Origin of the sequence: Idiomarina baltica OS145, assembly GCF_000152885.1 — a bacterium.
GTDB classification, from domain to species: domain Bacteria; phylum Pseudomonadota; class Gammaproteobacteria; order Enterobacterales; family Alteromonadaceae; genus Idiomarina; species Idiomarina baltica.
The window spans coordinates 124,510-238,723 of sequence record NZ_CH672403.1; the positions used below are offsets into that span (position 1 = coordinate 124,510).

Genomic DNA, 114,214 nt, shown 5'->3' on the forward strand with positions numbered 1-114,214 from the left:
CTTCACACACGCGGCATGGCTGCATCAGGCTTGCGCCATTGTGCAATATTCCCCACTGCTGCCTCCATAGGAGTCTGGGCCGTGTCTCAGTCCCAGTGTGGCTGATCATCCTCTCAGAACAGCTAGGGATCGTCGCCTTGGTGAGCCTTTACCTCACCAACTAGCTAATCCCGCTTGGGCCCATCTCTAGGTGTGAGGCCCGAAGGTCCCCCACTTTGGTCCGTAGACATTATGCGGTATTAGCCACCGTTTCCAGTGGTTGTCCCCCGCCTAGAGGCAAGTTCCCAAGTATTACTCACCCGTCCGCCGCTCGTCAGCAAAGAAGCAAGCTTCTCTCTGTTACCGCTCGACTTGCATGTGTTAGGCCTGCCGCCAGCGTTCAATCTGAGCCATGATCAAACTCTTCAATTAAAAAGTTCAATCAACTCAATGAATTACGTGTGCTTGCTACCTCAGTAGCTAGACACTCATTCAAAAGTTGCAATATTTTTTGTTGCTTACTTTTGCAAGTGCCCACACAGTTTGCTTGGCTTGATATATTGTTAAAGAGCGTTTCTCAGCAGCCTTGCTGCGAGAGGTGCGTATTCTACACACCGTCAGTTTTCTGTCAACACTTTTTTGAAAAAGATTTTTTAGAAAACTTATGTTTTCGGCGACTTCGTTGTCTGCCTCAAACGTGGAGCGTATTTTAGACATTTATCTCCGTGGGTCAAGGGCTATTTTCAATGTTTTTATTCGTTTGTACAGATTCCCGTCAAATGTAAATAAACACAACACAATTAAGCCCAAATTCGTTTAATAAGTCACCAAATCGGCACTAAGCCGACAAAAATGATAAACTAAAAGCTACTAACTTAAAGCAACGCCTATTAATCATGACCTACAAAACAATCGATCCGTCCGAATACCCGCTGCAATTTGCCGAGAAGGCAAAACACTTACAGCAATTGTTGTCTCCTTACTATAAAGGAGAACTTGAACTACACGAGTCGCCACGCACTCACTACCGTATGCGTGCTGAGTTTCGAGTTTGGCATGAGCAAAACGACTTATACTACATAATGTTTAATCCCGAAACGCGGGAGAAAATCAGAATGGATGAGTTTGTTCCAGGCTCTGGGCTTATTAATACCCTGATGAAAGCGGTCAGAGACTATGTCATTGATAAGCCAATCTTGAGAAATAAGCTGTTTCAGGTAGATTTTCTTACGACTACAACCAATGAAGCAGTTATCTCCTGCTTATACCACAAACAATTAGATGCGGAATGGGAAGAGTCCGCAAAGCAAATGCATGAAACACTATCTCCAATAACTGACAAGCTTGGACTCATCGGTCGTGCAAGAAAGCAAAAGCATGTCATCGGAACCGATGAAGTAGTCGAGTGCTTGAATATTGGTAACCGTCATTGGAAAACCGTACAAACTGAAAATGCATTCACCCAACCGAATGCCGAGATCAACAAGCAAATGATAACTTGGGCAATAAATAGTGTGGGAACACCGAAACATGACTTGCTCGAGCTATATTGCGGTAACGGTAACTTCACTCTGCCACTCTCAACACAATTCGAACACGTGCTGGCTACGGAGATCAGTAAACGGTCGGTGGCTTCTGCTCAAGTGGCGACAGAAATGAACGGAATCAATAATGTTGAGTTCGTGCGCATGTCGTCAGAAGAGTTCAGTGAAGCACTCAAAGGTGACGTAGAAAAGCGAAGATTACAGAATATCGACCTGACGAGCTATGATTTTGGAACCGTACTTGTCGATCCGCCTCGCGCAGGCCTTGATGCTCTTACACTTAATGTAGTCAGTCAGTATCAAAGGATACTCTACATATCCTGTAACCCAGACACACTCATACAGAATATAAACGACCTGAGTGATAAGTTTACCGTTACAAAAGCGGCCTTATTCGACCAATTTCCTTATACACACCATATCGAAGCCGGTGTCTTGTTAGAACGAAAAACTGGCTAAACATTTTTGGCTTCAGCGAGTGGGGCATTTGCTGAAGCCATTATTTTACGTGAGCGACGTAAGTTACTGATGTGCGCGTAAATGATCAGTCCAGCGCCAACGGCAATAATAACCGGTTCTCCCCACGGACCAAGAATGTCTCGTTGCGAATATATTAATGCACCTGCGAGCAGCGGGATTAATAGAGACCACTTCCCATGCTGTTTAGCGCCGCCAATGAGCGCAGTTAGACCCACAATAACGCTGATACCTAAAATTGTGTTTTCGAGTAAATCCTCGCCTAAAAACGAGAAACCTACCAATGCAAGTAATGGGAGAATTAGAGGTAACAGCAAACAATGGATAGCACAGACCGTGGTGATCCATATACCCGCTCGATCCAGCTTTTGTTGTTTTGAATGAGTCATTTGCCCCCCTTACCTCAATGAGCCTGTTATATTATAACATACGTACATTGGTCGCAAGAGCGATCACAATTTAATCGTTAAGCTGAGGTGTATGAAAACGGAATCACGCGCTCAATTGAAGTTTCCTTTGTCTTAATCATCAGCAAACGATCAAATCCCATTGCGACACCTGCGCATGGAGGTAGCCCGTGTTCTAGCGCCGCTATTAAAAAACAATCCGCCGCGCGGTAGGGCAATTGAGCACGCTCACGTGCTGCAATATCTTTGTTGAAACGCAATGACTGCTCTACTGAATCGCTCAGTTCGTAATAACCATTGGCAAGTTCAATCCCCTCCCAATAAATTTCGAAACGTCGCGCTACGCTAGGATTTTTACTATCAATTTGGGCTAAGGCTGCCTGACTTGCAGGAAAGTGAGTAATAGCCGTTGGTTGCGATAACGATAATTGTGGCTCTACGTAAAGATTGAAAGCGACCTGCAAAATTGTATCCACATCCGACTCACTTGCCATCCAATCTTTCGTTCGCTCATCATCTTTCAAACGCTGATGAATTGCCTTTATTCCAGCCGGTGTTAGAGGGTCACACTGCATGTGTTGCAGAAAAGCATCTTGATACGTCAATTTTACTAAGGGCGGAGCGTCAGCAACTGTCATTAACAACTCACCAATCTCAGCTATCAGTTGGTCATCGTCAAAACCCACTCGATACCACTCCAGCATCATAAACTCAGGGTTATGGTGACGGCCAACCGGATCATCGCGTACCACATGGCTTAACTGATAGAGACTATGCCCATATTGCGCTAGCAAACGCTTCATCGCATATTCCGGGGAGGTTTGAAGATAACGTAAGTTGTGCTGACTATCGCGCGTACTGAGGTTTTCAATATGCCGATCGGTGACACCGTGTTGGCACAATAGTGGGGTATCGACTTCTAACACATCGCGCTCGAAAAAAAACGAACGAAGTTGCCGCAACAACTCCGCTCGTTTCTTTAATACGTTTAACGTGGCTTTTGAACGCCAGTCAGACATAGTATTTACTTCTGCACGCGTGAAACATATTCGCCTGAGCGAGTATCCACTTTAATAACTTCACCAATTTGCACGAACAACGGGACACGCACTACTGCGCCGGTGCTTAGTGTTGCAGGTTTACCACCTGTACCGGCAGTATCACCTTTTAGCCCTGGATCGGTTTCAGTAATCTCCAGCTCAACGAAATTAGGTGGTTGTACGTTAATCGGGTTACCTTCCCACAGAGTAAGCGTACATACGTCTTGCTCAACTAACCACTTTTCAGCTTCACCGACGGCTTTTGCATCCGCGGCAACTTGCTCAAAGGTTTCATTGTTCATGAAGTGCCAGAACTCACCGTCGTTATAAAGGTATGCCAACTCCAGTTCAATTACATCGGCGCCTTCCACAGACTCGCCTGATTTAAACGTTTTCTCAACGACTTTGCCACTGATGAGTTTACGGATTTTAACACGGTTAAATGCCTGACCTTTACCCGGCTTAACCATCTCGTTTTCAACGATGGAGCATGGCTCACCGTCTTGCATGATCTTTAAGCCACCTTTGAATTCGTTGGTGCTGTAATTCGCCATAAATTTTGTATCCTTGTTTCTCAATACAACTTGATTGCCGCAATAATAAACCAATCCAAGCGGTTTTTCAGGTAAAATAATGACATTAATTGTTAAATAGGGAGTCGTGCAGTGCAAACTCTTGAAGTATCAACGCGCGATGAATGGCAGCTCGAGTTGGCTAAAAGCTATAAAGATCCGCGCCAGCTGCTTACAACATTAGGGCTCGATCCCAATGCATTCAACGAGCACCTCGAAGCAAAAAAGTTGTTTTCGTTCCGTGTGCCGCGGCCCTTTGTCGAGTTGATGGAAGCTGGAAACCCACAGGACCCTCTCCTGCGACAAGTGCTACCCCTCGCTGATGAATTCACAGTAACGCCAGGGTACAGCACTGACCCACTTAATGAAGTGACCGACAAACGTGAGCATGCAGTTCCCCAAGGTCTACTTCATAAGTATGCATCGCGTGTACTACTTCTGGTTCAGGGGGCGTGCGCTATAAACTGTCGCTATTGCTTTCGTCGCCATTATCCCTATGCGGATGATGTATTACCGCGTAAACAGTTTGACGAGTGTGTCGAGTACGTTCGTCAGAATCAAGAAGTGAACGAAGTCATTTTAAGTGGCGGCGACCCGCTGTTTGCCAATGATGGATACCTCATCGAACTCGCCGATAAATTGGCCGAACTAAAACAAATAAAACGGTTGCGCATTCACTCTCGCCTGCCGGTGGTATTGCCACAACGTTTAACCGAACGTCTTGCGACGCATTTAACCCAGCGCTTCGAGCAAGTGATATTGGTGATACACGCCAACCACGCTAATGAGATCGGAAGTTCGCTTAAACAGCACCTAGCAACATGGCGACAACGTGGTGTCACATTACTGAATCAAAGCGTCTTATTAAAAGCAATCAATGACGACGCAGACTCACTCTCACAACTCAGCGAAAGGCTTTTCGATGCGTCTGTGTTACCCTATTACCTACACCAACTCGACCCGGTTCAAGGAGCTGCGCATTTTGCAATTAGCGACGCGCGCGCACGTGAACTTTGGCAACAAATTAACGCCAGACTGCCTGGGTTTTTAGTCCCCAAGCTCGTTCGCGAAATTCCTAACCGAGACAGTAAAACACCCATCATGCCAAGCGAATGAGGAAAACCAAAGATGAGTGAAGCAATTGATCGCGTTGACAAACAGTTACAAGAACACCTGCGCGTACTCTATCGACAAGTTGTCGACGCGGACCAGTATTTAGATGATTTAAGAGAACAGGGCAAAGCTAAATTTGACAGTATCTTTGTTGAACAAACAGCTTTCGAAACCAAAGGCAATCGCTTTCAGCCTTATCTCCAAGAAGTGACAAAAAATGTAGAAGCCTGGCAACTGGAGCGTGACAATGAAGCGTTGTTGAAAACCATTGTCGAACAACTCCAGCTACTAACAGAGACGTTGGCACGCCTTAAGCAGATCCGCCAGGCTGGTTAGCCTTAATTTGCTCGGAGAAGGTTTCTCTGAACCACTCTTCGAGCATCTTATGTTCATAGTAGTTAATATCTCGATTACGTTTAATCGAGGCCATACTATCCATATCAAAACCCATATCTTTTACAACAACAGAGTTCTCTTTAATAACCTGCCCTTGCGCGTCAGTTAGCTTGTAAGTCAAGTTAATACGCGGAAAATCAATAGGTCGTACAACACGAATATAAGATGTTGCGCTTTGACCAAAGGTCGGCTCGATCCGACCGGTTAAATCCACATCCGTAACCGTTACCTCAAGCGTTTGCTTTTCTGGCAATAAACTCGCTAATTCATTAAACTTCTCAGTGAAATCTTCTTTTGTCTTCTCTTGGAAACGCGACTCAATGCCTGTAGCCGGCGAAAAGTCGGTGTACTTCTCAACATCCTTGAACGTTACTTTAGCCTCGCCCGCAAACACAGACGTTGCAATAAGTGATAACGGAATCAACGATGTAACCCATATCCTTTTCATAATCACCTCCATAGGTAATTGACTCACAAGATTTGACTACAATATAACCAAAAGATTCCCTGATTACATAAACAAACAAAAAAAGAGCCCCGAAGGGCTCTTTATTAAGTGTTCATGGGGTGAACGACAGATTACATCATGCCGCCCATACCGCCCATGCCACCCATGTCGCCCATACCACCCGCAGACTCATCGTCTTTAGGGATTTCGGCAACCATTGCTTCGGTCGTGATCATCAATGAACCAACCGATGCAGCAAATTGCAGTGCAGAGCGAGTAACTTTAGTTGGGTCAAGGATACCCATCTCTAGCATGTCACCGTAGGTGTCATTACCTGCGTTGTAGCCGAAGTTACCTTCACCTTCACGTACGCGGTTTGCAACAACAGACGCTTCAGCACCTGCGTTATATGCGATTTGACGCAGTGGTGCTTCCATCGCACGTAGCATCATGCGAATACCTACGTTTTGCTCTTCATTGTCGCCGGTTAATTCCGCTAGCTTGCTTGCAGCGCGAACCAAGGCAACGCCACCACCCGGTACAACACCTTCTTCAACCGCAGCACGAGTTGCGTGCAACGCGTCTTCCACTCGAGCTTTCTTCTCTTTCATCTCAACTTCAGTTGCTGCGCCAACTTTAATTACCGCAACACCGCCAGCGAGTTTCGCAAGACGCTCTTGTAGTTTCTCACGGTCGTAATCAGATGAAGTTTCTTCCATCTGTTGTTTGATTTGCGTGACACGACCTTCAATCGCAGCGTCATCACCATTACCATCAACAACAGTGGTGTTGTCTTTAGTAATAACAACACGTTTAGCAGTACCCAAGTCTTCGAGCTGAGTTTTTTCAAGCTCCATGCCGATTTCTTCAGAAACGACGGTACCACCGGTCAATACCGCGATGTCTTGAAGCATAGCTTTACGACGATCGCCGAAACCAGGTGCCTTAACAGCCGCAACTTTTACAATGCCGCGCATGTTGTTAACAACCAAGGTCGCCAACGCTTCGCCTTCAACGTCCTCAGCGATAATAAGCAATGGCTTACCTGCTTTCGATACGCCTTCAAGTACAGGCAGTAATTCACGAATGTTCGATACTTTCTTATCAACCAACAAGATGAATGGGTTGTCGAGTTCAACAGAGCCGCTTTCTTGGTTATTGATGAAGTAAGGAGACAAGTAACCACGGTCGAACTGCATACCTTCGACAACATCAAGCTCGTCTTGCAGCGCTTGACCTTCTTCAACGGTAATAACGCCTTCCTGACCGACTTTATCCATCGCCTTAGCAATGATTTCTCCAATGGTGCTATCAGAGTTAGCTGAGATAGTACCTACTTGTGCAATGGCTTTGCTGTCAGCACAAGGTTGAGAGATCTTCTTCAGTTCTTCGACAGCGGCAGTAACTGCTTTATCGATACCGCGCTTCAGATCCATTGGGTTCATACCCGCTGCAACTGCTTTCACGCCTTCGTTTACGATAGCTTGTGCTAAAACCGTTGCAGTGGTTGTACCGTCGCCTGCTTCGTCGTTAGCTTTAGAGGCAACCTCTTTAACCATCTGCGCGCCCATGTTTTCGAACTTGTCTTCAAGCTCGATTTCTTTCGCTACAGAAACACCATCTTTAGTGATGGTTGGTGCGCCGAATGATTTATCTAGAACAACGTTACGGCCTTTAGGACCTAAGGTCACTTTAACCGCGTCTGCAAGGGTGTTTACACCTTTCAACATTCTTTGACGCGCGTTATTGCCAAATTTTACTTCTTTTGCTGCCATTTTTTGATTCCTCTTAACTGTACTCTTAGAGACTGTTTAGATTCGGCTTACTCTTGGATAGCCAAGATGTCGCTTTCGCTCATGATCAGGTATTCTTCGCCGTCAATTTTTTCAGTCTTAACGCCGTACCCTTCATTGAAAAGCACTTTGTCACCCACTTTCACGTCAAGTGGACGTACTTCACCGCTCTCTAAGATGCGTCCGTTGCCAACGGCAACGACTTCACCACGCGTTGATTTTTCTGCTGCTGAGCCAGTTAGAACGATACCGCCTGCCGATTTAGCCTCGACTTCGATACGCTTGATAATGACTCGGTCGTGTAAAGGACGAAGTTTCATTTCTCGATAACTCCTTAACCTATTGTTGTTGATAAAACCCACTGAGTGGGCGTTTAAATTTAGTCGTGACCTTTAAATGGGGTATGATTTTCTGTTATCAAGGTTTGCAAGAAAATTTTTTTCATCATATTCGAGGTGAACATGACTACCCCCATCCGCATGGTTTACACCACTACCGACGATGGCGAAGTTGCTGATAGACTAGCCAAAACAATGATTGAGCGACGTCTAGCCGCCTGCGTAAAAATCGTGCCCAAGGTGAGTTCTTACTATCGCTGGGAGGATAAAGTTCAGTGCGACAGCGAATACTGGTTGGTGATTAAAACCCATCATTGGCAGGTCGCAAACCTTAAGCAGTTTATCAGCGAACAGCACAACTATGATTCACCCGAGTTTATCGTTACAGAAATCGTTGATGGACTTGAGTCATACTTGGACTGGGTTGAGGTACAAACCAAACCATGAAAAAAATATGTTCGACTTTCCTATTTGCGCTAATCAGTTGGAACCTACTCACGGCCAATGCCGTCGCCCAAAGTAGTAATATCTTTGACCAGCAGCCGGAGTTTTTAACGGTCGATCAAGCCTTTAATGTTCAGGTACTTAGTGAAAAGCCACTCACTGTTGGCATTGAGATCCAGCCTGGCTATTACTTGTATCAGCACGCGTTTAAACTCACACCTGCATCGGCTCTTAATCGACCTATCGAGTACCCTCCTGCGGAATCACACGTCGATGAGTTCTTTGGTGAGAGTCAGGTTTACCGAAACTATGTCGAACTGACTTACTCACTCAATGCAGGTGTCAACGAGGTGACCTTTCACTACCAGGGTTGCGCCGACGCCGGCTTATGCTATCCGCCCGAAACACGCACTATTGGTGTTCAAAGTGATACCAATGAGCCCATTAAGGCGGCATCTAATCCTACGGAAAACAACCAGGTTGAACAGGTCGACCTCGCCACCTTAGGTTTATTTTTTCTATTAGGTATCGGACTCGCCTTTACTCCGTGCGTATTCCCAATGTATCCAATCATCTCCGCGACAGTTGTTGGAGACAAACCAAAAACACTTAAAAACCTCGTCTTTCTTGCCTTCATTTATGTGCAGGGAATGGCTATCACCTATTCGTTGCTAGGACTTATCGTTGCTTCAATGGGGATGCAATTTCAGGCTTATTTCCAACACCCAGCCATCATTGCCACCTTAGCAATTGCCTTCGCGATTTTTGCCATGAGCATGTTGGATATTATCAACCTACAACTACCGTCGGGTTGGCAATCACGACTAGACCAAATCAGTAGAAACCAAAGCGGCGGTCGAATTGCCGGTGTATTTTCCATCGGCGTGATTTCCGGGTTAGTCGCTTCACCCTGCACGACCGCGCCATTGAGTGGGGCATTGCTGTTCGTTGCACAAACTGGCGAATGGCTCTCTGGCGCTATACTATTGTACGCCCTGAGTTTAGGCATGGGCTTACCACTAATCGTTTTCGCCGCATCCGGTGGAAGGTTACTACCGAAAGCCGGCGCTTGGATGAATATCATCAAGCACTTGCTCGGCTGGTTGCTATTAGCTGCTGTGGTTTTCTTATTAGAGCGCCTGTTTAACGACACAGTAAGCTTCTTTTTATGGCTTACTTACTTTGTCGGTTTAGCGGTGTATATGGGACGACATATTAACGATTTGAAGCATTCGTTAAGCCGCGCTTTACTCTACCTACTGGTAACGGCGACAGCCGTCGCTGGTGGCTATTGGCAAGTCGATAAGTATTACTCTGTTAAACAAACTCACGGTTTTTTCACTCAGGTTGAAACGCGAGCAGCGCTTGAGCAACAGCTGAATAACGCACGCCAATCTCAGCAGTGGGTGATGGTCGATCTTTATGCAGATTGGTGCGTTGCGTGCAAGGAGTTTGAGCAATATACCTTTTCACGCCGTTCAGTACAGAGTGCACTCAGCGAATTCAAAAAATTGCAAATAGACGTCACGGCAAATACCGCGGAACACAAGCAACTACTCAGCGACTATCAAGTACTGGGATTACCAACGCTTTTATTCTTCTCCCCAAATGGCGAGGAGCTCAAGCAGTGGCGTGTAACCGGCTTTTTGGATGAAGATGCGTTCAATGAACATTTACAAAAGATGAAAGACACTGCAAACTAGAGTTTGCGGCGAAAATCGCTGATAAGACCAGTATTTTACTGCAAACTAGCATAACTCAACTATAATGCAGAAAGTTTTGTCAAAATGGCGGTTAAATTGTACTGAACCGTCATTAATCTTTGACTTTTAACATGTTCGTAACTTTTGGCGGCAATATGCAAAACACTTCTCGACAAAAAAAGCATATTTTGGTTTTAAACGGCCCTAACTTGAACTTATTAGGAAGCCGTGAGCCCAATATATACGGACATGAAACGCTTAAAGATGTTGAACAGTTACTTCAAACACAAGCGAATACGCTCGATGTAACGCTCGAGTGCAAGCAAAGCAATCGCGAATATGAACTGATCGAATGGGTACACGCAGCGGCTAACAAATCCCAGATGATCATCATTAATCCGGGCGCATTCGCGCATACCAGCGTAGCGCTAAGAGATGCATTGCTTGGCGTGGGAATACCTTTTTACGAAGTACACATCTCCAATATTTATCGTCGCGAAGCGTTTCGACATCACTCATATTTGGCAGATATAGCCGAGGGTGTCATTAGCGGCTTCGGGATTTACGGTTACGAGCTGGCGTTAGCTGCGGCTAATCGGCTCATCGATTCAACTCTAGAAAAATAAATTAGAGGTTAAACAGCACCATGGATATCCGCAAGATTAAGAAGCTCATTGAGTTAGTTGAAGAATCGGGCATTTCGGAATTAGAAATTACAGAAGGCGAAGAGTCTGTTCGCATTAACCGCTACAGCCCGCAACCAGCGCAAGCACCTATCCAATACAGTGCCGCGCCTCAACAAGCAGCTCCTGCACCGGCAGCACCGCAAAGTTCTGACAGCGCGCCGGCTGAGTCAGAGGAAATCTCAGGACATATCGTTCGCTCACCAATGGTAGGCACCTTCTATGAAGCACCCTCACCAGACGCAAGTCCATTCGTGACTGTCGGCTCACGTGTTAATGCAGGTGACACGCTGTGTATCGTTGAAGCGATGAAAATGATGAACCAAATCGAAGCCGATAAGAGTGGCGTTATTAAGCAAATCTTGGTCGAAAACGAAGAACCCGTTGAATTTGACCAACCTCTGTTCGTCATTGAATAAGATTAAACCGGGAACGCATCATGTTAGATAAAGTGGTCATAGCAAACCGCGGTGAGATTGCACTTCGCATTCTGCGCGCGTGTAAAGAGCTAGGCATCAAAACGGTCGCTGTTCATTCAACGGTCGACCGTAACTTAAAGCACGTCTTATTAGCGGATGAAGCGATATGTATCGGTAAAGCGCCCGCAGCTGAGAGTTATCTCGATATTCCGAGAATTATCAGTGCCGCTGAAATTACCGACGCCGCCGCTATTCACCCAGGCTACGGCTTTCTTGCTGAAAATGCTGATTTTGCTGAGCAGGTGGAAAAATCAGGTTTTGTTTTCGTAGGTCCTACGGCAGACGTGATTCGCTTAATGGGCGATAAAGTATCAGCCATTAAAGCCATGAAAAAGGCGGGAGTACCTTGTGTACCGGGTTCAGACGGCCCGTTGGACGACGACGATGAGCGCAACATTAAATTAGCAAAACGCATCGGTTATCCAATCATCATCAAAGCAGCTGGCGGTGGTGGCGGTCGTGGTATGCGTGTTGTCCGTCAAGAGAGTGAACTACTCAGTGCTATTCGCATGACTCAAAACGAGGCGCGCGCGGCCTTTGGCAACCCAGTTGTCTACATGGAGAAATTCCTTGAAAACCCGCGTCACGTTGAGGTGCAGGTATTGGCCGATGGCCAAGGTAATGCGGTCCACTTAGGTGAGCGCGATTGCTCCATGCAGCGTCGCCACCAAAAAGTAGTCGAAGAAGCGCCTGCCCCAGGTATTACGCCAGAAATGCGTAAGTTCATCGGCGAGCGTTGTGCCAAAGCGTGTATCGAAATCGGCTACCGCGGCGCTGGTACCTTCGAGTTCTTGTACGAAAACGGTGAGTTTTACTTCATCGAAATGAACACACGGATTCAGGTGGAGCACCCCGTTACCGAAATGGTCACAGGTATCGATTTGATCAAAGAACAACTGCGTATTGCCGCGGGTCGTCAACTATCTTTCAATCAGGAAGATGTGGTGATTCGAGGTCACGCAGTTGAGTGCCGTATCAATGCGGAGGACCCTGAGACCTTTGTGCCTTCGCCGGGCCAAATTACTCGCTTCCACTCACCGGGTGGGTTTGGTGTGCGTTGGGATTCACACGTATATGCAGAATATAAAGTGCCTCCTAACTATGATTCGATGATCGGCAAACTAATAACATACGGTGAAAACCGTGACATCGCTATCGCTCGTATGCGTAATGCGTTGAACGAGCTGATTATCGAAAACATTAAAACCAATATTCCATTGCAAAAGTCGATCATGGCTGACGAAAACTTCCAACACGGTGGTACCAATATTCACTACCTTGAGAAGAAACTTGGCCTTGGGGGTCACTAAACAGTGCCCTGGATTCAACTGACATTATCAAGTTCAGAAGAGCATGCCCCCCAAGTGGGTGACATGCTCATGGCCAACGGTGCACAAGCGGTGACTTATCGCGATGGTGCTGACACGCCAATTTTCGAGCCGCCACTGGGCGAGGTCTTACTATGGCAACATACCTTAGTGACTGGCTTATTCGATGCCGATATCGATATGAAGCCTGTCGTAGCTAACTTAGAGAAAGCTAAAGTTCTACCCAAACCACTGCAGTACAAACTCGATGGACTTGAAGACAAAGACTGGGAACTCGAATGGATGGATAACTTTCATCCCATTCAGTTTGGTAGACGGCTATGGATCTGCCCAAGTTGGCGCGATATTCCAGAGCCCGATGCCGTCAATATATTGCTTGATCCCGGCATGGCATTTGGTACAGGGACTCACCCGACGACGGCGATGTGTCTCGAATGGCTTGATGCTCATGTAAAAGGTAACGAGCAGATAGTGGACTTTGGTTGCGGTTCTGGAATCTTGGGTATTGCCGCGCTTAAACTGGGTTCTGCTCATGCGCTAGGCATTGATATCGATAAGCAAGCACTTATATCGACACAAGAAAATGCTGAGCGCAATCATGTCGCCGATAAATTTGACGTCTACTTGCCTGAACAGCACCCAAACCTTCAAGCTGATATTGTATTAGCTAATGTACTTGCTGGTCCGTTGCGTGAATTAGCTCATGTTATCAAAGAGTTCGTGAAACCAGGTGGGCGTCTCGTGCTATCAGGCATACTCGCACGCCAAGCGCAATCAGTCATGGATGCTTATGCGCCGGAAATCAAATTTGAAACACCAACTCAACAAGATGAATGGATCATGTTGGCAGGATACCGCGCAGAGTGACTCTGCGCGACTTTTGTCAATAGTAAAAAATTAAAAAAAGACCAAATTTGCATACTTTTTAGCCTTTCCTTTATCCCATAAATTCCATAAAATTCTCTCCCTTTTCGCTGAGTAGTTTTTGACCGATGCGGATTGGACCATATTCTTTACCTAATAACCTGATTTTAGCGCCAATGGCCGGGGTCACTGACCAGCCGTTCCGACAGCTTTGCTATAAGCTCGGTGCTGGCATGACAGTGTCAGAGATGCTGTCGAGTAACCCGAAGGTATGGCAAACAGACAAATCGATGCAACGCATGGATCACTCTGGTGAATTAGGTATCCGGTCGGTACAAATTGCAGGTTCTGAGCCTGAGTTGATGGCACAGGCAGCGAAAATAAATGTCAGCCAAGGCGCTCAGATTATTGATATCAATATGGGCTGCCCGGCAAAAAAAGTAAATAAAAAGCTCGCGGGGTCGGCATTAATGCAGCACCCCGCGCTTGTAGAAAGCATTTTAACAGCAGTGGTTGAGGCGGTTGATGTACCCGTGACTTTAAAAACAAGGACGGGTTGGAACCTAGACCACAAAAATGGAATTGAAATCGCTCAAATAGCCGAACGTTGCGGTATTCAGGCGTTAGCCGTACATGGACGCACACGCGCCTGCATGTATAAAGGTGAAGCAGAATACAACACCATTCGTGCGATTAAAGAGACAATATCAATTCCTGTCATTGCTAACGGAGATATTACGTCGCCCGAGCAAGCAGCACACGTGCTTAGATACACGGGAGCCGACGCCATCATGATTGGACGTGGTGCGCAAGGTAACCCTTGGATATTTAAGCAAATACAGTACTTCCTTGAGTACGGAGAGCACTTACAAGCACCTCCGCTCGACGAAGTCGCCCACACTGTCGTAGAGCATGTGAAAGCCTTACATCAGTTTTACGGCGAATACAAAGGTGTGCGAATCGCTCGTAAGCACGTTGGCTGGTATCTCAATGAGCGTCCCAATGGGCGCGAGTTTCGCCAAGCGTTTAACGGTATTGAAGAAGCTGAACAGCAGATTAATACCTTGGAACATTATTTTTTGTCACTGTAGGAAAGAGATAAGCGCATTATGTTTGATCAAAACCCAAATCGTGAGAACACGTCTCCTTTAACCACTATTGGAAATAACTCACAACCTAAGCCGTTACGTGACTCAGTCAAACAAGCTATCAACAGCTTCTTACGTCAACTCGACGGTCAAGATCCAGAAGAGCTGTATGAGCTTGTTTTATCCGAAGTGGAAGCACCACTGCTCGAAGAAGTCATGACCTATACTCGAGGGAATCAAACGCGCGCGGCCACCATGCTTGGCATCAATCGTGGAACTTTACGCAAAAAGTTGAAGAAATACGGCATGAATTAATTGCCTATTCTCTAAGAGCGCCTTCTGGCGCTCTTTTTTTTACTACACTGTCCATTAATTGTAATTAAAATTAAGGCTCTATAATGACGACCCCAGCTATCAAACGTGCTCTTTTAAGTGTTTCAGATAAAACCGGTATCGTGGAGTTTGCCAAGCAGTTAGCATCACGTGGTGTAGAACTCCTATCTACAGGCGGTACCGCAAAACTGTTACGAGACTCTGGCCTTACTGTTACCGATGTCTCTGATCACACCGGACACCCTGAAATTATGGATGGTCGTGTAAAAACGCTTCACCCAAAGGTTCATGGTGGAATCTTAGGTCGTCGCGATGTCGATCAGGCGGTCATGGATACTCACGGTATCGCACCTATCGACATGGTTGTTGTTAACTTATATCCATTCGCTAAAACTGTCGCAAAAACGGATTGCAGTTTTGAGGATGCGATCGAAAATATCGATATTGGCGGTCCTACCATGGTTCGTGCGGCAGCAAAAAACCATAAAGATGTGACGATAGTGGTTAACAGTGATGACTATGAACTTGTTATCGCTGACATGGAGCAAAACAACGGCGCAGTATCCGCAAAGAAACGCTTTGAACTCGCCGTATCAGCCTTTGAGCATACAGCCCAATACGATGGCATGATCGCAAACTACTTAGGTGGTCGTCTACGTGATGAAGCAGCATTTCCGCGCACCTATAACCTCCAGTTCAATCACAAGCAAAGCCTACGCTACGGCGAGAATAGCCACCAACAGGCCGCATTTTATACCGAACAAGATGCCCCTGAAGGAACTGTCTCGAGCGCAACCCAACTACAAGGCAAAGCGTTGTCATTTAACAACATCGCGGACACCGACGCCGCACTCGAATGCGTAAAAAGCTTTGTTGAGCCAGCTTGCGTCATCGTCAAACATGCTAATCCTTGTGGCGTTGCTGTCGCAGACACCATTGAACAGGCTTATCAACGCGCCTTTAAAACCGACCCCACATCCGCTTTTGGCGGCATTATCGCGTTTAACCGCCCGCTTGACGAAGCCACCGCTAAAGCAATCATCGACCAACAGTTTGTCGAAGTGATTATTGCGCCTTCGGTCAGTGAGGCTGCACAGAACGTTATCGAATCGAAGAAAAATGTCCGTTTATTGGCGTGTGGAGAGTGGTCGCAGTCAACCGAGCAATGGGACTACAAACGTGTTGCTGGCGGCCTATTAGTTCAAGAAGCAGACGCGCAAGACGTGGATGAGTCACAGTTACGCGTCGTTTCAAAAGTTGCGCCAACCGATGAGCAAATGGCCGATCTGCGTTTCTGTTGGAAAGTGGCTAAATTTGTAAAATCTAACGCGATTGTCTATGCCAAAGACGGCGCGACAATCGGTGTTGGCGCAGGTCAAATGAGCCGCGTTTATAGTGCAAAAATAGCGGGCATAAAAGCCAACGACGAAGGTCTCAATGTGCCAGGCTCTGTTATGGCTTCTGACGCGTTCTTTCCATTCCGCGATGGTATCGATGCCGCTGCGGAAGCGGGCATTAAAGCGATTATTCAGCCAGGTGGCTCTATTCGTGACGAAGAAATTATTGCGGCTGCCGATGAACATGGCATTGCAATGGTATTTACGGGAATGCGCCATTTCCGTCATTAATCCGTAGGTAATAGTTAGACAGATTTGCAGCCCTGCCTTAGCAGGCCTAATCTATCTTCAACAACTACGGAGGAAGCAAAATGAAAACAAAATTGATGTTATCAATTGCCACGGCACTGACTTTAAGTGCTTGCGGGCAAGCGTCGAACGAGGGTTCAGTCGGCTCTAGCATGACGTTAGAAAAGGCCGTTCAAGACGACAGCCGCACGGAACGCTATGTAAAGCGTGACGAAGCTCGTCATCCTGTTGAAACCCTCGAGTTTTTTGAGCTCGCTCCAACCATGACAGTGGTTGAGATCTGGCCAGGCGGTGGCTACTACACAGAAATTCTGGCGCCTTACTTAAGCGAAAGCGGTCAGCTCTACGCTGCGCACTTTCCGCAAAACTCGGGTAGCGACTATTACCAACGATCATTAGAAAAGTTTACGGATCGTATCCAAACCGAAGCGGTGTTCGGTAATGTCGAAATCACCGAGTTTGCACCACTGACTGATTTGGAAAGCGACATTGCGCCGCCTAACAGCGCTGACCGCGTACTGACATTCCGTAACTTACATAACTGGTACATGAGCGGCGGTGAAGAAGCAGTACGTGACGCATTCAAGCAGTTTTGGCGTGCGTTGAAGCCAGACGGTATTTTAGGTGTTGTTGATCATCGCCTACCAAAGGATGCGAGCGCTGATGCGATGGCAGAATCGGGATATATTCATCAACAATGGGTTATTGATATCGCTGAACAAGCAGGTTTTGAGCTTGTTGAAGCCAGTGAAATTAATGCCAACCCCAAAGATACGGCAGACCATCCTAATGGTGTCTGGAACCTACCACCTACATTAAATGTTAATGAAGGTGATGATGCCGAGATATACAAAGCGATTGGCGAGAGCGATCGCTTCACACTGAAGTTTAGAAAACCAACAACACAAAGGTAACACATGAAGATATTGGTAGTTGGTGGCGGTGGTCGCGAGCATGCGCTCGCATGGAAAGCCGCCCAGTCAAAACAAGTCACTGAGGTTTTTGTTGCACCGGGCAACGCGGGAACAGCCGATGAAGCGAACCTTAAAAATGTCAGCATCAGTGCTGAAGACATCGAAGGGTTAGCTGACTTTGCCCAAAAGAATGCGGTCGATCTCACCATTGTTGGTCCTGAGGCGCCGTTGGTAAAAGGTATCGTTGACCTGTTCCAGTCGCGTAAACTTGCGATTTTTGGTCCCTCTGCTGCAGCCGCACAACTCGAGGGCTCAAAATCGTTCAGTAAGGACTTTTTGGCACGTCACAACATTCCTACAGCCGCATACGATACCTTTACGGATATTGCGGCGGCTAAAAGCTATGTACGTGACAACCAACTACCTATCGTCATAAAGGCAGACGGCTTAGCAGCAGGCAAAGGTGTCATTATTGCTGAAACTCTTGAGCAAGCAGACGCAGCAATCGACGATATGTTAGCTGGCAATAAATTCGGTGAAGCGGGCAGCCGTGTGGTCATCGAAGAATTCCTCACAGGCGAAGAGGCTTCATTTATCGTTATCGCCGATGGTAAAACAGCAGTCGCTTTTGCATCGAGTCAAGATCATAAAGCGCGCGATGACGGTGATAAGGGTCCTAATACCGGTGGTATGGGGGCTTATTCTCCCGCTCCTGTTGTCACCGATGAAGTCCACGAATGGGTTATGCAGCACGTCATTCAGCCCACCATCGACGGTATGGCAGCGGAAGGTACACCTTATGTTGGTTTCCTTTATGCTGGTTTAATGGTTGCTCCAGATGGTTCTGCCAAAGTGTTAGAGTACAACTGTCGCTTTGGTGATCCCGAAACACAGCCCATCATGATGCGCATGCGCTCAGATCTGGTTGAACTTTGCGAAAAGGCAATTACAGGTCAATTGGCGGGTGCTTCAGCTCGCTTTGATGAACGCACCGCAGTAGGCGTAGTGATGGCGGCTGGTGGTTACCCTGAATCCTATCACAAGGGTGATGAAATTAAGGGGATTCCCGAAGCTACGGAATCGTACAAAGTTTTTCATGCTGGCACAAAATATGAGCAAGGCCGTTTGTTAACAAATGGCGGTCGTGTGTTGTGTTGTGTTGCGCTTGGCGATGACGTCCAGCAAGCACAGCTTGAAGCATATCAATTAGTTAAACATATTCATTGGGATAATGTTTATTACCGCAATGATATTGCACATCACGCTATTAAACGTCTCGGTTAATAGCCATTTTAAAAGGCGGCTGCCTCAGCCGCTTTTTAAACCTTCTGTCACAAATTCGTCACTCAAATGAGATAAATTAACGCCATCGTTAATCAGTCAGCTCACAATGCATGTCGAATCGGGACGTCTTATTAGAACTCATTGAACATGATCGTTTATCACCACTCTTTCAACCAATTTTTGACAATGCATCACAAACGATCCTCGGGTATGAAGCACTTATTCGCGGCCCTGCTGGCCACTTGCTTGAGTTTCCTGACCAGTTATTTAAGGTTGCACAAGAAGAAGAGCTTCTATCAGAGCTCGAATTAGCCTGCCGCAACGCAGCCATTCAACGCTTTGTCCAACTTGAGACAGACGCCAAGTTATTTCTCAATGTAAATCCCAACGTACTTAAAGATGAGAGTCACCCAACAGGCAGCACCCTGCGACTTTCAGAACTGCATGGGTTAGCACCGGAGCGCATCATTATTGAGCTATCCGAACGTTACCCTATCGATGATACCGACTTACTATCTGAAGCTATTACACATTATCGGGCGCTTGGGTTGCGTGTGGCTATCGATGATCTGGGCGCGGGCTATTCGGGGCTGAAATTATGGTCAGAGCTACAACCTGATTTCGTTAAAATCGATCGCTACTTTATAAAAGAACTCCAACATGATGCGACTAAAAAGGAATTCGTTCAGTCAATTATCAACCTTGCTCGTAACCTAAACGCAAAAGTCATTGCCGAGGGGATCGAAACTCACGCCGAATTAAAGCAGTTGAATGAGATGGGTATCCATTTGTATCAAGGTTTTTATCTCTGTCGGCCCGTTCAAAGCCCGCCCATACACCCGGATTCGCAACTGATAGAGCGTATTGCCAGCTCTCACCGACCTAATGGCGATACCATTGCTCAGTTAGCTAAAGATGCTCCTAGCATTCCATCGACGACAAAAGCGCACGTGGCGCTTGACCTATTCACTAATGACAAGCAACTCACCGCAATCCCCGTTGTCGACAACAGTAAGCCGGTAGGCATGTTGCGCCGCGAAGCCATCATGGAATTATTCTCGGGGTCTTACGGGCGTGCACTATACGCCAATAAAGATGTCAGTCGAGTGATGGATAAAAACCCCATGATAGTGGACTGGCTGACGCCTATTGACTTGGTTAGTAACAAAGTGACCGATGATTTTGATGTTGATATCTACAAACAATTTATCGTTACGCAAAATGGTCGATTTCAGGGCATTGCCTCTATCCGCGACCTTTTGCGACGCATCACCGAAGTAAAAGTTCAGAATGCACGCTACGCCAACCCGCTGACACTATTACCCGGAAATGTGCCGATACACCGCACTATCTCCCAGTACCTCGATGAAAACAAAGCTTTTGAAGTCGCCTACTTTGACCTAAACAACTTCAAACCCTATAACGACGTGTACGGCTATTCGAAAGGCGACCGCGTGATATCTTGGGTAGGCGATTTATTACGCGAACTATTCGCTGAGAGTCATCACTTTATCGGACATATCGGTGGCGACGATTTCGTCACGATTTCGCCCGCGAATATCGCCAATAAGAATAAATACCATGGGGTAATCGAGCGCTTCGAGGAAAAAGTCAATGATTTTTATGCGACAGCTGACCAGAAACGACAATACATTTTGGCCAATGATAGAACGGGCGAGCGAGTGCAGTTTCCACTATTAGGCATCGCTATTGGTATCGTACAACCCGATTGCTCTCGCTGTAACTCGTATCACGACGTTTCTGATTTAGCGGCAGAAGCAAAGAAGCGTGCAAAACAACAACAAAAAAGCGCCTGCTTTTTTAGTCACAGACGCTTTCCTCAATTAATCCTCGACGATTAAGTCATCTTCACTGTCAGTGGAATAACCGAAATCTTCATCGGATAATTTACCTTTACCATACATACTGGCCACCTTAGGGCGGTGTATGCGTGCTTGGTATTTTGCCCAAGCCTTTTCAACAACGGTTACGGGCGCTTGTTCACCACGAGCCGATGCGAGCAACGAAATATCTTCATCGCAGCCAGGCGTTAATTCACCCTGCAATAAAGCAGTGATTAAACAGCCATATTGAGTCAGTGCGTCACTTTCTCGGATGGAAAAATCCCCAGAGCGAGAGAAACCATAGGGATAATTGCGGAAATCGTTAAACGGTTTTCTCAATAAAAATTCACGTGTAATTGCGGTCATGGCAAGCCCTTCCTACAGACTAAAACCTAACAAAAAGTCTGTCGCCTATAACGACAATGACGATATAGATGTAGAAAGAAAGTTTGTCAACGAAAAATTTATTTTTAACCGCAATTATCTATAACTAACTTGTGATGGACAGCCAGACATGATGCAAACTTTTCCAGCTCAGCAAGATACTGGTTAACATGATGATGGCTGCGAATGCATTACCCACGACACTGTTTTTCATGCGCCCCATCGTCGACTGGTTACATAGCCACCAAATAAAGCCGACGATAACCGGAAGTAAAATACCGTTAGCAACTTGAGCAAACCAGATCACTTTAATCGGCGATAGATCGAGGCTACTAATGACAACACCTAGCACTAGAATCGTTGCCCAAATGGCACGAAACGCAAAGCCTGTTAATGATTGCTTCCACCCCATGATGCCACATAGCGCATAAGCAGATGCGAGTGGCGCAGTGGTGGCTGATGAAATACCCGCGGCACATAAGCCAAGCGCCATTAAGTACTTCGCTGAGTCGCCGAACAGTGGCGCTAAGGCAACAGCAAGATCGCCGGCGGACTCAATAACGATACCTTGGGCAAAAAAGGCGCTCGCCGCCGTGGCTAATATCGCCATGGAAATTAAACCGCCTAATGGAATCGAGATAAACGTATCGATCCGAGCCTGTTTTACTCCGTCATCACCGGACCATTTATTTGCCACCGACGCGCTATGAAGAAACAAGTTGTAAGGCACCACGGTAGTTCCGACCAGCGCGATAACGGTGATAATACTGTCCGAAGGCCAGCGCCAGCGCAGCAGACTATCGGCAACACCGAGCCAGTTTGGGTCGGTCAGCAAAAAAGTGCCGATAAACGCGAGGCTCATTAACAAAACCAGCGTAATCAGCGCATATTCGATAAACTTGGCTTTGCCTTGCCAAAGAATAGCGGCTGCTAATACGCCAAAAACTAACGGCCCCCCCTGAGCAAACCAATCCGACAATAACGGTACTTGCCCTAGCACTTCCTGTGCACCGAGTGTAGCGCCCGATAAGTTACCGCCTTGGTAAACACTGTTACCAACCACGATGGCGGCAATAATAAGTGTGAAGAAAAGAATACGAAGCCAAGGCGAGGTCATTTGGGAACGGATATTTTCACCGAGCCCTTTGCCCGTAATAACGCCAATACGCGACGCCATCTCTTGCAGAACAGCGCAAATGACAGTGGAAAGCATCAATGCCCATAACAGCGCATAGCCAAATTCCGCGCCAGCAAGTGAAGCGGTGACAACCGTTCCAGGACCAATAAAAGCAGCCGCAACAAGCGCGCCTGGCCCAAACTGCGACAACTTCACTCAGCGTCCTCGAGAAACTCTAAAACTAACCAGTTTTCCTCTATCGCTGCATCCGAATTGTTAATTAAGTCGTCCATATGAGCATGTCCTCGCTCTGTTAAACCCATTACACCAACAGCGCAATGACGACCACGTGCTTTGCCCGAGTAGAGTGCGAGGTCAGCCAGTTTCAATGCACTTTCCCAATCAAGTTCAGACTCACTAAAATGACTGAATGGCAGCACTATGAACCCTACCGTCGCACTGACCTCGATCGATTGCTTCGACGTTTGTACGGGCTCCGCTGACACTGCGTGTTGAATACGCTGAACCAGGGTCACCAGTTGTTGCTGCGTGACTCTATTAAAACAAAATAAGAACTCCTCACCTCCCCAACGCACGAGACTATCATCTTCACGACAAAGCTCGCGTAGGCGTTGACTCATCTCCACCAGGACCTCGTCTCCAGTGTGATGCCCGAAGGTGTCATTTATCTTTTTAAAGTTATCAATATCGAGCAAAACCAAACCCATCGAGGTCGCGACATTTTTAGTCTTTCGGGCTTCCATTGTTAGTTGCATGGAACGGCGGTTTTCGAGTCCTGTCAGTGGATCTCGTTTGGTTTGTTCCGATAGCGCAACATTGGCTTGTTGTAGCTTACGATTGGATTCCTTAACTTTTCTATAAAGCAGTAAAAGCGTAAAAAATACAAATCCACCCAGCACGATAGCTAGCCATGTAATAACGGTTTGCTGACGGTTATTTTCTATGATTTGCTCACTTAACTTATTTCGTTGCTCCAGTAAGTCGATGCGTTGCGCCTTGTCGCGATTATCGTATAGCGCCTGCATCTCGGCTAATGCCTTGCTTTGCGAGTTTTGTAGAATTTTTTCTCGGATCGACTGGCGCTCTTTTAATGCTGCTGCTTGCTCTTTATAACGCCCCATAAGCTCGTATGCTTGCGCCAACTCTTTTAATGTTTGCTCGAGCGCACTGGATTGTTCGGTATCACGAAAATAGTCAACAACACGCTTCATCTGCTGCAGACCTAGGCTATCTCCTTGCTTCACAGCAATAAAACCTAAGTTAAACTCAACGGTGCGAATCATATCGCCGTAGTCAAGCGACTGCGCTAATTCTAATGCTTCTTGTAAGTGGGACTTAGCCTTATCAAGTTGCTGTAAACGCATGTACGAGTCACCAAAATTATTCAGCACGATCGCTCTTTGATAAGGAAAGTTTTCAGTGTAAGCATAAGCCTTTTTCAAGGCGTTTAGACCTTTCTCGTGATCACCTAAACTGATGTACGCATAATATTGTGTAAACCAGAGCTCATAAGAAAGCGCAGGAAATGCATTCCCCTCCATCTCAACGAGTGCTTCCTGTGAGGTTTTTAAGGCGAGATCCCATTGCTCCAATCGTATCTGAATATCAGCAATGGAAGATTTCAAATAAAGCCGACGACGAAGTTGATTAATGCCCTGCATATGATCGAGTGCCGACTGGGCTTTAATTAAGTAAGCAAGCGCCACCTCATAGCGACTCCACTGCGTATATAGACTAGAAAGCAAGTTATAGGCGTAGTAATTAATACGCGGACTGGTGACTTTAGGCATTATTGCTTCAAGGTCCGGAACCTTAACAAACGCTTCATCGACCTTATCTGCAATGACTAAAAGATCGATTCTATTCGCAAGTAGTTCGGCTTGAAGGTTTGCATCATGACTCTTTTTCACCTCATCCGCCAGGCTATCAAGAATTGAGTTCGCCTCATCATAGCGCTCAGCATAGGCAAACTCAGAGGCCCAATAACTTAACGCGCGCAACCGTGTAGCGAGTGGAGTTGCGGGAGACAAACTATCAACAATCGGCTTCAAATAAGCTTTGCCATCAAAATCGTCAGCCTGAGACTGATTAAGATAGTCGTCCAGCTTCGACTGTACCGATTTATTCGACTCGGCTTCAGCGGTCTGAGCTTCGACTAAAGACGCATAGCCGATGAGGGCAAAGCTCAGTAACAATAGACAAAGTGCTTGCGAGAATGACTGTTGAGTTTTGGCAAATTTCACGGATATGCGTCCAACTTTTTGTTATATTTTTGTGTAAGCGGCGACATTGTATACGATTTTGCAACATCCTGTAACAGTTTAGCCTATTTAGCGCACAATCTAAATAATGACGGTTCCCTCTAAGGTGGTAACTATGAGCAAACTTGATTGGTCCAAGCTATTAAAATCAGGGCAACGCATTTTTATCGGCTCCCATGCTGCCGTTCCTACAGCATTGATTGATGATCTCATCGAAAATGCAAAACACCTACACGACATTGAAATAGTGCAGTTGATGACGCTCTCTGATAATAAGTGGGCACTTCCTGAGCATCAGCAACTATTTAAAGTGAATACCTTTTTTATCGGCGGCGATAACGTACGTAGCGCCGTTAATGAGGGGCGCGCCGACTACACGCCTTGCTTTATTTCTGATATTCCCAACTTATTCAATAATGGCATATTACCCTTAGACGCCGCCCTGATCATGGTTAGTCCAGCCGATCAATATGGCTATCACTCAATGGGGGTCTCCGTTGATGTGGTGGCTGCCGCTGCCAAATCCGCTAATACTGTAATCGCACAAGTCAACGAGCATATGCCTGTTACCTTTGGTCAATCTTTCTTACACAAAAATCAGATTGATTACTTTTGGTACCACGATCAGCCGCTACCTGAATTACCACAGCCCGATACCGTAGATAATAAAATTATTGAGCGTATTGGACAGTATATTGCTTTATTGGTGCGGGACGGTTGTACTTTACAAATTGGCTTAGGTCGTATTTGTGCCGCAGCGCTGCATTACTTAGGCAACCATAAAGATCTGGGAGTCCACAGCGAACTTATTACCGACGATATCATGAACCTGATGTTACAAGGCGTGATTAATAATCGTAAAAAAACGTTCCATCCCAATAAAATTGTCACTAGCTTTTGTATGGGCAGCCAAGCACTCTATGATTTCGTCGACAGAAATCCCCATATCGGCTTTTATCCAAGCGAATATGTCAACTCACCAACGAATGTGGCACGCAATGACAACTTAATTGCCATCAACAGCGCAATTGAAGTCGACTTGACCGGACAAGTGGTATCTGACTCGATAGGACATCAATTCTACTCAGGGATTGGCGGTCAAGTTGATTTCAGTCGAGGAGCGTCATTGAGTCAAGGAGGAAAGCCGGTCATCGCCCTTCCTTCAACAACACAAGACGGCAAGACCTCACGTATCGTCGCGCACATTCGAGAAGGCGCCGGCGTAGTGACCTCGCGTGGCCATGTGCACTATGTAGTAACAGAGTTCGGTGTCGCATCACTCCGTGGTAAAAGCATCCGCGAACGTGCTTTAGAACTTATTCGCGTTGCGCATCCAAAATTTCGCCAGCAACTATTGCAGCAAGTAAGGCAACATTATTGGGTCCCCAATTATCATCAACTAACGCCAAGCGATGTGCCGGAGCTAGGAGACATTGGATTTAAAAAAATCACCTTCGCCGGTGAGGAATTTGATTTGCGACCATTGTATCCGTCTGACGAACGCCGTCTGCAAGAGTTTTTCTATTCGCATACCAAGGAAACGCTTCAACTACGCTACAACGCCGTTCCTACACAAATGAGTCGAGAAAAGTCATGTACCTTAGTGAGCATTGACCAATCGGTTGATCTTGCACTGTGTATTGTGCGTCAAAAAGGCTCGGCGGCCAAAATCATGGCCGTGGGGCGCTATTACTATATTGAGTCTCATAACAGTTGCGAGGTGGCGTTTGTCACTCGTGAGCATTATCAAGGTCAGGGAATGGCCAGTGTGTTGCTACAAGAAATGATACGAATCGCCCAATTACGTGGACTCGACTCAATGCAGGCAGTGGTACTCGTGAATAATAAGCCCATGCTCAACGTATTTGAAAAGTCCGGATTTGTGCGTCAAGCGAGTGATGAGCCGGGTGAAGTCATGCTCAAACTCGAACTTAAGCAAAACGAAACCCAAGAAGAGTCGTCCTCATGAGTATTTACCTTTACTCTCATCCTCACTGTCTACTGCATAACCCTGATAAAGAACATCCGGAGTGTCCTGATCGAATAGACGCGGTGAATGACCAGATTATTCGTTCAGGACTCGATTTTGTGTTGACTCGCGAGCAGGCGAGTCCAGCAACATTAGAGCATATAAAACTAGCGCATAGCGATAAGTACATTAGTGAACTGTACCGTAAGCAGCCACACGAAGGTCATGTTTGGCTCGATCCAGACACCCCAATGACGCCCGATACGCTTGACTCTGCACTGCATGCGGTCGGCGCAAACGTGGCCGCAGTAGATAAAGTATTAGCCGACCAAAACAAACAGGCATTCTGCCTTGTGAGACCTCCGGGACATCATGCGACAAAGAATCAAGCAATGGGTTTTTGCGTATTTAACAATATAGCCATCGCAGCGCTCTACGCTCAGCAGGCATATGGCTTATCACGGGTAGCGATTGTCGATTTTGATGTGCACCACGGCAACGGCACGGAAGATATAGTTCAAGCGCATCCTAATATCCTGTTCTGTTCAACTTTTCAGTCACAGCTCTACCCTTATGTTGACGAGAACAACAACGATGATCACATTCTTTCTATCGCACTACCGCCAGGCTGCAAAAGCTTAGATTGGCGAGAGGCTGTTTACTACCAAATTTTGCCTAAACTCGATGCTTTTAAACCTCAATTAATTCTTATCTCAGCGGGTTTTGATGGTCATATTGAGGATGAAATGTCGCAGTTCCTACTGAAAGAAGATGATTACTTTTGGATTACGCAAAAACTCAAGTTAATTGCCGACAAACATTGCTCCGGACGCATCGTGTCCAGTTTAGAAGGCGGCTATGATCACAGCGCATTAGGACGCAGTGTTGTGGCGCATTTAAAAGGAATGTTGGGTAGCGAATACTAAGATAAATGAGATTTGGAGCGGGAAACGAGACTCGAACTCGCGACCCCAACCTTGGCAAGGTTGTGCTCTACCAACTGAGCTATTCCCGCATTTCGATATAAATAATTAGGAGAGTCTGACTTGGAGCGGGAAACGAGACTCGAACTCGCGACCCCAACCTTGGCAAGGTTGTGCTCTACCAACTGAGCTATTCCCGCATCGTCAGTGCGGCGTGTATTCTACTGAAACCGCCGCCCACGTCAACCGCTTTTTCACCGCTGGCCGTTTAAATGGCGAAAAAATGCGCTCTGTAATGCTTGAGCTCATCAATTGACTCACGAATATCAGCAAGCGCTTCATGTGCACCTTTCTTTTTAAAGCCGTTCATGGCTTCGGGCTTCCAGCGCTTGGCCAGTTCTTTTATTGTGCTTACATCGAGGTTTCGATAATGGAAAAAAGCCTCAAGCTCTGGCATGTGTTGGGCTAAAAATCGGCGATCCTGACAAATTGAATTACCACACATAGGCGATGTATTGGGCTCGACATAGTGTGATAAAAATTCAATGGTTTCGCGCACCGCATCCTGTTCGCTGTACTGACTCTTTTTTACTCGATCGACGAGACCTGAGCCAGTATGAGTTTTAACATTCCAGTCATCCATTTTATCGAGATTTGACTGCGGCTGATGAATCGCTATTGTTGGACCCTCAGCAAGGATATTCAAATCTGCATCAGTGACGATGGTTGCCACCTCAATAACGTGGTCGTATTCAGGGTTTAAACCTGTCATTTCTAAATCGATCCAAATTAACCGCTGACTTTTTTGTTCTTCACTCATTCGAACTCTCTTAACTCGACTCATTTTGGGTTATGATAGCGTTAAACTGTAAGTGGCAACAAGGTAAAGCGATTGGCAAAGCAAAAACGGCTGAATAAAGGACAAAAACGTCGAATTCAACAGAACCGCGAGAAACGTCTTGCGCGAGAAATCGACGTGCCCAGCGACCAGCTAGGCGCCAGCGAGACAGGCGTCATCGTCAGTCGTTACGGACAACACGCCGACTTGCTGACCACCGGTAATGAAATCATTCGTTGCCATATACGGCGTACAGTCGATTCATTGGTAACGGGCGATAAAGTGCAATGGCGTCCAATGATTCAGGCGCAAGATGGTATGCGGGGCATTATCGAAGCAGTGCACGAACGTCAGTCGTTGCTCTCTCGACCCGATTATTACGATGGTGTTAAACCAGTTGCCGCAAATATCGATCAGATATTTGTTATTTCGAGCGTACTCCCGAGCTTTACGACACAGATTATCGATCGCTACATCGTTGCTTGTGAAGCGATCGATATTGAGCCGATTATCGTTCTTAATAAAGCCGATCTATTAAAGCAAATTAATACCGAAGAGCGACAATTTATTGAGCAGCGGTTATCCGACTACCAAGCGATTGGCTACCGAGTACTTCTTGTGAGTAGTCACACTGCAGAGGGCATGACTGAACTTAACAACATGTTGAGTGAACATATCTCTATTGTTGTCGGTCAAAGTGGTGTCGGAAAGTCATCCATCGTGAATCGGCTTCTTCCCGACGTCGCAACTGAAACCAAAGAAGTCTCGTCGAACTCTGGTTTAGGTCAGCATACGACGACCGTGGCAACTTGGTATCCACTAAACAGTGGTGGCGCCTTAATCGATTCTCCAGGGATACGTGAGTTTGCCTTGTGGCACCTTGAACCGGAGCAAGTCGCCAGTGGCTATGTTGATTTTCAGCCTTATCTTGGGACCTGTAAGTTTAAAGATTGCAAACACAAAAATGATCCGGGCTGTGCATTGCAAGAAGCCGTGGAAAAAGGTGAAATACACCCATGGCGATTAGAAAATTATCATCGGATTATCGAGTCTATGTTGGCTAATAAGCCATCTCGAGTTTCAGCAAAAGGAAAACTGTAAGTGAGCAGCAGCGAACGATTCAAAATTGGTCTTCAATACGTACTCCCAAAGCACCTACTATCGCGTTTAGTGGGTCGATTTGCAGCGGCGAAGGCGGGAATATTTACTCAGGCTTTTATTCGCTGGTTTATCAAACAGTACAAAATTGATATGTCCGAAGCGATTCAAGAGGATCCGCGCGACTACGCCACGTTTAACCAGTTTTTTACTCGTCGCCTAAAACCTGAATTACGTCCAATCGTTGATGAGCCGGACCTTCTAGCTCATCCGGTTGATGGTGCCGTAAGTCAGCTCGGAGATATTGAGGAAGGCCGTATTTTTCAGGCCAAAGGGCACGATTATTCGTTACTTGAGCTACTAGGTGGCAAAGACGAGGACGCGGCACCGTTCCGAGAGGGTTCGTTTGCCACCATTTATCTCGCACCAAAAGATTATCATCGAATCCATATGCCGGTCGATGGTGTGTTACGTAAGATGGTTTATATTCCAGGTGACCTGTTTTCGGTCAATCCACTCACCGCACAAAACGTACCGAATCTCTTTGCCCGCAATGAGCGAGTCGTTGCAATATTTGATACCGAAGTCGGTCCAATGTCGATGGTACTCGTTGGCGCTACCATTGTTGCGAGTATTGGCACAGTTTGGTCGGGGACCGTCACACCTCCAACGGGCGCACGGATACAACATTGGTCCTACCCGACATCTGGACCTGAAGCCATTCGTCTCAATAAAGGTGAAGAGATGGGCCACTTTAAACTCGGCTCCACAGTAGTGATGACCTTCGCTAAAGGAGCAATAGAGTTTGATGAAGCACTGCAACCCGGTTCTGTGACTCGAATGGGTTCAGCAATGGCTAAGGTTCGGTCATGAAAGTCTGGGCGCATCGGGGTGCAAGCTTCGAAGCGCCCGAGAACACCCTTGCGGCATTCAGTCGAGCGATTGACAGCCATGCCTTTGGTATTGAGCTTGACGTTTATGCCGTCGACGATGAGCGATTTGTATTCCACGACCGATACTTAGAACGCTTAACCGCTTCACCCGGGCGTTTGCTCGATTTAACTCAAGCTCAAGTTAGAGCGCTTAAGGTATTCGGTCAACAACCTATCCCCACTTTACGTGAAGCACTTGAGCATATCGCGGGGCATTGTCACGTCAATATAGAGTTAAAAGGGGATATCCCGAGCCAGTCGCTGCTTCTCGACATCGATTATGTTTTGCAACGGAAGCTGTTCAAACCTGAACAGATCCTCGTCTCTTCGTTTAATCACCATTGGTTACAGCGCTTAAAACACCGTCGGCCAAATATCAACGTAGGTGCCTTAACCACTTGTTGCCCACTAGACTACTGTGATTTTGCATCGCGCCTTAACGCCTACTCTGTTCATGTTGACGTTGATTTTGTCACACAGGAGTTAGTTGATGACGCACACCGACGCGCATTGGAAGTCTACGTATTTACCGTAGATGAAGGGCATGATATCGAAGAATTACATGACATGGGTGTGGACGGCATTTTTACCAACCACCCGAGTTTTGCTCAGAAAATTATTGAGGGGCTTCCCGGTATCAACCGTTCGCCCCTCTGGCATTACTGACCCACGGTCTAGTGACGGTGGTCAGGGTATTCCTCTTGCAATGACTCCAAACGACGTGTAATCGCCATCGGTGATTGTGTCTTCTGTGCCATCAGCATATACAGTGCCGGTATCACAAACAGCGTTAAGAACGCCGATAACGCCACACCTGCGAAGATAACCGTACCAATCACCATGCGGCTCTCTGAGCCCGGCCCGGTTCCCAGAATAAGCGGAACTGAACTCATTAGCGTGGTAAATGCCGTCATCACAATCGGTCGCAAACGTTGTCGCGATGCCGTAATCACTGCATCACGGAAGGACAGCCCTGCATCCCTTAATTGGTTGGCAAATTCCACGATCAGAATACCGTTCTTCGCCGCCAAGCCAATAAGCATGACAATACCAATTTGGCTATAAATATTAATGCTGTTCCCGCTCAAATACAGGCCAATAAAAGCGCCTACAATGGCGATTGGAACAGCCAACATGATGACCAGTGGATGAATAAAACTCTCAAACTGCGCCGCAAGTACCAAGAAGGTAATAATTAATGCGAGCCCAAAGACAAATACTATCGAGCTGCCACTCTCCTTATAAAGTTGCGACTCACCTTTGTAATCAATAGAAACATCTTCTGGAAGTTTTTTGTCGACGACGCCCTCTAGGTAGCTCAACGCTTCGCCGAGCGAATAACCGTCGGCGAGGTTGGCTTCAATAGTGACACTACGCATACGGTTATAACGATTCAACTGAGATGAAGTCGCCCGCTCGCTCACTTTCACCACATTAGATAGTGGGATCAGTTCGCCGCTTTTGCCTGACCGAACATAAATGTTGTCGATAGCACTTGGGCTGCGATAGTCAGCTTTTTCACCCTCGAGCATGACATAGTATTCTTCGCCACGGTCAAGATAAGTCGTTACCCGACGTTGACCTAAAATCGATTGCAACGTGATACCGATATCTTCAACCGAGACACCGAGATCGGCAGCTCTCACTTCATCAACTTCGATTAATAGTTGTGGCAAAGTCTCTTTATAATCACTATCAACCTCAACTAAACCCGGGTTCTTAGCGGCTTCCTCAATCACAATATCGCGATACTCAGCCAGCTTTTCGTAGGTATTACCTTGCAGTACAAACTGCACGGGACGACCACCGCCACCGCTAATACCACTGCGCATAAAGGCAAACGCCTGTACGCCGACGACTTGGTTGAGCTTTTTACGCATCTCTTCCATGAGTTCAAAAGTCGACCAGTCACGTTCCTCAAAAGGAATTGCGCCAACAATCGCGATCCCCGCTGAGTTCCCCCAGCCCGGCGCCCTGACGATGACGCGATCAATTTTGTTCTGATCGATATAGGGTAGAAGGATTTGTTCGATTTCATCCATATGTCGCGAATTAGATTCAAAGCTAGCGCCCTCGGCACCTTTGATACTAATGTAGAAAGTACCGCGATCCTCCGGTGGTGCGAATTCTTGTGGTACAAATTGCATTGCGCCGTAACTCACCACGCCACTTAAAACGACCAGTATCAATGCCAAACTCGGGCGTTTGATGCTACCTTCTAAGACTGTTGTATATTTCGCTTCAAGCCATTTGAAAAAGCGGTCAAATGCTATACCAAACTTACTGGTCCGTTCTTTCTTATGTAAGATTTTCGAGCCTAGCATGGGCGTCAGAGTAAGCGCTGCAATACTCGAGAACGCCACAGCCGCCGCAATGGCTAGAGCAAATTCGGTGAACAACTTACCTATATTGCCTTCCAAGAACGCCAAGGGTACGAATACTGAAATCAGCACAAGCGTTGTCGCAATGACCGCAAAGCCGACTTCTCGAGCACCTCGATAAGCTGCCAGTAAGGGGGGCTCTCCTTCTTCGACCCGACGATAGATATTCTCTAGCACCACGATCGAGTCATCAACCACAAGCCCGATTGCGAGCACGAGTGCCAGCAAGGTCAATAAGTTAATCGAGAATCCGAGTGAAAACAGCACAATATACGAAGCAATAATAGCCACAGGGACCGTTAACGCGGGGATAATGGTCGCTCGTATATTGCCTAAGAATAGATAAATAACCACTACAACCAATGCCATCGCGATGAGTAGTGTGTTATACACTTCATCAATCGAGCCTTTAATGAAAATAGACGAGTCGTAACTTGTGGCTAAGTACATGGTTTCTGGTAGTGTTTTTTCTAACACTTCCATTTCCTCGCGCACATTCTCTACGACACTCAGGGTGTTGGCTTTGGATTGTTTAATGATGCCGATACCGACCATATTGACGCCATTACCACGGAAATCAGTTTTGTCGTCCTCAGCGCCAAGCTCAACACGCGCAACCTCACCCAACCTCACTAAATAACCGTCATCACCCTGACGAATCACTAAGTTTCGGAAGTCGTCCTCAGATAAATAGGCACGTGCCATACGCACAGAAAATTCGCGCTCGGTCGATTCAACTTCGCCCGCCGGTAACTCAATATTTTCCTCACGTAGGCGGCTGACGATATCCGTCACGGTGATTTGACGTGCAGCCATCGCGTCGCGATCAAGCCAAACCCGCATTGCATAGCGACGGTCACCACCGATGCGCACGCGCGCAACGCCATCGACAACAGCGAGACGATCCACAATATAACGCTCTGCATAATCGGTCAGTTCGAGTATCGACATACTCTCACTACGCAAGTTATACCAAACCACTGTTGTTTCATCCGAAGACGCTTTTGAAACCTCGGGGGGATCGGACTCCTCAGGCAAATTATCAAGTGCGCGTGATACCCGTTCACGCACATCATTGGAGGCTGCATCAATATCACGTGAAAGCGTGAATTCAATACTAATCGACGAGTTCCCTGGACGACTGCGTGACGAGATATTTTTTATTCCCTCAATGCCACTGATGCGTTCTTCGATAAGTTGCGTGACTTGCGTCTCTACAACTTCAGCACTCGCGCCTGGGTAGTCTGTGCTGATGGTTACCACAGGCGCATCAATATCCGGAAACTCTCGTAACGGAAGCATTGTGAAAGCAACAATACCGAAAATAATTAACAGTACATTGACGACGGTGGCAAAGACTGGGCGTTTTACTGATACATCAGATAACAACATGCCCTAGTCCTCCCTTACATCGACAGGAATACCATCACGCAGGCGCACTAAACCTTCAACGATGACCTCGTCACCAGGCTTCAGTCCTTGTGTGATCTCGACTACGCCCGGCTTACGGCGACCGATGCTGACTTCCACCTGTTTAGCGCGATTATCCGGTGTTAGAACAAACACATATTGACGGTTCTGAATCGGCAGTAACGCTTTTTCAGGGAGTATTAAAGCCTCATCAATGCTACGTAACAAGGTAATTTGCAACAACATACCTGGGCGTAAGCGTTCATCATCATTGGCTAGTTTGGCACGAACACGCACTGACCGAGTGACAGGATCGATGCGTGAATCAATACTGGTAATGCGTCCGCGGAACTGCTCGCCGGGATACGCTCGGTTTCGAGCGATCACTTCCTGGTCAACGGCGAGGCTAGCGAAATACCGTTCTGGAACACTGAAGTCCACTTTAATGGGCGAGATGTCATCTAAAGTTGTAAAGGTATCTCCAGGCGCAACTAGAGCACCTGGACTCACTTCACGAATTCCCACACGACCTGTAAACGGCGCATAGATCTTCATTTCCGCTAAGGTAGCTTCGGCTACTTCAAGTTCTGCCTGTAAGCGATTAACTTCAACATGTTGCTCCTCGACCTGCTGTTGTGACGCTGCATTTTGACGACGCAGAGAGGTTAAACGGTCAAGTTGACGCTGGGCTTCGTTGAGACTGAACTGTAGCTGCTGTACGCGAGCCACTTCTTTACGCGCATTAAGCTCAGCCAGTAGTTGACCTTTCTCGACACGATCACCGCTATCAAAATAAATTGCATCCACGATATCTTGTGTTTGCGAAGTGATTTCAACGGTCTCATTAGCTTGGGCTGTACCCAAGGCCTCAATCACATCGCGGTACTCACTCATCGAGACAACTTGTGTCTTTACGGGAACACTCGGTTGCGATTGTTCCTCCACTTGCTTCGCGGGTGGAAATGCAAAAAAATAAATCGCCAGTGCAATTAAGGCGATAACAACAAGGGTAATTGGATTAATCCAATTGCGGCGCGCCATACAATAACCTCGAGAAAAACAACATCATAATAAGGTCTATTGTATGAAAAACACCGCCCATTGGGCGGTGCATCTAACGAGTTTGAACGTGAGTTAATCGCAAATGTTTCAAAACATGTTCGATTTAGCGGTGATATTTGGGGCTGTGCTTATGAACCGCTTCTATAAATGCCCCCGCGTGGTCCGGGTTCACTTCTGGATGAATCCCATGACCCAAGTTAAATACGTGACCACTTCCTTCACCATAACTCTCTAAAATCAACTGAACTTCTTCTTCGATACGTTGTGGAGAAGCATATAACACGGATGGATCCATATTACCTTGCAAAGCAACCTGATCGCCAACGCGCGCACGAGCATCCGACAAATCAGTGGTCCAGTCTACGCCTAAACCATCAGCGCCCGCTTGTGCCATCGCCTCTAGCCACTGCCCACCGTTTTTAGTAAATAGGGTGACAGGTACATGGTTTCCATCCTGCTCACGAATCAAACCAGCGACGATTTTTTCCATGTATGCCAGTGAAAATTGCTTATAGTCCCGTGGTGATAACACGCCACCCCAGGTATCAAAAATCATCACTGCTTGTGCGCCCGCGTTAATCTGCGCATTGAGGTAGTCAATAACCGAGTCGGCCAAAACGTTGAGTACATGATGCATGAGCTCAGGTTCAGCAAACAGCATCTGCTTAACTTTAGAGAAGTTTTTAGTGCTGCCGCCCTCAACCATATAGGTCGCTAACGTCCAAGGACTGCCAGAGAAACCGATTAAGGGTACTTTTCCATCCAGTTCCTGACGAATGAGACTCACTGCATCGGTCACATAACGCAGTTCATCACTCATATCCGGTACAGTAAGTCCCTTTACGTCTGCCTCAGTGCGCAACGGACGCGAGAATTTGGGACCTTCACCTTTTTCAAAGTAAAGACCAAGCCCCATCGCGTCTGGAATCGTTAAGATATCACTAAACAGGATAGCCGCATCGAGATCAAAGCGCCGCAGTGGCTGCAATGTCACCTCGCAGGCGAGCTCGGTATTTTTGCACAGCGACATAAAGTCACCCGCTTCAGCCCGAGTTGCTTTATATTCAGGCAAGTAACGGCCCGCTTGGCGCATCATCCAAATCGGTGTTCTATCAACCGGCTGTTTCTGCAATGCTCTCAGATAACGATCATTTTTTAACTCGGGCTTTCTCATAACGTCTTCCAACATCCAATTTATTGGTTATTTTATCACTCTTGCTGTGCCTTGCCGATAGCGATTTCAATCAAACGATGCGCAATCGTGCCTTCGGGTGGCGTGTCGGGTAAGTCATCAATAGCAAACCAGTCACCCGCTTCGAGTTCCACAGGGTCAATGTGTAAATCGCCCGACTGCCATTGTGCAGTGAATCCCATCATCAATGAGTGTGGAAACGGCCACGGCTGGCTCAGTTGGTACTCGATATCACAGACTTCAATACCTGCTTCCTCGTGCACCTCTCGCGCTAATGCTTGTTCGAGCGACTCGCCTGGCTCCACAAAGCCCGCCAAAACAGAATAAACGCCTTGTTTATGCCGCTTACCTCGGGCTAGTAACAACGCATTCTCTTTTCTTATCGCTACAATGATGCACGGCGAAACGCGCGGATAACACCGGTGGTTACACTGCTGACAATGCATGGCGAGTTCCCAGTCCACCGCTTGCATGCGCGCCCCACAACGACCGCAAAACCGATGCTGGTTGAGAAAGTCCATTACCTGACGCGCCCGACCCGCCATCGCAAACTGCTCTTCATCATGCACAGAAAGTAAGCTACGTAGTGGCACAAACTCACCGCCTACAAAAGCAGGATCATTAAGGTCAGCCACAATAAGGTAACATGGTCGCTCTCTCAACTCGCCTAAATAGACCACTGTATATTGAGACAGATCAGGAAAGTTCAGTGATGCCATCGCTCCCGATGGAACGTTGCCATTCTCAGTTACGAAAACATCACCAGCCGAGCAAATAAACCAACGTGCGGGTTCGTCTTTCGATGGTTTTACATAAGGCTTAACCACGTTACACTCCTTAGAGTAAAGATCGCCAATTTTGATTGAGAAAAGCATTCGACACCTTTACAGTATGTCGAAGATCTCATTTCGGAGAACCCCATGTTAAAGAAAAGTGAGGAAGCACGCCAGCGTTGGGGCGGAGCTCATGACAGCATTGACCAATGGTTAACTGAACGACAAGACCTTCTCGTTAACTATTTTAAGCTAGCCGCCCTTCCTCCCTATGAAGGTGTACGCAACGGCTTACCTGATGTCACTGACATTCGTGATTTCTGTGGTCAATTAGTCGACTACGTATCGAGTGGTCATTTTGAAATATATGAACAATTGATGAAGCAAGCGAGAGAGAATAAGCAACCCCTCGAAGCCTTGTTAGAACAAGTATTTCCACTCATCAGCGATACCACCGAAATCGCTTTAGACTTTAATGATAATTACGGTGAAATTGATTCAAATAATCATCTAAATCAATTTGATCGTGATCTATCAGCACTTGGTGAAGCCATTGAATTGCGAATGGAATTTGAAGACCAGTTACTACATCACTTAGAAAAACACGAAGCGCTATAAATGATCGATGAACAATAAAAAACGGCCGCAATTGCGGCCGTTTTTGTATGTAAGTGACAACTTACTGTTGAGTCTCAGATTTATCAGACTCTGGCTTATCTTTCACGTCCAATAGTTCAACAGTGAAGATTAACGTTGAATTAGGTGGAATTTGACCACCCACTTCGCGATCACCGTAAGCTAGCTCTGCCGGAATAACAAAGCGATATTTTGCACCCTCTTTCATCAATTGCAGGCCTTCAGTCCAGCCTGGGATCACACGATTAAGTGGAAAGACTGTCGGTTCGCCACGCTCATACGAGCTATCAAATACTTCGCCATTGACTAAAGTGCCTTCATAGTGGACTTCTACAATGTCGTCTTCACTAGGGCTATCACCTTCACCCGCTTCAATCACTTCGTATTGAAGACCCGATTCGGTTACCTTAACGCCATCTTTTTTAGCATTTTCTTCTTGGAACGCTTTGCCTTCTTTCGCCGCTTTGCTACCTAATACATTCTTGCGTTGTTCCATCACTTTTGAACGTAAGTCATTCAGTAGTTTGTCAGCTTCTTCGTCAGATAATTTATTTTCACCTTTGACGGCATCAACAAAACCCGCAATCACGAGTTGACGGTCAAGCATCACTTCTGCTTTTTCCTGATCATCAAGGTTACGAGCAACAAAACTACCCACTGACGAACCTAGCGCATAAGCTTGCTTTTCTTGTTCTGATTCGAGTTTCTTCTGGCTAACAGGATACGGTTCTTGCTGCGAACATGCAGTAATAGCCAGCGCAATAGCCGATAGCGCTAGAGGTTTCATCATTCGGTTCATCTTTTTCTCCAATTAACATCCCGTAAAGTAATTGACTATGCCATAATCAAATTGTTCGGTCAGCCCCATACTACACAACACCATAAGGCTTGCCCATGAATATTAAACAAAACGTCGTATTCAGTCTTGGTCTTGTAATCAGCATGCTGCTATTTGGATGCACGCCAGCACCCGAGCAGATACATAAAAAAGCCCATTCCGAAGCTGGCACATACGTGGCAGACATCGCCGATGATGGCTCCTTTAGTGTCGTCGCGACTGACAGTAACGGCGTCTTATTATGGCCACGCTACGCGAATGATGCCAAGTATCAATGGCGCCAAGATGATGCTGATGTGTCACAAATAATTGCCGTCGATATTAGCGCCGATGGCGCAACTGTAGCCGCGGCAAGTCGTAAGGCATTTAGCCTTTGGGACGTTGATAAAGGAACTAACATAGGTTATTGGCAATCAAGCGGAGCGGACATTAACAATATTGCCGTCTCTAATAACGGCTCCACCATCGTACTTGGGCTAAACAACGGTACTCAGATCGCATTTAATCCGCAGTCGGGTCGACGTCTTGAGTTTTACGGTCATCAAAGCTCAATCACTGACTTGGTCATTACACCCAATGGTCGCTATGCCTTGAGCGGAAGTACCGATCAAACAGCCATTCTGTGGTCAACTGAGTCTGGACAACCCATACATCAATGGCAGCATGAGACTCGCTTAACAAAGGTGGCATTAGACAGCGGTGGACGCTATGCCCTCACCGCTGGGAGTTTAGATAAAGCCTATATCTGGGATGTAAACTCCGGTGAGCAAGTAAAGCAACTCGATATCATCGAGCGTGTTAGAATATTTAGTAGTGCACGTTTCAGTCAGTCAGGTAAATTTTTAATTACCGGCTCGCCGTCTCGTCAAATCACACTTTGGCGTACTAAAACCGGCGAAGAACTTAGGACGTGGAACGTTGAGTTACGCGATAGCCATCGACCTAATAATGCCGTGGTATTATCAACCTGGCTTAACGAGAGTACCGGCATGGTCATGAGTGAGAGCTCCGCAGGCTATGGCGAATGGTGGCAACTAGAACCTAACTGGCAGCAGTAATATGAGTGAAGAAGAACGCTTACAAAGTAGAATTGATAATTTGGAATCACAATTAGCATTCCAAGAAGATGTCATTGACGCGCTGAATCAGCGCGTCACTGATCACAACCGCGAGCTTGCAGAGGTAGCGCGGCGCATGAAGTATTTAGGCGAACGATTAAGACAAGTGCAAGACAGTCAATCATCACCTGATGCGGATCCGAGTGTTGAGCCTCCACCGCCACATTATTGATCGTGACGCGGTTATCCGCTATAACAGATGTTCACTCATTGTTAATAGGTTTTTATGTCTTCGAAGCATCCTATCATTGCGGTAACGGGTTCATCAGGTTCGGGAACTACCACGACAGGTCAAGCACTACGTCATATATTTCGGTCCCTCGATGTATCAGCTGCTTTCGTAGAAGGTGATAGTTTTCACCGTTATTCTCGACCAGAAATGGATGTCGCAATTCGTAAGGCGCAAGAGCAAGGGCGTCATATTAGTTACTTTGGTCCTGAAGCAAATGACTTTGAACGGCTTGAGTCGCTGTTCGAAGAATATGGTCGCACAGGTAATGGGCAAATCCGACGTTACTTACACACCTTTGATGACGCGGTACCCTACAATCAAATGCCCGGTACGTTTACGCCATGGGAAGACATGCCAGAAAACACCGACGCATTGTTCTATGAGGGGTTACATGGAGGCGTTTGCGGCGACGGTTATGATGTCGCTAAACACGTTGACTTATTGATTGGCATGGTACCCATCGTCAACTTAGAGTGGATCCAAAAGCTCGTTCGCGATACGCAGGACCGGGGGCATTCACGCGAGGCCGTCACGACCAGTATTATTCGTAGTATGGAAGATTACATTTACCATATTGTCCCTCAGTTCTCACGCACTCATATAAACTTTCAGCGCGTTCCGACCGTTGATACCTCCAACCCGTTTAGCGCCAAAGAAATACCGTCTCATGACGAGAGCTTTGTCGTTATTCGTTTTCGTGGAATGAAAAACGTCGACTTCCCGTACTATCTGCAAATGATCGACGGTTCGTTTATGTCACGTACCAACACGCTTGTCGTGCCCGGTGGTAAACAAGCACTCGCAATGGAGTTAATACTAACACCTTTAATTGAACAAATTATCGAGCGCAAAACGCAGTTGCGTACCCAAGTGGATTGGCTCGATAATTAAGTCGTTACTCTTCAACAAGCCAAAAAGTACGCGAATGAGCTGACTCATCTTGAGCAAGAACACGTTGCAGGTAGTTCATCACATCAGGTAACTGTTGCTGTATTCCATAAGGTGGGTTAACCCAAACGTAACCGCACCCATAAAGACCGGCACTGGGGTCAGGCTCTTTTACCATCAGCTCAATCGCCAAGGTTTTTGGTAAGCCCTCTAGCTCACTGAGTTGACCGTAAAAGTCAGCCACTTTCGCATCGTCTTTGAGCGGAAACCAAACGGCAAAACTTCCCGCCGCCCAACGCTTAATACCCTGTTGGATAGCCGCTACAATATCATCAAACTCGTTAACCGATTCGAATGGTGGATCGATTAACACGAGTCCTCGCTTCTCATTGGGAGGCATTTTAGCTTTTAGTACTTCATAACCATCAAATGGCGCAAGTACCTCTAAGCGACTCGTTTGCTGCCCTTCAAGATTAGCCTTTAACGCCTCGGCATCTTCTATATGCAGCTCGCTCACAATATGTCTATCGTTCGCTCTCAATAATTGTTGCACTACCCAAGGCGAACCTGGATATGACTTCAACTCACCTTGCTCATTTAAACCTTCAACAATATCTAAGTAAGGCTTAACAAAAGCTGGCGCATCGGCATCGTTCCACAGCCTGCCAATACCCTCTGGATACTCATTCGTTTTACCGGCTTGCTCAGAGGTCAGATCGTATAGCCCAATCCCGCCGTGGGTATCGAGCACACAAATAGGCTTGTCTTTCTGCTTGTAATAGTCAATCGCCATGACCAACAGAAGATGTTTGAATACGTCAGCAAAGTTGCCAGCGTGATAAATATGTCGATAATTCACGCTTCGATAATCTTATAACTGTGAGTCATCTCAACACTGGCTTCCAGCATTTTAGCGACCGAGCAATATTTATCGGCTGACAGCTTAACAGCTCTGTCCACATGCGTTTCGGCGACATTTTGTCCTGTTACCACGAATTCCAAATGCACCTTTTTAAACACTTTCGGGGTGTCACTCACTCGTTCACCGGTCACACGACATTCACAGTGCATGACCTTTTGTCGTGCCTTTTGTAGTATGCTCACCACATCCACTGAAGCACAACTTCCGGCAGCCATTAGTACCGCTTCCATGGGACTGGCAGATGTTTTAGCATGCCCATCAAGTACCATTTGATGGCCACTCCCAGACTCGGCAACGAACGTCAAATCATCAAGCCACTTGACGGTCGCATTCAGGGTATTATCAGACATAAAAGCAATTAACCTTTAATATTGAGACGCTGATCGAAGAGGTTTTTTACTAAACTTACGAATTCAATAATGCAGGCCTCTTGTTGTTCGGAGGGATGATTGTTTAGAACAGAGGAAAGGATTTCTTCTAAATCGTACATGATAGCGTCAGCTTCTCTTACCATATCGAGCCGAGTATCTTGGTCGATATCATTTTGCTCGAACAACGCCATCATATGCTGAGAGAGCTGCTCCTCAAGCACATCACGTAGAGTGTAGTTAGCACTACCCGCTGGCAACTTCCGCTGTTCAAACAACGGAAGCTGCTCAGTCAAGTAGTGAATAAGTTCGACGTAACCGTCTGTCTCAGTAATCATTGAGATAACTTATTAAAATTTAAGCCCCGGCGCTAGTGTTTCTGGCAAACTTTGTGTATCAGCTTCGACGGAAGCCACAGGGTAAGAGCAGTAATCTGCTGCATAATAAGCACTTGCGCGGTGGTTACCGCTCGCACCAATGCCACCAAAAGGAGCTGCACTGCTTGCACCTGTGATCGGTTTGTTCCAATTAACAATGCCAGCACGAATGTGCTTAAAGAAATGACGATAAGTCGCTTCGTCATCACACAGAATGCCTGCTGACAACCCATAGCGCGTATCGTTTGCTTTAGCAATCGCATCGTCTAGATCGTTAAAGCGGTAAACTTTAAGCATTGGACCAAAGTACTCTTCATCAGGCGCATGTTCGACACCCGACATATCAATTATACCCGGCGTAACAAAGCCTAAGTTACTGTCTTTCTGCTTAAGCTTAACCAATGGTTTACCACCGAGTTGAACGAGCTCATTCTGCGCATCCACCATTTGACTCGCGGCTTTTGCAGAAATCATTGCGCCCATGAACGGCTGAGGGTCAGCATCGTAGTCATCAACGAGAATGTTTTCGGTCACTTCCACCAGACGGTCGAGTACTTTGCCGCCCATTTCGGTGTTTTCGATAAACAGTTTACGCGCACAAGTACAACGTTGACCGGAAGTGATAAACGCTGACTGGACAATGTTATGTACAGCGGCATCGACATCAGTAATGTTGGTAACGATTAACGGGTTATTGCCGCCCATTTCCAACGCTAAGATTTTATCAGGACGTCCACCAAATTGTTTATGTAACAAGTGCCCGGTATTCGAAGATCCCGTAAAGTATAGGCCGTCGATCTGTGGATGGACTGACAGCGCTTTACCGGTTTCGACTTCACCCTGAACCAAGTTCAGCACGCCCGCTGGCAGGCCGGCTTCTTGCCACAACTCGACCGTAACCTGAGCCACATGAGGCGTCAGTTCAGACGGCTTAAACACCACCGTGTTGCCAGCGATCAAAGCAGGGACAATGTGACCGTTCGGTAAGTGCCCTGGGAAGTTATAAGGACCATAAACAGCGACTACGCCATGAGGCTTGTGACGAATAAACGCCTTCGCGCCTGGCATCTCGTTTTCTACTGTCCCTGTGCGCTCTTGATATGCACGCTCAGAGATACCGACTTTACCGATCATCGCACCCACTTCAGTGCGTGTTTCCCAAACCGGTTTGCCTGTTTCGGCCGCCATCACGCGTGCTAAACGTTCTTTGTTTTGCTCAAGTAATTCCGAAAACTTTTTACAAATAGCTAAGCGATCTTCAAATGAAGTGTGAGACCACTCAGGAAATGCCGCACGAGCAGCCATAACCGCTGTATCAACTTGTTGCTCGGATGCACTTTCACCGCTCCAAACAACTTCATTACGTGCAGGATCAATCGACTTAAAGGTTTTACCTTCGCCCGCGAGCCATTGATCGTTAATAAACTGTACATTAGAACTCATCATTGTTCTCCTGTTACAGAGCCACGATACGCACCGTATCGCCCTCAGAAAGATTCAATTTATCCGCTTGCTCAGCGCTCAATTGCACTTTTTCAGAGCCTTCAACGTGACGAACCTGAGCTGCTCTAAATGATTCAATTTGTGTGTTGCATATAATATGAGGTGTTGCACTCTCAGCATCTACTGGCGTATCGACCAGCACCACCTCTTTTAAAACACTATTACGTACACTACGTAAGTTCTGGACTTCTGCCTCAACCGTTGGTCCTGCGTCGAAAATATCGACAAAGCCACGGAACCTAAAGCCTTCAGACTCGAGTAGTTTTAACGCCGGTCGCGTATTATCGTGCACTTTGCCGATCACTTCTCTTGCCTTCTCTGGCAACAGTGATGTGTAAATCGGGTAGCGCGGCATGAGTTCAGCAATAAAGGTTTTATCGCCAATACCACTCAAGTAATCTGCTTTGGGGAAGTCCATCGAGAAAAAATGTTGTTCCAACCAATCCCAGAAAGGGGATGCGCCATCGTCGTCACACACGCCACGCATTTCGGCAATCACCCAATCGCTAAAGCGTTGTTTGAATTGCGCTAAAAACAGCATCCGAAAACGTGAAAGCGTGCGGCCATTTAGGTTGTGACGATACGGTTCACGTAAGAACAACGTGCATAGCTCTGAAACACCTGTGTAGTCATTACATAATGACAATGTCTCGAGCGTGTTATGAATGTTTAGCTTCTCAGAATGGTGCACGACCTTACCTAAGCGGTAATGCCAAAACGCTTCCGTCAACCCAACGGCTGCCTCAATACCACTGACACCGGCAATTTCGCCCGTTTCGGTATCTTCCATGACGAACAGATAACTTTCATCGCCTGGGGTCGCTACATCTTGCTTGGCAAAAGCAGCTTGCGCTCGAGCGATTCTTCGCTCGAGCAAACCTTGATCAATTGGCAACGATGTAAATCCATGCCCAGACTCTACCGCACAACTATATAGCGCTTCGTAATCTGCTGCCTCTATCGGTCGAATAACCAACATACAGGGTCCTCAATTAACCAACGACTTGAGCAACGGCGTGCTCAAAACGTTTGAGACCTTCCTTGATATCCTCTTCTGGGATAATAAGCGAAGGTGTGAATCGAATAACGCTGGCGCCAGCAACTAAAACCATAACGCCGTGCTCTTGACCCGCGAGCAAGAAATCGCGTGCGCGACCTTCAAATTGCTCAGTAAGCTCCGCGCCAATCAGACAGCCCATGCCACGTACTTCTTTAAACACATTGTATTTGTCGTTAATTGCAGCGAGGTGCTCTTTAATCATTGTTTCGCGCTGCTTAACACCTTCAAGCACGGTCTCTGTATTTACTACCTCCAGAACCGCTTCTGATACGGCACATGCCAACGGGTTACCGCCATAAGTACTACCATGCGTGCCTGGTTTTAAATGCTCTGCAATTGCCGCAGTCGTCAACATTGCACCGATTGGGAAACCACCACCCAATGACTTAGCAGAGGTTAGAATATCTGGCGTCACGCCAAGTTGCTCATACGCATACAACGTACCGGTACGACCAAAGCCAGTCTGGACTTCATCAAAAATCAATAACGCATTGTGTTTATCACACAATTCACGCACTTGTTTTACGAAGTCCTGCTCTGGAGGGACAACGCCACCCTCACCTTGCAATGGCTCCATCATCACCGCACAGGTCTCGTCATCGATAAGTTTCGCCAATGCATCAGCATCATTGTAAGGTACGTGTTCAATCGCACCTGGCTTTGGACCAAAGCCATCAGAATAAGCAGGCTGACCACCAACCGTGACAGTGAAGAAGGTACGACCGTGGAAGCCTTTGTTAAAGGCAATAATTTTTTGTTTCTGTTCGCCGTGCACATCAATCGCCCAACGACGCGCCAGCTTTAACGCAGCTTCGTTTGCCTCAGCGCCCGAGTTGGCGTAGTAAACACGGTCAGCGAAAGTCGCGTCAGTTAACTTCTTAGCTAAACGAATCGCCGGTTCGTTAGTAAACACGTTACTTAAGTGCCAAAGCTTTTGGCTTTGCTCATGAAGCGCGTTTACCATTGCCGGGTGACAATGACCTAGACAGTTAACGGCAATACCACCAGCAAAATCAATGTACTCTTTTCCCGCTTGGTCCCAAACACGTGAACCTTCACCTTTCACAGGCACCATTTGAGCGGGGTTATAGTTTGGCACCATCACGTCACTAAACATCTCACGCGTAACGGCCATTTTTGCTGAATTATCTGTCATTGCTCACTTCCTTATCGCTTACAGCGAATTAGTTAACTTAACAATCACGAATGATTTTAAAGGATATATTATGCCAAAAATTGAGCAATTTGTCTGCGTAAATCAGGTATGAATGGGGCGAAAGCCGTGATATGCAGTAGTTTTGCAAAGAATGCGAATAACTATCCACAAACGCGGCTTAAAGTAGAATGAATACGCACAATTTTTTCTAAAGTTTAAAAACAGCGCGGTCGGTTACTTTGGCACGTTAAATTTTGGACGCTTCAAATTGAGCGTATTTAGTTCGGCAACAAGACCGGCGTCAACGTCATAGCGCCGCAGTAGATGTGAGCCCTCTTCAACACTGGCGAGCTCGACCTCACGTAACATACGAAACTCACAAAACGCATTCGCTTGGGACAAGACTTTCGCATAATCAGAGTCAAAGTCATCCACATCGTGCGCTTGGTGAAAGTTTTGCAAATGTTGACTGATCGGCACTCGCTGCAGACCCCACCCCTCAGAGACAATGTAACTTACACGCTTATCTTGCTCGAGCATCAAATTACGTAAAAATCGCTCGTCTGGTGTGATGCTGATGAGTGCGCTGTGGCGCTCTGGACTACTGTCGTTAATCGAAGCGATTGCCATTTCACGTTGGATCTCATCAAATACACGTAAGTACAATTTAGTCAGCGCCACTTTTCCTAATTCATGAAACATACCGAGCGTAAACGCCAAGACAGGATCCTTGAGTTGTTGCCGTTCGGCGATTGCTTGCGCGATGATCGCTGTTCCCAATGAATGTTCCCACACTTTCCTGCGAAACAATGTAAAGGGTTGCGTGGAAGGCGGCAGCCAATTCTGCATGATGTAAGCAGGCGCCAATAAACGGAGGTTTTCCGTACCCATGAAGCTCATCGCTGTTCGCAGATTCTCTAGTTTTACCTTTTTACTCTGCTTACGTTGGTCAATAAATGGGGGCTGATTAACCGTTTTTAAGACCCCATTATGAAACCAATCCATGCCTTGCACGATATCTTCGATACGTCTCATCGACGCCGCTTTAGTGCTCAGAATATCAAGTAGATCCGGCAGTTTTTCAGGAAGCGGGATCAGCTTTTCACGGATATAATCTCTATCGTCAAGTTGAGCTAAAATACGACGATAGATATTTTCATGAAGCTCATCCGAAACCCGATCTTGGTAGCGTTGACGAGCACGCGCTAAACGTTCACGTTCATCATAGTTAATTTGTTCGACTTGCAATAACCGACGCTTTTGCTCTTGAACTTCACTTTCTACTCCATCCGCTTTATCTTTACTTTTACGGGCAAATGGAAAGCTAATCAGATAGTTAATAAAACGCTTCTCAAGACGAAATGCGGGGTCCTTGCTTCCACCTTCGGTCGATACAGCAAAAAAATCAAACATTTAACAGTATACTCTTGTTAACAATAGCTGGCTCAAATACACATAGAATGGCGCAAGACTATAGCATGCTAGGAGTTTAGCTCTGCTAAAAAGTTGCCAATAATCCTATGCCCCATTTTCGTAAGTACCGATTCTGGATGAAACTGCACGCCAAAAATTGGTAATCGCCTGTGCCTCATCCCCATCACCTCGACACCAAAATTGTCCGTTTCTACCCAGGCATCTACAACAAAGTCGTCCGGGATAGTATGTTGCTCAACAATCAGTGAGTGATATCGAGTTACTTCAATTGGCGACGGCAGCCCCATATAAAGTCCTTTTCCACTATGGGTTACCTCCGACACTTTTCCGTGCATGACACGCGGCGCTCTCACCACTTGCGCCCCCCACACCTGAGCGATTGCCTGATGACCAAGACATACTCCGAGGATTGGCATATGGCCCGCACAAGCCTCTATCGCAGCCAACGACAGCCCGGACTCATTAGGACTACAAGGCCCTGGCGAAATAACTAAGGCGCGAGGTTGCCGTGCCAGCAGCTCTGACAGCGAAATGGCGTCGTTACGCACGACCCATACCGACTCGCCTAGCTCCTCAAAGTAACGGGCTAAGTTGTAAGTGAATGAATCGTAGTTGTCGATTAACGCGATCACGCGTGGTGACCTCACTGACCAGGATATTGTACAAAGCCAACCGCTTTGTAGACATCTGACAGCGTTTGATGAGCAGCTTCCCGCGCCTTGTCAGCACCTTTCTTCATGACTTGATTTAAAAACTCACGGTCGTTTCGCATGTCGTGATAGCGTTGTTGAATCGGTTCCAGCATGGCGACGACAGCCTCTGCAACGTCTTTTTTCAAATGACCGTACATCTTATCTTCATACTCAGGGACAAGCTCATCAATACCACGACCTGTCGCTGCTGACATAATACTCAACAAATTGGACACACCCGGCTTCTCTTGTTGGTCAAAGTAAATGCGCGCTTTCTCATCCGAGTCAGTAACCGCTTTTTTGATTTTTTTGAGGATTTTTTTAGGTTCCTCTAATAAACCCACATAGTTGTTCGGGTTGTCATCTGACTTTGACATTTTCTTAGTTGGGTCTTGTAGCGACATCACTCGAGCACCGACTTTAGGAATCATCGGCTCAGGAATTTTGAACACCTCTCCATACAAATTATTAAAGCGTTCAGCGACGTTTCGCGCGAGTTCCAAATGTTGTTTTTGATCATCACCCACCGGCACCTCGTTGGCTTGGTAGAGCAAAATATCAGCCGCCATCAGTGCTGGGTATGTGAATAGTCCCGCATTGATATTGTTGGCATGACGCTGCGACTTATCTTTAAACTGCGTCATTCGATTCAGTTCACCCATTTGCGTGTAGCAATTTAAAATCCACGCCAACTGGGCATGTTCTGGTACATGTGACTGAATAAATACTGTGCTTTGTTCGGGATCAAGACCGCAGGCGAGATACAATGCCAAACCATCAAGGGTCGCCTCTTGCAGTTTTTCAGGCTCCTGGCGCACAGTAATCGCATGCAGATCGACCAACATAAATTTGCAGTCATGGGTCGCTTGCATATTCACCCACTGACGCAATGCGCCGATGTAATTACCAATTGATAGTTGTCCTGAAGGTTGGCAGCCACTTAATACAATAGGTTTCGACATCTTAATTTGCTTCCTAACTGAATAATTTAATTTGCGTTAATCGCTTGCTTCATCGTACGGATAACCTCGGCATAATCGTCGGCATTAAAAATCGCCGAACCTGCAACAAACATGTCGGCACCCGCCTGCGCAATTTCACCGATATTGTCGCAATTTACTCCGCCGTCGACCTCTAAACGAATATCACGCCCACTTGCGTCAATCCGTTCGCGCACTTGACGAAGCTTATCTAACGTTCCCGGGATGAACTTCTGCCCCCCAAAACCAGGGTTAACTGACATCAAGAGGATCAAATCGATTTTATCCATCACATAATCGAGATAATGCAATGGCGTCGCCGGATTAAATACGAGACCCGCCTGACACCCGTGTTCCTTTATTGTCTGAATCGTACGATCGACATGTTCAGATGCTTCAGGGTGAAAAGAAATAATAGAAGCCCCAGCCGCAGCAAAATCGGGCACGATTCGATCAACCGGCTTAACCATAAGGTGGACATCGATAGGTGCTGTGACGCCATAGTCCCGCAACGCCTTACACACCATTGGACCAATGGTTAGATTGGGCACATAGTGATTGTCCATGACATCAAAGTGGATAACGTCAGCGCCCGCGGCTAACACATTATTCACTTCCTCGCCCAGACGCGCGAAGTCGGCAGATAAAATCGAGGGTGCAATTAACGGCTGCATGGGTCATCTCCGTTTTTAAAAGTGCGCGCATTATAGCACCGAAAAGATGACAAAAAAATTCGTAATATCGACTAGCATTTTCAGCAATTCGCTGATAAATTAATCAGAATTGTTAATGATAAAGGTGCTGACCATGAAAACATCCGCTAAATATGCAGCGCTCGCTGTCGGCGTGATTCTCACGGCTTCAGGCGTTTTTGCCCTGAGCCAAGGTCCTGCTTTTGTCTCTAAACAAGCTGCTAACTCAACACAACGTTGCGAAGTGTTACTCAACGCCTCCGAAATTAAGCAGTCAAGTGCACAGTGCCAAGCACCTAGCACGAAAGTGACTTGGTCCAACTGGTTTAAAGGTGAGAGTCGCTCTACCCAGTTTCACTTCTTCGATTTAATCGAACTCCTTTTCAGCTCATCCGAAGAGCATACGCCCCAGTCGACCTCTAGCTATAATAGTCAGACAGCCTTATAACCGAATATTATGCAGATTGCGCGAATGAGCCAAGGCTCCATTTTGCAAACACTCTTGAGTGTTATTGCGGCTTTTTTTGGCGTACAAACAGATAAAAACCGCCAACGTGACTTCAATAAAAAAAGTCCTGTGCCTTTTATCGTCGTTGGCATCATTTTGGCGGTCTTAATGGTGATAGGCATTATGCTCATCGTCAAATGGGTGTTAGCCACCCATTCTTAATCGTTATTAATTGGCAATACCACTGTGACGGAGCAGTGCATTTATATCGGGTTCACGCCCTCTAAATTCGCTAAACAGTTCAGCGGCAGGTTGACTGCCTCCTCGCTCGAGAATTGCGTGTAAAAATTCGCGACCCGTTGCTCGATCAAAAATGCCATTTTCTTCAAATTTGGCAAACGCATCCGCTGACAACACTTCAGCCCATTTGTAGCTATAGTAGCCCGCAGCGTACCCCCCAGCAAAGATATGACCGAAGCTATGTTGAAAGCGATTATATTCTGGTGGGATACGCACAGCTACGTGCTCTCGAATACGTTGTAAGACGCCCGCAATATCTGCACCTTGCGCCGCATCAAACTCATAATGCAACTTCATATCAAATAGTGAAAACTCTAGTTGCCTCACCATTTGCATCGCCGACTGGAAATTACGCGCCGCCAGCATGTTATCAAGTAAGTTTTGCGGGAGCGGTTCACCCGTCTCGTAGTGACCCGAAATATCGGCCAACGCCTCTGGTTCCCAACACCAGTTTTCAAGAAATTGGCTTGGTAACTCCACCGCATCCCATTCGACGCCATCAATACCTGACACGCCGCCCGTGTCTACTTGGGTAAGCATGTGGTGTAATCCATGCCCAAACTCGTGAAACAGAGTCAGAACTTCATCATGAGTAAACAGAGCCGGCTTATCTCCCACTGGCTTACTAAAGTTACACGTTAAAAATGCAACGGGATACTGTAACTCACCCTTACTATCACGATTGCGGCCAACAAAGTCAGCCATCCAAGCGCCACCACGTTTGCCAGCTCGCGCATATAAATCCATATAAAAGAAACCGCGTGTTTCACCATTGGCATCCGTAATCTCGTAAAAACGTACGGTTGGATGATAGGTGTCAATCTCCTTATGCTCCTTGATATGTATACCGAATAATCGGTTAACAACACTGAACAACCCATCCACTACCTTGTGCTCTGGAAAGTAAGGCTTAAGTTGCTCATCTGAAATCGCATATTCAGACTGTTTTAATTGCTCGCTATAATATGGAACATCCCACGCATCTAGGGTTTGTACTGACTGCGCTTTAGCAAAGTTTTCAATGGCTTGATAATCTGCTTTAGCCTGACCTAACGAACGCTCAGCCAAATCGTTTAGAAACGAAAGCACTTGATTAGGCGACTCGGCCATTTTGGTTGCCAGAGACATTTCAGCGTAATTATCAAACCCGAGTAAGTTAGCAAGCTCATGACGAAGGGCTAACGTTTCATTCATCACGTCGGAGTTATCATACTCACCTGCATTCGGACCGACATCCGATGCTCGTGTCACAAAAGCCTGATACATCGCCTTACGGAATTCGACATTATCGGCATACAACATGACGGGTAGATAGCTCGGAATATCAAGGGTAAACAACCAACCCTCCTTTTCCGCTTCCTGTGCCGCCTCTTTCGCAGCCTCAATCGCGCTATCGGGTAGCCCGCTCAGTTGCGTTTCATCGGTTATATGATAATGCCAGGCGTGGGTGGCATCTAACAGATTGTTACTAAACTGAGACGATAATTCAGACAAGCGACTAGTGATTTCCGCGTAACGCTTCTTCTCGTTCTCAGGTAGGTCCACGCCCGACAGTTTGAAGTCGCGCAAGGTATCATTAATTAGCTTCTGCTGAGCCCGATTCAGCGTAGAATATTCGTCACCATTAGCAAGTGCTTGATAGCCTGCAAACAGCCCTTGATGCTGACCTACGTAAGTCGCATACTCAGACAGCAAAGCTAAGCATGCGTCGTGCGCGTTACGGAGCTCAGGCTCACTCATCACCGAATTTAAGTGTGACACCGGTGCCCACACTTTTTGGATACGTTCATCCGCACGTTGCAACGGCTCAACAAACCCTTGCCAAGTAAATTGTTTGGTATCAAGCACCTTATCAACCGTGCTTTTCGCATCGTTAATAACTTGTTCAATCGCGGGTTCTATGTGCGTTGGCTTAATCGCCGCAAATTTTGGCAACGCATTATGATTGTTAGCGACTTCAAGTAGTGGGTTCGACATCTTTACCCTTCCTTATAAAACCGATTAATTTAACTCTTATATTGGGCAGTTTGTCCAATCTTCAACCATAAACACTGATTTTCTGGCGCGCATCGGGTATCCTTTTTATGTTTTAAATAACAAGATGGAAACCGACTATGAATTTTAAAGCGTCAACCTTTAGCGCATTGAAGCCGCTAAAGCGGGGGCTAACACTGGTAAGTTTTGCGACGCTCGTTGCTCTTTCTGGTTGTAGCTCTATGTCGAATCAGTCTGTGGATAAAAATGACTCGGTAGCAGCTCAATCCACTGAGGGTCAGCTCTCTTTACAAGACATTTTTGCGAGTGATAAATTTCGTGTAAAGCGTCCTGCACCAACACGCTGGCTAGAAGATGGTTCGGGCTATACGACCCTTGAGTCATCAAAACAGGTAAAAGGTCGCGATATTGTCCGTTACCACCCCGAAACCAATGCGCGCGATATTATGGTATCAGCGCAAGCACTCACACCAGAAGGCTGGGATCACGCGCTTAATATTGCAGATTACCAATGGTCTAACGACGGCGATAAAGTATTAATTTTCACTAATACTAAACGCAGTTGGCGTACGCATACACTGGGCGACTATTGGGTCCTGAATCGCACAACCGGTGAATTGCGTCAGTTGGGCGGTGATGCGCCTGAATCAACGCTTCAGTTTGCAAAATTTAATCCACAAGGCACTAAAGTCGCTTACGTGATGCAGAACAACATTTACGTACAAGACTTGGATACGTTTAACATTCAAACGTTAACTAATGACGGTAGCAACACCATTGTTAACGGTACCTTTGACTGGGTTAACGAAGAAGAATTCTTCTTGCGTGATGGTTTCCGCTGGAGTCCTGATGGTCAGCACATTGCTTACTGGCAGTTAGATACGGAAGGCACACCGACCTTTACGATGATCAATAACACCGACTCGCTTTATCCAACGTTAAAGCAGTTCCCTTACCCTAAAGTGGGTGAAACCAACGCTGCCATGCGTATTGGCGTGATGCCAGCAGACGGGGGCGACACCACGTGGATGCAACTGCCTGGCGACCCACGCATGCACTACCTCGTACGCATGAATTGGGCGGGTAATTCAAGCCAACTGTTAATTCAACAACTCACGCGTAAACAAGACGTCAATCGCGTTTACCTGAGTGACATCAGCAACGGACGTAGTCAAAAATTATTAAGTGAAACAACCGACTCGTGGGCCGAATACGTTGATGACGTCAAGTTCCTCGATAATGGCAAGTCATTCACTTGGCTGAGCGAGCGCTCTGGATACCGTCATATTTACCGTGTTGAACGTGATACCGGCAAGATGACGACGATTACTCGCGGTAACTGGGACGTGGTTGAAGTCTTGCGTATTAACGAAAACGACGGCTGGGTTTACTTTATTGCATCACCTGAAACGCCACTCGAGCGCTATTTATTCCGTGCCAAACTCGATGGTAGTGGTGTATTAGAGCGTTTAACGCCTGATCAACCAGGCACTCACAGTTATAGTGTTTCACAAGATGCAAAGTACGCCGAGCACACCTATAGCGACGTCAACCATGTTCCCGTGACTGATATGGTCAGTTTGCCCGACCACAAAGTTATTCGTACGGTTGTCGCTAACGATGATGCACAAAAGGCCGTCGAGAAGATCAACCACAAGCCGCTAGAGTTTTTCCGAGTATCCGCCCGCGATGGGTTAGCGCTTGATGGCTATATCATGCGTCCGACTGACTTTGACCCTAATAAAAAGTATCCCATTTTATTCTATGTTTATGGTGAACCATGGGGTCAAACGGTTGCTAATCGCTGGGGTGGTTGGTTGTATCTTTGGCATACCATGCTAACCCAACAAGGCTATATCGTAGCTTCAATTGATAACCGCGGAACTAAATCTCCACGGGGCTTCGATTGGCGTCGTTCGATTTACAAAAATCTCGGTGTTGTGACTGTTCGTGATCAGTACGATGCACTGCAAGAAATGGCAAAACGTTGGGATTACATCGATACCGATCGTGTCGGCATCTGGGGTCACAGTGGCGGCGGTTCACAAACACTGAACGCCCTATTCCGTTATCCTGAAGCCTACGATATGGGTATGGCACTCGCCCCCGTACCAGACTTAACGCTATACGACACAATTTACCAAGAGCGTTACTCAGGTCTGTTGCCGGAATCAGCTGAACGTTATAAAGAAACTTCAGCTATCACTCACGCCAAAAATCTCGAGGGTGATTTGCTACTGATCCACGGTACCGGCGACGATAACGTCCACTTCCAGGGCAGTGAACGCTTAGTCAACGAATTGATTAAATACAATAAGCAGTTTGAATTTTTTGCTTATCCCAATCGTTCACACGGTCTTTATGAGGGCGAGGGTACCACGCTACACCTTCGGACCATGATGACTGAGTTCTTGAAGGAGAACCTGCCAGCAGGTGCTCGCTAACTGATCTTCCGATTAAGTTAATCGGTATTAACCACTGATAAACCCCGTATCTTCGTTGCATGATACGGGGTTTTTACTCATCATATGCGCATCTTAGATTTGAGGAGTCGATTTTCATGAGCAGACATTATGACTATTTAGCTATCGGTGCAGGAAGCGGCGGCATCGCTTCAGCTAACCGCGCGGCCATTCGCGGCGCAAAAGCCGCTGTTATAGAAGCCAATGCGGTGGGTGGCACCTGCGTTAACGTCGGTTGTGTACCGAAAAAAGTCATGTGGTATGGCGCTCATATTGCCGAAGCAGTGAAATACTCATCCGCATATGGCTTTGATCTCGATCAGAAAGGTTTTGATTGGGCAACGATGGTTAAAAACCGTGAGGCTTACATTGAACGTATTCACGGCGGTTACCATCGTGGGTTCCAAGGCAATGGTGTTGAATTTATCGAAGGCTTTGCCAAATTCGTTGACCACCGCACCGTCGAAGTTAACGGTGAGAAAATTACTGCCGACCACATTACCATCGCTACTGGCGGTCGACCGATGATACCTGACGTACCGGGTGCCGAACACGGTATCGATTCAGATGGTTTTTTTGCGTTAAAAGAACAACCTAAAAAGGCTGCTGTAGTAGGTGCAGGCTACATTGCCGTTGAGATTGCCGGCGTTTTTCAGGCGCTAGGAACAGACACACACTTACTCGTGCGTCGCGATCGTCCACTGCGCTCGTTCGACCGTTACATCACCGATGGTCTTTTAGAGCGTATGGAGCAAGACGGGCCTACCTTGCATACAGAAACCGTGGTTAAAGAGGTAGTTAAAGAGCAAAACGGTACGCTCACCTTGCACTTTGAAAACGGCGAAACAATGAAGGATGTCGACTGCCTTGTGTGGGCAATTGGCCGTGTCCCTGCAACCGATAAGATCAACCTCGAAACAACAGGTGTTGAGCTTGACGCGCAAGGCTTTATTAAAGTCGATAAGTTCCAAAACACCAGCGTGCAAGGCATTTACGCCGTAGGCGACAATACCGGTGCTACTGCTCTCACGCCCGTCGCCATTAAAGCGGGTCGCCAGCTGGCTGAGCGTTTGTTTAATGATATGCCGAACGCTCATATGGATTATGAGAATATCCCGACCGTGGTTTTCAGCCATCCAACCATTGGTACTGTCGGCTTAAGCGAAGAAGATGCCATCGTTAAATACGGTAAGAGCAATATCAAAGTGTATACCTCTTCTTTTGCTGCGATGTATAACGCCGTCACGCCACACCGCGCACTCAGCTACTTCAAAATTGTGTGCTACGGAAAAGAAGAACGCGTCGTCGGTATTCACGGCATTGGTGAAGGTATGGATGAAATCCTACAAGGCTTCGCGACTGCGATGAAGATGGGCGCAACTAAAGCTGATCTCGATTCAACCGTGGCTCTGCACCCGACCAGCGCGGAAGAGTTTGTGACGATGCGCTAACCACTTACTGACAGTCGCTTAGTCTGCAAAGACAAGCGGCTGTCAAATTCTGTTACAAATTGCTTTGTGCCGTTGCATTTCTTTACTGCAAGAAACGCCGTATTTCTGTTTATTATAAAGTACACCCTTAACAGGAATATGACGCTTATGAAGAATCTATTTATGCTGTCTGCACTCACTTCAGCCCTTATTTTGGCTGGTTGCAGCAGTTCAGAAACTCAATCTAATAATGCGCAAGTAGCAGCGCAGTCACAACAAGCACTCGCTGAACAAGTGGTAAAGAGTCCGAACGACGAACGCCAATATAGAGTCGTCACACTGCCCAATCAACTCGAAGTCATGCTCATTTCCGATCCAAACACGGAGAAATCGGCAGCTGCTTTGAGTGTTGGTGTGGGCTTACTCAAAGATCCCATGACCCAGCAAGGTATGGCACATTATCTTGAGCACATGTTGTTTCTTGGAACCGATAAGTATCCCGACACCAATGGTTACAGCGAGTTCATGAGTAATAACGGTGGTAGCCAAAACGCATCAACTTGGCTTGATATCACGAACTACATGTTCAAAGTGAACAATAGTGCCTACGATGAAGCACTCGACCGCTTCTCAGATTTCTTCAAATCACCCAAGCTATATGCCGAATACGCCGACAAAGAAAAAAATGCTGTCAACGCCGAGTGGTCTATGCGCCGCGAGATGGACTTCTTTGGTCAATTTAAGCTCGCTCGCATGCTTTTAGGTGAACACCCGGCAAACCGCTTTTTAATTGGTAACAATGATTCACTCGGTGATAAAGACAACAGCAAGCTGCACGAAGAGCTTGTGAACTTTTATAACCGGTATTACTCAGCGAACATCATGAAAGTTGCAATGATTAGCAACGAATCGCTCGACAAAATGGAATCATTAGCGAAAAAACATTTCGCCAGCATCGAAAATGATGACATTGAGCCACCAGAAACCACTGATAAAGTCGACTTTGCGAAAGCGGGTAAAAAGCGTATCCACTACGTACCCAATGAAGATGTTAAGCAATTGCGCCTTGAGTTTATTATCAACGATAACCAAGACCAGTTTGCGGTCAAACCGAATCGCTTTGTGACCTATCTGTTGGGCTCAGAAATGCCAGGCACACCGACTGAGCGCCTCAAGGCAATGGGCTTGATTTCTAGCTTAAATGCGTCAGCGTCCCCGACTGAATATGGTAATTACGGCGCATTGACCGTCGATATTAACCTGACTGATGCAGGCATGAAACATCGTGAAGATATCACCGCCTTAATCATGCAATATATCAACATGATTAAAGAGCAGGGCGTTGATAAAAAATACTTTAAAGAAATTCAAACCAGTTTAGCTAACAGCTTCCGCTTCTTAGAAAAAGGAGACGAGTTTGGTTACGTTGCTTCACTTGCTTCCGCGATGCAGAATTATCCTGCTCAGTACGTGATCAGCGCACCTTACGAATACAAAGAATTTGATGCCGATGCGATTAATAACGTACTTAATCAGTTAACGCCTGAACACCTGCGCGTTTGGTACATTTCTAAAGATGAACCACACGACAAAGAGCTGAGTTTTTACGATGGTAAATACCAAGTCGAAGATATTGCAGCTTCAGAGGTTGCCACTTGGTCAGCCGAGCCACAGCTCGCAATTAACTTACCTAAAGTTAATACGTTGCTTCCTGAAAACTTCGATTTAAAGAAAAATGCTGACTTTGACCAGCCGAAAGTCGTTATTGAAGAGCCCGGTATTGAGGTATGGCAGTACCCAAGCCAAGTATTTGCCGACCAACCACGGGGCGTACTGACCACCATCATCAACAACCCCGATCCGATTACTGATGTTAAGAAATCAGTACTGCTTGCTTTATGGCAAGACCTTTACAACTTGCGTGTCAGTGCCTTATCGACTGAGGCAAGCATTGCGGGTATGAGCTTAAACCTAAACGACAATCGAGGTCTTACCTTTAATATTTCGGGCTTTACCGACAAACAGCCAGAACTCATGCAACGTGCACTAGAGGAGCTCACGTTTGATATCGAACCGCAAGCATTTGCACAAGCTGTTGATCGTTTAGTTCGCGGCATCAAAAACAAAGGTCAGCAATTCCCGTTATATCAATCCTTTGATGCGTACGGACAAATTATTCGCGAAGGTCAGTTTGCCGATGACAGCCTTATCCAAGCAGCCCAGAACGTAAAACCGGCTGATTTAGCAAGTTACATGGATGAGCTATTAGCGAATAACTCAATTAAAATGTTTGCCTTTGGTAACTACGACAAAGCTGATTTACAGTTAGCAGTCAATGAAATCAAAGATCTATTGCCCGCCAACAGAAGCGTCACCGAATACCGCACTGCACGCTTCTGGAAGCCGCAAGCTGACACTTCTTTAGTGTTACGTAAGGACTTATCTGTTGCAGACGTGGGAATTGTTGATGCACATATCAACGGCACACCGAGCTTCGCTACACAGGCAGCAGCGACCGTATTGCAAGGCCACTTCCGTACCGAGGCGTTTGATACCTTACGTACCGAAGAGCAGCTTGCCTATGCGGTAGGTACTTTTGCACCACAACTGGACCGCTACACCGGCTTTGGGCTTTATATTCAGACTCCGGTGAAAAATGTTGCCGATATGCAGGCGCGTTTCGAATCCTTCAAAAAAGAGTACTGGGAAACATTGCAGAACTTAAAGCCTGAGACGTTTGAACAGTTGAAATCAAGCACCTTAGTCACGCTTAACGAACCGCCGAAGAACCTGTCTGAAGAGTTACAGCCGGTGTTGAGCGATTGGTATTTACATCGTTATGACTTTGATACCAAGCAACAGCTGATTAATGCGGTTGAGCAAGTGACTCTGGAAGACGCGAAACAGTTCTACAAGGATACGGTATTAAACGAAGATAGTGCCCGGATCTCTGTACAACTACGCGGTGAGAAGTTCCAAGATGCTAGCTTTGCTGACCTTCCAAATCAGCAAGTGATTGAAGACTTAGCAGAGTTCCATCAAGAGATGCCTAAGCAATAGGCGATGATATGAAGAAAAGTAAAAGGCGCCGCTAGGCGCCTTTATTATAACTGCCGAATCAACTCGACAGTGGTTGGGAACAAGGTACAACTATTTGTCAGCGCGGAGCTTTAGTGCACTCGGAAATCCGGTTGCCGCAACGCTGCTCGTCCGAAACTGCTCACGAACTTGAGATACGACGGTTTGAGCATCATTCGCTAACATCGCTTGGTTACTTAACATCAGGTCATACATCATGCGCTGCTGAGTCAGACGCACACTGCCACGAATGGTTTCATGATAACCCGTTTGTCCTGGTGTCACTGTGTAGTGTTGCATGACACTTGATGACGCAGGTGCCTGTTCTATATTCATTTCTGCACTTGCCATTACGTTCGCTGATACGACTAAGCCAGCGACTATCGAAATTAAACGTTTCATAATCTTGACTCCTAATCTTGAGGCTTACTTAATGAGTCGTACTCGCGTAAGCAAAGGTTGCATCACCGTGAAATTATTTTTGTTATGAGCTAACTATAGCGAGTTATCTATGTATTTGGGTTTCAAAAAGTTGTCCATTTGTAAATGATTGGATCAAATCACGCAGATTAGGCTGGCTTTGATGAAATTTTTCGAACACAGCATCCAAACTGGTTATTTTTTCGTCTAATAGGTGATTGCCCTAATCTAGAGGAACTTATCATGGCTAACAGCAACCACTCGCAATGGGATTCACACCCCGATATTGGACCACAACCCGCCTGTACTGGAGCAGACTTGGATAACGAAACAGGCTTTTGGGAGCGGAGTCGACCTATCGACCCCTTTATCGAACAGAAAGAGTTAGACAGTATCGATGATCAACAGGAATAAAAAAAGGGAGTGCGTGCACTCCCTTTTTTAATGATGCCATCGTCAGATTAAACGACACCCTGCTCAATCATCGCATCAGCGACCTTTTTGAAGCCCGCGATATTGGCCCCCAAAACGAGGTTATTAGGTGAGCCAAATTGTTCAGCCGTGCGCTTACAGTCAGAGTAGATAGTTTTCATAATCTCTTGTAACTTACGATCCACCTCATCAAACGACCACTGCTGCATACCCGCATTCTGGGCCATTTCTAGCTGACTGGTTGCCACACCACCCGCATTCGCTGCTTTACCGGGACCATAACCGATTTTTTGTTCAACAAAGAAGTCGACCGCAGCTTGCGTCGATGGCATATTCGCTCCTTCAAGCACCGCTAAACAGCCATTTTCAGCGAGTGCTTGAGCATCCTGCTCAGTCAGTTCATTCTGCGTTGCACACGGAAACGCGATATCCCCCTCATAACGCCAGACACTATGCCCGTCTTCAGGGTAATCTTCACGAGCGATATATTCGGCGTCGTCGTGGGTGTCTAAATATGTTTTTAGGCGTTCATGGTTTTCTTCTTTAATCTGTTTAACTAGGTCTAAGTCAATACCTGATTTATGATAAACCATACCGTTTGAATCGCTGCATGTGACCGGTGTAGCACCGAGCTCGTAGAGCTTTTCCATCGCGTATATGGCGACATTACCGGATCCAGATACAAGGCACCGCTTGTCACTGAGCTTTTCGCCACGATCACCTAAAAGGCATTGAGCAAAGTAAACAGCCCCGTAGCCAGTGGCCTGTTTGCGTGCGTGCGAACCTCCCCAACGCAAACTTTTACCAGTCAGTACACCCTCGAATCGATTTTTTAGCCGCTTATACTGACCAAAGAGATAGCCAATCTCGCGGGTTCCCACACCAATATCGCCTGCCGGAACATCGGTGTGAGGACCAATGTGGCGATGCAACTCGGTCATAAACGATTGACAAAAACGCATGATCTCCGCGTCAGACTTGCCCTTGGGATCAAAGTTTGAGCCGCCTTTACCGCCCCCAATTGGGAGTCCAGTCAACGCGTTTTTAAATATCTGCTCGAAACCAAGAAACTTAATGATGCCAGCGTTCACTGATGGATGGAATCGCAACCCACCTTTATAAGGACCTAGGGCTGAATTGAATTCAATCCGATAGCCCTTATTCACATGAACCTGACCTTTATCATCTTGCCATGGCACGCGAAACATGATCTGTCTCTCGGGTTCTACGAGTCGCTCAATGATCGCCTGTTGACGATATTTGGGGTGCTCCTCCAACAACGGTTCGATAGACTCCAATACCTCTTCCACCGCTTGATAAAACTCATTTTGCGCCGGAGAGGTGCGTTTCAACATATCAATAGTTTCTTTTACGTAGCTCATGCGTTCCTTCTCGTTTCTAAAAGATACTTAATAAATAAACCTTCCATGGTGTTTTGGATCGTTTATTTGGCTTCAAACGCCGAATATTCATCCAAATAATCTTGTTGCCGCAAAATTTTCGACTCTGGATCGAGTACAATGTGTACGTCGTTAGACGGGAGTGTAATTGTCTTCGCCTCCTTCGATACGACAACGGTTCTTAGCTCACCACCGACGCGTATTTCGACGGGCATCGTAAAAGGAGCCTTTGCTGCCGATTTAAAGTGCAACGTAAGTTGGTCGCCGTCGCGTTCGGAGACTAACTCGGGTAGAGCCGCTTGATAAATATAATGCTCAAAAAACCATGTCATGTCTTTTCCCGTTTCGGCATTAACGGCATCGATGAAGTCTTGGGTATCGGCAAAATGTGGCTTGAAGTTACCTGGCTTGGGATCGTCCGTACCGTAGACAAGCTGTTGGGTTGCGTTAAAAAAGGCTTCATCGCCAATCAGGTAACGCAGCGTGTGCAAGACCCAAGCGCCTTTTTGATAAATATCGCTACCCGGTCCACGATCGGCTTTGTAGACGTCATCCTCGGACATTGGTTTATTTGAAACAATGGGATGCTCGTTACGAATCCCAATACGCTGGTCATACATCATTGTATGGTATAGGGCATCACCATGTAGATACTGGCCGTAGAGTGGTTGCATATAGGTACCAAATCCCTCATGTAGCCACATATGGTCCCAGTCCGTATTCGTGACTTGGTTGCCAAACCACTCATGCGCCAGCTCATGTTGTAGTAGCCAGTCAAAGTCGTACTTCCCTGGTTTATAATCCTGCCCATAGGCATTAATGGTCTGGTGCTCCATCCCTAAATGAGGTGTTTGTACAACCCCCATTTTTTCAGCATAAAAGGGGTATGGCCCTATGACCCGTTCGTAAAATTCAAGTTGCTTAGGAAACTCCGCAAAGAGTTTTTGTGCTTTTTCCTTCTCGCCTCGCAAGTAATAGAATACAAGCGGGTATTCATGCCCGTAACGACTGTGATAGGTCGTCTCGAGCTTATCGTAAGGACCGATATTTAACGCGATGCCATAATTATTTTGTGACTGTTCGCTACGCCAATGATATTCGCTCCAATCATCGCCCTCAGTGGTTTCGATAAGTCGACCATTGCTTGCCGCGACGAGTCCCTTTGGCACACGAATGCGAATATCTGTTTGCTGCGGCTCAAACGTTGGGTGATCGAGGCAGGGCCAAATTAAATCACATCCCTCACCTTGCACTGCGGTCGCGATCCACGGTTGACCTGACTCAGTTTTAGACCACACATAGCCGCCATCCCAGGGCGCTCGTTCAGCCACATGAGGCTGGCCCTCATAATTGATAGTTACCTCGAACGGCTGGTTGACGGTGACACTATCAGGTAGGGTAAAACGGATCTCGCCCTTTTCGTGACTAAAGTCACTCACCGGATGCCCTGCGGCGGTAATTGATGAGATACGATAGTTGTTGTCCAAGTCTAACAATAGCTGCTTCTGTTCAGCCGTTACGGTGAGTGTCAATGTCGTTGTGCCAATTACCGACTTTGTCTCAGGGTGAATATCAAAAAATAAGTCCGCCTGATCGAGTTCAATGTTTTTTTGTAAAGGCTTAAGCGCACCTCCAGTTTCAAGCGTTTGCGCTAGTGTTGGTTGCTCTTGAATTGGTGTGCTGCATCCTGACAATGCAGTAGCAGATAAGATCCCCAGCACGAGAGCCGAGTTTATAGCGTTAGAACCCATGTTTTCACCTCGTTTGTTTTTGTACTTATACACTAGCGCGTCTCCCACTTGGCATACAGTTCGTTAGTCGCTTCAAATACGGTGTTGATAGAAAGTTACATGACATTGATCAAAAATATATGTGCTCAGCGACATAATCTGTTACCTTGCAAATATACAAATATCAATAATAAAAATAACCTAATTAGAGAGAGCCGCTTTGTTAAAAGCATTACTCAAACATGCATCAACTTCCGTTGTTCATACTGCCGCGTTTACGTGCGTGTTGTTTGGAATGTTAGGCTTTGCAAACTATCTTTTTATCGAACCATCAAGCCGTATTAATTCTGCAAGTCTGTCATTAAGCGCCGCAGCGCTATGTATTGGCGTCGCACTTTACGGTCAGCAAGCTCATCGATACTGGCTTGCACGTATTGGCGGGATTGGTTTATTCGCCACTGGCCTCTACGCACTTAAAGCCACTGATCTACAATTGCCCCTATTCCTGCCCACCTGTTGTTTCATATTAGCAGCGGTCTACATCACCACGGGTAAGACTCAATTACATCGCATTATTTGGAAAGCCGTCGGTAGTATTTTTATCTTCATTGCGCTGATTAGCTTCGCTATTACTTGGCTCGATATTAATACCTACCCACTGATTCAAAACCCGATCGCATTTTCAGCAGCCACCATCATTGGCCTCATTGCCGGTTTAGGCATGCTATTTTATTGCTTTAATCAATCGCCCCCAAAGCAATCTATTCTTTCTCTAACAGGCTTAGTCTTAACCTTGAGTGCCACAATCGCAATTTGGTTCGCTCAATCGAATGCCGACATTAATGAAATACGCAGTCGCGGCGAAGTAAACCTGACTCAGTCAGCGGATGTGATTGGCCAAAGGCTCAGCTCTCAATTCAGCGCGCTTCAGCGCCTCTATCGACGTTGGAGCGAATTACCAGCAGAATCTGTCGATCAAATTATCAATATTGATACTGAGGACTACACGCGCGATTTTTCATTGATTGAGTGGATGGGAGTCTACGATGATAGTCAACAGCTGATGTTTAGCCCTATCCCGATATCGGATATTGATAAAGAGATTTTAGAACAGCCTTCAATCAAGGCATGGCGCGCCAATAATGTGCATAATGAAAGCCGCGTTATTTCCGCCTATTCATTACAACAAGGCGCTCCACGATTAATTCTTAGTTACCCGATCACTAACCCAGACATCGAAGCCGATCAGTTAATCGCCAATTTAAATATCAAAGACCTCATGCGGATCGATCGCATACCTTATTTAGATATCTTCGACAGTTACGTCGAACTATCAGAAAGTTACCTATTACCGATAAGTAGTGATTCATTTGATGTTATTTCACTGTCCGAACTCACGGACATCCACGCCTACAAGGTATCGACCATGTCTTCGATTCTTGGGCAACCCATTAAGCTACACGCTGTTATTGCCGACGCTCATGTATTCTGGCAAGCGGCTCGCGTTAATCAAACCATACTCATCGCCGGAATCCTTCTTGCCTTTTTGTTGTTGGAGTCGATAGAGAGTAACCGCAAACTAACCGAACAACAGGGTCGCTTGATTCAAATGGCCAATTTTGACTCGGTGACTCAGCTAATGCGTCGCGATGTCTTAGAGACGAATATCAACCAGTGGCTATCGGTCAATCCAACTGACGCGCATATTTTGTTTATTGATTTAGATGGGTTTAAGCCCATTAATGATAGTTTAGGGCTTCATACAGGTAATGAGTTACTCAAGCGTATTGCGACACGCTTAGCAGAGGTCAGCCCTGCAACGGCGCAGTTATCAAGATTTAGTAGCGATGAGTTTATCGTCTTTCTACCCGGAGCCGATAAAACATCGTCGACGGAGGTGGCGCGTTCTTTGTTAACTGCCCTACGCGACAAGTTTGAAATCGACTATATCGATCTGTACCTCACTGCAAGTATCGGTATTGCGTCGCGTGAGTTTCAAGTGTCTTCTGCCGAAGCCTTTATTCAAAATGCTGACGTCGCGATGACTAAAGCGAAAGAGAGTGGGGGAAATACCTTCGCTTTCTTCACACAAGCGATGAGGCTGAAGTATCAGACAGATTTAACGCTACGTAATCAACTTCAAGTGGCGATTGAAAACCAACAACTGGAAGTCTTCTATCAACCATTCGTCGACCTCAAAAGCGAGCAGATAATCGGCGTTGAGGCGCTCGCTCGCTGGCGTGATAAGCAAGGCAACTGGATACCTCCCGACGTTTTTATACCGCTAGCTGAGCATACTGGACAGATTATGCCGCTTTCCGATTTGATCCTAGAAATGTCAATTCGTGAGGTAGCTCAGTATGTTGCTCAGCCGAACTTTATATTGTCGATAAATTTGTCACCCAAACAGTTGCAAAATGGCCAGTTGGTCAGTCAAGTGACACAGTTGGCTCACAAGTACAAGATACCGTTCAGTACACTACAGTTTGAGTTGACAGAGACTATGCTAGTCGATGATGCAAAGGCTGCATTTAAACAACTCGCCGAGCTCAGAACACTGGGCTGCAAAATCGCTATTGATGACTTTGGCACCGGTTACTCATCGCTTTCTTATTTGAATGATTTACCCGCCGATATTATTAAAATTGACCGAAGCTTCACACGGCGAGTACTTACCGATAGCTCATCGCATCCCATCACTGAGGCAGTGATTTCGATGGCGTTGGGTCTGAATAAGTCAATTACTGTTGAGGGAATTGAAAATGCCGAAGAAGCAGCTTACTTTGCTCGGCGTAGCTGCCAAGCGGCACAAGGTTTCTATTTCTACCGCCCTATGCCGCTCGAGCAACTCATAGAGGTGATTAATCCTGCGACTACTTAATGCGTTCGATTTTCATGCGTTTATTGACCTCTTTGCGTGACAGAAAATACGCATTAAACATGCCTCGCGTAATGGTATAGTTGCCCTCATCGTGCCAAGGAAAATAGTCTTCTGAGCCCTTTTGCTTCCAAACTTGACCGTTATCGAAAGTAAGTAGCCATTTACCGTAAGCATCCTTGTCGCGACTTGTCAGTTTAACTGACATGCTTTCATCTTGTTTCAGCTTTTTATGCTCTAAACCAAAGTCAGCATTGTTGTCACGCTTCTGCTCGACTTTCTCTTTCATTTTGGCAGCAGGGACCGGCTTTTTATCTTGCTCATTCAATCGGTCGTAGCACATCAACCGCTCTTGGTCATCCTGAATGAGCGCACAATCACGATATGATTGCTGCGCCATGGCCGCTGACGCTACAACGCCAGACGCGAGTACTAACGAAATCGTCACAATATTAACTCTCATACCACCTCTTAATATTTAATGGTTAATGTATCGCCCTTTTGTACCAACTCCATTTGTTTTAACGCGCTCATGCCCAGCAAGATCACATCATCCTCCAAACCTGGGGTAATTGATGCATCAACATTATTCAGTGTAATTCCACCCAGCGTTAAGGTATTCAGATGAGTCCGATAGGTCACAATGCGTCCGTTCGCGGTCGCCGAAATACCCTTGCGTCCTTTTACCAAACCGAGCCGGTCAGCCACCTGCTGAGGAATCGCTACTAACGTTGCACCGGTATCTAAAAGAAATGTGACGGGTTGTTGGTTTATCTTGCCAGATACCACATAGTGGCCCATACGATTTTGCGTCAGTTCGACCACGGTTTGCCCGCCCAGTCGCTGAGAAACAACGTCTTGGTTGGGATTAAATTGCTGCTCGAGCTTGTCTTGGAAGAACCAAACCAATAGCGCGAGGGCAAGTCCCCACGCTATAAAACTAAATGTTTTACCAAATCCTTGAGTGCTACTCATGCTTGACTCAACTCGCCGTGTTTCGCTCTACCTTATCAGCTTCACGTTGTCTTGTCGCTAACGCTTCGGCCTGCTGCTCGGGCACAGTCCAGCCTGCGAGGTTATCTTTAATTAAGCTAACAAGTGCTGAGATATGCTCCTCATCAGCATTGAGTGCGCTAATATATTCATAGCGCTCACCCCCGTTCTCGATAAAGTACTCACGATTCTCTTCACCTATCTCTTCAATAGTCTCCAAACAGTCGGATGAGAAGCCTGGGCACATCACTTGAACTGATTTGACTGACTGCTTCGGCAACGCCTTTAACGTCTCATCGGTGTATGGCTTTAACCATTCCTCACGACCAAAGCGCGATTGAAAAGTTGTCATATACTCGTGCTCACTGAGGCCGAGACGTTCAGCCACTAGGCGCGTGGTCTTATAGCACTCACAATGATAAGGGTCACCGTTTTTCAGGTAGCGCAAAGGTACGCCGTGATAAGAAAAAATCAGCTTATCGGCACGTCCGTGCGTTTCCCAATGGCGCTCTATCTTATTAACTAAAGCACTGATAAATGGGTCATAGTCGTGATAATGCGAAATAAAACGAAACTCGGGTAACCAACGTCGCTGAGTAAAGTCATTCGCTATTGCATCGAAGGTTGAGCCCACGGTCGATGCCGAATATTGAGGATAGAGCGGTAACACTAGTAGTTTGCGTGCACCCGCACGCATCATTCTGTCCAGCGCATCTTGGATCGATGGCTTTCCGTAACGCATCGCGTAATCCACTACCACATGTTCACCTAAATCCTCCGTCAACGCGTGTTGCACCGCAGCGGCTTGGTCCTCTGTGTGATAAAGCAAGGGCGAGCCCCGATCCGTCCATACGGTTTTGTAAGCTTCCGCAGAACGCTTAGGCCTGATATTTAGAATGATACCGTTAAGAATAATTTTCCAAAGCCAACGTGGAAACTCAACAACCCTCGGATCAGATAAGAATTCCTTTAGATAGGGCTTGAGTGCTGCTTTAGTGGGCGCGTCGGGCGTACCTAGGTTAGTGAGCAAAACACCGACTTTATCAGCTTGTTGATGCGAGAACGCGCTATTACCACGATAATTCATTGAGGAAACACCTTATTAACTTCATTCTGGGTTTAGTTTACGAAATTTTTCGACTTTACGATCCACTAAATTCCAATTTATGCAGTATAACGATACGATTAACTTAATCGAGTAAAAAGGATACCTAAAGTGAGTAACGAGCCTACTTCAGCGCAGAAAATTGAACCGGATGATAAAAAAGCGAACAAGTGGTTCCAGAAACTCATTGACTCGCCTCATGCACTGGTACTTTTATTTTTCTTCTCAGCGCTGGAAGCCACCATTATACCTATTCCTTTAGAACTCATATTAGTGCCTTACATGCTTGTTGAGCGCCAGCGTATTTGGCTCATTGCTTCTGTCGCGCTAGCAGGTTGTCTAACAGGTGCGACCGCAGGCTATTTTGTGGGTCAAGCATTCATGGATACGGCAGGCGTTTGGGCAATAAACTATTTTGGTATTGAAGATTCTTTTGAACAATTTAAAAGCACACTCGAAGCTCAAGGTTTCTGGGCCGTATTTTTAGTCGGCGTAACACCCGTCCCCTTTCAAACAGCGATGTTAGCTGCCGGCGCTGTTGACTACTCCTTTGCTATGTTCATGCTGGCATCCGCGCTATCCCGCGGTATTCGCTATTACGGACTGGCGTTACTCGCTCTCTGGTTAGGTCCTTATGCACAAAAATGGTGGCAAAAGCACGCTGTTAAGCTTGGTTGGGGGGTTGTACTTATAGCCGCAATGGTTATTATCGGCGTTCAACTCGTATAGGTACTCATTCATGTTTTTGCTGATTGTATTTGCGTTTATAGCTATTGGTATATCGTTTTTGTGCTCCATGCTTGAAGCGTCGTTGCTGTCGATTACACCAAGCTACATTGCTGGTCTCAAAGAACAGCGCCCCAAGCTGCACAAACAGCTATCAAAATTGAAACAGACAATTGATCGCCCACTCGCCGCTATCTTAACCCTCAATACGATCGCGCATACGGCCGGTGCAGCAGGTGTAGGCGCCCAAGTTGGTGTTGTATTCGGAGATGGTTATCTCGGTGCCGCGAGTGCAGTCATGACTTTACTGATTTTGATTCTGTCAGAAATCATTCCGAAAACCATCGGTGCAAAATTTTGGCGTTCGCTCGCGCCTCTACTACCAGGTATTTTGAACTTCTTAATCACCAGTCTTAAACCTTTTATCTGGCTGTCCGATCAAATCACCAAACGTATTGGCGCCAACGAGGCGGATATCGATGTGCGCTCAGAAATCAAAGCGATGGCGACTATGGGACTTGAGCAAAATGCCCTCGATGAGGACGAGCGCCGAGTTATCTGGAACATTCTAGACCTACACGATATTCGCGTAAAACAAGTCATGACGCCACGCACAGTATGCGAGACAGTGCGCCCAGATATGACCATTGGCGAGTTCTACAAGCACACTAAACAACTACCCTTTTCTCGATTTCCAGTCATCGATGCTGACGAGGAGCCGCATGGAATCTTGTTTCGCAGTGACGCGCTAGAAGCCGATCAGGAAACAACCCTTGCTGAGCTCACACGCCCAGTTGAAATTGTCACGGAAACGGTGAGTGTTGAAGCCTTAATGGCGCATCTGCTACAAGAGCGCCAGCATATGTGTTTGGTCTACGATGAGCATGGAAGTTGGCTTGGGTTAATTACTTTAGAAGATATCATCGAGACCATTTTAGGTACGCCGATCATGGACGAAACCGATAATATCGCAAGCCTGCGTCGTTATGCTCGGCAGCGCTGGGATAAACGTCTAAAAGGCAGTCCAAAGCAACCGCAGAGCGAGTAAGGTAATGACCCATTTAAAGAGTTGGTCAAAGTGCTGGTTAGTCATTCTCTTTAACCAGCGAACCCCCATGTAGGTTCCTAAAAAACCGGCGGCTATCATACACATGATAAGTAACCACCACTGCTCAAAGACAAAACCTTGTGCGCCAAAGACAATTGCTTTCGGCGCATGTTGCATTGTCATAATAGCGGCAAATGTCGCCACCACCGTATGCCTATGATCAAAGCGTGCTTTTACGAAACTGGCGACCACGGGCCCTGAAGCACCAACAAACAGTGAAATAAAGCCACATAATGCCGCGCCCAGCGCTAAACCAACACGTCCCAAAATTAATTTAGGTAACTGCGGCCCCCAAGTTAAAAACAACAGGAACCCAGCAATACTCAACTGCAACCAATGTTGCGGTAATTGCAGCAATACGAGGCTACCCAGCAGCGTTCCGACCAATCCAAAGGGCACAAACCAAATGACGGTCCGCCAATCAATATGCCGCCACGTCAATGCTGAACGCCCTACATTCGATCCCATTTGCACAAAACCGTGTACCGGGATGATTGCATGCGCCGGCAATACCGAAGCTAGGACGGCAATAAGCACAGCGCCACCGCCAGCACCCGCGACAGCACTCAATAGTGATGTCAAAAACGAAAGACCCACCAATAAACTAAACCAGATATCCTGAACGCCCAACTCGCCCCCTACACACAACGCTCTAATTTGGTTATAATCCGCTCGATTTTAACGCCCCGGATTTGCGATCCGACCTGCTGAAAAAGGAAGTAAACATGTATATCTGTGCAGCCCTCTATAAGTTCGTTGAACTCAACGACTTTGAATCCCTCCGTGAACCACTCTACCAAGTGATGTTAGAGAATGATGTCAAAGGCACATTATTGCTCGCACGTGAGGGCATTAACGGTACTATCTGTGGCACCCGCCAAGGCATTGACAATGTACTAGCACACATCAACGCGGATGAACGCCTCGCTGGTATTGAGCATAAAGAGTCACCGAGCGATGAACAAGCGTTCTATCGCACTAAAGTGAAGCTTAAAAAAGAGATTGTCACCATGGGTGTTGATTGGGTGGATCCAAAGAACACTGTGGGCACTTATGTCGAGCCCGAAAAGTGGAACGACCTCATCTCAGATCCCGAAGTGCTTTTAATTGATACACGTAATGAGTACGAATACGCCGTAGGCACGTTCAAAGGCTCGGTCAACCCCAAAACAGAAACCTTCCGTGAGTTCCCTGAATACGTCAAGGAGCACTTAGATCCGTCTAAACACAAAAAAGTAGCCATGTTTTGTACCGGCGGTATTCGTTGTGAAAAGTCGACGGCTTACTTGAAAGAGCAAGGATTTGATGAGGTCTATCATTTAAAGGGCGGCATCTTAAAATACCTAGAAATGGTGCCAGAGGAAACCAGCCTTTGGGATGGTGAGTGCTTTGTTTTTGACCAGCGTGTAACGGTAAAACACGGTTTAGCGCAAGGTGCGTACGACCAGTGCTATGCTTGCCGCATGCCTATCACTAATGAAGAGAAGCAATCGGAACATTATGTGAAAGGGGTCAGTTGTCCACACTGCTACGACAAGACAACCGAAGAGCAAAAGGCGCGCTATGCCGAACGCGAACGCCAAATCCAACTTGCTAAACAGCGAGGCGAAGCACATATTCGCGATGGTAAACGCGATGCCACACTACAAAACTGATCGGAATTGCGCTAGATTCGTATCAGTTCAACAGCATCGATTTACTGGAGAAAGGTAATGAAGCAATTAAAAGTGATTGGTTTAGATGAGAAAAAAGCTGAGCAATTAGCCGACAAACTCAACGAATTGTTGTCTAACTATCAGATTTTTTACATGAACGTTCGTGGCTTTCACTGGAATATTAAAGGTGAGCGTTTTTTTGAGCTACATGCCAAGTTCGAAGAAACTTACGACGATTTATTGTTGAAGATTGATGAAATTGCCGAGCGTATTTTGACATTAGGTCAACGCCCGATGCATGCCTATTCGACTTACATCAAGACCAGTGACATCGAAGAAGTCAAAGACGTTCATGATGGTCGTGCGTGTGTGGCTAACATCTTAGATAGCTATCAAACGACAATTCGCCTACAACGCGAAATTCAAGATCTGGCGAATGACGCAAATGACGAAGGCACCTCAGCACTGATGAGTGATTATATTCGCGAGCAAGAGAAAACTGCGTGGATGCTCACCTCATACCTAAACGACTAAAGTTACGAAGCTAGAAAATGAAAGCCCACCCTGCGGTGGGCTTTTTTGTGAGCGATTAAAAGCTGTACTTCGCTTTTACGTAGTAGTAGCCGCCGTTGATACCAAAAGGTAGTGTTTCCCAGCCATATTTAAAACCTGCTTGAGAGAACGGAACGCCTGCACTCCCCCATTCATCCGGATAAGTATCAAACAGGTTGTTTGCACCCACGACCAGTTTAAAATCATCAGTCAGGTCGTAACCGACCGACAAGTCAGTAAGCCACTTTCCATCCCACTTATGTTTGATACCGGTGAAAGCCTGACCTTCTACGGCGCCAAAGTAGTTAAATGCAAGATTAACGCTCCAACGATCACGCTCCCAGTCGGCCATAATCGATGCTTTCTCACTCGGTTGACCTTCTTCGATGCGTAATACTTGAGTTTCGTTAAATATCTGCTCGGCAGGGATAAGTGATGAGACTGAGTTAACGCGTTCGACATCGGTATTAACAAAGCTCAACGCCGTAGTTAATACAAGATCGCCACTCAAAACTTCTGTCGGATATGACGCGATAATATCGACACCCTGCGTTTTGGTATCCACAGAGTTAGTGAAGAACTGCGCCGCGCCGAGATTGTTATTATCGAGTATAGTTGCGAACTCGGTACCAATATCTGCCGTTAGCGGCTCTGAGATAACGATGCGATCATCAATATTTATTTGATACAAATCGATGGTTAGGTCGAGTCCGTTTCGCCAACGTTTGATGATACCGATACTCGCGCTCTCAGATGTTTCTTCTTCGAGTCGGTTAATGCCAAATTGACGGGCAACTTCATCGTCATTCGACACAGTACCCGTTTGTACCAAAGTACCATTTACGATATTAGTAAGCACTTGTGAGTAATATATCTGTTGCACACCGGGCGCTCTAAAACCGGTCGCCAAAGTGCCACGGACCGAGAAATCATTGGTAATATCGTACCGCGTTGAGATTTTACCGGAGATGTTGTCACCGGCGATATCGTAATCTTCGTAACGCAACGCACCAGCAAGTAGCCAATCCGGTGTTACGTAGTACTCGGCATCAACGTATGCGCCGTAGCTATCACGTGAGGCATCTACTTCTTGTCCTGGACTAAAGCCAGGAAAGCCTTGGATACCGGCTTCTGCGGGCGCACCGGAAGGCGTTAGAATGGTTATTGAAGGGTCATTGCTACGACCATAAGCCCAAGACACCGGATCACCTGCATTGATCTCATAACCATCGGTTCTAAACTCAACGCCCAAAGCGAGATAGAGTAATTCGTTATTGACGTCGATGGTGCCATTAAAATCGAGGTTGAAGGTGGTTTGGTCAAACACTAATTCACCATCGAAAGCCTCGGTCGGCGTGTCTGCGTAGATTCCACCGCCGGGTGCCGGCTCATAATACCAACTGACGTTTGCTGAGTTGGCAGAGTTAAAACCGAATTCATTTTTGCCATACACAATACTCGCGTCCCACAACCATGCATTGGGTAAGTCCCCCCGCAACCCAACCGCTATCGACTGATCATCCGCTTCGGTTTTAAGTTGTGGCAAAAAGCCATCTGGATAGATTGTCTCAATTGTACGAGGGTGTCCGCGACCACGGAAAAAGCCCGCTGAGCCACCATCGCGTGACGAAATACCACCAAAAGCATAGAGCTCGGTCGAGCCCGTCAATGTGTAGGCTGAGTTAAACCAAGCGTAATAGTTTTCTGAATCTGCATCCCCCACATGTAAACGTACAACAGGATCGCCATTACGATCCCACCAGTCACCGATTAATTGTCCACCGGTCGCTTCTAAGGTCGCTGGTGCAGCGCGATTAGTCATACCGCGGTCACGATATTCTAGAGTAAAATTAAAGTAGCCTTTATCGTTCGTAGTGCCCAAGTTGAGGCCAACTTGATTAACCTCACCATCACCTTCATAAGTTTGCCCGATTTCCGCACTCACGCTTCCACCGTCTCCTGATTTAAGCGTGATGTTGATAACACCTGCAATAGCATCCGATCCATATTGTGCGGCTGCACCATCCCGCAAGATTTCTACGCGCTCAACCGCAGTGATTGGAATCGCATTGATATCGTAGCCTGCTGAACCTTTGCCGATGGTTTCTTGAACGTTAACAAGCGCTTGTTGATGACGACGCTTACCATTGACGAGTACAAGTACTTGGTCAGGTCCTAGACCACGTAACGTCGCTGGTCGAATGATATCCGAGCCATCTGAAATGGTGGTGGAAGAAAAGTTAAACGAAGGCGCACTCATTTGAATAGCTTTACCGAGTTCAGAAGCGCCTGTCTCAGCCAGTTGCTCACTTGAGATAATGTCCACAGGTGACGCCGACTCGGTGGCCGTTCGCCCGTTTACTCGTGAACCCAAAGTAACAATACGCTCGATATTTTCAGGCACTTCTTCAGCTTGCTGTTGCTGTGCCAAAACCGGTGAGGCACTGCAAACGGCTGATACAGCAAGCGCGATGACACTCAATTTTATTGTTTTTTCTTTCATGCTCGCTCTTCCTTCACCATTTTGTAATAGTTCATTTACAGTGTTTACTTATATTGGTGAAGAATATATATATGACATTTGACGTAACGTTGACGTCAAACTAAAAAATACATGCTATGGTAGTCATTGTAGTTAAATTATTTAATATACATAACAACAACTTAGGAAGATTCAGATGAACAAAATCGTAGGTCTTATTCTTTTAGTGGTCGGAGCAATTTTATTGTACTTTTCTTATGAGGCGTCTCAGTCGCTTGCTTCTGAAGCTTCACAAATGGTCACCAATGAGCCAACGGATAACACCATGTGGTATTTAATCGGTGGTGTGGTCGCCGTGATTATTGGGTTATACGCGGTATTTAAAGGAAAGTAAGTAAATTAGACTAGAAAGCAGTGTGTCTGGCTAACTGCCAGACACATTTTTAAGTGAAAGCGATGACAGTGTGGCAAGCACCCCAATGCCGACAAGTAGCCATAATACCGCCGCCACACCGTAAGAAGCATCGAGCCAACCAAGCAAGATACCAGCCAGTAGAATAACGCCCATCACCGTATTAGATACTGCAGTCAATTGCGCTCGATTATCTTGATTCGCCATGTCCACCAGATAAGTTTTACGGCCGACACGCGCGCCATGATGCGCCACTGCAGATAGGAACATTAAACCGCCCGCCGCCCAAATTGAACTTAGCGCTTGTGGGAGCCAATAATAAATCGCCAAGGCTACTAACATCACAAGCGTCGACATTACCGACGCCGCCGCCATCACATGATGGCTAGCCGAATCTGACCAACGTCCCCAAAATCGTCCGGCCAATAAGCCGGCTAAGCCACTAGCCAATAGTAAACTCCCTAGGCTGGTATAGCCTGCATCGCCTTCGCGCTGAATAAGAACAACGATATAGGGAATCGCAAAAGCCGCCGCAACTAATAAAGCTCGGGTAAGAACAAAGTGACCAAAAAGTGCATTACGCCACAATAATGACAGTGACTTTAACGCTTCGCTGATAGCGTTACCGCCGCCCTCTGTTGCGCCAGCAACTTCGGGTATACCCGCGTAGGTGATTGCCGCACAGGTCCAAAGCAGCACGCCACCACCGAGCAATACAAGAAAGAGACTGCGTTGCCCCTCAACATCGGGAAACATCACAATGACTAACGCTGTCACTAAGGTCAGTAATCCCGCAGCCGAAGCGGCGACACCCGACAGTCGCCCACGCCGCGTTTTCGAGACGGTTTTGCCCGTCACATCTTTATTGGCTACGGAACAAACCCCACGCGACAGTGAAAAAGTGATGAGGAATAAAATGACGGTCCAACCCAACGCGGTACCGTCCAAAGTCGCGACAGCCACAAGCATTAGCGCCAATGACACGGCTTGCCCAACGCTACCGGCGACCCAAAACCACTTTCGTACAGGTTGCTCGCGTAACTTCTGGGCGACAAAAAGTTGCGGCAATAAAGCCAAAGATTCTCGAATGGGCACTAAGGCGCTAATGAATACCGGTGGCGCGCCCAATGCGCTAAGCATCCACGCCAATACTAAACGTGCGCTCACCAGTGAATCCCCGAGCTTGGTCAGCATTAGAGAAATAAGCATCAATACGAATGAACGCGGTTGTTCATTGCATGCATTTTCGGGGATATCTTTACATACGCGTGCATCTTCGTCTTCAGCAAGGTAGCCGTAGACACGATTCATCAATTGCTTATCAGCCATCACATTTCCCTAATCGTCAGCTAATTGATACCAAATGTCATTGACCCATTGCATCAATTGCAGCGCAGCTAGCACATCATCCCACTTTAAAGGTACCGGCGACCGGCGACGGTACTCACAAAAGCAGTCATGCTGTTCAGCCACTGAGCAGCGATTAATTAACATAGCACTGGCAAAATCAACGGCGGGGTTACCAAAACTGGCGTACTCCCAGTCCAACGCCACAGGTCGTTCTGTTAGTACGATATTATCGAAAGAAAGATCGAAATGGCAAAGACAAGATTGCGCTGCATCAATCGTTAACTGTTCTTGCAGCGCATGTATGCGTGCTAACTGTTGCTCAGAAGCGCACGCAAAATAGCCCTCAAGGCGTTGCCAGAAAGAAGGACCCAGGTAATCAACGCGCGTTTGATGCAGCGTAGCCATGAGACCAACCATGATAGTTAGCTTTTCGGTTCGCGGTAACTGACTTTGCGCTAGGGTAGGTCCTTCAACGAACGCTTGCAGCACCCAACGACTGTAATCGCTATCAATAATTTGAGGGGCCAAACCTTGCACCGCCAGAGCACTTTGCAACTTCAGCTCATCCTCGCGATTAAGTAATAGACCCTCTGCCGCATTGAGCCACTTAAACAAGTAGCTTTCCTGAGCGCAGGTAATGCGCCAAACATCGTTCACTTGTCCAGTCGATATGCGTTCAACATGTTGAGGGGCCGGCAGTCTCATGTCGTCTGAACCGCAGGTCCATCATCCACTCGCCAGCGGTACATGGCATACACCACAAGTACCAGGTAGAGCACAAATAACATGGCTGTAGCGACGAATCCTTTACTTAAATAGAGATAAACATAGACCGAATCGATTACAAGCCAATACCACCAGGTTTCCATCGCCTTTTTGGTAACCAAGTAGGTCGCTAGTAGACTAAATGCGGTCGTAAAGGTATCGAGCCAAACCGCATCTGCATCGGTATAGTTTTGTAAAAGCAAGGCGGTAACCACCGCAACCACGGATACCCAAACCCATTGCTTGAAATGCCACTTAAAGGAATAGTGATGACCGCGTTGATTTTCCTCAATTGCAGTCCCCTGCTGTCGCCATTGCCACCAGCCATAACCTGCCATAATGACGTATATCACTTGCAGTAGCGATTCCATATACAGCTTTGCACCCCAAAAGATACTCGCATAAACACAACAGCTTACCGCCGCAGCGAGCCAGCACCCTTGCCTTTGATGCGCGGCAAGCACTAAGTAAGCAAGCGCCAGTAGCAAAGCGCCGAGCTCCCAAAAGGAGCTCAGCATAAGTTGATCCATTAACTCACTTAACATGGTCAGGGGTCAGGTCTTTATTGATAAACTTACAAACAAGAACTTGCGATGGCACCCGATCGTATAACCAGTTGAGCTCCTTTGTTAGGGCGCCCATGACCACCTCAAGGTCACCAAATACTTGTGTACTCATCGTGTTAGTGAGCACCGTTAAATCAGGATACTCATTCAGCCTATCGATAAACGCTTGAATCACCTCTAAGTAATTATTTGCAAGCGGATAGAGCGAGAGTTCTGCAGAAAATGGCATACAACCTCCTTAAAATGTGTAACGTGCGGTAAGGCCAAATCGACGCGGCTCACCATATTGGACGTAGGTTTCCGTCACGTATTCATCGCGCGGGTCGTTACCAAAATAGAAACCTCGAATTTCGTAGTCTTCATCGGTTAAGTTACGTCCCCAAAGGGTAAAACGCCACTGGTTCCAATCGTAATTAAGTTGCGCGTGCAGCAAGGCCATACTATCCGCTTGTTGATTGTGTGAGTTAGAGAAGTAAAAGCCATCTTTTAGATCGGTTTGAACGCTCCAGCTCAACGCATTCGTCAGTTGTCCCTCTAAGCCAATGTTGGCTTGGTAGTTAGGTGCGTGAGCTTGATCGCGTCCACTCATATCCCTTCCATCTTCGGTGACGAAGCCATCGATTTCCGTATCCAACCAGCCCAGTGATGCAAACGCACTGATGGAATCACTCAAACGGTATCTTAGCTCGGCTTCTAACCCATAGTTACTGCCTTGTGCGGCGTTCTCAATGTAACCTACGAACGACTGATTGCGATTTACCCAGCTCTTGAGCTGCACATCATCACGCCAGTTGTAAAACGCCGCCACCCGATAACTCCAATCGCTGCGTGTGGCCTTCATACCCACTTCCGCATTCCACAATATTTCAGGGGCAAAAGTCGCACGATCGAGTAAATAGGCTTCAAGTTCGTCAAGTTGTTGGTCTTTCGCGCGCCCTAACGCCTCACCATTAACACCACCCGCTTTATAACCGCGTGCGAGCGTGGCATAAGCATAACTTTGCGGTGCATATTGATACCGTAAACTCAGATTTCCACCAACCATGGTATCGCTAGGCTCTGCAACCACTCCGTTACTATCAACATAGTCATTGTCGTAACGTTCGATACGCAAACCACCAATCCAGCTCCAGTTATCGTTGACTTGTTGGACAAGCTCGCCATAGATCGCTTGGTTTTGAGTTTCGTAACTACTGCCGAAAATACTTGGTGAACCAATGTCCCAATTATAGTAATCACGGGTCAGGTTCACGTCTTTGCTGTAATAGTAAACACCGACCGTCCAGTCTGTTGGCAAGCCCCACAGGTTAATGGGTGCATCCGATGTAAAACGAACTTCAGCAGTTACATCGTCTCGCTCACGATAATACGCGTCAAAAGAAGAGTACTCCCAACCTGGAGCGATGCCGACATAAGTCCAGTCTTCATCAAATGCGTAGTCTTTGTCAGCGCTGAGCACGTTAACCGCGGTTTCAATCGTGAATTTTTCAAAGCCGCTGTAATCCAGCTGTAATCGCCCTGCCGTTGAATCCAAACGATCAAACCCAGGTTCATCAGATAAGGTGGTGCGGTCGTTCTCTAAACTAAAGGCATCGTAGCCATTATCAATATCCATTTTATGGATACGCGTTTTTAAAAGCCAATCTTGCCCGAGCTGGGTATCGATGCTTAAGCGCGCAGTAAATTCATCACGTTGCTCAGTATCATCGCGGTTTAGAAAGGTATTTTCGGTGTAGCCATCTTGGTCGAATTGCATGAGGGATAAGCGTGCATTGCCCAACGCGCCCAAGGAACCACCCACAGCACCGGCCAATGTGCTTTCAGAGTAGTTACCCACACCGATTAGCCACTCTCCACTCGTAACCTCGGTGGGCTGATTAGACTCGAGCAACACCATACCCGCCAGCCCGTTAACGCCAAAGCGCCCACTTTGTGGACCACGGTAGACTTCCACTTGTCCGACATCGAATAATGTCGCTGCAGAACCCAACCCAGAATAGTCGATGCCATCAATGACTAAGCCGACCGATGGATTAATTGCATCAACGAATTGCGAACGTTCGCCGATACCGCGGATCTGGATGAAACGTGCCGTACTGGAGCCACCCGAAAAATTGACGTTAGCAACCGAGTTCAACACGTCCTGCAAGTGACGTGATGCGCGTTGCTGCATTGAGTTTTCATCAACAATGGCAATGCTGCGAGTGGTCTGTGTGATGGTCTGCTTTTGAAAGTCACCGACCACCTCAATGGATTCATCAATAGTGGTTTCGTTGGTATCTTGTGCCCAAACAGAAGTGCTGCTCAGTACACTAACCAGAAGCGCAGATAGTTTAAATCTGTTGTTATGCATGGATCATTTCCCTTATTGACTGCAAAGAAACGACCCGGTTGGATCAGTCAGAGACTGATACTGAAGGAGGTTATTCACTCATTGTATGCGAGACTTTACCATCCCTACGCCAGTATTAACCGGATCAGGTAAAAAGGGTTCGCTTTCGCATCTCAGCCTAAAAAGGCACCCCTTGGTACTCGGGCGCTAGTATAACGCCTTGTTTAAAATTGGCAAACCTAGATGAATGCCAATGCGTCACCGTGCATATTTTCCATTGGCACATCACGTGCCGTAAAATCATCACGAATGACACGGACCATTTCAAAACGTCCAGCCATATAGATCTGGCATTCGGACAAATTCGGTTGCTGAGCCATGACTTCGTGATGGACTAAACCAACGCCATAAGCCCAACCCTGCGGCGCCTCTTCGACCACAGGATGGTAAGTAAATAATGGATGTTGAGTTGCTAATGCCTGCAGCTCCTCATGCAAATAGAGGTCATCCGCCGACTTTGCGCCCCAATAGAAATAAACAGGTTTATCTAAGCCATCTGTCAGCAATTTTTGCAAAATAGAATATGTGTAAGAGAAGCCCGTACCTCCGGCAATCAACACCGTATCGCCAGTACGATCGGACTTAAATACAGCCTCCCCCGCCGGGGCTTCAATCGTAAGTTCGCCTTTATCTTTTACAACATCTAATACTTCTGTCGCGTAGCTGTTATCCGGTGGCGCGCCAATATGAAGTAACCATTCTTTATGCGCAGTCGGTGCCGACGCAATGCTAAACGGGCGCTTATCTCGCTCGCCCATCACCACCATTAAGTACTGACCCGCTTCAAATTTCGTCGCCTCAGGTAAGGTCACACTGACTTCCCAGACGTGCTCTGCTAACTGACGGCTCACATGCGCTTTACAGTGCATCACTTGCGACATTTACTTCTCCAAAATATTTAGTTCATCCCACAGCGAATCAACGCGCTGCTTGACTGCTTCGCTCATCACGATGGGTTCACCCCACTCACGGTTAGTCTCGCCAGGCCACTTATTCGTGGCATCGAGACCCATTTTTGAGCCTAGACCCGAAACCGGTGAAGCAAAGTCTAAATAGTCGATTGGCGTATGCTCAACCATCGTCGTATCTCGCGCTGGATCCATACGCGTTGTCATCGCCCAAATCACGTCTTTCCAATCGCGCGCGTTGACATCATCGTCACACACGATGACAAACTTGGTATACATAAATTGTCGTAAAAAAGACCAAACCCCCATCATCACACGCTTTGCATGACCGGGGTATTGCTTCTTCATGGTCACAACAGCCAATCGATACGAGCAACCTTCGGGCGGTAAATAAAAGTCGACTATTTCTGGGAATTGCTTTTGTAAAAGCGGAATAAACACTTCGTTCAATGCAACACCCAATACGGCAGGTTCATCCGGCGGACGCCCAGTATAGGTGCTGTGGTAGATAGGGTCTTTACGATGTGTAATATGAGTCACTGTAAATACAGGGAACTCATCCACCTCGTTGTAATAACCTGTATGGTCGCCGTAAGGTCCTTCCGGCGCCATTTCTCCCGGCTCAATATAGCCTTCTAAGATCATCTCAGCGTGAGCCGGCACTTGTAAGTCGTTGCTTACACTCTGAGTCACTTGCGTACGACTATCGCGTAACAAGCCAGCAAAAGCATACTCCGATAAACTGTCTGGAACCGGCGTGACCGCCCCCAAAATTGTTGCAGGATCAGCGCCCAAAGCGACCGACACAGGAAACCGTTCACCCGGATTTTGCTGACACCACTCTTGAAAGTCTAAGGCACCGCCACGGTGCGACAACCAACGCATGATGAGCTTATTTTTGCCAAGTACCTGTTGGCGGTAAATACCCAAGTTCTGACGCTCTTTGTGCGGACCTCGGGTAATCGTTAAACCCCACGTAATTAAAGGTGCGGCATCACCTGGCCAACAATATTGAATAGGCAACTGGGTCAAGTCAACGTCATCACCCTCTACAACCACTTCTTGGCACGGCGCCTTTTTAATCGACTTAGGTGCCATGCTTAGCACTTTTTTGTACGTGGGTAATAGATTAAGCGCGTCTTTGAAACCTTTAGGAGGTTCAGGCTCTTTCAAAAAAGCCAGTAGCTTACCGACATCACGCAGTGCAGTGACCGATGTTTGTCCCATACCCATAGCGACACGGTCGGGAGTACCAAACAAATTGGCGAGCACAGGAATCGAGTGACCTTTCACATTCTCAAATAACAAGGCCGGCCCGCCCGCTTTTAGCGTGCGGTCGGCAATTTCTGTCATTTCTAAGTATGGATCGATCTCGTGTTGAATACGCTTGAGTTCACCTTTCGCCTCAAGCTGCTGAATAAAATCACGCAGATCTTGATATTTCATAGGTTAACTATTGCGTTGACGTTTCATTGACTCAAAGAACTCGTCATTGGTTTTGGTCATTTGCAAACGGTCGATTAAGAACTCCATCGCCTCAACTTCACCCATCGGGTTCATGATCTTACGTAGGATCCACATCTTCTGCAGTTCATCTTGCGAAGTTAGGAGCTCCTCGCGGCGAGTACCCGAGCGATTAAAGTCAATCGCTGGGAATACACGACGTTCCGCTAGCTTGCGGTTCAAGTGCAACTCCATGTTACCGGTGCCTTTAAACTCTTCGTAGATGACTTCATCCATCTTCGAGCCAGTATCAATCAGTGCCGTCGCAATAATGGTTAAGCTACCACCTTCCTCGACATTACGCGCAGCGCCAAAGAAGCGCTTCGGCTTATGTAACGCATTGGCATCAACACCACCGGTCAGTACTTTACCTGAACTAGGAATCACGGTGTTATAAGCACGCGCTAAACGCGTGATTGAGTCGAGCAAGATAACCACATCTTTTTTGTGTTCAACTAGACGCTTAGCCTTCTCAATCACCATCTCCGCAACCTGGACGTGACGGTTTGCCGGTTCATCAAACGTCGACGCAACCACTTCGCCTTTAACCAAGCGATGCATTTCGGTCACTTCTTCTGGACGTTCATCAATCAACAATACGATGAGTTCAGCTTCAGGGTGATTGGCTGCTAACGACGTTGCAATGTTTTGCAGCAACATGGTTTTACCCGCCTTAGGCGGCGCAACGATAAGACCACGCTGACCTTTACCGATAGGAGCCGATAAATCGAGCACACGTGCAGTGATGTCTTCAGTACTGCCGTTACCACGTTCAAGGTGGAAGCGCTCATTCGCATGCAGAGGCGTTAGGTTTTCGAATAGGATCTTATTACGTGAGTTCTCTGGTTTATCAAAGTTTACTTCACGAATTTTTAGTAGAGCAAAGTAGCGTTCGCTGTCTTTCGGAGGGCGAATCTTACCGCCAATCGTATCACCGGTACGCAAGTTAAAGCGTCGGATCTGACTCGGCGAGACATAAATGTCATCGGGTCCTGCGAGATATGAAGAATCGGCTGAGCGTAAAAAGCCAAAGCCATCTTGCAATATTTCTAGGACACCACCGCCGTATATATCCTCACCACTTTTGGCGTGCGCCTTTAAAATCGCGAAGATAATGTCTTGTTTACGCAGACGAGCCATGTTTTCAAGGCCCATGCTATCGGCTAGTTCTACTAATTCATTTACAGGTTTATTTTTAAGTTCAGTCAGATTCATAGGAGGGTTTCGAATTATCGATTCATCACAAAGTCGGTAAGGACTCGCTTAGGTTATAAGTTAGGGTTACATTAAAATTTGAAATTTGGATTCCGAGCGGTTGGAAATCGAGTCAAGAAAGACTTATTTTGCGTGCAATGACTAGCGCACATTGCCTCGATGCTCAGTTAATGAGCAAAACCTAACACCAAACTTCGGATTCGTCCAGTTTTTAGGCCATAAAAATTAAAAAACGGCGTCATGGACGCCGTTTTTTACGATCAATTAGATGTGTTGATCAAGAAACTCAGTTAATTGAGCTCGAGACAACGCACCTACTTTGGTTGCAACCACTTCACCGTTTTTGAACAACAGCAACGTGGGAATACCACGAATACCATATTTTGGTGGAGTCTGATCGTTATGGTCTACGTTCAGCTTGCCGATGGTCAAACGACCTTCGTAGTCTTTAGAGATGTCGTCCAAAATAGGCGCAATCATTTTACAAGGACCGCACCATTCTGCCCAAAAGTCTACTAAAACAGGTTTATCAGAATTGATGACATCTGCTTCAAAGCTGTCATCGCTAAGCTGAACAATTACTTCACTCATGTTAATCTCCGCTACTCTTTTCGCGACTAATGTGTGTATGATGATATTATTTCTGTTTTTGATTACAAGCGCAAACTGATATGCTTATAACCTATGAATAAAACACATTTAACTGAAACTCGATTCGAAACGCTGGGTTTGCATGACAAAATCCAACAGGCTCTCACGTCTGCAGGATTTGAAAATTGCACGCCTATTCAAGCACTTAGCCTACCAGTGGCGCTCTCTAATCAGGATGTAGCAGGCCAAGCCCAAACAGGTACCGGCAAAACCTTGGCATTTTTGTTAGCAACTTTCAACCGATTAATGCAATCGCAAAAATCGTCTGAGGCGGGTCCCCGCGCTATCATTATGGCACCGACGCGTGAACTTGCGATACAAATTGCCAATGATGCGAAAATTCTTACACAAACATGCGAGCTGAAAACGGCCGTTATTTATGGTGGTGAGGGTTATGAGGCGCAGCAGCAGCAATTAGCAGATAAGCCCGACATCATCATTGGCACAACGGGTCGGATTATTGACTTCTATAAGCAAAGCTTATTCCCTCTCGATAACATCGAGGTAGTCGTACTTGATGAAGCCGATAGGATGTTCGACTTAGGCTTTATCAACGACATTCGTTATTTGCTTAAAGCAATGCCTGACCCTAGTGAGCGACTCAATTTGTTGTTCTCAGCGACTTTATCTTATCGCGTACAGGAACTGGCGTATGAGCATATGAATGCGCCTACCAAAGTCGAGGTGGAGCCTCAACAGAAAACCGGCGTACGTATTTCGGAGGAGCTATTTTATCCGTCTAAGTACGACAAGATGCCGCTGTTGCTGACGTTGATTGAGGAAGACTGGCCTGATCGCGCTATTGTGTTTGCAAACACCAAGCATGGATGTGACAAGGTTCACCAATGGCTCGAAATTAACGGACATCGAGTGGGCTTGTTAACCGGCGACGTACCGCAGAAGAAGCGCCTGAAAATTTTAGATGATTTTGCCGAAGGTCATCTCGATATTTTAGTAGCCACAGATGTGGCAGCGCGTGGACTTCATATCCCAGAGGTAACCCACGTTTATAATTTCGACTTACCAGACGACTGCGAAGACTATGTACACCGTATTGGTCGAACAGGTCGTGCGGGAGCGAGTGGCGCAGCTGTTAGTCTTGCATGCGAAGAGTATGTCTATAACTTGCCTGCGATTGAAGACTATATCGGTCATACGATTCCGGTTACGAAATACGACGAGACCGCGATTCTGACGGATTTAAAACGTCCTCGAAACCAAAATCGTCGCCGCCGTGGGCCACATCCTAATAACCGTAATCGTAACCGTAATAACAAGCACCGAGGTCCTAAGAACTAACATGACCTCAAATAACCGCCGCATTGCTGCCATTGATTTAGGTTCCAACAGTTTTCACTTACTCTTGGCTGAAATGGTAACGCGCGGCGGTGTTGATTTTCCTCGTATCATCAAACGCGTAAAGCAAAAAGTGCGTTTAGCCGATGGCTTTGATGCCTCTCGAAACATCAGCCAACAAGGTATAGATCGAGCTAAGGCGTGCTTGAGTCTGTTTCATGATGAGATCGTTCAGTTCGGCGCAGGTACCATTAAAGCCGTTGCAACAGCCGCGATGCGCCAAGCGAATAACCAATCGGATGTCCTGCTCGCGCTCGAAACTGCGTTGAAATTTCCTATCGAGATAATTAGTGGGTTACGCGAGGCAGAACTGATATACGCAGGTGTGACCTCAACAGCGCGCAGTCGCGGTGATACGTTGGTCATCGATATTGGTGGTGCGAGTACGGAAATCATTGCGGGCCACGATAAAACCCCCAAACTATTGCACAGCTTTGATATGGGTTGTGTCGTATTTCAAAATAATTATTTTCCTGAAGGTATTATCACTCGGAGTCGTATCGAGTCCGCGCAAGCACAAGTGCGTAATCAACTCAGTCACTATCAACACGCATTTAAGCGTCTTGGCTGGAAACGCGTCATTGGTGCATCAGGCACCTTCAGAGCAGTGCACGAAATCGCTCAGGCGAATCAGCAAGATACTATCGACAGCGACTATCTAACCTCTTTGGTTTCAAGATGTATTCAATCAGGCGCAGTAAAAAACCTAACATTATTGGGTCTACGCGAGGATCGTAAACCCATTTTCTTAGGTGGCCTGGTGATTTTGGCTACCCTCGTCGAACAATTGGGGATAAACGCCATTGAGATCACCAATGGCGCTTTACGTGAAGGGCTACTCGCTGAAATCTCTCAGCCCAATGAGCAATTAGCGCTACGCTAACTCGCGCGCAACCTGTTTCGCAAAATAGGTGAGAATACCGTCTGCACCGGCACGCTTAAATGCGAGCAAACTTTCCTGCACGACATCGTTCGCTAGCCAACCGTTCTCAATTGCTGCCTGAAGCATCGCGTATTCGCCACTCACTTGATAAGCAAACGTCGGCACTTTAAATTGATCTTTGACTTCGCGGACAATATCTAAGTACGGCATACCGGGTTTGACCATCACCATATCGGCACCTTCTTCGATATCCAGCGCAATCTCATGTAACGCTTCGAGACGGTTAGCCGGGTCCATTTGATAGGTTTTCTTGTCGCCGCCTTTAAGGTTACCTGCTGATCCCACTGCATCTCGGAAAGGCCCATAAAATGCACTGGCGTATTTCGCTGAATAAGCCATGATTTGTGTGTTCGAGAAACCCTCACGTTCTAGAGCGTCGCGGATGGCGCCAATACGTCCATCCATCATGTCTGAAGGCGCGACCATATCTGCACCTGCTCGTGCATGGGACAACGCTTGTTTAACCAATACCTCTGTGGTTATATCATTCAATACGTAACCCGACTCGTCGATAATGCCATCTTGCCCGTGGGTGGTAAACGGATCGAGAGCGACATCGGTCATCACACCTAACTGCGGGAATTTGGCTTTAATTGCACGCACTGCACGTTGGGCAAGACCATCGTCGTCATATGCAGCTTCAGCCATTTCTGACTTTACTGACGCGGGCGTAACGGGAAATAACGCCACCAGCGGAACCCCAAGCTCTACCAATTCAGCGCATTCATCGAGCAACAAGTCAATGGACTTACGTTCCACACCGGGCATCGAGGGAACTGCTTCGCGTTGCTGCTCTCCCTCTAAAACAAACACGGGATAAATTAAATCATTTACCGTGAGCGAGCTCTCTGCGACCAACCGGCGTCTAAAATCAGATACGCGATTGCGACGCATACGCGTGCGTGGAAAATTGCCATTCGTCGACATGACGGTTACTCCTCAATGGACGTTGTTACAACTTGATCACGGCCCTCGCGCTTGGCTTTGTACAGCGCCGAGTCTGCCGCAGTAAATAAATCGTGCACACTATGATCGCGCGTATTGTCTATCGCTGCAACTCCCGCACTGATAGTTATTGAGTGCTCGCCGTCACGTGTCGAAAACACACATTGCCTAATGTGCTTAACCAACCGCTCAGCGAACACCAAACCGTTCTGAAGGTCTGTTTCCGCTAAAATGAAAGCAAATTCTTCACCACCATAGCGGCAGACTGCATCGGTAGGGCGACGTGCTTGCTTACGCAGTTCCGTACTCACAGCCTGCAAGATATCGTCGCCGACGCCATGACCGTAGGTATCATTCACTGCCTTAAATTTATCAATATCGATCATCAATAGGCACATCGGCCTTTGATTACGGCGGCTACGACGATACTCTCGTTCAATTTGCTGAGTAAAATAACGACGATTATGTAGACCTGTCAAAGGGTCTTCTAAGTTACGTTGCTCTAACTCATTATTCGCTTCTTGTAGCTCTCGTAACGTGATTTCTAACTCAAATGTTCGCTCCTCTACACGTGTTTCAAGCTCCTCATTGTAACGCTGTTGTGCAATCAAACGTTCTCGCCGTTGCTCGTTATAACGCACCGCCAAAACCCACGAGAGCAACAAAATTTCTAAACCAGAGCCCAGCATGATAGCGTGACGCTGGATAAACATACTGTCGATAATGCCAAGGTAGCCAAGTGAGTTAACCATCACGGAGAGAAGTAATGCGCCCCATGCAATGGTGAACATGCGCGCGTAAATTAGACCTTTTTTCCATAAGTAGACGCCAATAATCAATAAATAAAGGCAGCCGGGTACGGCTAATGCGAGTAGCGCATGGATACCGACTTTATAGCTACTGAAAGCACCAACAGCCAGACTAACCAAGGCCAAACCCGCCATGATAAAAAGACCACGTGCTAACGTTTGTCGATAGTTCTTAAGTCGTAATAATTGATAGGCAAATAACGCAGCCGTTAACAGCGTCAAACTCCCAAATATCGGTATACCTTTGTCTTGCAGATACAGCCAGTTGGGCCATAAATACCGGAAACCAAGCCCATCAAGACTCAGCATTAAACCACCGAAGAAGATCGTATATAAAGAATAGATGCCAAATTCGGGTTCACGTGAAGCGATGAACCCAAATAAGTTATACACGGTCATACAAAAAAGCACGCCAAAATAGAGACCTTCTACAAGCCGTCGCTGTAGCTTGGCATCAAAAAAGTCGGCTTCCGACATCAGCGAAACAGGAACACGCATTGAACTTGATGTCACAACTTCGATGAAAACCTCGCCGGTTTGATTCGCCGGTACTGGAATCGCGAAATCAGAAATTAATATCGGTCGTTGAAAAAACGGTTGCTTATCACCTAGGTTGTATTCAATTAAACCGTCATTGGAAAACCAGTGGATGTGAATTGAATCAAGCAATGGATACGCCATATATAGCACGCGATCGTAATCGACGTCGCTTATGTTAAAGGTTAACCAGTAGTGATCATCGGTATAGCCGAATGAGCCGCGTGATCCATTGAGCACATGCCAATTTTCATCTGGGCGTGCCTTCACCGCTTCGATACTTAACGATTCCGGCGTACTAAAGTACTCAATATTTAAGGCTTCTGAGCTCCGACGTTGGTCCATAGTGAGCGATGAAAACACAAACCACAAAACAGTTGCGGCAATCACCACCAAAAATAGAACGATCGAGGACCATCGCGTCATATTCAACTCGAATAGTTATCAAGTGCGAACAAACGTAAGGCGTTAGCGGTCGTCAATTGTGCAACCTCTGTTACGCTCATACACCAGCTTTCAGCCAGTGCCTCGCCGACGTAGGGCAGATAAGCGGGCTCATTATCTCGCGGTCGCGGACGAATATTTCGCGGCAGTAAAAAAGGTGCGTCGGTTTCAAGAACCGTTCGTTGTTTTGGCAACACAGGCAATACTGACAATAATTCATGATTTCTGCGTTCATCACACAACCAGCCCGTTAGACCAAACCAATGTCCACGTTCGTTATAGGCATCTAAGGCCTTATGCCCGCCTGTAAAGCAATGAGTCAGTCGTAGCAACCTGGGCTTCGCGTAGCGGTCGAGTAGACTAATTTGTTCTTCCAGCGCATCACGCTCATGGAGATAAAGTGGCAAAGATAATTCATTGGCCACCTCGATCTGTTGAATAAATACACGTTTTTGGTTTGCTGAGCTTGCGAAGTTGCGATTAAAGTCTAAGCCACATTCGCCAATGGCTTTGACAAACGGAGATTGGGCTAATTCAAAGAGCTGAGACTGAAGGTCTGTTGGCGCGTTATCAGCTTCATGCGGGTGAACACCCACGGTCGTATACAATGAATCAGGAAAGCGTTCACACAGCCCAATCGCTGCATGCGCCTCAGCCATATTGGTTGCAATAACAAGTTGATGACCCACGCCGGCCGCTCGTGCTCGCGTGATAACGGACTCAAGTTGGCGATGAAGCCGAGTGTGTGTCAAATTTACGCCCGCATCGAACCATTCCATAACGCCTACTTATTTTTAATTGTCGCTCATTTTAGGTTTATACCAGCTTCCAATAATAAGTCCAAACTCAAACAACAGCCACATTGGAATCGCCATCAACGTTTGTGAGATCACATCAGGAGGAGTCAACAGCATACCGATAGTGAAGGCCGCGACAATAACGTATGGCCTTTTTTTACGTAAACTAGCCGGTGACGCGACGCCCGACAAAATAAGTAAAAAGATAGCGACAGGAGTCTCAAATGCGATACCGAAAGCGACAAAAATCGCCAAAACGAAATCGAGATAGTTGGAAATATCTGTAGCAACCTGAATGTCATCGGGTGCCGCTGCCATAAAGAAGCTCATGGCGAGCGGCAACACAACGAAGTACGCAAACGCGACCCCCAGATAGAACAGCAAGGTGCTACTGGCTAAGAGCGGCACAACAAAGCGCTTTTCTTTTTTGTATAAACCCGGCGCAATAAAAGCCCATATTTGCCATAAAATGACAGGGATAGCTAAAGCAAAGGCAACCACAAAGGTCAGCTTGAAAGGCGTGAAAAAGGGTGCTGCTACATTCGTTGCTATCATTTGCGACCCTTCCGGCAAATAGCGGATAAGCGGGTCAGCAAGAAGGCGATAAAGATCCTTCGCGAAATACGCCAATCCAGCAAATACAACAACGACCGCGATGACAGCTCTGAGCAAGCGTTTACGAAGCTCGATAAGGTGACTAAGGAGAGGCGAATCAGTCATGCTTTTTAGGCTCAGTATCAGATTCTTTTGCCGCTTGGTAGGGGCGCTGAACGTCAGCTGCGGCATTTTGTAACTCAACGATTGAACGCTGTAACTCAGGACTTAATTCGTGAAAATCTTTGCCTTCTTGCTCGAACTTACGTAAATGCTCGTGTAGCTCTTTAACTCTGAGTTCATGATCAAGCTCATTTTGTACGTTTTGAGAGAACGACTTTACTTTCGCTATACCTCGCTGAACGCCACGCAAAGCAGACGGCAAGCGCTCGGGCCCTAGCACTAATAGACCGACCACGATAATGACCAGCAACTCCCAAAATCCAATATCGAACATAAAAAATTAGGCGTTCTTATCTTTCTCGGATTCGCTGGTTGTGCTTTCCGTTTGTTGGTTTTGCTTCAGGTTTTTGGTTGGCTCACCGTCTTCGTTAGCGTCGTCATCCTTTTTAGGTTCGTCACTCACTGACTTTTTAAAGCCGCGTACAGCACTGCCAACGTCTGAACCGAGGTTTCGTAGGCGCTTACTACCAAAAAGTAGCACGATAATGAGTAATAAAATCAGTAATTGCCAAGGACCTGGACTCATAATTCACCTATTCCTTTATCTTAATTTGAGGGCGCGCGCGCCACGCTTTTAATCCAACCATTACGGTAAGTATACCAGAACCCAGCGCCCACGCAGCAGTGCCCTGGCTAATTAACCATACCGAGCTGACAACTCCGCTTGCCGTCAAAATAGTCCAAAACTGACTAGTGGCCGCTTGCTGTTGCGTCATCAACTGCTCTATGCGGTGCCGCTCTAGCTGCGCTTGAATACGTTGTTGCGAACGCAGTCCATCGTACAATAGATTCGGGAGCTCTGGCAGCTTTTCGGCCCAATAAGGTGCGTTTTCCTTCACTGAACGCACCACCGCTCGCCATCCTAGTTGCTCATTCATCCAACGCTCTAAAAACGGTTTAGCGGTCTTCCATAAATCCAATTCAGGATACAACTGGCGACCTAACCCCTCGATATACAGTAAGGTCTTTTGTAAAAGTACCAACTGCGGTTGTACTTCCATCTGAAACCGACGGGCGGTATTAAAAAGATTGACTAGCACATGCCCGAATGAAATCTCCGCGAGAGGTTTTTCGAATATGGGTTCGCACACCGTTCGGATCGCTGATTCAAATTCTTCGATATTTGTTTCTCGTGGCACCCACCCCGAATCCACATGAAGCTCAGCCACTTTACGGTAATCGCGATTAAAAAAGGCGAGGAAGTTTTCAGCTAAGTAACGTTTATCTTCACGATTGAGGGTGCCGACGATACCAAAATCAATACCGATGTACCGAGGGTACGTCGGGTCATCCTTGGCGACAAAAATATTGCCTGGATGCATATCCGCGTGAAAGAAGCTATCGCGAAACACTTGTGTGAAGAACACTTCGACTCCACGCTCCGCTAACTTTTTCATATCCACGCCACGTGCCTTCAACATATCGACTTCGCTGACAGGGATCCCGTCGATACGCTCCATTACCATCACGTTTTTACGACTTAAATCGCTGTAAACCGTGGGGATATAAAGTAACTCAGAGTCCTCAAAGTTGCGCTTTAACTGAATAGCGTTGGCGGCTTCACGCAACAAATCTAATTCATCCAATAACGTCTTACGATATTCTCGTACCACTTCTTTCGGTTTTAATCGACGTCCATCGGGCAAATGCCGCGCTAATACGGCAGCAAGCGATTCCATCAGCTCTAAGTCAGCATTAATCGTCTCACGTATGTCTGGACGAATCACCTTAATGACGATGTCTTTAAGCTCGCCATCTTTTTGTTTTAGCTTGGCTGTATGTACTTGAGCGATCGATGCAGAGGCTAATGGCTTAACAGCGAAGTCTTGAAACAACTCACCGATATGCTCAATATCTAACGACTTTTCAATGATGCGTTGTGCTGCATGACCATCGAATGGCGCCACGCGATCTTGCAAATAGGCCAGTTCCAATGCGATGTCTGGGGGCAGTAAGTCACGCCGCGTCGACAACATTTGGCCGAACTTGACCCAGACAGGACCCAGCGACTCCAGCGCTAAACGCAAACGCTCTCCAGCGGGCTTTTCTTTATGCTTATTAGGCCACCAAAACATCATATGGCGCCCAAAACGCAGATACCACGGTAGCCAACGTGCCGGAATCAAGTCATCCAAACCATAATTTAAAAAGGTTTTTGCAATGCGATATATACGTTTACTGCGCATGCTGGGTCTCTACTTTAATTTTCGCTGAAGTCGCTCAATTTGCGCACGCAAAGCCTGCACATCGTCTTTAAATAACTCGAATTCCAAACGGTTAGGAAGCACTTGCTTTTCTTCTGTGAGTACACCTTTTAGCCAACGTTGACGCATTTCACTTTGTTGCTGAAAGCGCTCGCGACTCTGTTTAAACAAGGTACTGATACGGTGCGCCATACCGTCACCGAGTTTTTCGGCTAGTTTGGCTTCCCAATCAATATCCAGCGCTTTAACCAAATTCACCAATTGCTGCGCTAGCATGGGGTCGCCATCAATATCCAGTTTATCGGCTTTAATAAGGCGCGTAAGATTAGCCGTATCGCTTAACTCTGGTAACACGCCAAGTTCCGTTTTTACATGGCAATCCAGTTCACCGCCATCATCAACAGAGCTTAAGTTGAGTCCGTCGGTGTGCACAGCGATATTGATATCAAAGTGTAGCTCTTTGAAGCTAAATCGAAAATGCTTACCCGCCAACTGATTTAATCGCTCGGTTGAATTCGGGTCCTGCTGCAACAGTGCATTGATAGTGCGCTCAAGCACCATCCACGGAATCAATTGCCAAATCATTAAAATTTGTATCCTCGATGAAGTGCGACAATACCGCCCGTCAAGTTTTGATAGTCGGCGTTCTCGTAACCCGCTTCCGACATCATCTGTTTCAGTGTCTCTTGATCAGGATGCATACGAATCGACTCAGCTAAATACTGGTAACTGTCTGCATCATTGGCAACCAGTTGCCCCATTTTGGGCAGAATATTAAATGAGTAAAAGTCGTAAAGCTGATTCAGCGTCGCTGTTGTTGGCTTGGAAAACTCTAAGATCAGTAAACGACCGCCTGGCTTCAATACCCGTAACATTGATCGTAAAGCAGCTGGCTTATCGGTCACATTTCGCAAACCAAAAGCAATAGTCACAATATCAAAACTATTATCAGCAAAGGGCAGGTTTTCCGCATCGGCTTGTACACAATTAACATTTCCCACGATGCCCTTGTCGCGCAATTTATCGCGACCCACTTTAAGCATGGCATCATTGATATCAGCTAAAACAACTTCGCCTGTCTCGCCAACGCGGCGTGAAAACTGTGCCGTTAAGTCGCCCGTGCCACCGGCAATATCGAGCACTTTCATGCCTTTACGTACACCACTGCAGTCAATGGTATAGCGCTTCCAAACACGGTGGATCCCCATCGACATGAGGTCATTCATAACATCATATTTGGCTGCCACTGAGTTGAATACATTGGCAACGAGGCCCTTTTTCGCATCCTTTGGCACGCGCTGGTAGCCAAAGTCGATTCCATCTTCGTGTTTATCTGACATAATTTTTCCTAACGACTTTTTACCCTATTGTACGGGCGTCACTGCTGTAATACTACACCTGAGCGTAATGATCTCGCCGTGGTAACCACCGCGCAATCAACGCATTGACAGTGTTGGGGTACTTGCGAATAAGCTCCTCGGCAACCGTCTGAGCCTCGGGTATTAATACCTCATCACGTTCAATATCCGCCACTTTCATCTGTGTTAGACCGGTTTGTCGTTGTCCGAGAAGTTCACCGTACCCTCTGATCTCCATATCTCGTTGCGCGATCACAAAACCATCATTACTATCCCTTAATACGGACAAACGCTCGGTCGCGGTTCTTGATAAGGGCGTTTTGTAGAGCAAAACACAATGACTCGCTACCGAGCCTCGACCCACACGTCCTCGCAACTGATGAAGCTGCGCTAAGCCTAACCGTTCTGGGTTCTCGATAATCATTAAAGATGAATTAGGTACATCGACACCCACCTCGATCACAGTGGTCGCCACCAGCAAGTCAATTTCGCCGCTTTTAAAACGCGACATTACCGCTTCCTTTTGGTCGGCTTTCATACGCCCATGCACGAGCCCGACCGTCAACCCATCCAGTTGTTCTTGTAACTCCGTTGCGGTGTCTTCAGCCGCCTGACATTCCAACACCTCAGATTCTTCAATCAAAGTACAGACCCAATAAGCTTGTCGACCTTCGTGAGTACACACTTCGCGCACACGCTCGATCACTTGGTCACGTCGTGTATCCGGGATGACAACGGTTGTGATCGGTGTACGCCCCGGCGGTAGCTCGTCAATTACTGACGTCGCTAAGTCCGCATAGGCGGTCATCGCTAACGTTCGCGGAATCGGTGTGGCTGTCATAATTAATTGGTGCGGTTGAAAGCCCGCTTGTACACCTTTTTCTCGCAATTGTAACCGCTGGTGCACACCAAAACGGTGCTGTTCATCAATAATAACTAACGCGAGTGAGTGATAGTGCACGTCGGCTTGAAATAATGCATGGGTGCCTACAATTAGCTGAACTCTACCGCTCGCAAGCTGCTCCAACGTGCGCTGACGCGCCTTGCCCTTGCTGCGCCCACTGAGCCAAGCAACTTCAATACCCAAGGGTGCGAACCATTGCTCGAACGTCAGCGCATGCTGTTCTGACAGAATTTCGGTGGGCGCCATAATCGCCACTTGATGACCTTGTTCGATAGCAGCCAATGCGGCCAGGGCCGCCACGAGCGTTTTCCCCGAGCCCACGTCACCTTGCACCAAACGCATCATCGGCTGTTCGCGCGCGAGATCCGCATGGATTTCACTTAATACGCGCTGCTGTGCAGCCGTTGGCTTAAACGGGAGTTGCTTTAAGAATTCACTTTGTAAGTGCGGATCCGCATTCAGCGCATGTGCACGCTCTTGCTGACGTTTTTCACGTAACTGCAATAAACTGACCTGATGTGCAATCAATTCTTCCATTGCTAACCGCTGTTGTGCAGGATGTGACCCCTGTTCAAGTTGCGCAAGACCAACATCCTTGGGCGGGTTATGCAGTGTTTTGAGTGCCTCGACCAAAGATAGATCGTGGGGCTGAAGAGGTTCTGGCAATAACTCGGGCAACGCTCGCTCGGTCACATAAGAGAGAGCTTGGTCGATAATCTTACGTAGAGAAGCCTGATAGACGCCCTCGGTCGTGGGATAGATAGGCGTCAAGGTATCGGGTAACTCAATCGCGTCGGATGAAGAAAGTACACGATATTCGGGATGAATCACTTCTAGACCGCTAAGCCCCGCACGCACTTCACCAAAGACTAATAACGAGGTGCCAGCGCTGAACTGTTTTAGTTGCGCAGCGCTAAATTGGAAAAAGCGCAATGTCATAGTGCCGGTTTCGTCACGCACTCGGCACACCAACATACGCTTGCGACCATATTTAATGTCCGCATTATCGACAGTTACCTGAAAGTGACCCGCCACCCCAGGACGCGCATAAGCAATTCGGTAAACCTGTGTGCGATCCTCATACCGCGCAGGTAGATGAAAGATCGCATCATTTACCGTCACTAAGCCCAGCTTTTCCAACTTCTTAGCGACTTTATCGCCGACTCCTTTGAGCGTGGTCAGTGGAATTTTGCTGAGAGGCTGCATTGATTAGGCTCGCTTTTTAGCGGCGCGCATGGCTAACCACCACTCGTTATCCGCGACAATTTGTCCGTGTTCATCTAGCGGAGGATACGGTAGTCCCTTGCGTTTACAGGCTTTGGCATAAATTGGGTGGCCACCTTCAAACAATACCCGATGCTGTTCGGTATCACTTAAACGCATAGCGTCATACATACCCGCTTGCTCTCGCTGACGCTGCGCCTCATAAAGCATCACCGCACCTGCCACTGAGACATTCAGCGACTGCACCATACCCACCATCGGAATCTTGACGTGATGATCGGCAATTTTCAGCGCCTCTTCGGTCGCACCATGCTTTTCCTGACCTAACAAGATTGCAGTAGGCTGGGTGTAATCGATTTCACGAAAATCCACCGCTTGATCAGACAAGTGAGTCACTACCACTTGCATACCCTGTTGCTTTATTTGCTCTACCGCAGGGCTTAACTGGCTATGATGATGCACGTTAACCCAGTTTTGACTTCCCAAAGCAGTGCCGCCGGATACACGCATTTTACTGCTAAGCCAAATGGCATGCATTTCATGGACGCCGACAGCATCCGCAGTACGCACCACCGCAGATAAATTATGATGCTTATGCACCCCTTCCATGACGACGGTTAAGTCGGGCTGGCGAAACGCCAGCATCTCGGTAATGCGTTGATAACGTTCTGGACTCATTGATAGCCTTTAACTTCTATGCTTTCTTACTACATCGTAAATATCAGTACGACGATCTTTCTTATTAGTCACTGAACCTTCGTGATGCAGATAACGCAGTTCATCTAAATTCAAATCAGAGAACATTAACATTTCTGTATTCGGAGTCGTCTCTGACATCACCGCATCGTGTGGGAAGGCAAAGTCTGACGGCGAAAATACAGCAGACTGCGCGTATTGTACGTCTAAGCTTTCGACTTCAGGTAAGTTACCAACACTGCCACAAATCACTACGTAACACTCGTTTTCAACGGCACGTGCCTGTGCACAGTGGCGAACTCGCAGATACGCGTTCCGTGTATCGGTCCAAAAGGGCACAAACAAGATCTCAAGTCCCTCTTCAGCCATAATACGACCCAACTCAGGAAATTCGACGTCGTAACAAATCAAAATACCGACACGCCCCGCATCGGTGTCAAATACGCGCACATCATCGCCGCCTTCAATGACCCAGTCACGCTTCTCGTGCGGAGTGATATGCAGTTTACGCTGCTCTTCAACTGAGCCATCGCGACGACACAGGTAAGACACGTTGTAAATACTCTCGCCTTCTTGTAATGGCATTGAGCCCGTGATGATATTGACGTTGTAACTGACCGCCATTTGCGACATTTCGCGTTTAAATCGCTCGGTGAAACCGGCGAGAAAGCGAATAGCATTCATCTGTTGACTCTGATCGGTTAACCCCATCAGCGGCGCATTAAAGAATTCAGGTAGCACAGCAAAGTCACTCTGATAGCTTGAAAGCGCATCAACAAAGTACTCGACTTGCTGCAGAAGCTCATCGACAGACTCGACTGACCGCATTTGCCACTGCACCGCACCAACACGCACATTCTGAACCCGCGTATTCAACATGTTTGTCGAAGGATCGTAGAGGAAATTATTCCACTCCAACAACGTGGCGAAACCACGCGAACGTTCGTCCTCAGGCAAATATTTTCCGAGCAAACGCTTCACACTAAAGTCGTTCGCTAACTGGAACGTGAGAATCGGATCATAAATTTCACGACGTTGAACTTTGTCTAAGTACTGTGACGGAGACAGATCGTTTGAGTACTTGTGATAATTAACGATACGTCCACCGGCAAGAATAGCGCGCAGGTTTTTCTGTCGGCATAGCTCTTTGCGTGCATCGTATAAACGACGGCCTAAACGATAACCGCGATAATCCGGATGAATCAGCACATCAAGGCCATACAATGCATCGCCTTTCTTATCATTAAGAATGGCTTCGCGATGCCCAATCAAATCATCGTAAGTGTGCGGGTTCGAAAATTTGTTATAGGCAACTTTCACGGTCAACGCGACACCAATAATACGACCATTATCTTCGAGGCAAAACTGTCCTTCGGCGAAGTCTTTGATTAACTTCTCGATGGTAAAACTGCTCCACGCACCACCGATATCGGTGTAGATGGCATCCATTAACTCTTTTAACTGCTCGTAATCATCTAATCGAAGATTACGAATCTGAAGATGCAATTCTTCTGGGCTCATACTTGCCTCTTTACGTCAATTACTATACGAGTAGTGTACACGGTTTTTAATAAAGGTTGCATCACAACAGTTAGCTATATAAACTTCTGGACGTCTAAATATAATAATGAATTAACCATAAAGGTCACCTATGTCGTCACAAATTCCTGCGCAACCCGCCAGCGCTAAGGCGCTGTTGCCACTCGCCTTGTTCCTCGCGCTGTTTTTAGGAACAGGCATTTATTTTCAGTCAGAGGGTGTGGAATACGCTTTTTATCAACTGCCAAGTCCCGTCGCTATTTTACCTGCGATTGCGTTAGGTATTTTGCTCAGCAAACAAGCGTTCGAGGAACGCATCGCCACCTTTGTCGCGGGCGTGGGTGACAGCAACATTGTCACCATGTGCATGATCTATTTATTAGCCGGCGCATTTTCTACGGTCGCCGAAGCAACCGGTGGTGTTGATGCCATGGTAGCTCTGGGGTTAGGTATTATCCCGGCGTCATTTCTCCTGCCTGGCCTGTTTATTATTGCTGGTGTGATCTCGACCGCAATGGGGACTTCAATGGGTACCTTGGCTGCCCTCGCTCCCGTCGCGTTGGGCATTGGCGAAGCAACAGATATCAGTCTGCCTTTGCTCGCAGGGGTCTTGGTCAGTGGTGCCATGTTCGGTGATAACTTATCCATCATTTCAGACACAACAATTGCAGCCACACGCACACAAGGCTGCAGTATGCGAGACAAGTTTAAAGCAAACTTAAAAATCTCGATTCCCGCAGCGATCATCACCTTGCTGTGGTTAGTCAGTTACGACACCAGTAACGCGCCTTTGAACATTCCTGAAGCCAACCTATGGTTATGTATTCCCTACTTCGCCATCATTGTGCTAGCAGTAATGGGCTTGAATGTATTTGCGGTGTTAGGTCTCGGTATCGTATTGGCTGCTGCATTTGGCATGGTTGCGGTAGATTACCAGTGGGTGAAATTTAGTCAGGATATCTACGATGGCTTTTCATCGATGCAAGAAATCTTCTTGCTGTCGTTGCTGATAGGTGGGCTTTCGGGCTTGATCCGTCAGCAGGGCGGTTTGGCTTTCCTTGCCAAAGCCGTTGAAGCGGTCACCAGCCGCTTAAGTAAGCACAAACAACGGTCTTCTGCGCTTGGCGTCGCTGGCCTTACATCACTTACAAATCTCTGTGTTGCGAATAACACGGTGAGTATTCTGCTTGCGGGAGAAGTCAGTGCACGCTTAGCTAAAAAAGGTAATTTAGCAGCGCGCCAAAGCGCCAGCTTATTGGATATTTTTGCCTGTGTTGTGCAAGGCGTCTTGCCTTATGGCGCGCAGGCATTACTCATGGGGGCGAGTTTCGGTATTTCGCCATTGTCGGTGAGTATCCATACCGGCTATTGCTTTATCTTAGGTGCAGTCGCTTTGGTGATTATCGTATGGCGCAAGCCACTTGAAGATCGTATACCGGAGCAAACAGAAGCGGTCACTTAGACCGCTTCTATCAAAAATTAATTGGTACTTGGTAATTCGAGAATACCGTCGATTTCAATCTGAGCACCTTTGGGCAGCTGCTTCACACCAATAGCCGCGCGCGCTGGATAAGGTTTGCTGAAGTGGCGAGCCATGACCTCATTGACGATGGCAAACTCACCTAAATCAGTTAAGTAGATTTGTACTTTCACCATATCCTGAAGTTCGCCACCGGCGGCTTCACACACCGCTGCTAGGTTCTTAAATACCTGCTCGGCTTGCTGTTGAAAGTCCTCAGAGACCAACTCCATGGTTTCGGGATCAAGCGGGATCTGACCCGAAAGGTAGACAGTAGTGCCAATTTTTACCGCTTGCGAATAAGTGCCGATCGCCGCAGGCGCTTTATCTGTTGCAATGATTACTTTAGACATTTTACTTCCTTAAGCGCGTCACGCGCTGAACATCGGGCATCTTACGGATATGACGGATCACGTCAGCAAGATGCTTTCTATTTTTAATAGTCAGTGCCACATCAATAAAATAAATGTTGGCATCGATTTCTTCAGTTTTAAGACCATCGATATTACAACCCGTCGTCGCAATAGCTGACGTGAGTTTAGCGAGCGCACCTTGATGGTTAATAATCTCGATTCTAATCTCTGAAATAAATTCCGCTTCAGGGTTATTATCCCACTCCACTGGAAAGTAGCGGCCTGGCTCTTCCTCATGACCGCGAACGTTTTTACACTCACGACGGTGAATGACCAGACCTTTCCCTGGACTCACATGAGCAATAATGTCGTCACCAGGAATGGGTCGACAGCATTTCGCAAAACTCACCAATAGCCCTTCGGCACCCTTAATGGATAAACTCTTGCGACTCAAACTTTCGTCCTTGAAAGGCTGTAGCTCACCCAGTAAGCGCTTTGCAACTGCCAATGACATGAGGTTACCCAGGCCAATTTGTTTTAATAACTCGCCACGTGTTTCTATTTTAAGCTCCGCGATTACCCGCTCAAACTCAGCGTTCGGAATCTCATCATAGCTCAGCGAACCTAAAGCAGATCGCAATAGACGCTCGCCTAAATGCTCAGCTTCGGATGCTTGCTGTCCTTTCAAAAACTGTCTAATTTTCGCACGAGCCTTGCCCGTTACAACGAAGTTGAGCCATGCGATATTAGGCCGTGAACCTGGAACGGTTTTAATTTCTACCGTTTGTCCCGTTTCCAATGGTTTACTCAATGAGTAAGTACGATGATTAACACGAGCACCGACGCATGTATTGCCCACATCGGTATGTACTGCATAAGCGAAGTCGACAGCAGTAGCGCCTTGAGGTAACTCGACGATGCGCCCATCTGGCGTAAATACGTATATTTCGTCGGGGAACAAATCCGATTTCACGTTTTCAATAAACTCGAACGAACTACCCGCGCTTTGTTGCAGCTCCAACAGGCTTTGCATCCATTTACGCGCTCTTACCTGAGCCGTGGTGCCCGAGTCATCATTATTTTTATAAAGCCAGTGTGCAGCCACCCCGCGATCGGCCATCAAGTCCATTTCTTCCGTACGAATTTGAATCTCGACAGGAACGCCGTGGGGCCCTTTGAGGGACGTATGTAGCGACTGATAACCGTTCGATTTCGGAATCGCAATGTAGTCTTTAAAACGTGTTTCAATCGGTTTATATAAGTTATGCAGCGCACCCAACACGCGATAACACGTATCCACTGAATCAACGATGACACGAAAAGCATAAATGTCCATCACCTGATTAAAGCGCAACTCTTTGTTCAGCATCTTGCGATAAATACTATGCAAATGCTTCTCGCGTCCCATCACTCGCGCGCTGATGTGGTTACCTTCAAGTCGAGCCTGAATTTCATGCTGAACACGCTCCATAAACTCACGCCGATTGCCGCGCGCTTTTTTGACCTCCGACTCTAGAAGTTTCGCGCGCCATGGAAACAGCGCCCAAAAGCCGAGTCGCTCGAGTTCATTTTTAACATCGTGAATACCCAATCGATGCGCAAGCGGCGCATAAATTTCTAGTGTCTCTCGGGCAATCCTGCGACGTTTATCGGGTCTTAAGTGCTGTATTGTTCGCATGTTATGCGTACGGTCAGCTAGCTTGATCAAAATGACACGAATATCCTGCGTCATCGCCATGATCATTTTACGATAGTTTTCGGCTTGCGCTTCTTCTTTGGAATTAAACTGCAATTTATCAAGCTTTGATACACCCTCGACCAACGAGGCAACCGTTGACCCAAACATCTCAGCGAGTTCTTCTTCTTTGATCTCGGTATCTTCGATCACATCGTGTAGTAAAGCCGCCATCAACGTTTCATGGTCAAGGCGCATATCGGCAAGCAAACTAGCCACAGCGACTGGGTGGGTTATATAAGGCTCACCGCTGCTGCGTTTCTGACTACTGTGTGCATCCTTGGCCACTTTAAAGGCATGTTCAACACGATCAATTTGATCGCTTGGTAAATACTCACTTATTTGATTTTTCAGGCCTTCAAATAAATACACCGAAAGACTCCATTTATGGGCGATAAGGCAAAGTTTCTTCTGCGGTTAATACCGACACTAACTGACAGCATAAGAGCAAAAGACAAAAAAGCCAACGGAATACACCGTTGGCTTTTAGTATGAGTGCGAACTCATTGTGCTAAAGGGCTAGCCTCTAGCTAATAATTAGCTTATTCAACGCGACGCAACGCATCAACGGCGCGCATCTCTTCTGCGTCTGCTTCTTGCTGCGCTGCACGTTCTTCAGCATCTAAACGATCTGCGTCGATTTTACCCTGCTCGATCTCGCGTAAAGCGATAACCGTGGGCTTCTCGTTTTTAGTTTCAACCAATGGATCTTTGCCTTGGACTGACAGCTGACGCGCTCGGCGTGCAGCAAGCAAGATCAAATCAAAACGGTTACCTACGCGGTCAACAGCGTCTTCTACAGTTACGCGAGCCATGCTCTACTCTCCATCCAACCTGAGTGAAATTCTTCGAAAGGCTAATAATTATACGGAAATAAGCGCAATTAGCCAAGTAATTCGTTAATCACCGCTTTATGGCGCTCTTGCTGCACTGCCATTGCATTGCGTTGCGCTAAAACAATATGCTCGAGCTGTGCCAGTGAGTCATCAAAATGGTCATTCACCAACAAATAATCAAACTCATGATAGTGCGACATTTCTGCTTGCGCTTTTGCCATCCGCTTACTGATGACTTCATCACTGTCTTGTCCGCGGCGCCGAAGTCGCTGTTCTAAAGTTGCCAAACAAGGCGGCATAATAAAAATAGAGCAGGTGTCAGGATGATGTTCGCGTACTTGTTGCGCGCCTTGCCAGTCAATATCCAGAAAAATGTCAATGCCGGCGGCTAAGCCTTCTTCAATAACCTTTTTAGAAGTGCCGTAGTAGTTATCAAACACTTTCGCCCACTCGTAAAATTCACCTTTCTCGATACGCTCTTCAAAGCTTTCAGCCGATAAAAAGTGATAGTGTATGCCATCATGCTCTCCGGGACGTGGAGCACGTGTTGTGCAAGAGACAGAGACCTGCATCGAGCCATCATTATGTTTGTTTAAAAGAGCACCGATAAGGCTCGACTTGCCCGCTCCGCTTGGAGCCGCGATGATAAATAGATTGCCAGTGTGATTTGCCATAGAAAACACAGTACCTTGCTTTATATGGCGAAGAAGAATAACACGAGCAACGAGATTTGGAAAAAGTTAACATTCACTCTTCGTGACTAAATCAGTATTATTAATGCTTTTAACGTGCGCTAGGGAAGCTATGAGCAATACACACCAAGGCAAAACATCGGTCGGCTTTGCGATTTTATTATTAATACTGCTAGGCTTAAACCTACGCCCGTTATTGACATCAATCGGGCCATTGACGCAAGCCCTACAAGCAGCTACAAGCATGCCTTACAGTAGTTTCTCGCTGCTCACCACTATTCCTATCATGATGATTGGTGTGCTCGCTTTGTTTGCCGGTCGAATGACCCGAGCGCTAGGCTATCAACGGGGAATTGCCACAGGTTTATTGGTACTGATTGCCGGCTTAGTCATTCGGGCATGGCCTGCCTCCGCCGCAATATTGGTGGTCAGCGCGGTTATTGGCGGTTTTGGCATTGCTTTACTGCATATCATTATTCCCGAACTGACTAAACAGCAATTTCGTCATCGTCTCGGAGCCATGACCGGTCTTTGGTCCGCAGCACTGATGGGCGGCGCGGCGCTTGGCGCAGTAGTGACACCATGGCTTGACGCTCACTTTAGTTCCCACTCAGTTGCTCTCGCCAGTTGGGCATTACTGGCACTTATAACGCTAATACTATGGCTGAGCCCAGCGAACCGTGTGCCTAAAGCCGATATCCCGCCACGCCATGAATTACTTAAAGCCTTTAAATATCCTCGAAGCTGGCTATTAGGTGCCTATTTTGCCCTAGTTAATGCAGGTTACGCCGGGTTTATAGCCTGGATAGCGCCTTTTTATGGTGAATTCGGTTGGACCACTCAACAGGCAGGTAATCTTCTCGCGCTGTTTTCGTTAGTGCAGGTGATGGGTGCTCTGATTCTTCCGACCCTATCACGTAGCATGGATCGCCGTCCGTGGCTGGCATTGGCGGTGATCACACAAATGGTTGGGTTTGCTGGGCTCTGTTGGCTACCTGAGCAGGCGCCTTGGCTGTGGTCAGCACTTTGTGGTTTCGGCTTAGGAGGTGCATTCCCATTGTGTATTGTCATGGCACTCGATCACATCGACGATCCGGTGCAGTCGGGCAGACTCGTCTCGTTTATGCAAGGTATCGGATTTATTTTTGCCAGCATAATGCCATTAGTGACCGGCGCATTTCGTGATATTAGCGGTAACTATCAGTTAGGATGGGGATTTCACATTCTAGTTGGCGTCGTCATCTTGTTAATGACGACGCGGTTTAGACCTTCAGGGTATAAAGCAGCTTTTTCAGTTACGCGGTAATACGCGCTCGAGAGCGTCTTCAACTAGCTGATTTAATGCTGTTTTTTCTAGCCCTCGGTGAGCGTATGTGGTCACGCCAATGAGTGTAGCTTGATAGAGCACCGCAAGACGCTCTGGATCTTCATCTGGACCCAATTGACCGCGCTCTTTAGCAAGCAAAAATGCTTCTTTGAAGATGTTCTCGAATCGATCAATATAACTAATTGCGGTTGATGCATCCGCATCATCGAGCGTGTGTAACTCGAGAAGGCTTTTTACAACCATACACGCCATGCTTGGCTTTTGCTGACCACACTCATCCACCATGGTAATTAAGACTTTGCGGAAGCCTTCAATGGTGTCGGAACCCTCAAATAAAAAACCGGTGTACTGCTCTATAAGCTGTTCACCATACGTTCTCAGTGCTTCATTAAATAGTGATTCTTTATTGCCGAAGGCCGCATAGATTGACCCAGGGCGCATATCCAATGCATATTCAATATCTTTCATTGACGTTGCGTGGTAGCCCTGTTTCCAAAACAAAAGCATCGCGTTGTTGAGTGCAATATCCCTATCAAATTGCGGTGTTCTAGCCATTTTCCTTCCCTAAGAATGATTTCTTTACCTTAAAACAGTAATGACCAATTGTGAGCTTTTTCCATAAAGACACAGTAGGCTATATGTAAATGAACAACAATTATAGAGAACAGGAGCAATTTATGTCCAACGCCAAAGGTAATTGGCGGAATGCCATTTTGGTTCCCGTCTTTCTCCCTGCAGTCATCGTTATAGCCTTATTGGTAATAGGCACTTTAAGCGCACCGGAGCTAGCTGGCAACCTTTTTAGTGCAACTCTTGCGGGAATCACCGAACACTTCGGATGGTTTTACATGCTGGCCGTCGCATTATTCTTGATTTTTATAGTCGGTGTAGCATTGTCACGCTGGGGACGCATCAAATTGGGTCCTGATCATTGCGAGCCGGAATACAGCTTCACCTCTTGGTTCGCCATGCTATTTTCCGCAGGTTACGGAATTGCACTACTGTTCTTTGGTGTCGCCGAGCCTGTATTGCACTACGCCGAACCGCCCGTTGGGGCCGCAGAGACGGTAGATGCCGCCAAACAAGCGATGCAAATCGCCTATTTCCATTGGGGCTTTCATATCTGGGCTATTTACGGTCTCGTCGGCTTGGTTTTGGCATACTTCTCCTTTCGGCATGGCTTACCGCTATCCATGCGATCAACCTTATACCCTCTAATTGGTGACAAAATACACGGTCCGGCAGGACATACGATCGACACCTTTGCCATCCTGAGCACCCTATTTGGTATTGCAACCACGCTGGGGCTCTCCGTTATCCAGATTAATACCGGGTTAAATTATCTTTGGGAGGACATCCCCGTTGATACCACGGTACAAGTGATTGCCATTGCCGTGATTACGCTTGCCGCCATTGCATCGGTCGTTGCCGGTATGGATAAAGGAATTAAACGACTGTCTTTATTGAACATGGCGCTGGTGATGTTCTTGCTGATATTCGTTTTTGCCGTCGGTCCGACTATCCACATCTTAGAAACTTATCTACAGAATACAGGCGCATATCTGAGCGGTATCGTCGAACGAACCTTTAACCTGCAGGCCTATACTCGCAGTGACTGGATAGGCAACTGGACACTCTTTATCTTTGGTTGGACCATCGCTTGGGCACCATTTGTCGGGCTATTTATTGCCAAAATCAGTCGGGGGCGCACGATTCGTCAGTTCGTATTGGGTGTCATGTTAGTGCCAACCTTCTTCACTTTCTTTTGGTTCGCAGTATTTGGAGATACAGCGCTTAACATGATTATGAACGAGGGCTATACCTCGTTAATCTCTGAGGTGCAAAACAACCAGGCTATCGCGTTGTTCAAGCTATTTGAAAACTTGCCACTTACTAATGTGCTCAGTTTCGCAACCGTGCTATTGATAATCACTTTCTTCGTTACCTCGTCTGATTCAGGCTCGCTCGTTGTCGACTCATTAGCCTCTGGCGGTGTGGGTGAAACGCCTGTATGGCAACGTGTATTTTGGGCATCGACCGAAGGCGTTGTTGCTGCGGTGCTACTTGTCGCAGGAGGCTTAAATGCGTTACAAACCGCGGCCATCACAAGCGCCTTTCCGTTTGCAATTATTATATTAATTGCTGCCGTCGGCATGTGGCGCGCGCTAGTTATTGAGGGTCACCAGTATTCAAGCCTGAAGAGCCACCGTCAGTCTCATCGCCGTGGCGTTAATGAAGGACCCGACTATTGGAAGAAACGTCTACGTGGCTTGGTCAAGTTCCCACAACAAAGCGAAGTAAAAGAGTTTATTTATGGTCGTGCGAGCGAAGCTTTAGAAAAGGTAAAAGCCGAGCTCGAAACACAAGATTGGCCCGCTCGATTCACTAAAGACGAGGAGCATGAGCGTATTATGCTGACGGTCGAACGCGAAGGCGACCTCGACTTCGCCTACGAGATTCGTTTACGCGAGTATTCGATGCCACAATTCGTGCTACGTCCGAGTCACAAGAATGAGCACTACTATCGTGCCGAATTATTCTTGCGCCAGGGCGGTCAGTCATACGACCTCTATGGTTACGAAATGACAGATATTATTAATGATGTCATTAACCAGTTTGAAAATTACTTGCACTTCAGACATCACAGCCCAGGCGTGTTGCCATGGGAGATGGAAAAACACGATGAGGATTTACAAGACATCGAAACCAATAAGTAGACAATTTAAGCCCTCAGCGATGGGGGCTTTTTTTATCTGATATACTGACTTTTTTGTTTGGCGTTCAGTTAATCATCATGAAGATTTTGCACACCTCAGACTGGCATCTAGGTCGCCTGTTTCACCAGCAGTCGTTACTAGAGCAGCAAATTGAATTACTCCAACAAATAGTGGAGATTATTGACCAGCAAGCGGTCGACGCCGTCATCATTGCAGGCGATATTTATGACCGTTCTGTGCCTCCTTCAGCGGCGATTAGCGCATTTAACGACTTTATTGAAGAAGTCGCAGTCTCGCGTCAGAAAACGATTATTGCGATATCAGGAAATCACGATGGCGCAGAGCGATTAGGATTCGCAACCTCCTTACTAAAACAATCCAACCTCCATTTAGTCACCGAATTACCGCAAGCTTTGGAGCCCATCGTACTGAATGATTCGGCAACCACGATCGATATTTGGTGCGTCCCCTTTCACGACCCTCTACAAGTGAATAACTGGCTAGATACTGATTGTAAAGAATTTAATACGGCTCACCAAATGATCGTTGACCGAATCAATGCAGAACGAAACCCCGCTCATCTGAATATGATTGTAAGTCACTGTTATTTAGATGGCGCCTCAGAATCAGAATCGGAGCGTCCTCTATCGATAGGCGGTGCCGATCGCGTTGATTGGCAATTGTTTAAAGACTTTGATTATGCCGCGTTGGGTCATTTGCACCAACCTCAGCATAAAGGCATGGAACATATTCGTTACAGTGGATCGCTAATGAAATATAGTTTTTCGGAGGTCAACCAAAGCAAGTCCATTACGTTGCTCGATGTTAACGAGAAAGGTGTACAAAACATTCAACAGATTTCTCTGAAGCCGAGTCGGGATATGCGAGTGCTCAAAGGCACACTAGCAGAGCTAATTGCTCAAGCGGAACACGATCCTCAGCGCAACGACTTTATCCAGGCAATATTGACCGATAAGCAAGCAATCTTATATCCGATGGCAAAGCTACGCGCCCATTATCCGAACTTAATGCAACTGCGCAAAGAGCAACTTGAGCACATCCGTAAAGCATCAGACACAAGTGGCCAGGAGCAACTAAAAAAGGCGGATAGCGAACTCATCCATGACTTTTTTACTGAAGTCTATGGTACCCCCCTAAATGCGGACCAAAAAGCCAGCATTAATCAGGTGATCCAACAGATTGAACAAGAGGAGTCAGAATCTTGAAACCACTCGTTCTTAAAATGCAGGCATTTGGTCCCTTCCCTACGCAGCAGTCGATAAACTTTACATTACTGGGTGAACACCCACTCTTTTTAATCAACGGAGCCACCGGTGCCGGGAAGACAACATTGCTCGACGCCATCAGCTTTGCACTTTACGGAGAAACTACAGGGCAAGATCGTATCGGCAAACAAATGCGGTGCGACCACGCAGCGGACGACTGTGCCACTGAAGTTGAGTTTATCTTTGCCGTAGGTGAAAAGACCTATCGCGTGATGCGTCAGCCTACACAGCATATACTCGGCCAGCGTGGGAACAGCAAAGTGGAGCGACGTACCACGGCATCGCTGTATCAGTTGCAAGGGGAGTGGTCAAACGATCAGTTGCCGAACGCGATGGATTGGCAGCCGCTCGAGACGCGCAAAGTTACCGAAGTGAATAAACACATTGAAACGTTGCTAGGTTTGCGAGCTGAACAGTTCCGTCAGGTCGTTGTATTACCACAAGGCAAGTTTCGCGAACTACTTAATGCCGATGCGAATGAGCGCGAAACGATTCTGTCGCAACTGTTCCAAACTCAACGATTCAAGCGCTACGAAGAATTATTTAAGCAGCAAGCAAGCGAACTCAAAAAGAGCTTTGAGCAACTCGAACAGCAAAAGGCGCATATCCTCGACGGCTCCGAGTGTGAAGATCTAACACAGCTTGAGCAACACATCGCTGATCTAAAGCCGCAGTTAGAAGCTAAGCAAACTGTTCTAAACCAGCTTCAACAACAGATCAACGACACCGATTACCAACTTAAGCAACAACACACGCGCAACGCCAAATACAAAGATTTACAACACGCTAAACACCAACAGGATGCATTAAAAGCCAAACAAGCGGATATCGATTATAAACAGCAGCAAATCAAAGCCGCTCAAGCTGCCATTCGCTTGTTGCCGACATATAACGAATGGCAGCAAAACGAGAAGCACGTCAAGACCAGTCAAGAAAAGCAACTACAGCTCGAAACTAGACAACAACAGCAAGCTAAGACGCTAAAGGTTGCTCAGACGAGTCTCCAAGAGGCTAAGACGAAACTTGAACAGAATCATTCGCTTAGAACGACTCTCCAGCGATTAGAAGAGCTATTACCAACCGTTGAACAATTAGAAGGTTTGACAAAGCAAGTCGAGCAACATCAATCTAAGCTTGCGTTGCAAGAAAAAGAGGGGAAACAACTAAGAGCTTCGTATGATGCCGTTCAGTTAGATATTAAGCGGCTACGATCAGAGCAACTGCAGGTGCAATCAAAAATTGATGAGTTACCTGAGTTAGAAGTTCGTGTGCAGGCATTGTCTGAGCAACGCAAGCAACTGCTAAAAAAGCAACAGCTCACTGAGCAAGCGACGACAGTTAAAAATGACCAAGCTAAATTGCAGCACGCGTTAGAGAAAAGGCTGGACGACAAACAAAAGGCTTATAACCGCGCCAACGAGCTCGAGCAACGCTGGCTGGCAAGCCAAGCTCCCTTGCTTGCCAGTCAGCTTAAGCCGCAACAACCTTGTCCTGTCTGTGGCAGCAAACAGCATCCGGCCCCCGCTCAATCAGACACAACAGCATTAGTTTCGCAGCATGAGCTTGAGCACGCACGAGCAACCTATAGAGCTGCCGAGCAGGCGTTTTATGATGAACAAACAGCACTCACGAAAGCAAATGAACATGAACGTCAGTTAAATCAGCAGTTATCTGAATTCACCGATTTATCGGAAGCATTGATTGAGCAACAAGAAGTCCAATTAAATGAAGAACGAAGAACACGCGCAGAACTATTAACTCGCCGCCAAACCCTTCAAAGCAAACTCGATCAGGCGGAACAACAGCGCAGTGAATTGGAACACCAACTTGAACAGTGTCGCGCTAAGTACACTGAAGTTAAAGCTCAGCATGCTCGCGTAAATGCTGACCTGGAACACTTAAATCAACGTTGGCAACAAAGTGATATCAATGTTGCGGAAGTTAAACCACGGATAGATCAAATTAAGCAGCAGCTGCGTCAGCTTGAAAAGCAATTCGAGCAAGCACAGCATGCAATGCAACAGCAGTCTGAGCAATACCATGCGACACACACTCAATTAAAGGCCGAAGTAGAAGAAAACAAACGACTCGCGCAAGCGCTCGAAGCGGCTGAAAAAGCATGGCAAGCACAGCTCGCCAGTAGCCCCTTTGCCACATACAACGAATTTCAGTCGGCGCACGTCAGTGAACCGGAACTTGAGCAACTTAATTCAGCGGTGGCGGAGCATAATCAACGTATGGTCGAGCTACGTTCAATGATCGCAGAGCTACAACGCTATGTCGATGACATTCAACCCGCTGATACCGAGCAATTAACCTTACGACTCGAAAAGTTACGTAAAGATTTCGAGTCGGAACAGACTCAATTTAACCAGCAACAAAGCGCATTATTTAACAACGAAAAGGCAGCGCAGCGGTTACGTCAGTTGGCAACACAGAACAAAGAGCTAGAAGCTAAGTATGCCAATATTGGTACACTTGCAAACCTGACAAATGGACAAAACGACCAACGTTTAAGTTTGCACCGATTTATATTAAGTGTTCTACTAGATGATATACTAATTGTTGCATCGCAGCATTTAGCTCAAATGACGCACCATCGGTATCTATTAGTGCGCGAAAACGAAGTCAATGACGCTCGCTCCGCAAGCGGTTTGAACCTCGCGGTGACGGACGCTTACACGGGCATCCAACGCTCCACTAAGACACTTTCCGGTGGCGAGAGCTTCCAAGCCGCACTCGCATTGGCGCTCGGACTCTCCGAAGTGGTTCAGCAGTATTCGGGGGGAATTAAACTCGATATGTTGTTTGTTGATGAGGGCTTCGGCAGTCTTGATGAGCAAGCATTAGATGCCGCTATCGATGTGCTCGCCAATCTAAGAGCCAGTGGTCGGAGTGTCGGAATCATCTCCCATGTGCGAGAATTAAAAGAACGTATTGATATGCGCATCGATGTTCATAAAGGTCAATATGGTAGCCACATCACGACGAGGGTAAATAACTAATATGGATGGTGTCATGCATTCACCAACAACGCTCCCAGCAATGCCCGGCATGCTCGCACGTTCGTTACTCACCTTGCTACGTAACGACAATAGCGAAGCAGAAGCGGATAAAATCGAGCATGAGTATAGTTTAGAAGCCCTCTCTACCAAGCGAATAAGCGCCTATAAAACTATGTTTGGTGGCTTTGTCAGTGATATACCGCTATCGCTTTTCTATTGCTTAGCGCAAAGAACCCATTTAGCCCAGATGCTCGATAAACGGTTTCCTTGGCCAGCCCCGGGTTTGGTGCATTTAAACAATCGATTAGAGCAGTTAGGCAACATAAAGACCGATCAACCTTTTTATATCAAAGCATCCGTCAACGTTCCGGCTCGTGGTCCGCAAGTATCTCCGCGTCGGTTACGTCCTAAATTTGAAGTCAGCTTCTTTCAAGATGGTCAAGAAGTTGTGCGGTGCGAGAGTACGTACCAGGTCATGAAAGCACAAGGCAAAGAAGCTCCTCGCGCTAAGAAGCCTGAGACGAAGATCGAAAAGCCAGATTGGACCTATTTACATCACTGGCAATTAGGCTCGGGCCTCGGCCGACGCTATGCTCGTGTTTCAGGTGACTTTAACCCCATCCATCTACACCCATTTACATCGCGTTGGTTTGGTTTTAATAAGCCCATCATTCACGGGATGTATATGATGGCAAGAGCACAAGCCGACCTTGAACGCATCGAAGGGAAAAGCGCTAATTATATTGATGTGACATTTAAACGCCCTGTCATTCTACCTGCGCGTATACGTTTATGGCGCAACACTGAATCATCGGAAGGTTACGAAGTCCGAAACAACGATAATACGCAAGTACAACTCGAAGGGAAGATCCGTTTCCCTTCGTAATCAGCCGTTCTATTGTTTGTGAATTTCACCATCCTTCATAACAAAGGTCACTCGCTGTAGCTCCGTAATGTCTTCAAGCGGATTACCATCCACGGCAATGATATCCGCGTATGAACCGCTTTTAATACGACCTAAACGCGGGTCTCTTAGAATATCTGAGGCGGCAATTGTCGCCGCTTGAATGGCTTGATTCGCAGGCATTCCCGCCTCAACCATGTACTCAAATTCTTTAGCATTATCGCCGTGCGCTGATACACCGCTGTCAGTGCCAAAACCAATTTTCACACCGGCTTTATAAGCTTTGGCAAAGGTATCTTGAATTTTAGGTCCAATTGCAAGTGCTTTGGGTTTAACCACAGCCGGGAAGTAGCCGTCGATCTTAGCTTTTCAGCAAC

General features: G+C 46.9%; 105 protein-coding genes, 2 tRNA genes, 1 pseudogene and 1 riboswitch. Of the genes and pseudogenes, 44 read left to right on the forward strand and 64 right to left on the reverse strand.

Features of this window, described 5'->3' with window-relative positions; genetic code table 11:
* Positions 1 to 471 precede the first annotated feature (471 nt).
* Positions 472 to 696 (reverse strand): hypothetical protein, encoded by a 225-nt coding sequence (locus OS145_RS01995; RefSeq protein WP_006954331.1) that lies wholly within the window; start codon positions 694 to 696, stop codon positions 472 to 474.
* 179 nt (positions 697 to 875) lie between these two features.
* On the opposite strand from OS145_RS01995, the gene trmA reads away from it, so the two are divergent.
* Positions 876 to 1,982 (forward strand): tRNA (uridine(54)-C5)-methyltransferase TrmA, encoded by a 1,107-nt coding sequence (gene trmA / locus OS145_RS02000; RefSeq protein WP_006954332.1) that lies wholly within the window; start codon positions 876 to 878, stop codon positions 1,980 to 1,982.
* Here trmA and OS145_RS02005 read toward each other — a convergent pair.
* From OS145_RS02005 to efp, 3 genes are all read right to left on the reverse strand, one after another.
* Positions 1,979 to 2,389, reverse strand: a complete 411-nt coding sequence (locus tag OS145_RS02005; protein WP_006954333.1) for a MerC domain-containing protein — start codon at positions 2,387 to 2,389, stop codon at positions 1,979 to 1,981. The genes trmA and OS145_RS02005 overlap by 4 nt on opposite strands.
* A gap of 77 nt (positions 2,390 to 2,466) precedes the next feature.
* Positions 2,467 to 3,426 (reverse strand): EF-P lysine aminoacylase EpmA, encoded by a 960-nt coding sequence (epmA, locus tag OS145_RS02010; protein WP_006954334.1) that lies wholly within the window; start codon positions 3,424 to 3,426, stop codon positions 2,467 to 2,469.
* Between the two features lie 5 nt (positions 3,427 to 3,431).
* Positions 3,432 to 4,001 carry an elongation factor P gene (gene efp, locus OS145_RS02015; protein WP_006954335.1) on the reverse strand — a complete coding sequence of 190 codons (570 nt, stop codon included), beginning with the start codon at positions 3,999 to 4,001 and terminating at the stop codon, positions 3,432 to 3,434.
* A gap of 111 nt (positions 4,002 to 4,112) precedes the next feature.
* Between efp and epmB the strand changes: the two genes are divergently transcribed.
* Both epmB and OS145_RS02025 read left to right on the forward strand, forming a co-directional pair.
* Positions 4,113 to 5,135 (forward strand): EF-P beta-lysylation protein EpmB, encoded by a 1,023-nt coding sequence (gene epmB, locus OS145_RS02020; protein WP_006954336.1) that lies wholly within the window; start codon positions 4,113 to 4,115, stop codon positions 5,133 to 5,135.
* 12 nt (positions 5,136 to 5,147) lie between these two features.
* Positions 5,148 to 5,468 carry a hypothetical protein gene (locus OS145_RS02025; protein WP_006954337.1) on the forward strand — a complete coding sequence of 107 codons (321 nt, stop codon included), beginning with the start codon at positions 5,148 to 5,150 and terminating at the stop codon, positions 5,466 to 5,468.
* On the opposite strand, the gene OS145_RS02030 is transcribed toward OS145_RS02025, so the two are convergent.
* From OS145_RS02030 to OS145_RS02040, 3 genes are all read right to left on the reverse strand, one after another.
* Positions 5,443 to 5,976, reverse strand: a complete 534-nt coding sequence (locus tag OS145_RS02030) for a DUF3016 domain-containing protein (RefSeq protein ID WP_006954338.1) — start codon at positions 5,974 to 5,976, stop codon at positions 5,443 to 5,445. The genes OS145_RS02025 and OS145_RS02030 overlap by 26 nt on opposite strands.
* A 131-nt stretch (positions 5,977 to 6,107) precedes the next feature.
* Positions 6,108 to 7,751 (reverse strand): chaperonin GroEL, encoded by a 1,644-nt coding sequence (groL, locus tag OS145_RS02035; RefSeq protein ID WP_006954339.1) that lies wholly within the window; start codon positions 7,749 to 7,751, stop codon positions 6,108 to 6,110.
* Positions 7,752 to 7,798: 47 nt separating this feature from the next.
* Positions 7,799 to 8,089 carry a co-chaperone GroES gene (locus tag OS145_RS02040; RefSeq protein ID WP_006954340.1) on the reverse strand — a complete coding sequence of 97 codons (291 nt, stop codon included), beginning with the start codon at positions 8,087 to 8,089 and terminating at the stop codon, positions 7,799 to 7,801.
* A 141-nt stretch (positions 8,090 to 8,230) separates the two neighbouring features.
* On the opposite strand from OS145_RS02040, the gene cutA reads away from it, so the two are divergent.
* The 12 genes from cutA (at position 8,231) to OS145_RS02100 (ending at position 20,735) form a co-directional block, all read left to right on the forward strand.
* On the forward strand, positions 8,231 to 8,554 hold the full coding sequence (cutA, locus tag OS145_RS02045; RefSeq protein WP_040487585.1) for a divalent-cation tolerance protein CutA: 324 nt from the start codon (positions 8,231 to 8,233) through the stop codon (positions 8,552 to 8,554).
* The gene (locus OS145_RS02050) at positions 8,551 to 10,254 is read left to right on the forward strand and encodes a protein-disulfide reductase DsbD (RefSeq protein ID WP_006954342.1); all 1,704 of its coding nucleotides are present in this window, start codon (positions 8,551 to 8,553) and stop codon (positions 10,252 to 10,254) included. Before cutA ends, OS145_RS02050 begins: the two co-directional genes overlap by 4 nt.
* Positions 10,255 to 10,409: 155 nt before the next feature.
* Positions 10,410 to 10,880 (forward strand): type II 3-dehydroquinate dehydratase, encoded by a 471-nt coding sequence (gene aroQ, locus OS145_RS02055; RefSeq protein ID WP_040487587.1) that lies wholly within the window; start codon positions 10,410 to 10,412, stop codon positions 10,878 to 10,880.
* Between the two features lie 20 nt (positions 10,881 to 10,900).
* On the forward strand, positions 10,901 to 11,356 hold the full coding sequence (accB, locus tag OS145_RS02060; protein ID WP_006954347.1) for an acetyl-CoA carboxylase biotin carboxyl carrier protein: 456 nt from the start codon (positions 10,901 to 10,903) through the stop codon (positions 11,354 to 11,356).
* Between the two features lie 20 nt (positions 11,357 to 11,376).
* Entirely contained in the window at positions 11,377 to 12,726 is a 1,350-nt protein-coding gene (gene accC, locus OS145_RS02065; RefSeq protein WP_006954350.1) for an acetyl-CoA carboxylase biotin carboxylase subunit, read from the forward strand.
* Positions 12,727 to 12,729: 3 nt separating this feature from the next.
* Complete coding sequence (gene prmA / locus OS145_RS02070) at positions 12,730 to 13,611, forward strand: 50S ribosomal protein L11 methyltransferase (RefSeq protein WP_006954352.1); 882 nt, start codon at positions 12,730 to 12,732, stop codon at positions 13,609 to 13,611.
* A gap of 125 nt (positions 13,612 to 13,736) precedes the next feature.
* Positions 13,737 to 14,699, forward strand: coding sequence for a tRNA dihydrouridine synthase DusB (gene dusB / locus OS145_RS02075; RefSeq protein WP_006954355.1), 963 nt, complete (start codon positions 13,737 to 13,739; stop codon positions 14,697 to 14,699).
* A gap of 18 nt (positions 14,700 to 14,717) precedes the next feature.
* The gene (gene fis, locus OS145_RS02080) at positions 14,718 to 15,011 is read left to right on the forward strand and encodes a DNA-binding transcriptional regulator Fis (protein WP_006954357.1); all 294 of its coding nucleotides are present in this window, start codon (positions 14,718 to 14,720) and stop codon (positions 15,009 to 15,011) included.
* 83 nt (positions 15,012 to 15,094) lie between these two features.
* Positions 15,095 to 16,657 (forward strand): bifunctional phosphoribosylaminoimidazolecarboxamide formyltransferase/IMP cyclohydrolase, encoded by a 1,563-nt coding sequence (gene purH, locus OS145_RS02085; RefSeq protein ID WP_006954359.1) that lies wholly within the window; start codon positions 15,095 to 15,097, stop codon positions 16,655 to 16,657.
* Between the two features lie 80 nt (positions 16,658 to 16,737).
* The gene (locus OS145_RS02090; protein WP_006954360.1) at positions 16,738 to 17,589 is read left to right on the forward strand and encodes a class I SAM-dependent methyltransferase; all 852 of its coding nucleotides are present in this window, start codon (positions 16,738 to 16,740) and stop codon (positions 17,587 to 17,589) included.
* Positions 17,590 to 17,592: 3 nt separating this feature from the next.
* The gene (gene purD, locus OS145_RS02095) at positions 17,593 to 18,873 is read left to right on the forward strand and encodes a phosphoribosylamine--glycine ligase (protein ID WP_006954361.1); all 1,281 of its coding nucleotides are present in this window, start codon (positions 17,593 to 17,595) and stop codon (positions 18,871 to 18,873) included.
* A gap of 110 nt (positions 18,874 to 18,983) precedes the next feature.
* Positions 18,984 to 20,735 carry an EAL domain-containing protein gene (locus OS145_RS02100; RefSeq protein WP_006954362.1) on the forward strand — a complete coding sequence of 584 codons (1,752 nt, stop codon included), beginning with the start codon at positions 18,984 to 18,986 and terminating at the stop codon, positions 20,733 to 20,735.
* Here OS145_RS02100 and OS145_RS02105 read toward each other — a convergent pair.
* The 3 genes from OS145_RS02105 to OS145_RS02115 all read right to left on the reverse strand — a co-directional run bounded on the left by OS145_RS02105 (position 20,718) and on the right by OS145_RS02115 (position 24,482).
* Positions 20,718 to 21,083, reverse strand: a complete 366-nt coding sequence (locus OS145_RS02105) for a MaoP family protein (protein ID WP_006954363.1) — start codon at positions 21,081 to 21,083, stop codon at positions 20,718 to 20,720. The two genes, OS145_RS02100 and OS145_RS02105, sit on opposite strands and share 18 nt — an antisense overlap.
* Positions 21,084 to 21,207: 124 nt before the next feature.
* Positions 21,208 to 22,434, reverse strand: coding sequence for an Nramp family divalent metal transporter (locus OS145_RS02110; protein WP_006954364.1), 1,227 nt, complete (start codon positions 22,432 to 22,434; stop codon positions 21,208 to 21,210).
* Positions 22,431 to 24,482 carry a tetratricopeptide repeat-containing diguanylate cyclase gene (locus tag OS145_RS02115; RefSeq protein ID WP_006954365.1) on the reverse strand — a complete coding sequence of 684 codons (2,052 nt, stop codon included), beginning with the start codon at positions 24,480 to 24,482 and terminating at the stop codon, positions 22,431 to 22,433. Before OS145_RS02115 ends, OS145_RS02110 begins: the two co-directional genes overlap by 4 nt.
* Positions 24,483 to 24,615: 133 nt before the next feature.
* Here OS145_RS02115 and OS145_RS02120 point away from each other — a divergent pair, with 133 nt between their 5' ends.
* Positions 24,616 to 26,469, forward strand: a complete 1,854-nt coding sequence (locus OS145_RS02120; protein ID WP_006954366.1) for a GNAT family N-acetyltransferase — start codon at positions 24,616 to 24,618, stop codon at positions 26,467 to 26,469.
* A complete protein-coding gene (locus OS145_RS02125) occupies positions 26,466 to 27,395 on the forward strand; it encodes a histone deacetylase family protein (RefSeq protein WP_006954367.1) in 930 nt (309 codons plus the stop codon). The genes OS145_RS02120 and OS145_RS02125 overlap by 4 nt, the downstream gene beginning before the upstream one ends.
* A gap of 13 nt (positions 27,396 to 27,408) precedes the next feature.
* Here the strand turns inward: OS145_RS02125 and OS145_RS02130 are convergent.
* The 3 genes from OS145_RS02130 to orn form a co-directional block, all read right to left on the reverse strand.
* Positions 27,409 to 27,484: transfer RNA gene (locus OS145_RS02130), tRNA-Gly, on the reverse strand.
* A gap of 32 nt (positions 27,485 to 27,516) precedes the next feature.
* Positions 27,517 to 27,592 (reverse strand) — tRNA-Gly (locus OS145_RS02135).
* Between the two features lie 68 nt (positions 27,593 to 27,660).
* Positions 27,661 to 28,212 (reverse strand): oligoribonuclease, encoded by a 552-nt coding sequence (orn, locus tag OS145_RS02140; protein WP_006954368.1) that lies wholly within the window; start codon positions 28,210 to 28,212, stop codon positions 27,661 to 27,663.
* 72 nt (positions 28,213 to 28,284) lie between these two features.
* On the opposite strand from orn, the gene rsgA reads away from it, so the two are divergent.
* Genes rsgA through OS145_RS02155 form a run of 3 tightly spaced genes read left to right on the forward strand, consistent with a single transcriptional unit; the run spans position 28,285 to position 30,926 of the window.
* Entirely contained in the window at positions 28,285 to 29,331 is a 1,047-nt protein-coding gene (gene rsgA, locus OS145_RS02145) for a small ribosomal subunit biogenesis GTPase RsgA (protein ID WP_006954369.1), read from the forward strand.
* Positions 29,332 to 30,201: an archaetidylserine decarboxylase gene (gene asd, locus OS145_RS02150; protein ID WP_006954370.1), complete on the forward strand. Its 870-nt coding sequence runs from the start codon at positions 29,332 to 29,334 to the stop codon at positions 30,199 to 30,201.
* Complete coding sequence (locus tag OS145_RS02155; RefSeq protein WP_006954371.1) at positions 30,198 to 30,926, forward strand: glycerophosphodiester phosphodiesterase; 729 nt, start codon at positions 30,198 to 30,200, stop codon at positions 30,924 to 30,926. The genes asd and OS145_RS02155 overlap by 4 nt, the downstream gene beginning before the upstream one ends.
* 8 nt (positions 30,927 to 30,934) lie before the next feature.
* On the opposite strand, the gene OS145_RS02160 is transcribed toward OS145_RS02155, so the two are convergent.
* The 4 genes from OS145_RS02160 to nudC all read right to left on the reverse strand — a co-directional run bounded on the left by OS145_RS02160 (position 30,935) and on the right by nudC (position 37,132).
* Positions 30,935 to 34,033 carry an efflux RND transporter permease subunit gene (locus tag OS145_RS02160; protein ID WP_006954372.1) on the reverse strand — a complete coding sequence of 1,033 codons (3,099 nt, stop codon included), beginning with the start codon at positions 34,031 to 34,033 and terminating at the stop codon, positions 30,935 to 30,937.
* 3 nt (positions 34,034 to 34,036) lie between these two features.
* Positions 34,037 to 35,092, reverse strand: coding sequence for an efflux RND transporter periplasmic adaptor subunit (locus OS145_RS02165; protein WP_006954373.1), 1,056 nt, complete (start codon positions 35,090 to 35,092; stop codon positions 34,037 to 34,039).
* Positions 35,093 to 35,216: 124 nt separating this feature from the next.
* A complete protein-coding gene (hemE, locus tag OS145_RS02170; protein ID WP_040487592.1) occupies positions 35,217 to 36,287 on the reverse strand; it encodes a uroporphyrinogen decarboxylase in 1,071 nt (356 codons plus the stop codon).
* 35 nt (positions 36,288 to 36,322) lie between these two features.
* Positions 36,323 to 37,132, reverse strand: a complete 810-nt coding sequence (gene nudC, locus OS145_RS02175) for an NAD(+) diphosphatase (RefSeq protein WP_006954375.1) — start codon at positions 37,130 to 37,132, stop codon at positions 36,323 to 36,325.
* Between the two features lie 93 nt (positions 37,133 to 37,225).
* Here nudC and OS145_RS02180 point away from each other — a divergent pair, with 93 nt between their 5' ends.
* Positions 37,226 to 37,696 carry an Rsd/AlgQ family anti-sigma factor gene (locus tag OS145_RS02180; RefSeq protein WP_006954376.1) on the forward strand — a complete coding sequence of 157 codons (471 nt, stop codon included), beginning with the start codon at positions 37,226 to 37,228 and terminating at the stop codon, positions 37,694 to 37,696.
* A 61-nt stretch (positions 37,697 to 37,757) separates the two neighbouring features.
* Here the strand turns inward: OS145_RS02180 and fkpA are convergent, their stop codons facing one another.
* On the reverse strand, positions 37,758 to 38,513 hold the full coding sequence (gene fkpA / locus OS145_RS02185) for an FKBP-type peptidyl-prolyl cis-trans isomerase (protein WP_006954377.1): 756 nt from the start codon (positions 38,511 to 38,513) through the stop codon (positions 37,758 to 37,760).
* A gap of 95 nt (positions 38,514 to 38,608) precedes the next feature.
* On the opposite strand from fkpA, the gene OS145_RS02190 reads away from it, so the two are divergent.
* Genes OS145_RS02190 through OS145_RS02200 form a run of 3 tightly spaced genes read left to right on the forward strand, consistent with a single transcriptional unit; the run spans position 38,609 to position 40,793 of the window.
* Positions 38,609 to 39,610: a WD40 repeat domain-containing protein gene (locus OS145_RS02190; RefSeq protein WP_006954378.1), complete on the forward strand. Its 1,002-nt coding sequence runs from the start codon at positions 38,609 to 38,611 to the stop codon at positions 39,608 to 39,610.
* Between the two features lies 1 nt (position 39,611).
* Entirely contained in the window at positions 39,612 to 39,842 is a 231-nt protein-coding gene (locus OS145_RS02195; protein ID WP_006954379.1) for a SlyX family protein, read from the forward strand.
* A gap of 54 nt (positions 39,843 to 39,896) precedes the next feature.
* Positions 39,897 to 40,793, forward strand: a complete 897-nt coding sequence (locus OS145_RS02200; RefSeq protein ID WP_006954380.1) for a phosphoribulokinase — start codon at positions 39,897 to 39,899, stop codon at positions 40,791 to 40,793.
* A gap of 4 nt (positions 40,794 to 40,797) precedes the next feature.
* Here the strand turns inward: OS145_RS02200 and OS145_RS02205 are convergent, their stop codons facing one another.
* The 10 genes from OS145_RS02205 to rpe form a co-directional block, all read right to left on the reverse strand.
* Positions 40,798 to 41,649, reverse strand: a complete 852-nt coding sequence (locus OS145_RS02205) for a 23S rRNA (adenine(2030)-N(6))-methyltransferase RlmJ (protein ID WP_006954381.1) — start codon at positions 41,647 to 41,649, stop codon at positions 40,798 to 40,800.
* Entirely contained in the window at positions 41,646 to 42,062 is a 417-nt protein-coding gene (locus tag OS145_RS02210) for an OsmC family protein (protein WP_006954382.1), read from the reverse strand. The genes OS145_RS02205 and OS145_RS02210 overlap by 4 nt, the downstream gene beginning before the upstream one ends.
* Before the next feature lie 8 nt (positions 42,063 to 42,070).
* Positions 42,071 to 42,418, reverse strand: coding sequence for a DUF3802 family protein (locus OS145_RS02215; protein WP_006954383.1), 348 nt, complete (start codon positions 42,416 to 42,418; stop codon positions 42,071 to 42,073).
* 12 nt (positions 42,419 to 42,430) lie between these two features.
* Entirely contained in the window at positions 42,431 to 43,900 is a 1,470-nt protein-coding gene (astD, locus tag OS145_RS02220) for a succinylglutamate-semialdehyde dehydrogenase (protein ID WP_006954384.1), read from the reverse strand.
* A gap of 13 nt (positions 43,901 to 43,913) precedes the next feature.
* Complete coding sequence (gene astA, locus OS145_RS02225; protein ID WP_006954385.1) at positions 43,914 to 44,939, reverse strand: arginine N-succinyltransferase; 1,026 nt, start codon at positions 44,937 to 44,939, stop codon at positions 43,914 to 43,916.
* Positions 44,940 to 44,952: 13 nt separating this feature from the next.
* Positions 44,953 to 46,155, reverse strand: coding sequence for an aspartate aminotransferase family protein (locus tag OS145_RS02230; RefSeq protein ID WP_116287533.1), 1,203 nt, complete (start codon positions 46,153 to 46,155; stop codon positions 44,953 to 44,955).
* Between the two features lie 255 nt (positions 46,156 to 46,410).
* Positions 46,411 to 47,589 (reverse strand): HDOD domain-containing protein, encoded by a 1,179-nt coding sequence (locus OS145_RS02235; protein WP_006954387.1) that lies wholly within the window; start codon positions 47,587 to 47,589, stop codon positions 46,411 to 46,413.
* Positions 47,590 to 47,657: 68 nt separating this feature from the next.
* Positions 47,658 to 48,242, reverse strand: coding sequence for an anthranilate synthase component II (locus tag OS145_RS02240; protein WP_006954388.1), 585 nt, complete (start codon positions 48,240 to 48,242; stop codon positions 47,658 to 47,660).
* 11 nt (positions 48,243 to 48,253) lie between these two features.
* Entirely contained in the window at positions 48,254 to 49,264 is a 1,011-nt protein-coding gene (gene trpS, locus OS145_RS02245; RefSeq protein WP_006954389.1) for a tryptophan--tRNA ligase, read from the reverse strand.
* Positions 49,265 to 49,290: 26 nt separating this feature from the next.
* Positions 49,291 to 49,956 (reverse strand): ribulose-phosphate 3-epimerase, encoded by a 666-nt coding sequence (rpe, locus tag OS145_RS02250; protein ID WP_006954390.1) that lies wholly within the window; start codon positions 49,954 to 49,956, stop codon positions 49,291 to 49,293.
* Positions 49,957 to 50,089: 133 nt separating this feature from the next.
* Here rpe and OS145_RS02255 point away from each other — a divergent pair, with 133 nt between their 5' ends.
* Together OS145_RS02255 and OS145_RS02260 are read left to right on the forward strand one after the other, a co-directional pair.
* Positions 50,090 to 50,422: a hypothetical protein gene (locus OS145_RS02255; protein ID WP_006954391.1), complete on the forward strand. Its 333-nt coding sequence runs from the start codon at positions 50,090 to 50,092 to the stop codon at positions 50,420 to 50,422.
* A 24-nt stretch (positions 50,423 to 50,446) separates the two neighbouring features.
* A complete protein-coding gene (locus tag OS145_RS02260; protein ID WP_006954392.1) occupies positions 50,447 to 50,644 on the forward strand; it encodes a DUF2970 domain-containing protein in 198 nt (65 codons plus the stop codon).
* A 6-nt stretch (positions 50,645 to 50,650) separates the two neighbouring features.
* On the opposite strand, the gene prlC is transcribed toward OS145_RS02260, so the two are convergent.
* Entirely contained in the window at positions 50,651 to 52,699 is a 2,049-nt protein-coding gene (gene prlC, locus OS145_RS02265) for an oligopeptidase A (protein WP_006954393.1), read from the reverse strand.
* 137 nt (positions 52,700 to 52,836) lie between these two features.
* Here prlC and OS145_RS02270 point away from each other — a divergent pair, with 137 nt between their 5' ends.
* The 3 genes from OS145_RS02270 to OS145_RS02280 all read left to right on the forward strand — a co-directional run bounded on the left by OS145_RS02270 (position 52,837) and on the right by OS145_RS02280 (position 59,669).
* Positions 52,837 to 55,161, forward strand: coding sequence for a S9 family peptidase (locus OS145_RS02270; protein WP_006954394.1), 2,325 nt, complete (start codon positions 52,837 to 52,839; stop codon positions 55,159 to 55,161).
* Between the two features lie 116 nt (positions 55,162 to 55,277).
* Positions 55,278 to 56,630, forward strand: coding sequence for a glutathione-disulfide reductase (gene gorA, locus OS145_RS02275; protein ID WP_006954395.1), 1,353 nt, complete (start codon positions 55,278 to 55,280; stop codon positions 56,628 to 56,630).
* 147 nt (positions 56,631 to 56,777) lie between these two features.
* Positions 56,778 to 59,669 (forward strand): insulinase family protein, encoded by a 2,892-nt coding sequence (locus OS145_RS02280; protein WP_040487597.1) that lies wholly within the window; start codon positions 56,778 to 56,780, stop codon positions 59,667 to 59,669.
* A gap of 90 nt (positions 59,670 to 59,759) precedes the next feature.
* Here OS145_RS02280 and OS145_RS02285 read toward each other — a convergent pair whose 3' ends face one another.
* Positions 59,760 to 60,089 carry a hypothetical protein gene (locus tag OS145_RS02285; protein WP_006954399.1) on the reverse strand — a complete coding sequence of 110 codons (330 nt, stop codon included), beginning with the start codon at positions 60,087 to 60,089 and terminating at the stop codon, positions 59,760 to 59,762.
* Positions 60,090 to 60,350: 261 nt separating this feature from the next.
* Here OS145_RS02285 and OS145_RS13375 point away from each other — a divergent pair, with 261 nt between their 5' ends.
* Positions 60,351 to 60,521: a hypothetical protein gene (locus tag OS145_RS13375; protein WP_006954401.1), complete on the forward strand. Its 171-nt coding sequence runs from the start codon at positions 60,351 to 60,353 to the stop codon at positions 60,519 to 60,521.
* Positions 60,522 to 60,568: 47 nt separating this feature from the next.
* On the opposite strand, the gene gdhA is transcribed toward OS145_RS13375, so the two are convergent.
* Together gdhA and OS145_RS02295 are read right to left on the reverse strand one after the other, a co-directional pair.
* The gene (gene gdhA / locus OS145_RS02290; RefSeq protein ID WP_006954403.1) at positions 60,569 to 61,921 is read right to left on the reverse strand and encodes an NADP-specific glutamate dehydrogenase; all 1,353 of its coding nucleotides are present in this window, start codon (positions 61,919 to 61,921) and stop codon (positions 60,569 to 60,571) included.
* A 62-nt stretch (positions 61,922 to 61,983) separates the two neighbouring features.
* Positions 61,984 to 63,690: a M1 family metallopeptidase gene (locus OS145_RS02295; RefSeq protein ID WP_050749967.1), complete on the reverse strand. Its 1,707-nt coding sequence runs from the start codon at positions 63,688 to 63,690 to the stop codon at positions 61,984 to 61,986.
* Between the two features lie 199 nt (positions 63,691 to 63,889).
* On the opposite strand from OS145_RS02295, the gene OS145_RS02300 reads away from it, so the two are divergent.
* The gene (locus OS145_RS02300) at positions 63,890 to 66,550 is read left to right on the forward strand and encodes a putative bifunctional diguanylate cyclase/phosphodiesterase (RefSeq protein ID WP_006954406.1); all 2,661 of its coding nucleotides are present in this window, start codon (positions 63,890 to 63,892) and stop codon (positions 66,548 to 66,550) included.
* Here the strand turns inward: OS145_RS02300 and OS145_RS02305 are convergent.
* Genes OS145_RS02305 through hemH form a run of 3 tightly spaced genes read right to left on the reverse strand, consistent with a single transcriptional unit; the run spans position 66,543 to position 68,627 of the window.
* Positions 66,543 to 67,010 (reverse strand): hypothetical protein, encoded by a 468-nt coding sequence (locus tag OS145_RS02305; RefSeq protein WP_006954407.1) that lies wholly within the window; start codon positions 67,008 to 67,010, stop codon positions 66,543 to 66,545. The two genes, OS145_RS02300 and OS145_RS02305, sit on opposite strands and share 8 nt — an antisense overlap.
* 8 nt (positions 67,011 to 67,018) lie before the next feature.
* Positions 67,019 to 67,522: a retropepsin-like aspartic protease family protein gene (locus OS145_RS02310; protein WP_006954408.1), complete on the reverse strand. Its 504-nt coding sequence runs from the start codon at positions 67,520 to 67,522 to the stop codon at positions 67,019 to 67,021.
* Positions 67,523 to 67,529: 7 nt separating this feature from the next.
* Positions 67,530 to 68,627: a ferrochelatase gene (gene hemH / locus OS145_RS02315; protein ID WP_006954409.1), complete on the reverse strand. Its 1,098-nt coding sequence runs from the start codon at positions 68,625 to 68,627 to the stop codon at positions 67,530 to 67,532.
* A 129-nt stretch (positions 68,628 to 68,756) separates the two neighbouring features.
* Between hemH and OS145_RS02320 the strand changes: the two genes are divergently transcribed.
* Both OS145_RS02320 and OS145_RS02325 read left to right on the forward strand, forming a co-directional pair.
* Entirely contained in the window at positions 68,757 to 69,374 is a 618-nt protein-coding gene (locus OS145_RS02320; protein WP_006954410.1) for a YqaA family protein, read from the forward strand.
* A 10-nt stretch (positions 69,375 to 69,384) separates the two neighbouring features.
* Complete coding sequence (locus OS145_RS02325; RefSeq protein ID WP_006954411.1) at positions 69,385 to 70,419, forward strand: CNNM domain-containing protein; 1,035 nt, start codon at positions 69,385 to 69,387, stop codon at positions 70,417 to 70,419.
* On the opposite strand, the gene OS145_RS02330 is transcribed toward OS145_RS02325, so the two are convergent.
* On the reverse strand, positions 70,384 to 71,109 hold the full coding sequence (locus OS145_RS02330) for a sulfite exporter TauE/SafE family protein (RefSeq protein ID WP_006954412.1): 726 nt from the start codon (positions 71,107 to 71,109) through the stop codon (positions 70,384 to 70,386). The two genes, OS145_RS02325 and OS145_RS02330, sit on opposite strands and share 36 nt — an antisense overlap.
* A gap of 95 nt (positions 71,110 to 71,204) precedes the next feature.
* On the opposite strand from OS145_RS02330, the gene trhO reads away from it, so the two are divergent.
* Both trhO and OS145_RS02340 read left to right on the forward strand, forming a co-directional pair.
* Positions 71,205 to 72,134, forward strand: a complete 930-nt coding sequence (gene trhO, locus OS145_RS02335) for an oxygen-dependent tRNA uridine(34) hydroxylase TrhO (RefSeq protein WP_006954413.1) — start codon at positions 71,205 to 71,207, stop codon at positions 72,132 to 72,134.
* Positions 72,135 to 72,191: 57 nt separating this feature from the next.
* On the forward strand, positions 72,192 to 72,668 hold the full coding sequence (locus tag OS145_RS02340; protein ID WP_006954414.1) for a Dps family protein: 477 nt from the start codon (positions 72,192 to 72,194) through the stop codon (positions 72,666 to 72,668).
* A gap of 55 nt (positions 72,669 to 72,723) precedes the next feature.
* On the opposite strand, the gene OS145_RS02345 is transcribed toward OS145_RS02340, so the two are convergent.
* Positions 72,724 to 75,189 carry a TonB-dependent receptor plug domain-containing protein gene (locus tag OS145_RS02345; RefSeq protein ID WP_006954415.1) on the reverse strand — a complete coding sequence of 822 codons (2,466 nt, stop codon included), beginning with the start codon at positions 75,187 to 75,189 and terminating at the stop codon, positions 72,724 to 72,726.
* Positions 75,190 to 75,364: 175 nt separating this feature from the next.
* Between OS145_RS02345 and OS145_RS02350 the strand changes: the two genes are divergently transcribed.
* Complete coding sequence (locus OS145_RS02350; RefSeq protein WP_006954416.1) at positions 75,365 to 75,562, forward strand: DUF3185 family protein; 198 nt, start codon at positions 75,365 to 75,367, stop codon at positions 75,560 to 75,562.
* Between the two features lie 30 nt (positions 75,563 to 75,592).
* Here OS145_RS02350 and OS145_RS02355 read toward each other — a convergent pair whose 3' ends face one another.
* The 9 genes from OS145_RS02355 to trxA all read right to left on the reverse strand — a co-directional run bounded on the left by OS145_RS02355 (position 75,593) and on the right by trxA (position 84,870).
* On the reverse strand, positions 75,593 to 76,909 hold the full coding sequence (locus tag OS145_RS02355) for an MFS transporter (protein ID WP_006954417.1): 1,317 nt from the start codon (positions 76,907 to 76,909) through the stop codon (positions 75,593 to 75,595).
* A gap of 9 nt (positions 76,910 to 76,918) precedes the next feature.
* Positions 76,919 to 77,635, reverse strand: coding sequence for a phosphotransferase (locus OS145_RS02360; RefSeq protein ID WP_006954418.1), 717 nt, complete (start codon positions 77,633 to 77,635; stop codon positions 76,919 to 76,921).
* Entirely contained in the window at positions 77,632 to 78,225 is a 594-nt protein-coding gene (gene pnuC, locus OS145_RS02365) for a nicotinamide riboside transporter PnuC (RefSeq protein ID WP_242603639.1), read from the reverse strand. Before pnuC ends, OS145_RS02360 begins: the two co-directional genes overlap by 4 nt.
* A gap of 4 nt (positions 78,226 to 78,229) precedes the next feature.
* Complete coding sequence (locus tag OS145_RS02370) at positions 78,230 to 78,490, reverse strand: hypothetical protein (RefSeq protein ID WP_006954420.1); 261 nt, start codon at positions 78,488 to 78,490, stop codon at positions 78,230 to 78,232.
* Between the two features lie 9 nt (positions 78,491 to 78,499).
* Entirely contained in the window at positions 78,500 to 80,614 is a 2,115-nt protein-coding gene (locus OS145_RS02375) for a TonB-dependent receptor (RefSeq protein ID WP_006954421.1), read from the reverse strand.
* Between the two features lie 84 nt (positions 80,615 to 80,698).
* Positions 80,699 to 80,797, reverse strand: a riboswitch (TPP riboswitch).
* A gap of 35 nt (positions 80,798 to 80,832) precedes the next feature.
* The gene (fre, locus tag OS145_RS02380) at positions 80,833 to 81,534 is read right to left on the reverse strand and encodes an NAD(P)H-flavin reductase (protein WP_006954422.1); all 702 of its coding nucleotides are present in this window, start codon (positions 81,532 to 81,534) and stop codon (positions 80,833 to 80,835) included.
* A complete protein-coding gene (gene ubiD / locus OS145_RS02385) occupies positions 81,535 to 83,007 on the reverse strand; it encodes a 4-hydroxy-3-polyprenylbenzoate decarboxylase (protein WP_006954423.1) in 1,473 nt (490 codons plus the stop codon). It abuts the gene before it with no gap.
* 3 nt (positions 83,008 to 83,010) lie between these two features.
* Entirely contained in the window at positions 83,011 to 84,279 is a 1,269-nt protein-coding gene (gene rho / locus OS145_RS02390) for a transcription termination factor Rho (RefSeq protein WP_006954424.1), read from the reverse strand.
* 264 nt (positions 84,280 to 84,543) lie between these two features.
* Positions 84,544 to 84,870: a thioredoxin TrxA gene (trxA, locus tag OS145_RS02395; RefSeq protein ID WP_006954425.1), complete on the reverse strand. Its 327-nt coding sequence runs from the start codon at positions 84,868 to 84,870 to the stop codon at positions 84,544 to 84,546.
* Positions 84,871 to 84,963: 93 nt separating this feature from the next.
* Here trxA and rhlB point away from each other — a divergent pair, with 93 nt between their 5' ends.
* Together rhlB and OS145_RS02405 are read left to right on the forward strand one after the other, a co-directional pair.
* Positions 84,964 to 86,229: an ATP-dependent RNA helicase RhlB gene (rhlB, locus tag OS145_RS02400; protein WP_006954426.1), complete on the forward strand. Its 1,266-nt coding sequence runs from the start codon at positions 84,964 to 84,966 to the stop codon at positions 86,227 to 86,229.
* A 1-nt stretch (position 86,230) separates the two neighbouring features.
* On the forward strand, positions 86,231 to 87,169 hold the full coding sequence (locus OS145_RS02405) for a Ppx/GppA family phosphatase (protein ID WP_006954427.1): 939 nt from the start codon (positions 86,231 to 86,233) through the stop codon (positions 87,167 to 87,169).
* On the opposite strand, the gene hemB is transcribed toward OS145_RS02405, so the two are convergent.
* From hemB to OS145_RS02465, 12 genes are read right to left on the reverse strand one after another with little or no spacing between them, the layout of a single operon-like run.
* Entirely contained in the window at positions 87,161 to 88,156 is a 996-nt protein-coding gene (gene hemB / locus OS145_RS02410; RefSeq protein ID WP_006954428.1) for a porphobilinogen synthase, read from the reverse strand. The genes OS145_RS02405 and hemB overlap by 9 nt on opposite strands.
* 5 nt (positions 88,157 to 88,161) lie before the next feature.
* Positions 88,162 to 89,946: a sensor domain-containing diguanylate cyclase gene (locus OS145_RS02415; RefSeq protein ID WP_006954429.1), complete on the reverse strand. Its 1,785-nt coding sequence runs from the start codon at positions 89,944 to 89,946 to the stop codon at positions 88,162 to 88,164.
* A 2-nt stretch (positions 89,947 to 89,948) separates the two neighbouring features.
* Positions 89,949 to 90,743, reverse strand: coding sequence for a TatD family hydrolase (locus tag OS145_RS02420; protein WP_006954430.1), 795 nt, complete (start codon positions 90,741 to 90,743; stop codon positions 89,949 to 89,951).
* Positions 90,744 to 90,758: 15 nt separating this feature from the next.
* Complete coding sequence (tatC, locus tag OS145_RS02425; protein ID WP_006954431.1) at positions 90,759 to 91,481, reverse strand: twin-arginine translocase subunit TatC; 723 nt, start codon at positions 91,479 to 91,481, stop codon at positions 90,759 to 90,761.
* Positions 91,474 to 91,812 carry a Sec-independent protein translocase protein TatB gene (gene tatB / locus OS145_RS02430; protein ID WP_006954432.1) on the reverse strand — a complete coding sequence of 113 codons (339 nt, stop codon included), beginning with the start codon at positions 91,810 to 91,812 and terminating at the stop codon, positions 91,474 to 91,476. Before tatB ends, tatC begins: the two co-directional genes overlap by 8 nt.
* 6 nt (positions 91,813 to 91,818) lie before the next feature.
* The gene (gene tatA, locus OS145_RS02435; protein WP_006954433.1) at positions 91,819 to 92,064 is read right to left on the reverse strand and encodes a twin-arginine translocase TatA/TatE family subunit; all 246 of its coding nucleotides are present in this window, start codon (positions 92,062 to 92,064) and stop codon (positions 91,819 to 91,821) included.
* Between the two features lie 7 nt (positions 92,065 to 92,071).
* Entirely contained in the window at positions 92,072 to 93,724 is a 1,653-nt protein-coding gene (ubiB, locus tag OS145_RS02440; RefSeq protein ID WP_006954434.1) for a ubiquinone biosynthesis regulatory protein kinase UbiB, read from the reverse strand.
* 9 nt (positions 93,725 to 93,733) lie between these two features.
* Positions 93,734 to 94,327 carry a ubiquinone biosynthesis accessory factor UbiJ gene (locus OS145_RS02445; RefSeq protein WP_006954435.1) on the reverse strand — a complete coding sequence of 198 codons (594 nt, stop codon included), beginning with the start codon at positions 94,325 to 94,327 and terminating at the stop codon, positions 93,734 to 93,736.
* Positions 94,327 to 95,082, reverse strand: a complete 756-nt coding sequence (gene ubiE, locus OS145_RS02450) for a bifunctional demethylmenaquinone methyltransferase/2-methoxy-6-polyprenyl-1,4-benzoquinol methylase UbiE (protein ID WP_006954436.1) — start codon at positions 95,080 to 95,082, stop codon at positions 94,327 to 94,329. The genes OS145_RS02445 and ubiE overlap by 1 nt, the downstream gene beginning before the upstream one ends.
* A gap of 52 nt (positions 95,083 to 95,134) precedes the next feature.
* The gene (gene recG / locus OS145_RS02455; protein ID WP_006954437.1) at positions 95,135 to 97,210 is read right to left on the reverse strand and encodes an ATP-dependent DNA helicase RecG; all 2,076 of its coding nucleotides are present in this window, start codon (positions 97,208 to 97,210) and stop codon (positions 95,135 to 95,137) included.
* Positions 97,211 to 97,213: 3 nt separating this feature from the next.
* Positions 97,214 to 97,906 carry a tRNA (guanosine(18)-2'-O)-methyltransferase TrmH gene (gene trmH, locus OS145_RS02460; RefSeq protein ID WP_006954438.1) on the reverse strand — a complete coding sequence of 231 codons (693 nt, stop codon included), beginning with the start codon at positions 97,904 to 97,906 and terminating at the stop codon, positions 97,214 to 97,216.
* 9 nt (positions 97,907 to 97,915) lie between these two features.
* Positions 97,916 to 99,445 carry a bifunctional GNAT family N-acetyltransferase/carbon-nitrogen hydrolase family protein gene (locus OS145_RS02465; RefSeq protein WP_006954439.1) on the reverse strand — a complete coding sequence of 510 codons (1,530 nt, stop codon included), beginning with the start codon at positions 99,443 to 99,445 and terminating at the stop codon, positions 97,916 to 97,918.
* Positions 99,446 to 99,575: 130 nt separating this feature from the next.
* Here OS145_RS02465 and OS145_RS02470 point away from each other — a divergent pair, with 130 nt between their 5' ends.
* Positions 99,576 to 100,925, forward strand: a complete 1,350-nt coding sequence (locus tag OS145_RS02470; protein ID WP_006954440.1) for a Na+/H+ antiporter NhaC family protein — start codon at positions 99,576 to 99,578, stop codon at positions 100,923 to 100,925.
* Between the two features lie 17 nt (positions 100,926 to 100,942).
* Here the strand turns inward: OS145_RS02470 and OS145_RS02475 are convergent, their stop codons facing one another.
* From OS145_RS02475 to gmk, 4 genes are all read right to left on the reverse strand, one after another.
* Positions 100,943 to 101,335: a deaminase RidA gene (locus OS145_RS02475; RefSeq protein WP_006954441.1), complete on the reverse strand. Its 393-nt coding sequence runs from the start codon at positions 101,333 to 101,335 to the stop codon at positions 100,943 to 100,945.
* Between the two features lies 1 nt (position 101,336).
* Entirely contained in the window at positions 101,337 to 103,442 is a 2,106-nt protein-coding gene (spoT, locus tag OS145_RS02480; protein ID WP_006954442.1) for a bifunctional GTP diphosphokinase/guanosine-3',5'-bis pyrophosphate 3'-pyrophosphohydrolase, read from the reverse strand.
* Between the two features lie 170 nt (positions 103,443 to 103,612).
* Positions 103,613 to 103,885 (reverse strand): DNA-directed RNA polymerase subunit omega, encoded by a 273-nt coding sequence (gene rpoZ / locus OS145_RS02485; RefSeq protein ID WP_006954443.1) that lies wholly within the window; start codon positions 103,883 to 103,885, stop codon positions 103,613 to 103,615.
* Positions 103,886 to 103,953: 68 nt separating this feature from the next.
* Positions 103,954 to 104,580, reverse strand: coding sequence for a guanylate kinase (gene gmk / locus OS145_RS02490; RefSeq protein ID WP_006954445.1), 627 nt, complete (start codon positions 104,578 to 104,580; stop codon positions 103,954 to 103,956).
* A 130-nt stretch (positions 104,581 to 104,710) separates the two neighbouring features.
* On the opposite strand from gmk, the gene OS145_RS02495 reads away from it, so the two are divergent.
* Positions 104,711 to 105,904, forward strand: a complete 1,194-nt coding sequence (locus tag OS145_RS02495) for a cyanate transporter (RefSeq protein WP_006954447.1) — start codon at positions 104,711 to 104,713, stop codon at positions 105,902 to 105,904.
* On the opposite strand, the gene OS145_RS02500 is transcribed toward OS145_RS02495, so the two are convergent.
* Positions 105,890 to 106,480, reverse strand: coding sequence for a TetR/AcrR family transcriptional regulator (locus OS145_RS02500; RefSeq protein WP_006954450.1), 591 nt, complete (start codon positions 106,478 to 106,480; stop codon positions 105,890 to 105,892). The two genes, OS145_RS02495 and OS145_RS02500, sit on opposite strands and share 15 nt — an antisense overlap.
* 122 nt (positions 106,481 to 106,602) lie before the next feature.
* On the opposite strand from OS145_RS02500, the gene OS145_RS02505 reads away from it, so the two are divergent.
* The 4 genes from OS145_RS02505 (at position 106,603) to OS145_RS02520 (ending at position 113,819) form a co-directional block, all read left to right on the forward strand.
* Positions 106,603 to 108,642 (forward strand): BCCT family transporter, encoded by a 2,040-nt coding sequence (locus tag OS145_RS02505; protein ID WP_006954452.1) that lies wholly within the window; start codon positions 106,603 to 106,605, stop codon positions 108,640 to 108,642.
* 77 nt (positions 108,643 to 108,719) lie between these two features.
* Positions 108,720 to 109,868, forward strand: a complete 1,149-nt coding sequence (locus OS145_RS02510; protein ID WP_006954454.1) for an exonuclease SbcCD subunit D — start codon at positions 108,720 to 108,722, stop codon at positions 109,866 to 109,868.
* Positions 109,865 to 112,933: an AAA family ATPase gene (locus tag OS145_RS02515; RefSeq protein ID WP_006954456.1), complete on the forward strand. Its 3,069-nt coding sequence runs from the start codon at positions 109,865 to 109,867 to the stop codon at positions 112,931 to 112,933. Before OS145_RS02510 ends, OS145_RS02515 begins: the two co-directional genes overlap by 4 nt.
* Before the next feature lie 13 nt (positions 112,934 to 112,946).
* Positions 112,947 to 113,819: a MaoC family dehydratase gene (locus OS145_RS02520; protein WP_242603640.1), complete on the forward strand. Its 873-nt coding sequence runs from the start codon at positions 112,947 to 112,949 to the stop codon at positions 113,817 to 113,819.
* Positions 113,820 to 113,828: 9 nt separating this feature from the next.
* Here OS145_RS02520 and OS145_RS02525 read toward each other — a convergent pair.
* Positions 113,829 to 114,206 (reverse strand): annotated as a pseudogene (locus OS145_RS02525) (amidohydrolase family protein); the annotation flags it as partial.
* Positions 114,207 to 114,214: the final 8 nt, after the last annotated feature.

Coding starts and splice junctions, on each gene's coding strand:
- OS145_RS01995 (WP_006954331.1), bottom strand. CDS start 696: ATGTCTAAAATACGCTCCACGTTTGAGGCAGACAACGAAGTCGCCGAA.
- trmA (WP_006954332.1), top strand. CDS start 876: ATGACCTACAAAACAATCGATCCGTCCGAATACCCGCTGCAATTTGCC.
- OS145_RS02005 (WP_006954333.1), bottom strand. CDS start 2,389: ATGACTCATTCAAAACAACAAAAGCTGGATCGAGCGGGTATATGGATC.
- epmA (WP_006954334.1), bottom strand. CDS start 3,426: ATGTCTGACTGGCGTTCAAAAGCCACGTTAAACGTATTAAAGAAACGA.
- efp (WP_006954335.1), bottom strand. CDS start 4,001: ATGGCGAATTACAGCACCAACGAATTCAAAGGTGGCTTAAAGATCATG.
- OS145_RS02025 (WP_006954337.1), top strand. CDS start 5,148: ATGAGTGAAGCAATTGATCGCGTTGACAAACAGTTACAAGAACACCTG.
- OS145_RS02030 (WP_006954338.1), bottom strand. CDS start 5,976: ATGAAAAGGATATGGGTTACATCGTTGATTCCGTTATCACTTATTGCA.
- groL (WP_006954339.1), bottom strand. CDS start 7,751: ATGGCAGCAAAAGAAGTAAAATTTGGCAATAACGCGCGTCAAAGAATG.
- OS145_RS02040 (WP_006954340.1), bottom strand. CDS start 8,089: ATGAAACTTCGTCCTTTACACGACCGAGTCATTATCAAGCGTATCGAA.
- cutA (WP_040487585.1), top strand. CDS start 8,231: ATGACTACCCCCATCCGCATGGTTTACACCACTACCGACGATGGCGAA.
- OS145_RS02050 (WP_006954342.1), top strand. CDS start 8,551: ATGAAAAAAATATGTTCGACTTTCCTATTTGCGCTAATCAGTTGGAAC.
- aroQ (WP_040487587.1), top strand. CDS start 10,410: ATGCAAAACACTTCTCGACAAAAAAAGCATATTTTGGTTTTAAACGGC.
- accB (WP_006954347.1), top strand. CDS start 10,901: ATGGATATCCGCAAGATTAAGAAGCTCATTGAGTTAGTTGAAGAATCG.
- accC (WP_006954350.1), top strand. CDS start 11,377: ATGTTAGATAAAGTGGTCATAGCAAACCGCGGTGAGATTGCACTTCGC.
- dusB (WP_006954355.1), top strand. CDS start 13,737: ATGCGGATTGGACCATATTCTTTACCTAATAACCTGATTTTAGCGCCA.
- fis (WP_006954357.1), top strand. CDS start 14,718: ATGTTTGATCAAAACCCAAATCGTGAGAACACGTCTCCTTTAACCACT.
- purH (WP_006954359.1), top strand. CDS start 15,095: ATGACGACCCCAGCTATCAAACGTGCTCTTTTAAGTGTTTCAGATAAA.
- OS145_RS02090 (WP_006954360.1), top strand. CDS start 16,738: ATGAAAACAAAATTGATGTTATCAATTGCCACGGCACTGACTTTAAGT.
- purD (WP_006954361.1), top strand. CDS start 17,593: ATGAAGATATTGGTAGTTGGTGGCGGTGGTCGCGAGCATGCGCTCGCA.
- OS145_RS02100 (WP_006954362.1), top strand. CDS start 18,984: ATGTCGAATCGGGACGTCTTATTAGAACTCATTGAACATGATCGTTTA.
- OS145_RS02105 (WP_006954363.1), bottom strand. CDS start 21,083: ATGACCGCAATTACACGTGAATTTTTATTGAGAAAACCGTTTAACGAT.
- OS145_RS02120 (WP_006954366.1), top strand. CDS start 24,616: ATGAGCAAACTTGATTGGTCCAAGCTATTAAAATCAGGGCAACGCATT.
- OS145_RS02125 (WP_006954367.1), top strand. CDS start 26,466: ATGAGTATTTACCTTTACTCTCATCCTCACTGTCTACTGCATAACCCT.
- orn (WP_006954368.1), bottom strand. CDS start 28,212: ATGAGTGAAGAACAAAAAAGTCAGCGGTTAATTTGGATCGATTTAGAA.
- OS145_RS02155 (WP_006954371.1), top strand. CDS start 30,198: ATGAAAGTCTGGGCGCATCGGGGTGCAAGCTTCGAAGCGCCCGAGAAC.
- OS145_RS02160 (WP_006954372.1), bottom strand. CDS start 34,033: ATGTTGTTATCTGATGTATCAGTAAAACGCCCAGTCTTTGCCACCGTC.
- OS145_RS02165 (WP_006954373.1), bottom strand. CDS start 35,092: ATGGCGCGCCGCAATTGGATTAATCCAATTACCCTTGTTGTTATCGCC.
- hemE (WP_040487592.1), bottom strand. CDS start 36,287: ATGAGAAAGCCCGAGTTAAAAAATGATCGTTATCTGAGAGCATTGCAG.
- OS145_RS02180 (WP_006954376.1), top strand. CDS start 37,226: ATGTTAAAGAAAAGTGAGGAAGCACGCCAGCGTTGGGGCGGAGCTCAT.
- fkpA (WP_006954377.1), bottom strand. CDS start 38,513: ATGAACCGAATGATGAAACCTCTAGCGCTATCGGCTATTGCGCTGGCT.
- OS145_RS02190 (WP_006954378.1), top strand. CDS start 38,609: ATGAATATTAAACAAAACGTCGTATTCAGTCTTGGTCTTGTAATCAGC.
- OS145_RS02195 (WP_006954379.1), top strand. CDS start 39,612: ATGAGTGAAGAAGAACGCTTACAAAGTAGAATTGATAATTTGGAATCA.
- OS145_RS02200 (WP_006954380.1), top strand. CDS start 39,897: ATGTCTTCGAAGCATCCTATCATTGCGGTAACGGGTTCATCAGGTTCG.
- OS145_RS02210 (WP_006954382.1), bottom strand. CDS start 42,062: ATGTCTGATAATACCCTGAATGCGACCGTCAAGTGGCTTGATGATTTG.
- OS145_RS02215 (WP_006954383.1), bottom strand. CDS start 42,418: ATGATTACTGAGACAGACGGTTACGTCGAACTTATTCACTACTTGACT.
- astD (WP_006954384.1), bottom strand. CDS start 43,900: ATGAGTTCTAATGTACAGTTTATTAACGATCAATGGCTCGCGGGCGAA.
- astA (WP_006954385.1), bottom strand. CDS start 44,939: ATGTTGGTTATTCGACCGATAGAGGCAGCAGATTACGAAGCGCTATAT.
- OS145_RS02230 (WP_116287533.1), bottom strand. CDS start 46,155: ATGGCCGTTACGCGTGAGATGTTTAGTGACGTGATGGTGCCAAACTAT.
- OS145_RS02235 (WP_006954387.1), bottom strand. CDS start 47,589: ATGTTTGATTTTTTTGCTGTATCGACCGAAGGTGGAAGCAAGGACCCC.
- trpS (WP_006954389.1), bottom strand. CDS start 49,264: ATGTCGAAACCTATTGTATTAAGTGGCTGCCAACCTTCAGGACAACTA.
- rpe (WP_006954390.1), bottom strand. CDS start 49,956: ATGCAGCCGTTAATTGCACCCTCGATTTTATCTGCCGACTTCGCGCGT.
- OS145_RS02255 (WP_006954391.1), top strand. CDS start 50,090: ATGAAAACATCCGCTAAATATGCAGCGCTCGCTGTCGGCGTGATTCTC.
- OS145_RS02260 (WP_006954392.1), top strand. CDS start 50,447: ATGAGCCAAGGCTCCATTTTGCAAACACTCTTGAGTGTTATTGCGGCT.
- prlC (WP_006954393.1), bottom strand. CDS start 52,699: ATGTCGAACCCACTACTTGAAGTCGCTAACAATCATAATGCGTTGCCA.
- OS145_RS02270 (WP_006954394.1), top strand. CDS start 52,837: ATGAATTTTAAAGCGTCAACCTTTAGCGCATTGAAGCCGCTAAAGCGG.
- gorA (WP_006954395.1), top strand. CDS start 55,278: ATGAGCAGACATTATGACTATTTAGCTATCGGTGCAGGAAGCGGCGGC.
- OS145_RS02280 (WP_040487597.1), top strand. CDS start 56,778: ATGAAGAATCTATTTATGCTGTCTGCACTCACTTCAGCCCTTATTTTG.
- OS145_RS02285 (WP_006954399.1), bottom strand. CDS start 60,089: ATGAAACGTTTAATTTCGATAGTCGCTGGCTTAGTCGTATCAGCGAAC.
- OS145_RS13375 (WP_006954401.1), top strand. CDS start 60,351: ATGGCTAACAGCAACCACTCGCAATGGGATTCACACCCCGATATTGGA.
- gdhA (WP_006954403.1), bottom strand. CDS start 61,921: ATGAGCTACGTAAAAGAAACTATTGATATGTTGAAACGCACCTCTCCG.
- OS145_RS02295 (WP_050749967.1), bottom strand. CDS start 63,690: ATGGGTTCTAACGCTATAAACTCGGCTCTCGTGCTGGGGATCTTATCT.
- OS145_RS02305 (WP_006954407.1), bottom strand. CDS start 67,010: ATGAGAGTTAATATTGTGACGATTTCGTTAGTACTCGCGTCTGGCGTT.
- OS145_RS02310 (WP_006954408.1), bottom strand. CDS start 67,522: ATGAGTAGCACTCAAGGATTTGGTAAAACATTTAGTTTTATAGCGTGG.
- hemH (WP_006954409.1), bottom strand. CDS start 68,627: ATGAATTATCGTGGTAATAGCGCGTTCTCGCATCAACAAGCTGATAAA.
- OS145_RS02325 (WP_006954411.1), top strand. CDS start 69,385: ATGTTTTTGCTGATTGTATTTGCGTTTATAGCTATTGGTATATCGTTT.
- trhO (WP_006954413.1), top strand. CDS start 71,205: ATGTATATCTGTGCAGCCCTCTATAAGTTCGTTGAACTCAACGACTTT.
- OS145_RS02340 (WP_006954414.1), top strand. CDS start 72,192: ATGAAGCAATTAAAAGTGATTGGTTTAGATGAGAAAAAAGCTGAGCAA.
- OS145_RS02345 (WP_006954415.1), bottom strand. CDS start 75,189: ATGAAAGAAAAAACAATAAAATTGAGTGTCATCGCGCTTGCTGTATCA.
- OS145_RS02350 (WP_006954416.1), top strand. CDS start 75,365: ATGAACAAAATCGTAGGTCTTATTCTTTTAGTGGTCGGAGCAATTTTA.
- OS145_RS02355 (WP_006954417.1), bottom strand. CDS start 76,909: ATGGCTGATAAGCAATTGATGAATCGTGTCTACGGCTACCTTGCTGAA.
- OS145_RS02360 (WP_006954418.1), bottom strand. CDS start 77,635: ATGAGACTGCCGGCCCCTCAACATGTTGAACGCATATCGACTGGACAA.
- pnuC (WP_242603639.1), bottom strand. CDS start 78,225: ATGGATCAACTTATGCTGAGCTCCTTTTGGGAGCTCGGCGCTTTGCTA.
- OS145_RS02370 (WP_006954420.1), bottom strand. CDS start 78,490: ATGCCATTTTCTGCAGAACTCTCGCTCTATCCGCTTGCAAATAATTAC.
- OS145_RS02375 (WP_006954421.1), bottom strand. CDS start 80,614: ATGCATAACAACAGATTTAAACTATCTGCGCTTCTGGTTAGTGTACTG.
- fre (WP_006954422.1), bottom strand. CDS start 81,534: ATGTCGCAAGTGATGCACTGTAAAGCGCATGTGAGCCGTCAGTTAGCA.
- ubiD (WP_006954423.1), bottom strand. CDS start 83,007: ATGAAATATCAAGATCTGCGTGATTTTATTCAGCAGCTTGAGGCGAAA.
- rho (WP_006954424.1), bottom strand. CDS start 84,279: ATGAATCTGACTGAACTTAAAAATAAACCTGTAAATGAATTAGTAGAA.
- trxA (WP_006954425.1), bottom strand. CDS start 84,870: ATGAGTGAAGTAATTGTTCAGCTTAGCGATGACAGCTTTGAAGCAGAT.
- rhlB (WP_006954426.1), top strand. CDS start 84,964: ATGAATAAAACACATTTAACTGAAACTCGATTCGAAACGCTGGGTTTG.
- OS145_RS02405 (WP_006954427.1), top strand. CDS start 86,231: ATGACCTCAAATAACCGCCGCATTGCTGCCATTGATTTAGGTTCCAAC.
- hemB (WP_006954428.1), bottom strand. CDS start 88,156: ATGTCGACGAATGGCAATTTTCCACGCACGCGTATGCGTCGCAATCGC.
- OS145_RS02415 (WP_006954429.1), bottom strand. CDS start 89,946: ATGACGCGATGGTCCTCGATCGTTCTATTTTTGGTGGTGATTGCCGCA.
- OS145_RS02420 (WP_006954430.1), bottom strand. CDS start 90,743: ATGGAATGGTTCGATGCGGGCGTAAATTTGACACACACTCGGCTTCAT.
- tatC (WP_006954431.1), bottom strand. CDS start 91,481: ATGACTGATTCGCCTCTCCTTAGTCACCTTATCGAGCTTCGTAAACGC.
- tatB (WP_006954432.1), bottom strand. CDS start 91,812: ATGTTCGATATTGGATTTTGGGAGTTGCTGGTCATTATCGTGGTCGGT.
- tatA (WP_006954433.1), bottom strand. CDS start 92,064: ATGAGTCCAGGTCCTTGGCAATTACTGATTTTATTACTCATTATCGTG.
- ubiB (WP_006954434.1), bottom strand. CDS start 93,724: ATGCGCAGTAAACGTATATATCGCATTGCAAAAACCTTTTTAAATTAT.
- OS145_RS02445 (WP_006954435.1), bottom strand. CDS start 94,327: ATGATTTGGCAATTGATTCCGTGGATGGTGCTTGAGCGCACTATCAAT.
- ubiE (WP_006954436.1), bottom strand. CDS start 95,082: ATGTCAGATAAACACGAAGATGGAATCGACTTTGGCTACCAGCGCGTG.
- recG (WP_006954437.1), bottom strand. CDS start 97,210: ATGCAGCCTCTCAGCAAAATTCCACTGACCACGCTCAAAGGAGTCGGC.
- trmH (WP_006954438.1), bottom strand. CDS start 97,906: ATGAGTCCAGAACGTTATCAACGCATTACCGAGATGCTGGCGTTTCGC.
- OS145_RS02465 (WP_006954439.1), bottom strand. CDS start 99,445: ATGAGCCCAGAAGAATTGCATCTTCAGATTCGTAATCTTCGATTAGAT.
- OS145_RS02470 (WP_006954440.1), top strand. CDS start 99,576: ATGTCGTCACAAATTCCTGCGCAACCCGCCAGCGCTAAGGCGCTGTTG.
- OS145_RS02475 (WP_006954441.1), bottom strand. CDS start 101,335: ATGTCTAAAGTAATCATTGCAACAGATAAAGCGCCTGCGGCGATCGGC.
- rpoZ (WP_006954443.1), bottom strand. CDS start 103,885: ATGGCTCGCGTAACTGTAGAAGACGCTGTTGACCGCGTAGGTAACCGT.
- gmk (WP_006954445.1), bottom strand. CDS start 104,580: ATGGCAAATCACACTGGCAATCTATTTATCATCGCGGCTCCAAGCGGA.
- OS145_RS02495 (WP_006954447.1), top strand. CDS start 104,711: ATGAGCAATACACACCAAGGCAAAACATCGGTCGGCTTTGCGATTTTA.
- OS145_RS02500 (WP_006954450.1), bottom strand. CDS start 106,480: ATGGCTAGAACACCGCAATTTGATAGGGATATTGCACTCAACAACGCG.
- OS145_RS02505 (WP_006954452.1), top strand. CDS start 106,603: ATGTCCAACGCCAAAGGTAATTGGCGGAATGCCATTTTGGTTCCCGTC.
- OS145_RS02510 (WP_006954454.1), top strand. CDS start 108,720: ATGAAGATTTTGCACACCTCAGACTGGCATCTAGGTCGCCTGTTTCAC.
- OS145_RS02520 (WP_242603640.1), top strand. CDS start 112,947: ATGCATTCACCAACAACGCTCCCAGCAATGCCCGGCATGCTCGCACGT.